The organism is Georgenia satyanarayanai (genome assembly GCF_900116375.1).
Classification (GTDB): domain Bacteria; phylum Actinomycetota; class Actinomycetes; order Actinomycetales; family Actinomycetaceae; genus Oceanitalea; species Oceanitalea nanhaiensis.
Window position 1 is genome coordinate 1 of sequence record NZ_UETB01000009.1, and the last position, 111,371, is coordinate 111,371.

A 111,371-nucleotide genomic window follows, 5' to 3' on the forward strand; every position below is an offset into this window, starting at 1 on the left:
CCGCCGGCGACGACGATGTGCTGGTCGCGGAAGAAGAAGCCGTCGCAGGTGGCGCAGTAGGACACCCCGCGTCCACCGAAGGTCTTCTCGCCCTCCAGGCCGAGCTCCTTGTAGGCCGAGCCGTTGGCGAGGATGACCGCGCGGGCGCGGTAGGTGTCGCCCTCGGCGGTGGTCACGGTCTTGACCTCACCGGTGAGGTCGACGGAGGTGGCGTCGTCGTAGATGACGGTGGCGCCGAACTTCTCGGCCTGGGTCTGCATCTTGTCCATGAGCTCGGGGCCCATGACGCCCTCGGGGAAGCCGGGGAAGTTCTCGACCTCGGTGGTGTTCATCAGTGCGCCACCGGCGGTGATCGCGCCGGCGATGACGACCGGGGCGAGGTTGGCGCGGGCGGCGTAGATCGCGGCGGTGTAACCGGCCGGGCCGGAACCGACGATGACAACCTCGTGCATGCGGCCCGGGTCGTCCTGCGCGGAGGCGGTGGTGAGGGGGGTCAGCTCGATCATCGGGTTCACGCCGTCGCGGGGAGCAGGTCGGCCAGCAGTGCCTCGACGCGGCCACGGATGTCGTCGCGGACCTGGCGGACGGTCTCGATGCCCTGGCCGGCGGGGTCGGTGAGCTGCCAGTCCTCGTAGCGCACGCCGGGGTAGAAGGGGCAGGCGTCGCCGCAGCCCATGGTGATGACGACGTCGGAGGCCTGGACGGCCTCGGGGGTGAGGATCTTGGGCCGCTGGTCGGAGATGTCGATCCCGACCTCGGCCATCGCCTCGACGGCGACCGGGTTGATCGTCTCCGCGGGTGTGGAGCCGGAGGAGCGGACCTCGACCCGACCGTCGGACAGGGCGGTGAGGAAGCCGGCGGCCATCTGGGAGCGGCCGGCGTTGTGGACGCAGACGAACATGACACTGGGACGGTCGGACACGGGGGTCTCCTTCAGGGGGTGTGAGTGAGGCGGGGGGCCAGGGCCGCGACGCGGTGGGACAGGTCCTCGAGGGCGTCGTCGAAGGCCTTGGCGTTGCCGGCGGGGACGGGGTCAGGCACCGACCAGTGGATGTCGATGGGCGTGGTGAGCTCCTCGTGGGCGCGGTCGCAGACGCTGATGACCAGGTCACCCGCGCCCAGCATCCCGTCGACGTGCTGGGGGGCGACCCGAGGCAGGTCCAGGCGGTGCCGGCGGGCCACCTCGAGGGCGACCGGGTGGATCGCCTCGGCGGGGTGGGTGCCGGCCGAGGTGGCGGGCACCGTGCTCGCGCGGCGCCACAGGGCCGCGGCGAGGTGGGAGCGGGCGGAGTTGCGGGTGCAGACGAACACCACACGGGTCACCGCCCGCTGGTCGCGCGGGGCGATGCCGTCGAGCGCGCCGGGGACGAGCCGGACGTAGTTGCGGCGGCGGTCGGCCTCGGACCGCCTGCGGCTGATGATGCCCTCGCGCTCGAGGACGCCGAGGTGGTGGGCCACCAGGTTCGACGGCGCGGTGAGGATCTCGGCGAGCTCGGAGGGGGAGGCGTCACCCAGGCTCAGCACGTCCACGATCCGCAGCCGGGCGGCGTCGGCCAGCGCGGCGTGCAGCCGTGCCCGCCTCTCCAGATCCGTCCTGTCAGTGCTCATTGAGTCAATGATCACTGACTGGATAGGGTGCTGTCCAGTCCGGCTCACGGCCCGAGGATGGTGAGCCACCCGGTGAGGGCGAGCAGGGTGACCGCGAGGACAGGGATGGTGAGGACGACGCCGACCTTGAAGTACGTGCCCCAGCTGATGTGCATGCCCTTGCGGTCCAGCACGGAGAGCCACAGCAGGGTGGCGAGTGAGCCGATGGGGGTGATCTTGGGGCCGAGGTCGGCGCCGATGACGGCGGCGTAGGCCATCATCTGCTCGGTGAGCCCGCTGGTCCCTGCGGCCTCGATGCCCAGGGCGGCGATGAGGGTGGTGGGCATGTTGTTCATCACCGAGGACATGCCCGCCACGAGGAACCCGGTCCCGGTCGCGGTGGCCAGGCCACCGTGCTCGGCGATGCCCGCGAGGACCTGGCCGAGGGAGTCGGTGAGGCCCTCGTTGCGCAGGCCGTAGACCACCAGGTACATGCCCAGGCTGAACATCACGATCTGCCAGGGCGCGGACCTGATCACCGACCACACCGTGATCGTCGGCTTGGCGGTGGTGATGGTTCCCGTCCGGGCGGACGAGGCCCCGCTGCCAGGAGAAGGGGCGGCAACGGCCACCGCCTGGCTACCACCGCTCACCGGTACCGCCACCAGGTCGTCGCCGGTCGCGGCGGGACGGACCTCGGTGCGCCGGAAGAACGTGCGCGGGCGGCGCGCAGCGACAAGTGCCAGCACGACGGCACACAGGGAGGCGACCGCGGCCACGGGGATCCCGGTCGCGTCGGCGGCGAAGTAGCCGACCAGCAGCGCGCCCAGAACGACGATGCCCGCGCGGAACGTCGTCGGGTCGGTCACCGCCTCGGTCGGGCGGCGCAGTGCGCTCACGTCGTAGCGGCCGGGGATGGATCTGCGGAAGAACAGGCGCAGCACCACCAGGCTCGCGCCCAACGAGACCAGTGCCACGGGCACCATGACCAGGGCGTAGCGGGCGAAGCCGATGCCGAAGTAGTCGGCGATGACGATGTTGACGAGGTTGGAGACCACGAACGGCAGGCTGGTCGTATCGGCGATGAACCCGGTGGCGATGACCAGCCCGAAGGCCACCGCTGGGGAGAACCGCAGCGCCAGGATCATCTGGAAGACGATCGGGGTCATCACGAGTGCCGCGCCGTCGTTGGCGAACAGGGCCGCCACCGCTGCACCGAGGACGACGATGAGGGTGAACAGGGCGCTGCCGTTGCCGCGCGCCCACCTGGACACGTGCAGGGCGGCCCACTCGAAGAAGCCGGCCTCGTCCAGGATCGAGCAGATGATGATGACCGCGACGAAGGTCAGCGTCGCGTTCCACACGATGTCCCACACCACCGGGATGTCACTGAGCCGGATCACGCCTGCGAGGAGCGCGACCACCGCGCCCCCCAGGGCGCTCCACCCGATGCCCAGGCCCTTGGGCTGCCAGATCACCAGGACGAGGGTGGCGAGGAAGATCCCGACGGCTAGCAGCACGGCGCACCCCCGACCGCGTGGCTGGAGGTGGCTGCTGGCTGGGCGCCGAGGGTCTCGTGTCGGAGGTCGAGCGAGGGTGTCACCGTCTGGTGTCCTTCCGTGGCACGGGCGAGCCCTGCCGCCGCGAGGGAGGGCAGGGCTCGTCCGTGGGGTGTCGTGGTGTCGTGGGTCAGAGGGCGCCGCGGCCGTGGGCGAAGCCGGTGGGGAAGCCGATGAGCGCGGGTTCGGCCGGCGCCCCGCAGCAGTCGCTGGCCGCCTCCGGGGCAATGCTCATGCTCCCGTCGGCCTCCACCACCGGGGTCGCGGTGGAGCACACCCCGGTCTCGGGCAGCTCCAGCTCGAGCGTGCTCGCGGCGGCCGTGTCGCCGGCCAGCTGGGCGACGATCGAGCGCACCTGCTCGTAGCCGGTGGCCAGCAGGAACGTCGGGGCGCGGCCGTAGGACTTCGTGCCGGCGACGTAGAAGTCGGGCTCCGGGTGGGCCAGCACGTCGGCGCCGTGCGCGGGGACCGTCCCGCAGGAGTGGAGCTCCGGGTCGATGAGCGGAGCGAGCCGGCTGGGCGCCTCGACCGCGGGGTCGAGGGCGAGGCGCAGCTCGCGCAGCATCCCCAGGTCCGGGCGGAAGCCCGTCGCGCCCGCGACCCCGTCCACCACCAGGAGGCGCTCGCCCTGGGGCGTGGCGACCGTCAGCTCCAGGCGGTCCTCCGCCGGTCGCAGGGCGGTGATGGTGGTGGAGGGCATGAGCTCGACCTCGCCGGCCTCCACCGCCCGCCGCAGCTGCGAGCCGAGCATGCCACGGGCCGGCAGCCCGTCGGCGTCACCCCCGCCGTAGGCCCGGTCGACCGAGGATCCGCGCACCAGCCAGGTCACCCGGGTGCCCGGCTCGGAACGACGCAGCCGGGCCAGGGACAGCAGCGTGTTCGCCGCCGAGTGTCCCGCACCCACCACCACGACGTGCCGGCCTGCCGCCCGTTCCCGGTCCCGCCCGAGCACGTCGGGCAGGGGGCCGAGGAGGAAGGGGGCGGCGTCGGCCTCACCGGTGGCGGGCAGCCCCGCCGTGCCGAGCGGGTTGCGCTGCGTCCAGGTCCCCGACGCGTCGATCACGGCCCTGGCGCGGTAGTCCACGACCTCACCGTCGATGGTGGCCCGCACGAGGAACGGACGCTCGCCGCGGCCGCGGCCGTGGGTCTTGTCCAGGCCGTCGCGGCTCACGGCCACCACGCGCGCACCGGTGACGATCCGCCCGCGCAGCGCGGCCGTGCTCGCCAACGGCTCGAGGTAGTCGCTGACGAGCTCACCGCCGGTCGGCAGGCGCTTGGGGCTCGGCGCCTGCCAGCCCTCCGCCTCCAGGAGGCGGCGGGCGGCGCCGTCGACGTTGAACTGCCAGGGCGAGAACAGGCGGACGTGGGCCCACTGCCGCACCGCAGCGGCGACCGAGTCGCCGGCCTCCAGCACGAGCGGCTCCAGGCCCCGCTCCACGAGGTGAGCGGCGGCTGCCAGGCCCACCGGCCCAGCGCCGATCACGATCACCGGCAACGACGTCGGTGTTGTCGAGGGCATGGGTGGCCCCTTCCTGGAGAGCACGATGGCGCCCTCACATTGATGGTGCTCGATGTGACGAGGGCAGCATGTCAGATCATATCGACAGACGTCAATTGATGGGGGACACTGGGGCCATGACGACGACTCCGCAGACCCCCGAGCTCGCGTGCTGTGCCCCGCTCACTCGCGAGCCGCTCGCCGAGGGGGAGGCGCGTGACCTCGCGACCATGTTCAAGGCCCTGGCCGACCCCGCCCGCCTGCGCCTGCTCTCCCTCATCGCCTCCCACGAGGGTGGCGAGGCGTGCGTCTGCGACCTCACCGAGCCGGTCGACCTGTCCCAGCCGACCGTCTCCCACCACCTCAAGGTCCTCACCGACGCCGGCCTCCTCACCCGCGACAAGCGCGGCAGGTGGGCCTACTACGCCGTCGTCCCGCAGGCGCTCGACACCCTCGGGGACGTCCTGCGCACCCAGCACGCCGGCAGCACTCCCGCCGCCTGCTGCTGAGTACGCACACGCGCGTCCGGTCCCGCACCGGTGACCTCCCCCGTTCTCCTCACGCCAGCGTGCTGTGAGGGGGGAGGTCGGAGGAGAAGCGGGGAGGTCAGTGAGCGGGTTGGCGGGCCACGAGGCCGGTGACCGCCTGCTCCACCTCCGCCACCGTGATGGCGGCCAGGGCGGGGTCGAGCTCGTCGGCGTGCGGGTCGCCGGTGCCGTCGCCGTGCCAGAGGACGACGTGGCGGTCGACGTCGAGAGCCGGTCCCCACGTCGTCGGCGGGGTCGGGCCGAAGAGGAGCACCGAGGGCGTGCCGACGCCCGTGGCCACGTGCGCCACGCCGGTGTCCCCGCACACGAGCAGGCGCGCCCCGGCCACGAGGGCCGCCAGCCCCGGCACGTCGAGCTCGCCGGCCACCGACTGGACGACGTCGCCGGCCACCTCCCTGCACAGCGCCGCCTCGGCGGCCGAGCCGGTGACCAGCACCCGGTGCCCGTCGCCGGCCAGCCGACGCGCCAGCTCGCGCCAGCGCTCGGCCGGCCAGCGGCGCGACCCGGAGGCCGCGCCGGGGTGGAGCAGGACGGCGCCGGCGCCGCCGGTGGCCGGATCGACCGGCAGGCGCAGGTCCTCCGGACCGCACTCACCCCCCGCGGCGGTGAGCAGTCGGCACCAGCGCGCCACCTCGTGCTCCCCGTCGCGGAAGTCCGGGGCGACGTCGTCGGGGGTGGCCGGGTGCCCGGCCTCCGCGCAGGCGAAGGCGACCAGCCGCGAGGGTTCGGTCGCCGCGAGCAGCCGGTGGCTCTGGGGACCGCGGCCGTGGAGGTTGACGGCCACGTGGCCACCCGTCCCGCCCACGGCCAGCGGCTGCTCCAGGCCCGTCGCCGGCACGACGCCGTCCACGAGCCCGAGCCGGACGAACCACCCGCCGGTGCCCTCGGGGCCGGCGAGGACCACCCGCCGGCCCGGCCACGCCCGCCGGACCCCGCGCAGCGCCGCGACGCCGGTGAGCGCGTCACCGAGGCCGAGCGCCCGCAGGACGAGGACGTCGCCGGGCCCGAGGCCGGCTAGGGCCACGACGGCTCGCCGGAGGCCATGACGACCATCTCGCGGATCTCACAGCCCACCGGCTGCTGCAGCGCCATGAGGACGGTCCCCGCGGTGTGCGCGGGGTCGTTGAGGTCCTGGTCGGGGCCGGGCTTGAAGCGCTCGTCGCGCCCGTCGAAGAACGCCGTGCGCATCCCGCCGGGCACGAGACAGGTGACCCCCACCCGCCCCGCGTACTCCGCGGCCAGCGCCTGGGAGAAGCCACGGACGGCGAACTTCGACGCGGAGTAGGCGGTCGCGGCGTCGGCGCCCTTGAGGCCGAGGGTGGAGGAGACCGTGACGACCGTCCCGCGGCTCTCCTCGAGGTGGGGCAGCGCGGCGCGCACGACGGCGACCGTCCCGAGGAGGTTGACGTCGATGACCCGACGCCAGTCCGCGGGGTCGATCTCGAGCAGCGGCCCGCACGCGTCGGTCCCCGCCGCCGTGACGACCGCCGTCGGCGGCCCGACCTGCTCGACGAGCGAGGCGACCGCCGCCGTCGCCGCGTCCCAGTCGCTGAGGTCCGCCACGGCGTGCGGCACGTCCACCGAGGGAGCCACCCGGTCGATGACGGCCGGGCGTCCGCCCGCCGCCGCCACCGCCTCGACGACGGCGGCCCCCAGGCCTCCCGCCCCTCCGGTGACGTAGACAGTTCCGACCTCGCGTGCGTTCACCCTGCTCCTCCCGTTGACCGTGCGTGCTCCGCGGCCTGGGCGGCCTGCTCGGAGCGGTTGATGATGGATGTCGTCGACCGGCCGCCCAGGTAGGGCAGCAGGACGACCCGGCCGCCGTGCGCCTGCACGACCTCCGTCTCCGGCAGCGGCCTGCCGCCGTAGTCCCCGCCCTTGGCCCAGATGTCGGGGCGCAGGTGGGTGAGCGTGCCGCGCGGGTCGTCGTCGTCGAAGACGACGACGGCGTCCACGCAGTCCAGCGCCTCGAGCACCTTGGCGCGGTCGGCCGCGGGCACGACCGGCCGGCCTTGCCCCTTGAGGCGGGTGACCGACGCGTCGGAGTTCATGAGGACGACGAGGCGGTCTCCGAGCCGGCGCGCGGCCTGGAGGGTCGCGACGTGCCCGGCGTGCACGATGTCGAAGCAGCCACCGGTCGCGACGACGGTCGCGCCGTCCCCGCGCAGCCGCGTGGCCAGCTCGCGCAGCGCGTGCGGCTCGGCCTTGAGGACGCCGCCGCGGTCGGTGGGCGCCGCGGGCGTCTCGGCCGGCTCGCCGACGGGCTGCCGGCGGCCGCGGAAGCCCTCGGCGCCGCCGGCGGCGACCCACGCGGAGGCGTCGGCGACGGCGGACTCGACCGCCTCGGAGAGCAGCGCGCCGGAGGCCAGGGCGCTGGCGGCGCTCGCGGCGAACCGGTCGCCGGCCCCGCAGGGGTCACCACCGTGGGTGGCGACCGCGGGGACGTAGCTCGTCTCGTCGTCGTGCGCAGCGAGGAACGCGCCGTCCGCGCCGGCGGTCACGCACACCCCGCGGGCCCGCCACGCGGTGCGCAGGGCCGCCGCGGCGACGTCGGCGGGTGCGTCGGGCCGCTCGGTGGCGGAGCGGGCCTCGCTGAGGTTGGGCGTCACGAGTGCGGCGCCGGGGACCGGGTCGCCACCGCGGGGGTGGGGGTCCCACACGAGCCGCGTGCGGCGGGCGGCCTCGGCGAGCAGCTCGCGCAGACCGGGGTGGCGGGTCGTGCCCGCGCCGTAGTCGGAGACGAGGACGGCGTCGGCGCTCGCGAGCACCCGCGCGACCTCCTCGAGGGGCAGGTGCTCACCGGGGCTGCCGGGGCCGCCGTCGTCGACCCGGACGAGCGACTGGCCGCCGCTGCGGATGCGGGTCTTGCGCCGGGTGGCGCCCTCGTGGGGCAGGCGCAGGACCGTCAGGTGCTCCTCGAGCTCGGCCACGAGCCGGTCACCGTGCTCGTCGTCGGCGATCGGCGCGACGAGGGTGACGCGGCCGGTGCACAGCAGCGCCGCGAGACCCGCGCCTCCAGGGCTGTGGCGCGTGGTGCTCACGTCGAGCACCGGGACGGGGGCGTCGGGGGACAGGCGTACGACCTCACCGTCGACGTCCGCGTCGAGGACGACGTCCCCGACCACGACGACGTGCGGTGCGGAGTCTCCCGTACCCCCATCCCGCCGAGCGCTGAGCTGTTCCGGGCCGGACCCGTCCTGCGCAGGTGCCTCACCATCCCGCCGAGCGCTGAGCCGTTCCTCGGAGGAGACGGCCGTGCCCCCCACCCCGAGGTGGCGGTCGAGGGCGGCGCACAGCGCGTGGATGGCGACGAGATGGCCTTCCTGGACGGCCGCCGTCGAGGGCGCCTCGACGCACAGCGCGTCGTCGCACAGCTCGGCGAGCGGGTTGGGAGCGGGGCCGGTGAGGCCCCAGACGGTCAGGCCGAGCTCGCGGCCGCGCTCGGCGGCGCGCAGGACGTTGGGGCTCTTCCCCGAGGTGGACAGGAGCACGAGGACGTCACCGGGGCGCCCGTGCCCCTCGACCTGGCGGGCGAACATCTCCTCCGCGCCGTAGTCGTTGACGATCGCGCTCACGCTGGAGGACTCCGAGCACAGCGAGATCGCCGAGAAGGAGCGTCGGTCGTGGAGGAAGCGGCCGACGAGCTCGGAGGTGAGGTGCTGGGCCTCCGCGGCGCTGCCGCCGTTGCCCGCCGCGAGCAGCCGCGCGCCGCCGGACAGGCGCCCGGCGAGCTCGGCGGCCCACTGCTCCACGGTGCCGGCGTGGTCCTGGAGGAAGCCGAGGGCGGTCTCGAGCTCTGCCCGGTGCTCGTCGATCCAGTGCTGGGCGCTCATGCGGTCGCCGCCTTCCGGGACGTCGTGGTGCGGGCGACGCTGACCTCGGCGTAGGCCGCCTCGGTCGCGGCGGCCACCCGCTCCCAGCTGAAGCGATCCTCGGCACGGGCGCGGGCGGCCTCGCCGTAGCGGGCGCGCACCTCCGGGTCGACGAGGAGGCGGGTGATGGCCGCGGCGAGCGCGTCGGGCTCGCGCGGGGGGACGAGGGAGCCGGTGCGGCCGTCCTCGACGGAGTCGAGCAGCCCGCCGACGGCGCTGCCCACGAGCGGGCGCCCGCAGGCGGCGGCCTCGAGCGGCACGATCCCGAAGGGCTCGTACCAGGGGGTGGCGACGACGATGTCCGCGGAGCGGATGAGCGCGGGCACGCCGGTGCGCGGCACCGAGCCGACGAACCGGACCCGGTTCTCGACGCCGAGCTCCTCGGCGAGGGCGTGCAGCCGCCGTGCCTCCGGGTCGGTGCGGATGTGGGACTGGTCGGGGCCGCCGGCGACGAGCAGCTCGACGTCGGGCAGCAGCGGCAGCGCGGCGACGACCGTCTCCACGCCCTTGCGCTCGACGAGCCGCCCGATGGACAGCAGCCGGAAGGGCTGGTCGCCGGGCGGGGGGTGGGCCTCGCCGTCGGGGCTGAAGAGCTGGACGTCGACCCCGCACGGCACCACGCGCACCCGCGACCGGTCGATGCCCATCGCCTCGAGCTCGGTGACCTCGTCGCTGCACGTCGCCACGACGAGGTCCGCCTCGGTGGCCACGCGCGTCTCGGCCGCGACCCGGCCGGCGGGGCTGGTGTCCTTGGCGCCCTGGTGGCGGCGCTTGACGGTGCCCAGGGCGTGGAAGGTGTGGACGAGCGGCACGGGCACCTGCTCGGCCGCCTCGAGAGCGGCGAGCCCGGACATCCAGAAGTGCGAGTGGACGACGTCGGGGCGGTCCGCGCCCGCCCAGCGCTGGGCCAGCCAGCGGCCGAACTCGGGCATGTAGGGGAGCAGGTGGTCCTTGGGCAGCACCTGCGCCGGCCCGGCGGGGACGTGGACGACCCGCACACCGGGCAGCATCTCGACCTGCTCGGGCAGGTCGGGGTCGTCCCGGCGGGTGTAGACGGCGACGTCGTGCCCGCGCCGGGCGAGGGCGGCCGCGAGGGCGGCGACGTGGACGTTCTGTCCACCGGCGTCCTCGCCGCCGAGCGCTGCCAGCGGGCTGGCGTGCTCCGACACCATGGCGATTCTCATCGGACGACCTCCTTGAGCAGCGACTGCCAGTCCGCGAGGAAGCGGGCGGCGGAAAAGGTCTCGGTGGCGTGGCGGCGGGCGGCCTGGCCGCGCTCGCGCGCCTCGTCGGGGTCGGCGAGCCAGCGCAGCGCCGCCTCCTCGAGCACCCGCGGGTTCGCCGACACGACGCCGGCGTCCGCCGGGACGGCCTCGGGGGCCGCCGTCGTCGCCAGGGCGAGCACGGGCAGGCCGAGCGTCATCGCCTCGATGAGCGACAGCCCGAGCGAGGTCCACCGGTAGGGGTGCAGGTAGGCGCGCTGCCGGGCGAGGAGGGGGTGCATCTCGGACTGCCGCACGTCCTCGTGCAGGTGCCCGGCCAGGTCGGGCGCGTGCTCCTCGAGCGCGGCCATCCCCATCCCGTACACGGACAGCGGGACGGTCCTGGACAGGTCGAGCACGACGTCGGTGCCCGCCACCCGCCACCGGCGCACCGGCTCGTTGACGACGACGCCGACCCGCTCCTCCTCGCCCGTGTACAGGTACCCGGGGTCGAGGACGCCGTGGTCGATGACCGTCGTCGGCGCCCGGCCGCAGTCCCACACGAGCGCGTTGAAGTGGGTGACGTGGACGATCGGGATGTCGCTGCGGTCCGCGAGCGGGTGGCGGGTGCGCACGGCGTCGCCGTTCGGGGTGTTGTGCTCGACGTACACGGCGGGCACGTCGGTGCCGGGGCGCAGTCCGGTCCACTCCTCGAAGAGCGCGATCTCGTGCGGCCGCTGGAGGACGACGACGTCGCAGCCCTCCTCCCGCAGCTCCGCGGGGCTGAGCTCGCGGGCGTTGGCGGGCCAGTCCCACGTGCGGGCCCGGCCCAGCCCGTCGGGCCCGCGGTCGGGGAGCACCGGGATGAGGTACTCGTCGGGACCGGTGACGAAAGGGGTCAGCCAGGACCCGTGGACGTGCCAGACGGCGACCTTCACGCCATGACCTCCTGGGGGGCGAGGGACGCGACGGCGTCCACGACCTGCTCGGGACGGATGCCGGTGAGGCAGGGGTGGCCCGGCACCGGGCACTCCCGGGCGCGGGTGTCGGCGCACGCGGCGAGCTGGTCGCCGAGCACGACGGTCGGCACGCCGTAGGGGGCCCACCGCTCGGCGGGCACCACCGGGGAGAAGAGGGAGACGACGGGGGTCCCGACGGCGGCCGCGAGGTGCGCCGGGCCGGTGTTGCCGACGACGACGCACGCGGCGCCGTCGAGCACGGCGGCCAGCTGGGGCAGGTCGGTGCGGCCGGTGAGGTCGTGGACACCCGGGCCGGCGGCGGGGGCCTGCTCGCCCGGCCCGCCGGTGACGACGACGTCCCACCCGGCCGCCACGAGAGCGCCGGCGATCGCCCGCGCGTGCTCCGGCGCGATGGCCCGAGCCGGCACCGAGGCCCCCGGGTGCAGCACGACGTACTCGCCCCGTCGCCGAGCGCTGAGCTGTTCCTGCACGAGGGGGGCTCCGCCAGTAACAAGTGAGCTCTCGGCGGGGAGGGGGGTGGCGGGGAGGGGGTGGCTCCCCTCTCGCCGAGCGCTGAGTTGTTCCTCGGCGGGGAGGGGGGCGCTGTCGGTGAGGAGGGGGGTGGCGTCGGGGAGGGGGCGGCGGACGGCGAGGCGGCCGTCGTCGCCCGGCGGCAGCTGCGCGCCGGCGGCGCGGGCGAGGTCGAGGGCGGCCTCGACCTCGTGGAGGCCCTCGGGGCGCTGGTGGCGGACGTCGAGGAGCGAGCCGGGGTAGTCCACGCTCGTCGCGGAGACGTGCCCGATCCCCGCCAGCTTCGCGAGCAGCGCCATCGGCAGCGGGCTCTGGTGGAAGGAGGTGAAGACGACCGCCCGGTCGTAGCGGCGGGCCGCGAGCGTCGCGACGAGCCCGTCGATGGCCGCCGGGTCGACGGCGGGTGGCCGGTAGCCCGACCACGGCGCGTCGACGACGAGCACCTCCCGCACCCCAGGCAGCAGCCGGGCGGCCCCCGCGCCGGACGGACCCGCGAGGAGGTCGACGTCGTCGTGGGCCGCGAGGGCCCGGACGGCGGGCCCGGTGAGGAGGACGTCGCCGTCGTTGTCGAGGCGCACGGCGAGGGTCGTCATCGCTCGTCACCCGCCATCGTGAGGACGAGGTCGACGGCGGAGGCGAGGTCCGCGGCGACGTGCTCGGCACGCTCGACCTCCTCCGTGCGGGTGACCGGCGTCGGAACGAGCACGGCGCGGGCACCGGCGGCCTGGGCGGCGCCGACGTCGGCACCGATGTCCCCGACGACGACGCACTCGTGCGGTGCCACGCCCAGGGTCTCGGCGGCGCGCAGCACCATGCCCGGCCCGGGTTTGCGGCAGGTGCAGCCGTCCCCCGGGCCGTGCGGGCAGTGCTCGACGACGTCGAACGAACCGAGCAGGTCCTGGACACGCTCGTTGACCCGGGAGACGTCCTCGGCGCTGATGAGACCGCGGGCGATGCCGGACTGGTTGGTCACCATGCCGACGAGCAGGCCTCCGGCGCGCAGCCGGCGCACCGACTCCGCGGCGTCGGTCACCGTGCGGACCCTGGCGGGGTCACCGTTGTAGGGGACGTCCTCGACGATCGTGCCGTCGCGGTCGAGCAGGGCGGCGCGGAGCGGCGGCGGCCACGCGGGCACGTCGCGGAACCTCACCGCTCCGTGCAGCCGGTGCCACACCGCCGACCAGGGGATGGCCACGCTCGTCCACACCATCCGGCGCCACTCGGCGGCCCAGCCCTCCTCACCGGGACGGGGGCCCGGCGCGATGCGGCGCACGGTGAAGTCGGCGGTCAGGCCCGCCCACGTGGCGGCCGCCGCGGCGGCGGCGCGCCGGCGACCGGCGGCCGCGAGGAGCGTGGCGGCGGACCCGGCCGCGACGGTGGCGACGTGCCAGCGGAAGCGCCCGCGGCCCGTGCCGCCGATCTCGCGCCAGCCGGGGCCGTGCAGCGCGCGCATGAGGGAGTCGGAGGCAGAGCCGGCCTGCATGCGCAGGCTGACGGCGTCGTCCGCGGGCCGCACCGGGTGGAGGATCTCGCGCTCGCCGCGGACCAGCTCCCAGCCGGCCCGGGTGACCCGCAGGGCGAGGTCGGCGTCCTCCCGGTAGGCGCGCGGGAACCGCTCGTCGAAGCCGTGGACGGCGGCGAGGGCCGCGCGCCGGTAGGCCATGTCAGCCGTCGCCCACCTGGCGGTCTCCAGGCCGGCGGTGTTGCGCTCCCAGTCGGTGGGGCGCCGGTGCTGCGGCAGCGGGACGGTGATGCGGCCCTGCGTGGCACCCACCTCCGGACCGCACGCCGCGAGGTCGGCCGCGAGCCGGGTGGACCAGTTCGCGGGGAGGCGGACGTCGTCGTCGAGGAAGGCGACCCACTCGGTGGTGGCGGCACGCCACCCCGCGTTGCGGGCGGCGGCGGGGCCACGCCCGCCGGAGCGCAGCACCTCGACCGGGACGTCGCCCGGCGGCAGGTCGAGGGGCTCGGCCTGGTCGAGCGGGCGGTCGTCGACGAGGACGACCCGCTCGGGGGCCGGCCCGCCCTGACCGAGCAGGTCGGTGAGCACCTCCCGGAGGGAGGGGCGGCCGACGGTGGGGACGACGACGGTGTAGCCGCTCACGCGACCGCCACCGCGGCGTCGTCCTCCACCGCCGCCCCGGCCGCCTCGTGCGTGGCGAAGAGCTCGGAGCGACGGACGAGGTGGGGGCCGAGGACGAGCAGGTCGACCGGCGCGGAGCCGAAGAGCTCGAGCGCGTCACGGGGGTCGTCGACCATGGGCCGTCCGGCCGTGTTGAGGCTCGTGTTGATGACGACGGGCAGGCCGGTGCGCTCGGCGAACGCCGCGATCGTCGCGCCGAGGCGCGGCTGGCGCTCGGCGTCGACGGTCTGGATGCGCGCGGTGCCGTCGACGTGGACCGCCGCGGGGATGCGGTCGCGCCACTCCGGGCGGACCGTGTGCACGAAGAGCATGTAGGGGCTGGGGATCGGGCCGTCGGTGAAGATCTCCTCGGCGCGGTCGGCGAGGACCATCGGCGCGACCGGCCGGAACTGCTCCCGGCCCTTGACGTCGTTGATGCGCTCGAGGTTCCTCTCCAGCCCCGGGTGGGCGAGGAGGGAGCGGTGGCCCAGCGCGCGCGGCCCGAACTCGCTGCGCCCGTCGAACCAGGCGATGACACCGTTGCTGGCGAGCACCTCGGCCACCTGCTCGGGCAGGTCGTCGGGGGTGGTGAAGGGCACCTTGGCCGTCGTCAGCCACCGGGCGAGCTCGTCGTCGGACCAGGCGCGGCCGAGGTCCGCCCCCGCGATCGGACGCGGCTCGGCGCCGCGGTCCGCGGCGACCTGGAGGGCCGCGCCCAGGGACGTCCCTGCGTCGCCGGCGGCAGGCTGCACCCACACGTCCTCGAAGGGGGTCTCTCGCCAGATGCGGGAGTTGGCCACGCAGTTGAGCGCGGTGCCGCCCGCCATCGTCAGCGCGGTGTCCCCGGTCTGCTCGTGGAGCCAGCTCGCGAGGTCGACGAGGACCTCCTCGAGCCGCGCCTGGACCGAGCAGGCGAGGTCGGCGTGGGGACCGCCCCACGTACCGTCGTCGATGCGCGGCTCCACCCACCGCGACCAGTCGGGGACCGGGGCGAGGAAGCCGCCGTCCTCGGTGGCGTGGATGGTCTCGCGCAGCTCCTCGAGGAAGCGCGGCTTGCCGTAGGAGGCCAGGGCCATGACCTTGTACTCGTCGGAGGAGCGCAGGAAGCCCAGGTGCTCGGTGAGCGACTCGTAGAGCAGGCCCAGGGAGTGCGGCAGCTGCTGCCCGGCGAGCGTCTCGAGCCTGCCGCCGGAGTAGCGCCCGGCGAGGTGGGAGGCGTGCTCGCCGCGGCCGTCGAGGACGAGGACGCTCGAGCTGGCGTGCGGGGAGGCGAGGGCGCCGGAGGCGGCGTGGGCCACGTGGTGCGGGACGAAGACGACCTTCTCCGGGTCGAGCCCCGGCAGGGCGGCGGCGAGGAACTGCGGGGCGCGCTCGGCGTAGGTGAGGCGCAGGTGGTCCCACGGGTCGTCCAGGCCCATCTCGTGAGCCGGGCGCGCGAGGGAGGGGTCGAAGGAGTAGGCGACGGCGTCGAGGTCCTTGGGCTCCAGGCCTGCCTGCTGGAGGCACCAGCGCATCGACAGCTCCGGGAGCTCCCACGCCGAGAAGGGCACCGGCCGCTTGCCGTGCTTGCGCCTGCTGAAGCGCTCCTCCTCCGCCGCCGCGACCACCTTGCCGTCGATGACGAGCGTGGCCGACGGGTCGTGGAACAGCGCGTTGACCCCGAGAACTCGCATGCGTGACCTCCTGGATGGTCCAACTCACCTATAGGTGATTCGCTGCTCACGCTGCCCGAGAGAAGTACTTCTCGCACCTCGACATGGAGGCTCGACTGTGACGACCACCCAGACCGCCCCTGCTCGCACCGCGGAGCTCGCTCTCCACCTCCTGGACGGACGGGTCTCGCCGGCCACCGGGGCACGGCGGCTGCAGCGGGAGGACCCCAGCGGATCGGGGACGGTGACGACGCTCGTGCCGGCGACGGTGGAGGAGGTCACCGCCGCGGTCGACGCCGCCTGGCGGGCACGCACCGCCTGGCGTCGCACCGCACCCGCGGAGCGTGCCGCGGCGCTGCGTGCGGCCGCGGCGGCCGTCCGCGCCGACGCCGACCGGCTCGGGGAGCTGCTCACGGCCGCGACCGGACGGCTGCTCGGGCAGTCGGTCGAGTCCGCCACCGTGGCTGCCGACCTCCTGGAGGAGGCGGCGACGACCGGTCTCGGTGCGGCCGGCCGGACGCTCGCCGGCGCGACGGGGGCCCTGGACGTGGTGCGCCGGGAGCCCCGGGGCGTCGTCGCGGTCATCACCCCGTGGAACGACCCGTTCCCGGCGGCGGCGGGCCTCCTCGCGGCCGCGCTCGTCACCGGCAACACCGTGGTGCACAAGCCCTCGGAACGCTCGGCGGTGCCGGCTTGGGAGATGGCCCGCCTCGTCGCCGACGCGCTGCCCGCCGGGGTGGTCAACGTCGTCAACGGCGACGGCGAGACGGGTGCCGCCGTCGTCGCCGACGAGCGCGTGGCCCTCGTGGCGCACGTGGGCTCGACGGTGGCCGGCCGGCGCATCGCCGCCGTCGCCGGCGCGCGCGGCGCGAAGGTGCTGCTCGAGAACGGCGGCGCGGACGCGATCGTCGTCGACTCCGGCGTCGACCCGCGGTGGGCCGCCGAGCAGATCGCCACGGGCGCCTTCACCAACACCGGACAGATCTGCACCTCCGTCGAGCGCGTGTACGTGCACGACGACGTCGCCGACGCCGTCGTCGCCGAGCTCGCCGACGTCGCGGACGCGCTCGTCGTCGGGGACCCGGCGGACCCGGCCACGACGCTCGGACCGCTCGTGGACGCGGACCAGCTCGCCGTCGTCGAGGAGCACGTGCGTGCCGCGGTGGACGGCGGCGCCCGGTGCGTCACCGGAGGTGCGCCGCTCGACCGGCCCGGCAGCTTCTACGCCCCCACGGTGCTCGATGGCTGCGCACCGCACTCGGACGCCGTCGCCGAGGAGACCTTCGGCCCGGTGGCCGCGATCGTGCGCGTGCCCGACTTCGACACCGCGCTGTCCCTCGCGGGGGAGAGCCGGTACGGGCTGGCCGCGACCGTCCTCACCCCGGACCTCGGTCACGCGCTGCGCGCCGCCGAGGAGCTCGAGGTGGGCACGGTCAAGGTCAACGGTGTCTTCGGTGGTGCGCCGGGCGGCTCCGCCGACCCGCGCCGCGACAGCGGCACCGGTGCCGGCTACGGCCCTGACCTGCTCGCCGAGATGACGGTCCTCAAGACCGTGCACCTCGAGGCGCCGGGCGCCTGACGGCCGCCGAACCCGCGAGATCTCCGTCACGTGGGGATGTGCAGTGCGTACGCAGGCCGTAGCGTACCGCTCACTCCTACCAAAGTAGGAAATAGTTCCCTACTTTCGGAGGGCCCCATGGTGCTTGGTCTGGCTCGTCGTCCCCACAGCGTGCCGGTGTCGCCCGAGCTCGAGGAGGCCCGTGCCAACGTCGCGGCCGTCACCGCCGTGGTGTCGGCCCTCGCGCAGGCGACGACGTCGGCAGCGGCCGTGAGCTCGGCGCTCGACGTGGTCCGCGAGCAGTTCGGGTGGGCGTACGGCTCCTACTGGCGTATCGACGACTCCGCCGGCGTGCTCCGCTTCGCCCAGGAGTCCGGGGACGCCGGGGCGGAGTTCCGGAGCGTCACGCTGTCCGCGTCCTTCCGGGAGGGGGTCGGCCTCTCCGGGCGAGCCTGGCGCGCGCGCAGCCTCGTCTTCGTCGACGACCTCGGCGACCTGCCCGACTGCGTGCGTGCACCCGCCGCACAGCGGGCCGGGGTCCGCAGCGGCGTGTGCTTCCCGCTCCTCGAGGGTGGCGTGGTCACCGGCACGATGGACTTCTTCGCCACCGAGCGGCTCGAGCTGTCCGCGCAGCGCCTCGACACGCTGCGGACCATCGGCGTCCTCGTCTCCCAGGCGATCGAGCGGGTGCGGGCCGCGGAGCGGCAGAACGAGGACCTCAAGGACATCGAGGCTGTCCACAGCGTGCTGCGGGGCGTGTCCGCCGCCACCACCCAGGAGCAGGCGCTGAGCCGCGCACTGGACGCGATCCGGACGGGCTTCGGCTGGGTGTACGGGTCGTTCTGGCGGGTCGACGAGGCCGAGGGCGTCCTGCGGTTCGCCCAGGAGTCGGGCACCGCGGGCCAGGAGTTCCGTGAGGTCACCCTGGCCGCGTCCTTCCGGGAAGGGGTCGGCCTGTCCGGACGGGCGTGGCGCTCGCGGGACCTCGTCTTCGTCGAGGACCTCGCCGAGCTCACCGACTGTGTGCGCGCGCCCGCCGCGAAGCGTGCCGGCGTGCGTTCCGGGGTGTGCCTGCCGATCCTCGTCGGCGGCGACATCGTCGGCACGATGGACTTCTTCACGACGGCGACGGTCGCGCTCTCGCCCGGGCGCGAGGCGGCACTGCGCAACACGGCGTTCCTCCTCGGCCAGGCGCTCGAGCGCTTCGCCGGGGCGGACCGCCTTCGCCGGGCCGGGCAGGACCTGCTCACCTCGATCGGTGAGGTCGAGCAGAACGTGCTGGCCGCGACCTCGGTCGTCGGGGAGGGACGGCGTCTCGCCGACAGCGTCAACGTCGAGGTCGCCGGGCTCGGGGAGTCCAGCGCGAGCATCGGGAAGGTCGTCAAGACGATCCAGGACATCGCGGCGCAGACCAACCTCCTTGCGCTCAACGCCACCATCGAGGCGGCCCGGGCGGGCGAGGCGGGCAAGGGCTTCGCCGTCGTCGCGGGCGAGGTCAAGGAGCTGGCCGGGGAGACCGCGCGTGCCACGACGGAGGTGGACGAGAAGGTGCGGGCGATCCAGGGCAAGGTACGTCAGGTGGTCGCCTCGATCGCCGAGATCTCGGCCGTCGTCGAGCGTGTCGACGACACCCAGACGACGATCGGCGGTGTCCTCGCCGAGCAGCTCACCGTCACCCGGGCGATCCTCGGCTGACTGTGAGGCAGGCGGTCAGCCGTACCGGCGGGCGGTCGACGCGCGCTGGGCGTCCTCGAGCGCACGAAAACGTGCCTCGGCGTGGGCGGGCAGCACCCGGCGCTCCGTGAGCACCCAGGGCGCCCCCCGGAGCGCGGCGAGCACACCTGCGAGCGCGGTCCGCGAGCGCAGCTGGCTCAGCACCACCGCGGTGCGGCGCAGGGCGGCGGGCAGCGGGCGGCGCAGCCAGGTGAACCACAGGGTGTTGCGGACGCCGTCGCGCTGCCGCCTGGTCGTGTCGCGCGCCGTGGAGGCGTGGTGGTGGACGGTGGTGGTGGGCAGGTAGCACAGCTCCCAGCCCACGGCGGCGAGGTCCGCGGCGAGGAGCTCCTCCTCCCCGCCCAGCCACAGACGCGGGTGGAAGCCGCCGACACCGACGAACGCGCTGCGCCGCACGACCGACGCGCCGGCGAGGAAGCTGCCGAGCGCCGGTCCGGGCAGCCCCGGGCGGCCCTGGACGGGGGAGTCGCGCAGCTCGGCGACGATCGGGTCCTCCGTCCCGGCGGGCTCGACGAGGATCCGCGCGGTGAGGACCGCGACGTCCGGGTGCGCGTCGAGCGCGTCGGCCGCGGCGGTGAGGCTGCCCGGGTCCCACCACGTGTCGTCGTCGCAGAAGGCGACGTAGGGGGTGTCGAGGAGCTGCACACCGAGGTTGCGGCCCACCGCACCGAGGTTGCGGCGGCTCTCCAGCAGCGTCACCCACGGGTGGTCGTGCCGCACCGCCTGCGCCGTCCCGTCGCTCGAGCCGTTGTCGACGACGACGACCGGCGGCGCCTCGGGCAGCGCCCGCAGCAGGTGCAGCGTCCGGTCCAGCTCGGTGCGCCGGTTGTGGGTGATGACGACGACGCCGACGCGCGGGTCCGGTCCAGATGAGGTCATGCCCCCATTTGAGCCCGAGCCGGCGCTGCCCGCACGGGCGGACCTGCGGGGCGGTGACGCCGCTCACCACCCCGGCGACCGGCGGAATGGGCGGTGTCGGAGCCGCGTTGCCCCGGCATGACGGACTACGGCCACGACCTCCTCTTCGGCTCCTTCATCACCCCGAGCAACGCCTCGCCCGAGAGGGTCGTCGCCCTGACGCAGGCCTCGGAGGCCGCCGGCCTGGACCTCGCCACCTTCCAGGACCACCCCTACCAGCCCTCCTTCCTCGACACGTGGACGCTGCTGTCCTACGTCGCCGCCCGCACCGAGACGATCCGGCTCGCCCCGAACGTCGCGAACCTGCCGCTGCGGCCGCCCGCCGTGCTCGCCCGGGCTGCCGCCAGCCTCGACATCCTCAGCGGGGGCCGGATCGAGCTCGGCCTCGGCGCCGGTGGCTTCTGGGACGCGATCGAGGCGATGGGCGGCACCCGCCTCGCGCCCGGCCAGAGCGTCACCGCCCTGAGCGAGGGCATCGACGTCATCCGCGGCATCTGGGACACGAGCACGCGCGAGCGTCTCGTGCTCGAGGGTGACCACCACCGCCTGGACGGCGCCAAGCGGGGCCCCGCTCCCGCCCACGACATCGCGATCTGGGTCGGTGCCCTCAAGCCCCGCATGCTGCGGCTCATCGGGCGCACGGGCGACGGCTGGCTGCCGTCCCTCGCCTACCTCGAGGGCCTCCAGGACCTCGCGGACGGCAACGCGGTCATCGACGAGGCGGCCACGGCCGCCGGCCGCGACCCCCGGGCCGTACGCCGCCTCCTCAACATCGGGGGACAGCTCACCGCCCAGCGCAGCTCACGGCTCCTCGTCGGCCCGCCCGAGCAGTGGGCCGAGCAGCTCGCCGCCCTCACCCTCGAGCACGGCGTCAGCGCCTACATCCTCAGTGGCGACGACCCCTCCGCCTTCGCCGTCCTCGGCCAGGAGATCGCCCCCGCCGTGCGCGCGCTCGTCGCGGCGGAGCGCGCCTGATGGACTACGGACACCCCCTCCAGCTCGGCGTCCTCCTCCCCGCGACCACCGCCGCGGTCGAGCTCGCCGTCCTCGCCGAGGAGCTCGGCCTGGACCTCGTCGCGCTCCCCGACGCCCCGGACGGCGCCGAGGCCTGGACGCTCCTGTCCTGGGTGGCCGGCCGCACCCGGCGCATCGGCCTGGCCCCGGCCGCCCTCGACGCCACGGCCCGCACGCCCGCCGTCGTCGCCCGCAGCACCGCCAGCCTCGACCTCCTCAGCCGTGGACGCGTCACCCTCGCCCTCGACGGTGATCCGGTGGACGCGCTCGAGGAGGCGGTCGACGTCGTGCGGGGCACCTGGGACGCCGCCGCCCCCACGCCCCTCACCTACCGCGGTGAGCACCACCGCCTCGCGGGCGCCCAGCGCGGGCCCGCGCCGGCGCACACCGTCCCCGTGTGGCTCGGCGGAGGCGGACGCGACGCCCTCGACCTCGTCGGCCGCGCCGCCGACGGCTGGCTCGTGCCGCCCGCCACGTCCCCGGCGGCCCTGCGGGACGGCAACGCGCTGGTCGACGTCGCCGCCACCTCCGCCGGGCGCGACCCGCGCGAGGTCCGCCGCGTGCTCACCGTGGACGTCGCCGGCTCTGTCGACGACCTCCTCGGGCTCGTCGTCGACGACGGTGTCGGCACCCTCCTCCTCGCGACCGACGACGCCGCCGTGCTCGAGCGCTTCGCCCGCGAGCTGGCCCAGGCCCTCCGTGAGGCGGTGGCGAGGGAGCGCGCCCGCCGCGGCACCGCGCCCGCCCCCGCGCGCAGCAGCGCCGTCCGCGCCGCCCGCCGGCCACGCATCGCCTACGACGACGTCCCGACGGCGCTCGCGGACCACGCCGTCGAGCCCGGCGACGCCCGGTACGCGGCCGTCCGCTCGACCTACCTGCGCGAGGGAACGCCCGGCCTCGTGCTGCGCCCGGGCACAGTCGAGGAGGTGGGTCAGGCGCTGCGCTTCGCCCGCACCCAGGACGTGCCGCTCTCGCTGCGCAGCGCCGGACACGGGGTCAGCGGCCGCTCCACGAACGACGGCGGCATCGTCCTGGACCTGTCGCGGATGAACGGCATCGAGGTGCTCGACGACGCCGAGCGGCTCGTGCGCCTCGGCCCCGGCGCCCGCTGGGGCGAGGTCGCCGCCGCCCTCCAGCCGCGCGGCTGGGCCATCAGCTCCGGCGACTACGGCGGTGTGGGCGTCGGTGGGCTCGCGACGACCGGCGGGATCGGTTTCCTCGGCCGCGCGCACGGGCTGACGATCGACCACGTGCGGGCGGTCGAGATGGTCCTCGCCGACGGCAGCGTCGTGCGGGCGAGCGAGGCCGAGAACACCGATCTCTTCTGGGCCGCGCGCGGCGCCGGCTTCACCGTCGGCGTCGTCACCGCCTTCGAGCTGCAGGCGGCGGAGGTCGGCGACGTCGGGGTGGCCCAGCTCGTCTTCGACGCGAGCGACACCGCCGAGTTCCTCACCCGCTGGGGCGCCGCCGTCGAGGCCGCGCCGCGCGAGCTGACGAGCTTCCTCATGATGGGCGCCCCGCGGGGCGGGCAGGTCCTCGCGCAGACGACGACCGTCATCGACTCCGCCGACCCCGCGACGATCCTCGCGATGCTCCAGCCCTTCGCGCAGATCGCCCCGCTCGTGGGCCAGTCCGTGCAGGTCGCGCCCTACGCCGCCGTCGTCGCGACGCCAGACGCCGCGCACGCAGGACAGGGCGAGCCGGTGACGCGCTCCGGGCTGCTCGAGCACGTGACGCCGCAGTTCGCGGCCGACGCGGAGCGGCTGGTCCGCTCCGGGCACACGTTCTTCTTCCAGATCCGCGCGACGGGCGGCGCCGCCGGGGACGTCGCGCCGGACGCGACCGCCTTCGCGCACCGCTCGGCGAACTTCTCGGTCGTCGCCTTCGGGTCCAGCCGCCGCAACCTCGACGCCGTCTGGGACGGGATGCACCACCACTCGATCGGGCTGTACCCGAGCTTCGAGACCGACCCTCGGCCGGAGCGGCTCACCGAGGCCTACCCGCCGGCGCACCTGGAGCGCCTGCGCGCGATCAAGCGCCGCCACGACCCGGACAACGTCTTCCGGGACAACCACAGCATCGTCCCGTGACAGACGTGCGGGGCCCGGGCAGCACCCGGGCCCCGCACGGTGGGGTCGGTCGCGGTCAGGCGGCGTGGACGACGGCGTCGGGGCCGACGACGGCGAAGTCCGGCACGCGCACCTCGCCGGCGACCTTGGCGCCGTCACGCAGCCGCGCTCCGCGCCCGACGACGGCCCGCGGGCCGACGTGGGTGTTCTTGCCGAGCCGGGCTCGGGCGGCGACGACGGCCTCCCGGTCCACCCACGCACCGTCGTCGAGGTGCGCCTCGGCACCGACGCGGGCACCGGGGTCGACGTAGGCGGTGGGGGAGACCCAGGCCGTCGGGTGCACCTTCGCGCCGCGCTCGACGAGCCCACCACCGTGGGGGTGCTGGACGTAGCGCAGCATGGTGCCGTCGTCGTCCTCGAACTCGACATACTTGCGGCGGGCCACGGTTCTCCTCCCGGGTACGGGTCGTGCTGTCACCTGTCTCAACGGCCGCGGTCGCGCGCAGATTCCACGTCCGGGGCGCCGAGCGGTGTGAGATTGGCCGCTTCCCGCGCGCGCTGGCGAGCGTCGGCGGCGTGGCGCACGCTGGCCGGGCGGGCGCGACGTGCGCCGCCCGGGAAGGGAGCGAGGATGGTCGACGTCGTCGTCGTGGGCCTGGTCTGCCGCGACATCGTCATGACCGTGGACGAGCTGCCGGCGAGCGGTTCCGTCCCGGTGGGGACGCGGATCGAGACGCTCGGCGGTGCCGCCAACCAGGCCGTCGGTGCCCGCCAGCTCGGACTGTCCGCCGGGCTCGTGGGCGTGGTGGGGCAGGACACGGCTGCCGACCTCGTCCTGGACCAGGCGCGCCGGGACGGGATCGAGGTCTCCGGCGTCGTCCGCCGGGAGGGTGGCACCACACCGCTCGTCGTCGGCGTCGTCGAGGCCGACGCCACCCACCGCCTCCTCGAGCACGTGCCAGCCGAGGCGCTGCTGACCCCGGCGGACGTCAGGGCCGGCGCGCCGATCGTCGGGGCCGCGCGCGCCGTCGTCGCCGACCTCCAGCAGCCCGACGACGCCGTCGCCGAGACGGTCCGTCTGGGCGCCGCGGCCGGTGCCCTCGTCGTCCTCGACGGCGCTCCGGACGACCCGGACGCGCTTGCCGACGTCTGGGACGGGGTGTCGGTGCTGCGCGCCGACGACGACGAGCTCGCCGCCTACGTCGGCAGCGTGCCCGAGGGGACGGACGCCGTCGTCGACGCCGCCCGTGAGCTCGTCGCGAGGGGCCCGGGGGTCGTCGCCCTGGGGGCCGGGCAGGCGGGCAACGTCGTCGCCTGGCGCGGCGGGGCGCGCGTCTTCCCGCGGCTCGGGGAGGAGCCCGTGGACGTGACGGGCGGGGGTGACGCCTTCGTCGCCGGGCTGCTGCGTGCCCTGCTCGACGGCGCGGACCCGGAGACGGCGGGGTGGTGGGCCTCGGCCGCCGCTGCGCTCACCGTGACGAGGCTCGGCGGGCGCCCGGACCTCGACGCCGAGGCGGTCGCGAGGGAGGCCGAGCGGGCCGCGGGCCGTTGAGGCACGAGATGCAGGCCGCGGGCACCGGTGGCACTCTCGGACCGACCGGGAAGGGCCCCGGTGGACCCGCGAAGGAGAGCCCCAGGTGAAGAGCGCCGTCATGTCGCACGCCTCCGTCGAGCCTGCGGAGGCACCGACGCTGCCCGTCACGCCCCGCGGCGAGGTCAGCGCGACCCTCCTCGACGTGCTGCTGCGCGGGGCGGACCCGGGGACGCTGGAGAACCTGGGCCGCGCCGCGGGCGCCCGCACCACCGACGCCGTGCGCGACGACGACGTCCAGCTCAGCCTCTTCCTCCTCTACGCGCTCAGCTACGGCACCTTCGACCAGCTCGGCGCCGAGCACGAGTGGAGCCCCGAGCTCGTGCGTCTGCGGACCGACCTCGAGAAGGCCTTCGAGGCCGCGCTGCGCGAGCAGGTGCTCGTGCCGCCCGCCCCCGAGCCGCGGGTCTCGGCCGTCGCGGACGCGCTCTTCACGCTGACGGCCGAGCCGAGTGGCCCCTCGCTGGCCAAGTTCGTGGCCAGGAGGGCGAGCCACGAGCAGATCATCGAGATGCTCGTCCAGCGCAGCGTCTACACGCTGCGTGAGGCGGACCCGCACACGTGGGCGGTCCCGCGGCTCACCGGTCGTGCCAAGGCGGCACTCGTGGAGATCCAGGCCGACGAGTACGGCGGGGGTCACCCCGATCGCGTCCACCAGCACATCTACGCCGCCACCCTGCGCGGGACGGGGCTGAGCGCGGAGTACGGCGCCTACGTCGACCACGTCCCGGCGATCACGCTCGCCTCCTTCAACCTCATGTCGATGTTCGGGCTCAACCGCCGATTCCTCGGCGCGATCGTCGGGCACCTCGCCGCCTACGAGATGACCGCCTCGATCCCCTGCCGCCTCTACGCCGACGGGATGCGCCGCCACGGCATGCCCGAGGAGGTCACCCACTACTTCGACGAGCACGTCGAGGCCGACGCCGTCCACGAGCAGATCGCCGCCCGGGACCTCGCCGGCGCGCTGGCCGAGGACCGTCCCGAGCTCACCGCCGACATCATGTTCGGCGCCGCCGCGTGCCTCGCCGTCGACGGCGCGATGGGCGACCACATGCTGCGGGCGTGGAAGGCGGGGGAGTCCTCCCTCCTCCGGCCGCTGGCCCACGACGTGGCCGCGTGAGGGGGCACGACGACGTGCGCCGCGACGACGACGAGGTGACGATCACCGCCTACCCGAACGGTCCGCTCATCGTGCGCGGGGACGCGACCATCCTCGACGTCGAGGGGCGGGCGATGCCCCGGACCCGCAAGACCGTCGCACTGTGCCGCTGCGGGGCCTCGACCATCAAGCCGCTGTGCGACGGCAGCCACAAGCTCGTGGGCTTCTGCACGCAGGAGCCCGCGGGCGGCTGACAACGCGCGCGGCGACCTGGAGGGCGCGGGTAGCGTCACGACCATGAGCATCGCGCTGCCCGACTCCGTCATCGCCGCCGAGGGGGAGGGTGACCTGCCCGTCCTGCGGGTGGCCACGGCCCTCGCCACCGGGGAGGTCTACCTCCACGGCGCGCACGTCACCGCGTGGACGCCCGCCGGCGCCGACCCCGTCCTGTGGGTGAGCGGCTCCGCCCGCTTCGGCCCCGGTGAGGCGATCCGCGGTGGCGTGCCGATCTGCTTCCCGTGGTTCGGGACCGGTCGCGAGCCGGGCCTCGCCCCGCCCGCGCACGGTTTCGCGCGGCTGGCACCGTGGCGGCTCGTCGCCGCGGAGGAGCACGACGACGGCGCGGTGACGCTCACCCTCGAGCTCACCGCTGCGGACGTCGCCGACGTACCGGCTGCCGCCGCCTGGCCGCACCCCTTCACCGCCACCTACGCCGTCACCTTCGGCCGCGAGCTCACCTTGGCCCTGACCGTGGAGAACACCGGCGAGGGCGAGATCTCCTACGAGGAGGCGCTCCACACCTACCTCGCCGTCGCAGACGTGCGGACGACGACGGTCCAGGGCCTCGACGGCGCCACCTACCTCGACAAGGCGGCCGACGGGGGCCCCGAGCCGGAGACCCAGCGCGGGGACGTCACCTTCACCGCCGAGACGGACCGCGTCTACGACAGCGCGGGCACCGCCGTCGTCGTCGACGAGTCCGCCGGCCGCCGCATCGGGATCGACAAGGACGGCTCGGCCCACACCGTCGTGTGGAACCCCTGGACGGACAAGGCCGCCTCCATGCCCGACTACGGCGACGACGAGTGGCCGACGATGGTGTGCGTCGAGACGGCCAACGCCCTCGACGCCGCCATCACCCTCGCACCGGGTGAGCGCCACACGATGACCGCCCGGTACGCCGTCACCCGGTAGCCCTCCGCCCGCGGCGGGGAGGCGGGCGGGCCGGGGAGCGTTGTTCGCAGACGTCCAGCTGAGTCACCGGGTGACTCAGCTGGACGTCTCGAGACCACATGTCCTCCCGGCCGCCCCGGGAGCGCGTCAGAGCCAGCGCCGCTCCTCGCCGGGGGCGTAGGTGAGCCGTTCGCCCCGGTATGGCCTGAACCGCGGGAAGGGAGAACCCTCGGCCGTCCATGTCGGTTGCGGCCCGCACTCTCCGGTGCCCATCTCCTCGTGGAACACCCACCAGCGCGGGTGCAGGCTCCCGGGCCTGACCGACCGCACCTCGTGGTGTGCCGGGAACCGGCGGCCCGAGCGGTCCCGCGCGCGCAGGTCGGTCATGCTCCAGGCGCCGACGGGCTGTCCGTCCGTATCGACGACGGCCAGGACGTACCCGGCCGTGGCGAGCAGGCTCGTGACCGTGCGGAGCGAGGACGCCAGCGGGGACCGTTCGAGGCGCGCGATCGTCGGCTGCGGGACGCCCACCAGCTCTGCCAGGCCGCGCTGGCTCAGACCCTGGTCGCGGCGGTACGCCCGCAGTGCCAGCCCGATCTGCTCGTCGACGGGGACCGCCCGCCGCGGCCGCTCGAGGTTCGCCATGACGCCCAGGGTGCCTCTCCGCTGCAGCGGGTGACACCGGCCGGGGCGGACGTGGGGGAAGGACGGGGCACACTGACGGGTGTGGAGCACACCGGCGATGCGGACGTGGAGGTCCGCGACGCCACGCCCGGGGACGTGCCGCTGCTGGAGCGGGTGCTGCCCGGCAACCACGCGCAGCAGCTGGCCAACGCCGCGGCCGGGCGACGGACCTTCCTCGTCGCCCGGTGCGGGGAGGAACCGGTGGGGACCGCCGTCGTGCGCTGGACCGGGCTGCCCGTGGACGGTCACGGCGCCGTGGCCGAGATCGGCTCGCTCGAGGTCGTGCCGGCGCGGCGCGGGGAGGGCATCGGCCGCCTGCTCGTCGTGGCCGCCGAGCAGCGGGTGCGCCGGCGCGGCGGAACGGCGGCGGCGATCGTCGTCGCCGAGGACAACGGTGACGCCCGCCGCCTGTACGAGCGGCTCGGCTACCGCGAGACCGGTGCGCGGCGAGCCGTCGCCGGCGGCGCGGGGCTGCTGCTCGTGCGCGCCCTCGCGGGCGACTGAGCTCAGCAGACTCCTTCCAGCACCCGCCCGGTGGGCACCGGCTCGGTCGGGCACGGCTCGGGCACGGTGACGGCTGCGGCGCGGGTGCGGGCCCGGCGGCGCAGCACGAGCAGCCCGGAGGCCAGGACGATCACCGCGAGCACGACCCAGCCCAGCCGGCCGAGGGAGGTCGCGACAGCCGGCAGCGCCTGGCCGGCCAGTCCACCGGCGCCCAGCCACAGGGCGGCCCACAGGAGGCTGCCCGCCACCGAGCCGGCGAGGAAGCGGGCGTAGCGCATCCGGGCGGCACCGGCCGCGGCCGGCATCAGCGTGCGGACGAGGGGGAGCAGCCGGCTCACGACGAGCGCGGTCGCGCCCCGCCGCCGGGCGAGCTGCGCCGCGTCGTCCCAGTGCGCGGCGCCGATCCGGCGCACGACGCGGGACCCGCGCAGCTGGGTGCCGTATCGGCGCCCGACGACGTAGCCGATGTGGTCGGCCGCGGAGGCGGCGAGCGTGACGACGACAAGGGCGAGGGTGACCTGCACGGGGGTGCGCGCGGCCGCGCCGAGCACGAGCACCCCGAGCTCGCCGGGCACCAGCACGCCCAGGCCGAGGGCGGACTCGGCCAGGGCGAGCAGGGCACTGACGGCGAGGAGCGCGGGGCTGAAGGCCTCGGGCAGCGCGGTGATGAGGTCCACCATGGTTCCAGCGAATCGTGAGTGGGTGGCGGTCGGTATCCGGGGTGACCCTGGTCGGACCCTGGGGCGTGCTCAGGGTGTGGTCCGGGCCGGGCACCAGCCTGGTGGCCGAGCCCGTCGCCGGACAACGGATTTAGCGGCGCCGGCGGCCGGGCCAGCCGATCGTCGTGCGCGGCTTGCGGGGCCGGCTCGGGGAGAGGCGCTGGACGAGAGCGAAGTCGGCCATCGTCAGGCCCGAGCTGCGGGCGGCGAGGTCGTGGAGCAGGTGGGGGTCCATGACGGTTCCTTTCAGTGGGTCGGGCGGGCGGCACGCAGGGCGAGCGCACCGGCGGCGAGGACGCCGGCGATGGTGGCGGCGACGAGCACGCGGTAGTCGACGACACCGACGACCGCCGCCGCGCCGAGCGTGACGAGCGTCTGGGGGAGGTTGAGGGCGACGTTCGTCGCCGCGGACACGCGGCCCTGAAGGCGGGCCGGTGTCATCCGCTGGCGCAGGGTGATGAAGGCGACGATCGCCCACGGGACACCGAGGCCGAGGACGGTGAGGCCGGCGGCGGCGACGGCCAGCGTCACCGCCACGGGCGCGTCGAGGGCGCCGACGAGGAGCAGGGGCACCATGCCCAGCGCCATGGCCCCGAGCCCGGCGGCGACGGCCCTCGGCTCGCCGAGGCGGGTGAGGACCCGGGCGGCGGTGAGCCCACCGACGACGGCCCCGACGCCCTGGAGGCTGACGAACACCCCGAGCAGGGCCGCGTCCACGCCCAGCCCCTGCTCCATGAGCGGGAAGACCGCGACGTTGACGAGCCCGGTCGCCCCGGTGGCGACGGCGAGGGCGACGGTGAGGGCGCCGAGCGGTGCGGTGGCGAGCAGGTGGCGCAGGCCCGCCGACAGCTCGGGCCAGAACCGGGCGTCCGCCTGCGGCTCGGGCGGCGTCTCGAGGACCTCGACCCTGGTGAGCAGCACGGCGGTGACCGCGAAGCAGGTACCGGTCAGTGCGATGACGGCGAGCGGGCCCGCGGCGACGTAGAGCGCGGTGCCGAGGAGCGGGGAGACGAGCCGGAAGGCCTGGTCCACCGTCGAGAGCAGACCGTTGCCGCCAGGCAGCTCGTCGTCGTCCAGGAGGTCGCGGACGAGCCCGGACTGCGCCGAGGCGGTGACGTAGCCCATCGCGCCGTAGACGACGGTGACGACGTAGACCAGCCAGACGTCGCCGGCGTCGCGGACGAGGGCGAGGGCGAGGACCGCCGGCACCATGAGGCCGTTGCCCGCGGCGAGGAGCGTCCTGCGCGACATCCGGTCGGCGAGCTGCCCGATGAAGGGGGCGAGCAGCGTCGGCAGTCCGAGGGCGACGAAGACGGAGGCGGCGGCGCCGTCCGAGCCGGTGAGCTCCTTGACCCAGACGGCGAGCATCAACCACAGGGCGCTGTCGGCCGCGTTGGTGAAGACCCACGCGACCGTCAGCTGCCGAAAGCCGCGCCGCTCCAGGGCAGCGGGACCGCGACGACGCTGCACGGTGGTGGTGTCGAGCCGGGCCATGGGTCCGTCCTTCTCTCGGGCTGGTGGCACCGACAGTAGACCCTAAAGAAGTCTTGCACAAGAGAACTTGTGCAAGAGGCATTGTGCAGCGGAGGAGGGCATGCGTCAGCGCCCCGGCCGCGTGCGGCGGGGCCGGGAGCCGGCGCCGTCAGGCGTCGCGCGTGGGCTGCTCCGAGTGGATCGTCGACATGACGCGCACCCGGCGCGCCCCCTCGGGGCGCAGCGCCGGGTCGTCACGCTCCTCGAAGCGCCCGAGCAGCTCCTGGATCTGGTCGGCCACCTCGGCGGCCTCCTGGGCTGTGGCCCAGAAGCTGCCGCCCATGAGCCGGGTCGCCTCGATCCACTCCGGCGGCTCCTCACCGAGCCGTTCCACCGCCGCCCACAGCCCCTGGGCGCGCTGCTGAAAGGTGAGACGGGCCAGCTCGGCGGTCGCCTGGACAGAGCCCGGGACCTCGGGGTCGATCTCCGTCGCGTACCCGCCGCGGGACACTGTTCGCCAGGGCTTCTCCCGGCCGCGCGCCTCGGCGCGCTCGATGAACCCGTACTTCTCGAGCATGCGCAGGTGGAAGGAGCAGCTCGCCACGGACTCCCCGGTCAGCTCGGCGCACTGGGTGGCGGTGAGCTCTCCCTGCTCACCGAGGATGTCGAGGAGGCGCAGCCGCAGGGGGTGGGAGAGCGCGCGGATGCGTTCGGGCTCGTTGATGAGCTGCTGCTCGCGCGCTGCCATGTGGCCACCTTAGGCGGCCCTGCGCGGGGAGTCGTGAGTCACCGCCGCTACCGGGTGACGAGCGCGACGGCGGTCAGTGACGGAGCGACGACCCCGAGCGTCGTGCTCACGGCCAGGGTGGCCCGGTGCCGGTGGGTCGGTGAGCGGCGGGCACGGTCGGCCGGGACGCGCTGACGGCGGGTGAAGTCGTCGAGGGTCGTGCCGACGCTGTGGGCGGCGAAGCTGTCGAGCAGGTGCGGGTCCATGGGACGTCCCTCCAGGCGAAACGGGCATTCCCCACGCTAGGAGGCGTACCGGACACGGAGTGTCCGCTGCTCCCGCCATGATGTGGACGTGGACTCCTCCCGGCGCATGCTCGAGCTCCTCAGCCTCCTGCAGCTGCGGCGCGAGTGGCCGGGCAGGGAGCTCGCCGAGCGCCTCGGCGTCAGCGACCGCACCCTGCGCCGGGACGTCGACAAGCTCCGTGAGCTCGACTACCCGGTCCACGCCGTCAAGGGCAAGGGCGGCGGGTACCGGCTCGGTGACGGTGGGCGGCTCCCCCCGCTGCAGTTCCTCAGCGACGAGGCCGTCGCCGCCGCGATCGCGCTCACCACCGCGGCGAGCAGCAACGTCCACGGCGTCGGCGAGGCGGCGCAGCGGGCACTGGGCAAGCTCGAGCAGGTGCTGCCCTCCCGGCTCCGCACGCGGGTGGAGCGGCTGGGGGCGAGCGTCGTCCACCTCCCCGGTCCCGCGCTCGTCGAGCCCGAGGTCCTCATGACGGTGGCCGGCGCCTGCCGCGACCACGTGTGCCTGCGCTTCGACTACGTGCGCGGTGACGGGACGGAGTCGCTGCGTGAGGTCGAGCCCTACGGCCTGGTCACCTGGAGCGGCCGCTGGTACCTCGTCGCCTGGGACGTGCACCGGGAGGACTGGCGGACCTTCCGCGTCGACCGGCTCCGACCGCGCATCCCGCTCGGCCGCCGCTTCACCCCGCGTCAGCTGCCGGGGGACGACGCCGGCTCCTACCTCATCGGGCGGGTGCGCGACCTGTGGCAGGAGAAGGCCGTCGTCCTCGTCCGCGAGCCCGCCGACAGCGAGGTCATGCGGCGCTGGGCGGCCGAGGGGGAGGTCCGGCCGGTGGACACGACGAGCTGTCGACTGCTGCTGGACGGCGACAGCGTCCAGTGGCTCGCGTCCGCGCTCGCCCAGCTCGAGGCCGACTTCGTCGTCGAGTCGCCGCAGGCGCTGCGCCTCCACCTGCGCGAGGTGTCGGCGCGCCTGGCGAGGGCGGCGGACCCGGGACGGTGAGGCGTCGCTAGCATGTCGGCGTGACAGCACGCGGCATCTACGTCGAGACGACGGTCTGCGCGTCGATCGACCGGGTCTGGTCGCTCACCCAGGACCCCGACGAGCACGTGAGGTGGGACGTGCGCTTCTCGCGGATCACGCCGACCACCCGCACGGTCGACGGCGCCACCCGGTTCCGCTACACCCGCCGCGTCCCCTTCCGCACGGTCGCGGGTGACGGCGTGAGCATCGGTGAGACCCGTCGGCCCGACGGTTCGCGGACGTCCGCGCTGCGCTTCTCCACCTCCGAACGGCTCTCACCGATCCGGTCCGGGCGGGGCTACTGGCGGTACGTCCCCGACGGCGGGCGGGTCCGCTTCGTCACCGGGTACGACTACGTGCCCGGCTGGGGCCCGGTCCTCGACCGGGTCGCGCGCCCGCTGCTCGGCTGGGCCACCGCCTGGAGCTTCGACCGGCTGCGGATCTGGGCCGAGCGTGGTGAGGCGCCCGAAGCCTGGCCGCTGCGCAGCGTGCTGTGGGTGTGGCGACCCGAGCGGCCCCGGGCGTCGCGGTGCCTGCGTGCACCCGCCGGCGGGCGCCGGCGTGACGACCACCTCGTGGCCGCGCCGAGCTCGCTCGCGGCCCTGCCGGATCCCGAGGGTGCGCCGTGACCTCGTTGTTCCAGCGCGCCATGGGTCCTGACTTCGAGTCGCTGCACCCCATGCTCCAGCGCCGTTTCGGTGTGGGCCTGAGCCGTGGCGAGGCGTGCGTGGGGCGGGGGGTCATGACAGAGATCCGCCGCGGCCCGTGGTGGACGGTGCCCTTCCTGCAGGTGGGGCGCCTGCGCAACATCCTCATCCCCGACGTCGGCACGGACGTGCCGTTCGTCATCGAGAACTACCCCTACTCCGACCCCTTCGGGCGCGAGACGGTGACCTTCGTCCGCGAGTACGACGTCCGGGGCCGCAGACGACGGTTCGACGCCACCATGGTGCTCGACGGCGCGCGGATCGTCGACTACCTCGGGACCCACCAGCACCTCGCGGTCGACCTCGACCTGCGGGTGGAGGACGGCCGACTCGTCCTCACCTCCGACGCCCAGCGCTTCTACGAGGGCCCGTTCGGTTTCCGCTTCCCCATGCTCCTCAGCGGCCGCGCGCACCTGCGCGAGTGGTTCGACGAGGACGCCGGCGTCTTCCGCATCGACCTCCGGGTGACCAACCGGCACTTCGGGTTCCTCTTCGGCTACCGCGGGTGGTTCACCTGTGAGTGGTTCCCGGCGACCGACGCCCCGGACCGGCTCAAGCCGCGCCGCCACGAACGCCGCACCTGACCGGCGGCCCGGTCAGACCGAGACGAGCCCGGTGGCGCTGAGCGCCGAGTAGACGCCGAGGAGGAGGATCGCCACCCCGCTGACGGCGAGCGCCGTCGCGGAGAAGCGCCCGCCCCTCAGCTCCGGCTCGACGTAGCGCGCACGCAGGTACCAGGCGGCGACGGCGACCGCCGCGAGGAAGATGCCGCCGGCGACCCCGCCGATGAGGATCATGATGAACGGCGAGGAGATCCACAGGTAGGTGAGCAGCCAGACGACGGGCAGCGCCACGATGAAGAAGCGCATCCACCCGTTGCGCCTGCGGGCGTCGGTCCAGTCGTAGACACCGACGATGCTCATCGCGTTCGCCCACGACCGCGACCAGGAGGGCACGGCCGCCCAGATCGTCGAGCCGAGCGCGGCGAGGGCCCCGACGAGGTAGAGGACCCGCCCCCAGTCGCCGAGCACGCTCGCGTAGGTCTCGGACAGCACCTCGATCATGTCGTTGCCCTCGGGCGCGAGGCCCTGGGGGTGCAGCACGGCCGCGCCCATGACGTAGAAGGACATCGTGCTGATCGTGTAGATCACCCACGCGGCCAGCGCGTCCCGCTGCATGACGGCGATCCACCCGCGGGCGCGGCGGCGGTAGTCGGCCGAGCCGTCGTTGGGACCGGACCAGCGGGCGTAGCCCTTCTCCAGGCACCAGTAGGTGTAGGCGGTGATCTCCTCCGAGCCGACCCCGGTGAGGCCGAACATCGCGACCGCGACGCCGATCGCCCCGGCGGGCAGGGAGAGGGACAGGCCCGAGGCGAGGTCGCCCGCGGAGTACGCGTACTCGGTGGCGGGCAGGCCCAGGGCGATGACGAGCGTGACGACGACGAAGGTCATCGTGAGGAAGACGGCGACCTTCTCGATGAGCCCGTACCGGTTGGAGTACAGGGTGACGACGGCGAGCACGGTGACGACGACCGCCCAGATCGTCAGTGACGTCGCTTCCAGCGGCCCGGACCCGATGGGCAGCAGGATGCTCAGCGCGGCCGCCATGCCGCCGATGAGCCCGCCCGTCTGGATGAGCTTGGAGATCGCCATGAGGGCCCACATGACGAGGACCCAGCCGATGTTCCCCACCCGCGGCGGCACCCGGGTGTACCCCTCCATCCCGCCCAGTCCGGTGACGATGGAGTAGCGGGCCATCTCCACCTGGACGGCGACCTTGACGAGGGTGGAGAAGACGACGAGCCACAGGAGGACGAAGCCCGCCTCCGCGCCCAGCGCCGTCGCCGTGATGAGCTCGCCGGCGCCCACGATGGAGGCCGAGACGATGAGCCCGGGACCGAAGAAGCGCAGCGAGCCGCGCCACGTGGTGGGCGGCTCGCGCACGCCGTCGGGGTCCAGGCGGTACGGGTCCCCGACGGCGACCGAGGCCTCGGGTCGGTCGGCCATGACGCCCCCCTTCGTCGGTCGTCCGCACAGCCTAGGACCCGGCGCGGGCACCCGCAGCGTCGACGCGGGGTGGCGGGGGAGCCGGAGTACGGTGCAGCGGTGAGTGAGTCGCGCCGCCCCCTGCTGCCCGGACCGGCCGCCCCGCTCGTGCTCGGCGCCGCCGTCTCGGTGCAGTTCGGCTCGGCCGTGGCGGCTCTCGTCTTCCCCGCGGCGGGCCCCTCGGGTGTCGTCGCCCTCCGGCTGACCTTCGCCGCCGTCATCCTGCTCGCCCTCCTGCGGCCCACGCTCCGTGGCCGCACGCGTCGAGACTGGGTGCTCGTCGTCGCCTTCGGGCTGGCGATGGTCGCGATGAACAGCCTGCTCTACCACGCGATCGACCGGATCCCCCTGGGTCCGGCGGTGACGCTTGAGGTGCTCGGGCCGCTCACCCTCTACGTCGCCCTCGGGCGCCGGCTGCGCAACCTCCTGTGGGCGGTCCTCGCGCTCGCCGGGGTCGCGGCGCTCGGTGGCGGCAGCGTCGCGGGGCTCGACCCGGTCGGGGTGCTCCTCGCGCTGGGGGCGGCGACCGCCTGGGCGGCCTACATCGCCGTCGGGGCCCGGGTCGCGCGCGCCTTCACCGGTGCGCAGGGGCTGGCGCTGGCGCTCGCGGTCGGCGCCGTCGTCGCCGTCCCGCTCGGCCTGGTGTCCACGGGCAGCGCCCTCCTCGACCCGCGTGTGCTCGCCCTCGGCGCGGCCGTCGCGCTGCTCTCCTCGGTCGTCCCCTACTCGCTGGAGATGGCCGCGATGCGGCGGGTGACGGCGGGGAACTTCGCCGTGATGATGAGCCTCTACCCGGTCATCGCCGCCCTGGCGGGCTGGCTCGTCCTCGGCCAGCGGCTGGGCTGGCTGGAGCTGCTCGGCATCGGGCTCGTCGCGGTCGCGACCGCCGGGGCGACGAGCGGCGCTCGCCCGGTGACGCCCCGCCCGGCCGAGGACGGTGACCAGGCGCCGCCGACCGCTGCTGGGTGACGATGTCGGCGCCGGACGCTAGCGTGTCCCCCGCCACCACCCCGGTGCTCCCGTGACGACGTCGTCGCGGGTGGTTACGACGAAATGAGAGTGTCGATGCGTCGATCACTGACCGCAGCCGCCAGTGCCCTCGTCCTCGGGGCGGTCGGGGTGCTGGGCGCCGTCCCCGCGGGTGCCGGTCCCGCGGGCCCCGAGCCGCTCCCGGGCCTCGACCTCACCGACAAGGTGGGCGAGACGCTCGAGGCGGCCGAGGGCAACGTCACCGCCTTCGTCCGGCTCGACGCGCCCTCGGCGCTCGACGTCGTCGAGGCCGGAGGGTCCACCTCCGAGGCCGGGGAGGCGGCGGAGGATGTCGAGAGCCTGGCGGAGGACGTCGTCCCGGCCGAGGCCGGCGCCGGTGCGCGCGCCCGTAGCGCCGGGCCGCAGCGCCTGTCGGTGACGAGCAACCTCGTCGCCGGCACCATCGTCACGGGCGACGCCGCCCAGGTGCGCGAGCTCGCGGAGTCCGACGACGTCGTCTCCGTGGCCCTCGTCCCGCTCAAGGAGCCGATGAACAAGGGTGTGGACGTCTTCACCCGTGCTGCCGAGGTGTGGGAGTCCTACGGCGAGACGGGCGAGGGGGTGCGCATCGGCATCATCGACACCGGCGTCGACTACACCCACGCGGACTTCGGCGGGCCCGGCACCGCGGAGGCCTACGCCACCGCCTACGGCGAGGACGGCACCGTCCCCGCGCCCGAGGGCACCTTCGACGGCGCCAAGTTCCTCGGCGGCTACGACTTCGCCGGCACCCTGTACGACGCGTCGGGTGACCTGCCCGGCTCCACCACCGTGCCGCAGCCGGACCCGAACCCCATCGACGGGCTCTACACCCGCGACCACGGCGGTCACGGCACGCACGTCGCCGGCAGCGCCGCCGGCTACGGCGTCACCGCGGAGGGTGAGACCTTCCGCGGCGACTACGGCGACCTCGAGGACATCAGCGACTGGAAGGTCGGCCCGGGGGCCGCGCCGGAGGCCGGCATCTACGCCCTCAAGGTCTTCGGCGACCACGGCGGGTCCACCAACGTGACGATCAACGCGCTGGAGTGGGCGGCCGACCCCGACGGGGACCTCGACTTCAACGACCGTCTCGACATCGTCAACCTCTCCCTCGGCGCCTCCGCCGCCCCGGTCGACGACCCCGAGAACCTCTTCGTCAACCGGCTCAGTGACCTCGGCACCCTCTCGGTCATGTCCGCCGGCAACTCCGGCGACGTCACCGACGTCGGCGGCTCACCGGGCAACTCGAGCAGCGCCCTCGCCGTCGCCAACTCCGTCGCCGACACGATGACCTTCGACGCCGTCGAGGTCACCGGCGCCGCGGACGAGTCCCTCCTCGGTCGCCACGCCGCCCAGAACACCGTCTCCTACGCGGGCAGCGAGGACGCCGAGGGCCCCGTCGTCTACCTGGGCGACGGCGTCGACGGCTGCCAGCCGCTCACCGACTACGCCGAGCAGATCGTCGGCGCGATCGTGTGGCTGCACTGGGACGACAACGACAACACCCGAGCGTGCGGCAGCGGCGCCCGCTGGGCGAACGCGACGGCCGCCGGTGCGGCCGGTGTCCTCATCGGCACCGAGAACGCGATCTTCACCGCGGGCATCGCTGGTGACGCCGAGACCCCCGGGGCCCAGCTCACCGCCGCCGCCACGGACCGGCTCCTGCCGGAGGTCCAGGCCGGCACGTTGAGCGTGCGCCTGGGCCCCTCCTACCGCGACGCCGCCTTCGTCACCGACGAGTCCGTCGCCGACGTCCTCAACACCGGCTCCTCGCGCGGCGCCCACGGCTCGCTGGGCGTCGTCAAGCCCGACGTCGCCGCGCCGGGCACCCGCATCTCCTCGGCCGCGGCCGGCGCCGGCACCATGGCGCACACCCTGTCGGGAACCTCGATGGCCGCCCCGCACGTCGCGGGCATCGCCGCCCTCGTGCGGGCCACCAACCCGGGCTGGAGCCCGGAGGAGGTCAAGGCCGGCATCATGAACACGGCGACCAACCCGGTGTACTCCCAGCCCGGCCCCGGTGGCCCCGTCTTCGGCCCCGAGCGGGTGGGTGCGGGCCGCGTCGACGCGCTCGCCGCCGTGAGCACCGGCGTCATCGCCTACGACTCGAGCGCGCCGGACGCGGTCTCGGTGGCCTTCGGGGTCGTCGACGTCGGCGACGAGACGGTCACGCTGCGCCGCACGGTGACCGTGGAGAACCTCGAGAACCGTGGCCCCGTCGTCTTCCGCCCGACCTTCGAGGCAGCCACGACTACGGGCGGCGCGACCGTCACGACCACGCCGTCCTCGATCACCGTCCCGCCCGGCCGCAGCAGGACCGTCACGGTCACGCTGACGGCCGACCCCGAGACCCTCGCCCGGGACATCGACCCCACGCAGTCGGCGGACTCCGGTGTCGGTGTGCCCCGCGAGTACGTCGCGGCGCTGTCGGGCCAGCTCGTCCTCCAGCCGCCGCGCCCGGGCACCGGACCCACCCTGCACGTCCCGGTGCACGCGTCCCCGCGTCTCGTCTCCGACCTCGCGGCCCAGCCCGTGGAGTTCGCCGCGGCGGACGCGCTGACCGCGCCCCTGGAGCTGACCGGGCGCCACGTCGACTCCGGCGGCTGGACCTCGCTGACCTCGGTGCTCGAGCTCGTCGCCACGAGCCCGCGCCTCGAGGACGCCGACGCGAGCGTCACCTCCCCCAGCCAGGTGGCCGCCGGTGACATCCGGTACGTCGGCGCGATGTCGACGGCGCCGCGCCTGGTGGAGGCCGGCTACAACCCGGCACTCGGCTACCTCGGCATCGGCATCGCCGTCCAGGGCGAGTGGCCCACGCTCGGCACGACGACCGTCCCGGTCATCGACACCGACGTCACCGGTGACGGCATCCCGGACATCCAGACCGCCGTCCAGAAGCTCGACCCGACGCTGGACGTGACGATCGCCCACACCTACGACGCCAGGACCGGGCAGAGCTACTCCCAGAGCGCCGTCAACGGCGCCTGGGGCGACGCCGACACGACCGTCTACGACAACAACGTCCTCGTCGCGCCGATCCCGCTGAGCCTGTTCCAGCCGGGCGTCGTGCCGACCTTCAGCGTCTGGACCTTCTCCGGGTACGCCCCGAACGGCCTCAACATCGTCGACGGTGTCGAGCCCTTCACCTACGACCCCTTCGCCCCCGACCTGTGGACCAGCGGCGGGGCGCTCAACGACGTCTTCGACCCCTCGGGCACGGACATCACCGTCCACCGCTCGCCGGAGGCCGGGGCGGACGTCGGGCCGCTGCTCGTCCTGCACTCGCACAACACCGACGGCGAGCGGGCACAGGTCGTGGACGTCACCGTCCCGGAGGTCGTCGCCGTCCCGACGACGACGACCCTCACCGTCGACGGTGACGCCACGGTCGACGGGCACCTGTACCTCACGGCGAGGGTCGACCCGGCGGAGGCGACCGGCGACATGCTGTTCCAGATCGACGGTGAGGAGCTCACCGAGCTGTGGGTCCAGGAGGGGGAGGCCACCGTCGGCACCGCGCTCCGCGCCGGTACCTACACCTTTACCGCGGTCTTCACGCCGGACTCCCCTCGGTGGGAGCCGTCGGTCTCCGCGCCGGTGACGATCGAGGTGGTGAAGTCGACATCGACGACGAGCCTCCGTCTCTCCCGTGCTCTCGGCGCGTACGGGGACGAGACGACGGCTGAGGTGACGGTCGTGGGGACGAGTGCACCGCCGTGGGGCACCGTGGACATTCTCGCCGGCGGGGAGGTCGTCGGCACCGGCGAGCTCGACGGTGACCCGAACTCCAGCACGACGACCGCCACGGTGCCCCTCCCGCGTGACCTCGCCGCAGGCGCCCACCGGCTCACTGCGAGGTACTCCGGCAGCTATGCCGTGGAGGGCTCGACGAGCCGTGCCGCGACGTACGTCGTGCTGCCGGCGCTGCCACGCGTCGACATCGACGCCGACTCCCGCGTGCCCAGGGGCAGCTCCCCACAGATCGGCGTCGAGGTCCTCGGCCGCGGTGGCGCCCCGGTGCCCACCGGCTCGGTCACGGTGACCGCGGGCTTCCGCGTCGTCGACCGTGTCGAGCTCGACGAGGACGGTGCCGCGACCGTGCAGCTGCCGCCGGTCCGCTTCCTCACCCTCCTCACCGCCACGTACGGCGGCGACACCGGCTACCTGCCCGGCATCGACCTGGCGACCATCCTGCCCCGCTGAGCCGGGCGGCACGAGGACGGGGGCGCGGCAGGCGACTGCCGCGCCCCCGCGCCAAATGCTGGGCTCGTGGGGCGGCTCGCGCTACCGTCAGGGCATGAGCGACGGCGACTTCGAGTTCGAGCGGAAGTTCTTCGTCCCCGAGCTGCCGACCGCGGCCCTGCGCGAGCCGCACCCGGTCCTCATCGTCCAGAGCTACTTCCTCGCCGCCGACGGCTACGCCCTGCGCATCCGGCTCCAGGGCCCCGCGCCCGCCGGCTCGCTGCCCACCTGGGGCGACGAGCGCGAGCTCCTCGAGGCCGCGGCCGGCTCCTTCACCTTCTGCGCCCTCACCGCCAAGGGCCCCTACGTCGGCGGCACCCGCTACGAGGCCGAACGGGAGCTGGACGTCACCGCCGGCCTGGCGATGGTCCGCCTCGGCGGTGACCTCGTGGCCAAGCTGCGCTACTCGGTGTGGCTGGGTGACGACGGCTGGGTCATCGACTCCTTCCTCGGCCGCAACGAGCCCCTCGTCGTCGCCGAGTGCGAGCGCGGCGGCCCCGTCACGGACCTCGCCATCCCGGACTTCTGCCGCAGCGAGGTCACCGACGACCCCCGCTTCGCCAACGACGCCCTCGCCACCAGCCCCTACAGCCACTGGAGCGCCGCGTACGGCCGCGAGCTCGAGACGAACGGGCCCCGCTTCCTCACCGAGTTCGGCACGAACCAGCTCGGTCTGCCCAGCTGACGCGCACCTTCCCATGACTGGAGCCCCCGGGTCGCTCGTGCTCGTCCGCCACGGCGAGAGCGCCGCCAACGCCCTCGGCCTGTTCACCGGGGTGCTGGACGTCGGTCTCACCCCGCACGGCGAGCAGGCCTGCCACGACGCCGCCGCCCGCCTGCACGCCACCGGCTGGCGCCCCGACGTCGTCCTCGCCTCGGAGCTCGTCCGCTCCTGGCACACCGCGGACATCGTCGCCGGTGTCGTCGGCGGTGAGGTCGTGCGCGACTGGCGGCTCAACGAGCGCAGCTACGGCGCCCTGAGCGGCTACGGCAAGCGGGAGGTCGCCGAGCGTCACGGTCGGGAGCTCTTCCTCCACTGGCGCCGTTCCCTCGACGGCCGCCCCGACCCCCTGCCCGGACGCACGGTCGAGCTGTGGCGCTCGCTGCCGCCCTTCGCCGCCCTGCCCGCCGAGGCGCTGGCCTCCACGGAGTCGCTCGCCGACGTCGTCGCGCGGGTGCGACCGCTGTGGGAGGGCACGCTCGGCGACGCGCTGCGCGCCGGCCGCCACGTCCTCGTCGTCGCCCACGGCAACTCCCTGCGCGCCCTGTGTGCGCTCGTCGACGACCTCAGCCCCGCGGAGCTGCGCGAGCTCAACCTCCCCAACGCCCGCCCGCTGCTGTACGAGCTCGGCCCGGGCCTCGTGCCCCGCGTTCGCGGCGGGCGCTACCTCGACCCGCGGCTGGCCGCCGCGGAGGCGGCCGCGATCGCCGCGCAGGGCGGTACCTGAGAGCTACCGGGCACTCCCACTCCCGGTCCCCGTCGGTCCACCCTCCGGGCTGCCCGATCGTCCCTCCGCCCGAGGTGCACGGCCGGGTGCTGCGGCTAGGCTTCGCGGGAAGGTCCGCAGAGTCGCGGGTATGAGGGGGAAGCGATGAGAGTGGTCGTCGTCGGCATGGCCTATGCCGTCGTCACGCTGCCCGTCGACACCTTCCCGGTCGAGTACCGGGCGGTGCGCGACGTGCCGATCTCGGCCTCAGTCGGCGGGTCCGGCTTCGCCGCCGCCCGGACGCTCGCGGCCCTGGGGGACGAGGTCTACCTCGCCGCGCCGCTCGGGGAGGACGCCGAGGCCGCGGCCGTCGACGTCGCGGCCTACCGCTACGGCGTCAACTCGGCGATGTGCCCGCGGTCGCTGCCCCGCTCGCCCCGCGCCGTCGTCCTCGAGGGCGACGGCCGGCGGCAGATCAGCCGCGACCTCGGGGAGGCCCGCAGCGCCCACGTCGCCCTCGACCTCGGGGCCCTGGCGACCTCCGACCTCGTCATGGTCGACGGCGTGCTCCCCACGGCGGCGCTGGTCTCCTCGGCGCAGGCCACGGGCGTGCCCGTGGCCGCGGCGCTCGGGACGGTGAGTGCGCCGCCCCTCCTCGAGCAGCAGCTCTACCTCGGCGCCGACCTGCTCGTCATGGGCCACGACGGGCACGACGAGGAGCAGCTGCTCCGGACGTGGCGGCGCCGCTCAGCGGCCCGGCTCGTCGTCCTCACCCTCGGTGCCCGGGGGGCCGTGGGGATGGTGCACCACTCCGAGGAGGTGCTGCACGTGCCAGCCCGGGACCTGGGCCCGGGCCCACGGCCGGCGGGGCTGGGGGCGACCTATGCCGCCACCCTGGCGCACTACGTCTTTGCGCGCGGCTGTGCCGCGCGCACCGCCATGGAGTACGCAGCGGCCGCTGCCGCCTGGACGATCGCCCACCCCGGCGAGCCCGACGGGCTGCGGGAGGACGTCCTCGAGGCGGCAGCGGCGCGTCCGGGCGGGGCGGCTCAGGCCTCGTAGCCGGCGGCGGAGCAGGCGCTGTCGATCTCGCCCTGCGCGGCCTCGGAGCCTGCGACGTCGACCTGCGTGAGGTCGGGGAAGGTGACCTCGCCGGTCTCGGGGTCGGCCTGGTCGCGCGCCTCGTTGACGGCCGCGACGGCCTCGGTGAACGGGGTGTTGACGTCCTCGAGGAGGGAGGCGATCTCGGCCGGGGCGCTGCGGCCGAGCTCGGTGAGGCGCTGCTCGAGCGCGTTGATCTCGACGTAGGTGGCGTCGTCCACGACCTCGCCACCGGACAGGGCGGTGCGGGCGCTCTCGGCGCGCTCGGCGAGCGGCGTGCCGGTGCCCTCGTAGAAGCCCTCGCAGGCGACCTGCTCGGGGCTCTGCGACGCGGAGGCCGCCGGGGTGGACTCGTCGTCGGACGTGCTGGAGCTGCAGGCGGTCAGACCGAGCAGGAGGACTGCGGGGAGGATGAGTCGACGTGTCATGGCAGACACGTTAAGCCTGTGCGCAGCGGGGTCCCGTCGGTCGCGGAGGGCGGTGGAGAGCCCCGTTTTCGGCGTCCTGCTGGGGATCTCACGTATCCCACGGACCCGCGGCGGCCGTGGCGGAACGGGCGGAGACGTTCCTCACAGGCGGTCGGTGCGCTGCCGCCTCACGATGAGGACGACGAGCGCGGCGACCGCACCGAGCGCCGCGACGGCGATGGCGACCTTGGCGGCCGTGGGCAGCCCGGACGCCCCGGACTCCGTCGTCTCCGCCGCCTCCGTCGTCTCTGCCACCTCGGTGGTCTCCGCCGCCTCGGTCGTCGGCTCGGTGGTGGCCGGCTCGGCGGCCTCCGTGGTGGCCGGCTCGACGGGCTCGGTCACCTCGAAGGGGATGACGCCGTCGATGGGGTGGCCGTCGCCGGAGGCCACGCGCCAGCGCACCTCGAGCTGCCCGGCCGGCAGCGCGGAGTCGAGTGCGAGGACGACGTCGGTCCCGTCCACGGTGCCCTCGCCCTCGGCGAGGGTCGTGCCGTCCGCGTCGACGACCTCGATCGCCGAGCCCACCTCGAGCGGCGGGTTGTTGAAGCTCAGCGTGATCGACTCCGGCGGTGCGTCGAGGACCGTCCCCTCGGCGGGGTCCGAGGCGACGAGCATGTCGTGGGCCTGCGCCGCCGTCCCGAGACCGAGCGTCCCGAGGACGACGAGCAGGACGAGGACGGCGGAGCGGGTGCGACGAGCAGCGACGGTCGAAGTCATGGCCCCATGCTAGGCAGACCCGCGGCGGGAGCGGGCCCGACGCCCTACCATCGGCCCTGATGAAGCAGCTGGACGCCCGCTCGGTGGCCACGGTCGCCGCCGGCGGCGCGGCCGGTGCCGTCGCCCGCCACCTCCTCGTCGGCGCGGCCGGCGCGCACGGCTGGGCCGCGACGCTCGCCGTCAACGTCGTCGGGGCCTTCCTCCTCGGGCTCCTCCTCGAGCGGCTCGCCCGCGGTGGGCGCGACACGGGACGCCGCCGCCGGGTGCGGCTCCTGCTCGGCACCGGGGCCCTGGGCGGCTTCACCACCTACTCCGGCATCGCCGTCGAGGTGCTCGCCCGGCTCGACGCCGGTCAGTGGGCGGGCGCTGGGGCCTACGGCCTCGGGACGGTCCTCGCCGGGCTGGTCGCGTGCGGGGCGGGCGTCGTCGTCGGGGCGCGGAGGGCGGCGCGATGATCCTGCTCGTCGCCCTCGGTGGCGCGCTCGGAGCCGCGGCCCGGTACGTCCTGGACTCCCTGCTCCCACCCGGCGGGCCGGACGGGGTGCCGCGCGGGACGACCGCCGTCAACCTCAGCGGCAGCCTGCTCGCGGGCTGCCTCGTCGGCGCGCTCGCGGCCGGCTCCCTGGACCCGCAGGTCTACGTCGTCGCCCTGGCCGGGTTCTGCGGCGGCTACACGACCTTCTCGACGGCGTCGCTCGAGGCCGTCCGCCTCCTCCAGCGCGGCCGGCCCGGGCGGGCGGCGGGCTACGCCCTCGGCAGCCTCCTCGGCACCGTCGCGGCCGCTGCGCTCGGCGCCGCCGCCACGTCCGCGCTCCTGGGCTGACGCCGCGTGGCCCGCCGCGTCAGCCGACGCGGCGTGCCACCTGGTAGCCCTCGCGGTCCAGGACGAGCTCGTAGTCGGTCCCCGGGTGCTTGTCCTCGGCGTACCGCGCGGCGTCCTCCGGCGGGTCGCCTCCCCAGGTCCCGCCCTGCCGGTCGATGACGTAGTAGTCCGCGACCGGGTTGTCGGCCGTCCCGGACCACAGCGCCGTCGTCGTCGGCACGAGACGCGCGAGGAGGGAGATGTCGCTGGCGACGACGGCGCCCTGCGGCACCGTCCCGACGACCTCCCGGGCGGCCTCCGTGCGCGGGGAGGCCTGCCACGTGTCGGGGCTCGCGAGGCGTACGACGGGCAGGTCCGGGACGGTGAGCACGACGGCGAGCCAGGCGGCACCGATCGCGACGGCGACCCGCGGTGGCCGGCGCCGGTCGGGCTCGGCGGGGCGCGGCCCGAGCGCGTCGAGCAGGGCGGCGGTGGCGAGCGGCATGAGGACGGCGTCGTAGTGCCACACCCAGGTCCAGTAGAACTCCACCTCCCCGAGGAAGCGCCAGGCGAGCGTCGGCACCGCGGCGAGGAGGATCGGGGAGCGCACGCCGACGACGCCCGCCGCGAGGACGAGCAGGAGCACCGTGACGACCTTCTCGCCCGGGCCGAGGACGCCCGCGAGCGCGCCGAGAGGGTCCCCGACGACGTCGCCCACCGTGAGCCGGTCGGTGTAGTCGTACTGGCCGCGGGGGTTGAGCGCCGGCAGGATGACGGCCGTCGCGAGGACGAACCACGCCACGCCCCACCCCGCCAGGGCGAGGCCCGCCCGGCGCGCGCCGCGCCACCAGATGACGAGCCCGAGGACGGCGACGAGCAGCCCGAGGTCCTCCTTGACGAGGACGAGCGGCGCCAGCCACAGGACGCTCGCCCGCCACCGCCGCTCGAGGAGCGCCCGCAGCCCGAAGGCGAGGAGCGGCAGTGCGAAGGCGACCTCGTGGAACTGGCTGCGCACGGCGCCCTGGACGCCGTGCGACAGGACGTACGCGGCGCCCACCGCGAGACCGGGCCGGCGCCCCAGCCACCGCACGGCCAGCGCCGTCAGCGGCCACGCGGACACGCCGACGAGCAGGGCCTGGACGACGAGCAGGCTCAGCCCGGAGGGGGCGACGGCGTAGACGGGGCCGAGGAGCACGAGGACCGGGTGGAAGTGGTCGCCCAGGAGGTTGAAGCCGTCGCCCTTGATGGGCACGATCGGCGCGTCCAGGCCCGCGTAGGCCTTGGCGAGCTGGGTGAAGATCGCCAGGTCCCACGACGGCGCCTCCAGCCGGCGCCACTGGAGGACCGCGACGAGCGCGTAGAGCGCGGCGCCTGCCACGGCCACGCCCCACGCCTCCGGCTGCCCCAGCCGTGCCCGACGGGTGGTGGTGACCGGCGCGGTCACACCGCTCCCTTGCGCTGGAGGTGGCGCAGGGCCGCCCACCCGAGCGGCACGCGGATCCAGAAGGTGAGCAGCCGGAAGACGAGCGCCACGGAGAAGGCGACGCCCGCGGGGATGCCGGCGACGGTGAGCCCACCGGTCAGCGCGGCCTCCACGGGACCGATGCCACCGGGGGAGGGCACGGCCGCCCCGACGGTGTTGGAGGTGAGGTAGGTGATCGCCAGCGTCGTCAGCGGCAGGCTGTGGCCGAAGGCGGCGAGGGCCGAGCCGAAGGCCGCGACGTAGCCGAGCGTCATGATGACGTTGCCCCCCAGCCCGACGAGCAGGCGGCGGGGGCTGCCCACCACCCACAGCACCCGCGGCCACACCTGCCGCAGGGTGGGCCCGACCTTCTGCCACAGCCACGTGCGCACGGGCGGCACCGCCAGCAGCACGACGACGATGAGGACGGCGGTGATCGCGACCGCGTTGACGGCGCCCGAGGGCACCGAGAGCGTGCCGGCGCTGCCGGTGAGCAGGGCCATCGTGACGAGCAGCAGCACCGTGGTGACGAACTGCGAGACCTGGACGAGCGCGACGGTGGCCACGGCCAGCGGGGTGGCGATCCGCTGCCGGTTGAGGAAGCGGAGGTTGAGGGCCGCCGGCCCCACCCCGGCCGGCGCGACGAGCGCGACGACGCCCGCGGCCACCTGGACCAGGGTGGTGCGCCACAGGCCGAGCTTCTCGGGCGCGAAGGCCACCAGGCCCATCGCGCTGCCGAGGAAGGTGAGCACGCCGAAGCCGAAGGTGGCGAGCAGCCACCACGGGTTGGCGTTGCGGGTGGCGGCGACGACCTGCTCGAAGTTCAGCGTGCCGAGCAGCAACCAGACGGCGACGACGCCGATGGTCACCATGACGACGGTGCGCATGCTGAACCGGGCCAGCCGCATCGGCTCGACGTCGGCGGCCGGGTTCTGGTCGACGAGCCGGGCCCGCAGGGAGTTGAGCAGCTCGCGGGGGCGCTCCGCCGCGGCGCGCGTGTGCGCGGTGAGGACGACGGGCTGGAGCAGCGGGGCCACCGAGGCGAGCGCCTCGCTGTCCAGGGAGCGCCCCGCGCTGGCGAGGGCGCGGTCCTCACCGACCTTCGCCGCGGTGGCCGCGAGGAGCTGGGCGAGGTCGAGGCGGCGGGAGAGCTCGGAGGAGGCGATCTCCCCGTTCTCCCAGTCGACGAGGAGGACCTCACCGTCGGTCGTGACCAGGACGGCGTCGACACTGAGGTCGAGGTGCGCGATGCCGGCCGCGTGCGCCGTGCACAGCTGGCACCACACCTCGTCGAGCAGCTCGTCGCTCACCTCCTCGGCGGGGATGTCGCTGAGCCGACGGGCGCCGGCGAGGTGGGCGCTGACCATGAGGACCGAGTCCCGCGACTCGGCCAGCCCGGCCAGCGGCGCGGTGTGGACGCCGGCGCGCTCGGTCGCGTAGGCGAGGAGGGCGGCGCGGTCGGCGGCGTCGCGCAACGTCGTCGCGCGGCGCCGGTGCAGGCCCCGCACCCGCAGGCGTGCCCACAGGGAGGCGAGGTAGCCGACCACCTGACGGTCGCCGTCGAGCACGGTGACGTACCAGCGCCGGCCCTCCGCGTCCCACGCCGAGTACACCCGGTGGGCGCTGACGGGGTCGAGGGCGACGCCGTCGGGGCTGGCGGAGGCGGCGACGACGGCGTGCGGGTCGGTGAGCACGTCGGGGACGATCGAGTCGGCCGGGCGCCCCGAGGCGCCGGGCCAGCTGGGGACGGCCGCGGTGTCCAGCGGGTCCACGGGCCGCGCGGTGTAGCCGATGGGGGCGCTGGTCGTCACCGTCCAGGCCTGGACGTCCTCGCCCGCGCTGTCCAGGCGCACGACACGGGCGGGGTCGAGCCCGGCACGCCGCAGCCCTTGGACCAGGGCGATGCCCTCGGCGCGCTCGTTGTACACCCCGACGACGTACCGTCCGGCGAGCCCGATCGCGCGGCCGATGAGGACGGTGACGACGGCGCCGGGCAGGGTGAGCGCACCGCGGATGACGGTGAGGACGAGGACGACCCACAGCAGGTTCCACGACCAGCGCACGGTGGGCCGGTGCGCGCGGGTGCCGACGGTGGTGAGGAGGGCGGCGAGCGCGGCGACGAGGGGGTTCATCGCGATGACCGCGTCGCCCTCGGAGGTGATCGTCAGCCCCACGGACAGCGCGGTGGGGGCGTAGGCGTCGAGGAGGAGCACCGCGGCGGTCGTCAGCCCCCAGGCGACGACGGCGGCCGCGACGGCCTCGGCGACCGCCCGCCACCGCCTGCGCACGAGCTGCATGACGATGACGAACAGCGGCAGGAAGAAGGTGACGACACCCTCGAGGACCGTGACGGGCAGGAGGAGGATCTCGCGCAGCACGAGCGCGGCCGCGGACTGGACGTCCTCGGTGACGCCGATGGCCGTGGCGTGCGCGTACACGGCCAGGAGCAGGACGACGCCGATGCCGAGCCCGGACAGGACGAGCTCGAGGAGGTCGCGGGGGCGGTGCACGCGTGCCTGGGGCACGTCGACGAGGAGCACCTTCCGGCGGGGCACCTGCCGGGTGGGGGTGTCGGCCACGGGGGTGTGCTCACCGGGCCGGTCCGTCATGCGCCCGAGTGTAGGCGGTGGGGCGGGCGGCTCTCAGGAGCCGCGCTCAGGTGAGGCCGAGGGCGGCGAGGAGCTCGGTGGGCAGGAGGGCGTAGCCGACGAAGGCGACGACGTCGAGGAGGGTGTGGGCCACGACGAGGGGCATGGTCCGCCGTCGTCGCCGGTAGTACTCGGCGAAGACGACGCCCATCGCGACGTTCGCGAGGCCCGGGCCGATGCCTTGGTAGAGGTGGTAGCAGCCGCGCAGCAGCGCGCTCGCGGCGACCACCGCCGGGGCCCGCCAGCCGAGCTGCTCGAGCCGCTCGACGAGGTAGCCGGCCGCGACCACCTCCTCGAGCAGGGCGTTCTTCAGCGCCGCGAGGACCAGGACCGGCACGGCCCACCACGTGGCGTCCAGGGTGGCGGCCTGGACCTCGACGGTGACGCCCAGCGCCCGGCCGAGCGCGTACACGCCCAGGCCGGGGATGCCGATGAGCGCGGCCAGCCCAGCGCCGACGGCGAGGTCCCGGCCAGGGCGGGAGAACGTGAGACCGATCCGGGTGGTGGCGCGGCGCCCGGGCTCGCTGAGGAGGAAGAGGGCCAGGGCCACCGGGACGAGCGCGAAGCCGAGGCTGAGGAGCTGGTAGGTGAGGTCGAGGTAGGGCCGCGGCGAGCGGGAGGGGTTGAGCGCGGTGGCCTGGTCGCGCAGCGGTGTCTCGGCGGTGAGCCGGGCGAGGAGGTTGACGACGGCGTAGAGGGCCGACTGGCCCAGCGACAGGCCCAGGACGATCCACAGCTCCGCGCGCAGCCGGCGGGGCGTGGTCTCCATGGGGCGGTTATAGCAGCCACCCGTCCTCGTGCCACCACGCCCGCGTCTCACCATACGGACCGAGTGGTGGTGCGGGGAGGCGGCGAACCTACCGTGGCGGCACCATCCAGAGCAGCCGAGAGACCTGGCTCGTCGACGCTGCAGCAACCCGTTCCACCGGGTGCTCCCGCCAGGACCGATGGAGGGACCCCCGTGATCAGTCTGACCGGCCTGCGCAAGGTCTACCCCGGCCGTGGTGGGCAGCAGGTCGTCGCGCTCGACGGGATCGACCTCGACGTGCCGCGCGGAGGCGTCCACGGGATCGTCGGCGAGTCCGGCGCCGGGAAGTCCACGCTCATCCGCTGCCTCACCGCCCTCGAGCAGCCGACCTCGGGCACGGTCGCCATCGACGGGGTCGCGCTCAGCGGCCTCGGTGAGCGTGAGCTGCGCCGCCAGCGGCGGCGGATCGGCATGGTCTTCCAGCACGTCAACCTCCTCGACGGGCGCACCGCGGCGCAGAACGTCGCCTACCCGCTGCGGGTGGCGGGCGCCTCGCGCGGGGAGCGTGCGGAGCGGGTCCGTGAGCTGCTCGACCTCGTCGGGCTCGCCGGGCGCGGTGACGCCTACCCCTCCCAGCTCTCCGGCGGGCAGAAGCAGCGCGTGGGGATCGCGCGGGCGCTCGCCGCCGAGCCGGCCGTCCTCCTGTGCGACGAGCCCACCTCGGCGCTCGACTCCGACACCACCCGCCAGATCCTCGGCCTCATCCGGGACGTCCGGGACCGTCTGGGCCTCACCGTCCTCATCATCACCCACGAGATGGGGGTGGTCCGCGAGGTCTGCGACTCGGTGACCCTGCTCGACCGCGGGCGGGTCGCGCAGAGCGGCAGCATCGCCGAGGTCGCGGGGGACCACGGCTCGCGGCTGGCCCGCGCGCTCGTCTCCCTGCCGCCGGAGCCGGCCGCCGCCGGGCGTGTCACCCTCGAGGTGTCCTTCGCCGGCGAGGTGCCCACCGGGCGGGTGCTGGCCGCGGTGGCCGCCGTCGAGGACGTCGACGTCTCCTCCGGCACCATCGAGACGCTCGCCGGCAGGCGGGTCGGCCGGTTGCGCGTCGTCGTCCCCTCCGCGACGGCCGCCGACGCCGCGGCCCGCCTGCGCGCCGTGGGCGTCCACGTCGAGGAGGTGGCGTGATGAGCTGGCTCGAGGACGCGCTGACCAACCGGGTCATCACCGAGCAGCTGCCCGAGGCCACGCTCGAGACCATCTACATGAGCGGGCTGTCCTCGCTGCTCACCGTGCTCCTCGGCCTGCCGCTCGGCCTGGCCCTCGTCGCGACGGGTCCCGGGGGTCTGCGTCCCAGCCGCGTGGTCAACGCGGCGCTCGCCGTCGTCGTCAACGTCGGACGCTCCTTCCCCTTCATCATCCTCATGATCGCGATCCTCCCGCTCACCCGGCTGCTGACCGGGACCACCTACGGGTGGGAGTCGGCGGTCGTCCCGCTGACCCTCGGCGCCGTCCCGTTCTTCGCGCGGCTCGTCGAGACGGCCGTGCGCGACGTGAGCGCCGGGAAGGTCGAGGCCGCGCAGATGGTGGGCGCCTCCCGCCTCGCGATCGTCGGCGGGGTCCTCGTCCGCGAGGCGCTGCCGGCGATCGTCGGCGGCATCACGGTCACCGTCATCACGCTCATCGGCTACTCCGCGATGGCCGGCGCGCTCGGTGCCGGGGGCCTGGGCGCCCTGGCCATCAACCACGGCTACAACCGCTTCCAGACCGACGTCATGGTCGTGACCGTCGTCGTCATCATCGTCCTCGTCCAGCTTGTCCAGATGCTCGGTGACCGGGTCGCGCGACTCGTCGACCACCGCTGAGCGTCCCCACGAAAGGAAGTCCCATGACCACCGCCCGTACCTCCACGCGGATCGCCGCCCTCGCCGGCGTCGCGGCCCTCACCCTCGCGGCCTGCGGCGACGCCGCGGACGACACCACCGACGGCGCCAGCCCGGCCGCCGAGGGCGAGGTCGCGACGATCGTCGTCGGCGCCAGCCCCACCCCGCACGCCGAGATCCTCGAGTTCGTCCAGGAGAACCTCGCCGAGGACGCCGGCTTCACCCTCGACATCGTCGAGTACACCGACTACGTCCAGCCCAACGTCCAGCTCGCCGAGGGGGAGCTGGACGCGAACTTCTTCCAGCACCTGCCGTACTACGAGGCCGAGGTGGCCGAGAAGGGCTACGACTTCGCCCACTTCGAGGGCGTCCACATCGAGCCCTACGGCGTCTACTCCGACAGCGTCGCCTCCCTCGACGAGCTGCCCGACGGCGCCCAGGTGGGCGTGCCCAACGACCCGGCCAACCAGGCGCGCGCCCTGGAGCTGCTCGCCTCCGAGGGCCTGTTCACGCTGGCCGAGGACGTCGAGGACCCGACGATCTTCGACGTCGCGGAGAACCCGAAGAACGTCGAGCTCGCCGAGCTCGAGGCCGCGCAGCTCGTCCGCAGCCTGCAGGACTTCGACGCGGCCGTCATCAACGGCAACTACGCCCTCGAGGCCGACCTCAACCCGGCCGAGGACGCGATCCTCCTCGAGTCCGGTGAGGGCAACCCCTACGCCAACCTCCTCGCCGTGCGCGCCGAGGACGCCGAGAACGAGGCGGTCCTCGCCCTCGACGAGGCGCTCCACTCCGAGGACGTCCGCGACTTCATCACCGAGCGCTGGCCCGCCGGAGAGATCATCCCCGCCTTCTGAGTCACCCCTCCCCTCACGCGCCGACAGCTGAGTTGTTCCAGGAACAACTCAGCTGTCGGCGCTTGTGTCTGGGGGTCAGCCCGCGCGGCGCAGGCGCAGGGAGTTGCCGACGACGATGACCGAGCTGGCGGCCATCGCGGCGCCGGCGATCATCGGGTTGAGCAGCCCGAGCGCGGCGAGCGGGATCGCGGCGACGTTGTAGGCGAAGGCCCAGAACAGGTTCTGCTTGATCACCCGCAGGGTGGCGCGGGAGACCGCGATCGAGGTCGGGGCGGCGCGGAGGTCGCCCGTGACGAGCGTGATGTCGCTGGCCTCGATGGCGACGTCGGTGCCGGTGCCCATCGCCAGGCCCAGGCCCTGCTGCCCGGCCTGCGCGAGGGCCGCGGCGTCGTTGACGCCGTCCCCGACCATCGCGACGACGCGGCCCTCGCCCTGGAGGCGGGCGACGACGTCGAGCTTGTCCTCGGGGAGCACCTCGGCGAGGACGTCCTCGGCCGGGATGCCGACCTCACGGGCCACGGCCTCGGCGGTGGCCCGGTTGTCGCCGGTGAGGAGCATCGGCCGCACGCCCAGCTCCCGCAGCCGCGACACGGCCTCGGCCGAGGTGGCCTTGACGGTGTCACGGACGGCGAGGACACCGCGAGCGGTGCCGTCCCAGGCGACGACGACGGCGGTCGCCCCGGTCCGCTCGGCGTCCGCGTGGTCCCGGGTCACGCCGTCGGGCACGGTGACGCCGCGCTCGGTGAGCCAGGCGGGGCGGCCGACGAGGACCACGTGGCCCTCGACCGTGCCGCTGACCCCGCGGCCGGCGTGGCCCGTGAAGCCGGTGACCTCGGGCAGGTCACCGAGCTCGGCGCGGGCGCCGGTCGCGACGGCCTGGGCGATGGGGTGCTCGCTGGCGGCCTCGACCGCTCCGGCGAGCCGGAGCACCTCCGCGCGGCTCCCCGTGACGTCCGCCAGCTCCATGCGCCCCTCGGTCACCGTGCCGGTCTTGTCGAGCACCATGGTGTCGATGCGGCGGGTGGACTCGAGGATCTCCGGGCCCTTGATGACGATGCCGAGCTGGGAGGCGCGCCCCGAGCCGACGAGCAGGGCCGTGGGGGTCGCCAGCCCGAGCGCGCAGGGGCAGGCGATGATGAGGACCGCGACCGCGGCGGTGAACGCCGCCTGGAGGTTGGCCCCCGAGAGCATCCACACCGCGAAGGTGCCGATCGCGATGACGAAGACGACCGGCACGAAGACGGCCGAGATGCGGTCGGCGAGCCGCTGGACGGGCGCCTTGCCGGTCTGGGCGCGGGTGACGAGCCGGCCGATCCGGGCCAGCGTCGTCTCCTCGCCCACGCGGGTGGCCCGGACGACCAGCCGCCCGGAGGCGTTGACGGTCGCGCCGGTCACGGTGTCCCCGGGGCCGACGTCGACGGGGACGGGCTCCCCGGTGAGCATCGAGGCGTCCACCGCCGAGCTGCCCTCGACGACGACGCCGTCGGTGGCGACCTTCTCCCCGGGCCGGACGACGAACAGGTCCCCGGCGGCGAGGCGCTCGACGGGCACGCGCTCCTCGGTGCGGCGCCCCGCGTCGTCCACGGTCAGCCGCGCGACGTCCTTGGCGCCGAGGGCGAGCAGGGAGCGCAGCGCGTCCCCCGCCCGCCGGCGCGAGCGCGACTCGGCGTACCGGCCCGCGAGGAGGAAGGTCGTGACGACCGCGGCGACCTCGAAGTAGAGCTCGGGCATCCCGACCTCGCCCAGCGCACCCTGCCGGGGGAACAGGTGCGGGGTCATCCGCATCCCGATCTCCCCGGCGCCGCCGAGGAGCAGCGCCCACAGCGACCACAGCGTGGCGGCGAGGACACCGACGGACACGAGGGTGTCCATCGTCGAGGCACCGTGCCGCGCGGCCTTGGCCGCCGAACGGTGGAAGGGCCAGGCGGCCCAGGTGACGACGGGCAGGGACAGCAGCGCGACGAGCCACTGCCAGCCCGGGAGCTGGAGGGGCGGGACCATCGACAGCGCGACCACCGGCACGGTGAGCACGGCCGAGACGCGCAGTCGGCGCCGCAGGTCCGCCTGGCGCCGCTCGGCCGGCGAGGAGGTGTCGTCCCCGGCGCCGTGGCTGTGCCCGGCGAGCGCGTGCTCGCTGGTGTCGTGACCGCCGTCGCCGTGGCCACCGTGGTGGGTGGCGTCGTCGTCGGCGGTGCGGCGGCGGGTGACGGTGGCGGCGTACCCGGCCCGTTCGACGGCGCCGAGGAGGTCGCCGTCCGGGACCTTCTCCTCGAGGGTGAGGTGGGCGCTCTCGGTGGCGAGGTTGACGGTGGCGCTCACGCCGGGGACGGCGTTGAGCTTCTTCTCCACGCGCGCGACGCACGAGGCGCAGGTCATCCCCTCGACGGCGAGGTCGATCTCAGCGAACGGTGTGCTGGTGGTGGGGGAGGACATGACGCCTTCCTTCGGTGGTGGGGTGCTCTCAGTTGTCGGCGCGGACGGCGGTGACGGTGTAGCCGGCCTCGTCGACGGCGGCGCGCAGGGCGTCCTCGTCGAGGACGGCGTCGGAGACGACCGTGACCTCGGAGGTGCCGCCGTTGCGGAGGATGACGCTGACCTTGGAGACGTCCTTGACGTCCTCCAGCTCGCGCGTCACGGCGGACACGCAGTGCCCGCAGGTCATGCCCTCGACCTCGAGGACGGTGGTGCGGTCGATGGGCGACGGGTCGGTGCTCATGGGGGTCTCCTTCGTGGGTGGGGACTAGGAACGGACGAGCCGGGCGATGGCCTCGCTCGCCTCGCGGACCTTCTCGGCGCCCTCCTCGTGGGAGGAGCGGGCGGCGTCGACGACACAGTGGCCGAGGTGGTCCTCGACCAGGCCGATGCCGACCGCCTGCAGCGCCTTGGTGACGGCGGAGATCTGGGTGAGGACGTCGATGCAGTAGGTGTCGTCGTCGACCATGCGGGCGATGCCGCGGACCTGGCCCTCGATGCGCCGCAGGCGCCGGGCGTAGTCCTCCTTGGTGCCGCTGTAGCCGGCCATGTGATGCTCCCTTCCGTCATCGTCAACGGTATACCCCCTAGGGGTATTCCCGCCACGGGAGGGACGTGTCAGGGAAGCAGGTCGGCGCCGTACTTGAGGATGATGGTGACGACGACGGCGCCCACCCAGGCCAGGACGACGGCGCCGTCCCAGCCCGCACGGATGAAGGCCAGGGCCCGCGCGTGGGCACCGGGGCTGAGGAAGAGGTTGTTCTCGCGCACGTTGTAGTGCAGCAGGGTGGCGAAGACGAGCGTCGTCGAGAGCGTGACGAGCAGGCACCACGGGCACAGGGCGCCGATGTGGACCATCGACTGGTAGAAGAGCCAGTAGGCGAAGATCACGCCGAGCGTGTAGACGACCTGCGCGGAGAACATGAACCAGCGGGGGAAGCGCACCCCGCCCAGACCGGCGACCGCGATGGTGATGACCACCGGCTCGGCGACCAGCCCGAGGAAGGCGTTGGGGAAGCCGAAGATGCTCGCCTGGGAGGAGACTCCCACCGCCCCGCAGCTGAGCACGGAGCTGATGTTGCACGTCAGCTGGGCCTGCGGGTCGGCCGCGAGGACGACGGCGTCGATGGACAGCACGAAGGAGGCCGTGAGGCTGAGGCAGGCCGACAGCAGCATGGTGCCGAAGATCCAGCCGTCGGTGTGCCGGATCTGCCGTAGGCCCGGTCGCGTCTCGGTGAGGTTCACCCGTTCATCGTCCGGGCCGATTCGGACGAATCCCACGGACCAAGGTCCCCACCGCCCACCGCCGCCCACCCCCCCTTTCCCGCCGGCGCCCACCCCCCCTTTTCCTGCCGAGCGCTGAGTTGTTACGGAGGAGCAACTCAGCGCTCGGCGAGGAGGGGAGGGGCGCTCGGCGAGGAGGGGAGGGGCGCTCGGCGAGGAGGGGAGGGGCGCTCGGCGAGAAGGGGAGGGGCGCTCGGCGAGAAGGGGGGGCGGTTGCTCAGCCGACGTCGTCGAGGTGGGCGACGAGCGCGGCGGCCAGCCCCGTGTAGGTGGCCGGCGTCAGCCCGAGGAGCCGCTGCTCCACGTCCCGGGGCAGCCCGAGCCCGGCGATGAGGCCGCGCATGCCCTCGGCGTCCACGCGTCGCCCGCGGGTGAGCTCCTTGAGGCGCTCGTACGGGTCGGCCATGCCCTCGGCGCCCGCCACGGACGCCGCCCGCATGGCGGACTGGACGGCCTCGCCGAGCACCTCCCACGAGTCGTCCAGGTCCCGCTCCATGGCGGCGGCGTCGACGTCGAGCCCCGCCAGGCCACGGCGGACGTTGTCGACGGCGAGCAGCGAGTGCCCCAGGGCGACGCCGATGTTGCGCTGCGTCGTCGAGTCGGTGAGGTCGCGCTGGAGGCGCGAGGTGACGAGCGTGGCACCGAGGGTGTCGAGGAGGGCGGAGGAGACCTCGAGGTTCGCCTCGGCGTTCTCGAACCGGATCGGGTTGACCTTGTGCGGCATCGTCGAGGAGCCGGTCGAGCCCTGGGCGGCGAGGCGCTGGCGGAAGTAGCCCAGGGAGATGTAGGTCCACACGTCGGTGCACAGGTTGTGCAGCACCCTGTTGAAGCGCGCGATGTCGGCGTAGAGCTCGGCCTGCCAGTCGTGCGGCTCGATCTGGGTGGTCAGCGGGTTCCAGGTGAGGCCCAGGCCCTCGACGAAGGAGCGCGAGACGGCCTGCCAGTCGGTCTGCGGGACCGACACGGCGTGGGCGCCGTAGGTCCCCGTCGCGCCGTTGAGCTTGCCCATGAACTCGGCCGCCGAGACGCGGCGCAGCTGGCGGCGCAGGCGGGCGGCGAGCACCGCCACCTCCTTGCCCAGCGTCGTCGGGGTCGCCGTCTGGCCGTGGGTGCGCGAGAGCATCGGCACCTCGGCCGTCTCGCGGGCGAGGTCGGCGAGGTCCCCGACGAGGGCGATGGCTGCGGGCAGCCACACCTGGCGGACGGCGTCGCGGATCGTGACGGCGTAGGAGAGGTTGTTGACGTCCTCGCTCGTGCAGAAGATGTGGACGATCTCGCCGACGGCGGGCAGCGGGCTGTCCGGGCCGACGGCCTCGGCGGCCGCGGCCAGCCGCCGCTTGAGGAAGTACTCCACGGCCTTGACGTCGTGCCGGGTCTCCCGCTCGATCTCCGCGAGCTCGGCGATCTCCTCCGCCCCGAAGGAGTCGACGACGCCGCGCAGGTAGGCGACGTCCGCGTCGCTCAGCTGCGGCGCCCCCGGCAGCGCGCCGGAGGTGGTGAGGTGGACGAGCCAGGAGACCTCGACGTCGAGCCGCGCCCGGTTGAGGGCCGCCTCGGAGAGGTGGTCGACGAGCGGGGCGACGACGCCGCGGTAGCGCCCGTCGAGCGGGCCGAGCGCGATCGGCGGCTCGAGGTCCGCGAGGGACACGCGGTGCCGCCCCGGAGCGGCTCCGGCCGACAGGCTGGCGGACGACGTGGTGCTGGGCTGCTCGCTCATGGCCCCCAGTCTCCCAGAGCCTGAGCGCCGCGAGCCGCCCCGTCCACGCGGCGTCCCGGCTCCCGCGCTCAGCGGGTGAGGGACAGCTGCTCCCTGAGGTGGGCCACCACGCCCTCGCAGGCGGGCAGCACCTCCTCGTAGGTGTTGACGAAGTCGGCGTCCTCGCCGAAGTAGGGGTCGTCCACCTCGAGCTCGCCGGTGGCGACGGCGCTCTCGTCGAAGCTGCGCAGCAGCCGGACCTTGTCCGCGTCCTCCGGGGTGGGGGCGAGGGTGCGCAGCGCGCGCTCGTGGCCCCGGTCGAGTGCGAGCACGAGGTCGACGTCGGCGAAGCTCTCCCGGGCGAACTGCTGGGCACGGTGGCTCTCGCCGTCCAGCCCGTACTGCTTGAGCGTGCTGACGGCACGCGGGTCGGCCGGCCCGCCGACGTGCCAGTCTCCCGTCCCCGCCGACACGACCTGGACCCGGTCGGCGAGACCCTCCCGCTCGAGGAGGTCGCGGAGGATCACCTCGCCCATGGGGGAGCGGCAGATGTTGCCGGTGCAGACGAAGGAGACGGTGAAGCGCGACATGGCCGCATTCTCGCCCGGGGCGCCGGGGAAGGCCACCGGGTGCGCAACAGGCCACCGCCGCGCCCGGCGCGTCCCCAGCGGACGACGGCGGCCCGCACCGCCGTCCGGTACCGGCCCTAGGTTCGGGGCAGGACGAGCCGCAGGAGGGCGAGATGAGCACGAGCAGCTGCACCCCGGTCGTCGTGGAGGGGTGGGGCGGGGCGGGGGACGGGTGCGCGAGCGTCGTGAGCGCCGCGGGGGTCCTCGGCGCTGTCGAGGGCACGTTGCGCGCGGCCTACCCCGAGCAGTGGCACTCACCCGCCGCGGACGAGTTCTCGGCCCGGCTCGGGGACCTGCTCCTCCACACCCACCGGCTCGGCGACCTCCTCGCGACCGCCCAGCAGAGGGCCGCTGCCCTCGCCGCGGCGGTCGCCGAGGCCTGGGAGGACCAGTGACCGCCCTGCTCCACAGCCATGACGCCGACGGCGCGGCGGCCGATGCCCGCCGTCGTACCTCCGTGCACGTGCGCGGAGGGGTCGGCGCCACCCGCGTGGACGTCGAGGAGCTGCGGGCGATCGACGCCCTGCTCGACGGCTTGCGCGGGGAGGTCGGCCACCTCGAGAGCGCCCTCACCGCCGCCCGGCGCGACCTCGCCCTGGACGCCTCCTGGTCCCCGGCTCTCGCCGCCGCCGCACAGTCCGCCGTCGAGGACGCGCTCGACGGCGGGTGGGGCGTGCGCCGGCTCGGCGACGAGGTCCTCGAGCTCCTCCTGTCCCTGCGATACGCCCGGCTCCTGTACGAGGAGGCCGAGCTCGCGGCCCGCGCCCAGGCGCCCGGGCCGTCGTGGACCGGTTTCCTCCGCATGCTCCTCGTGCCCCACGAGGCGGTGTTCGCCGTCGCCGACCGGCTCACGCTCGTGGGGCGGCTGCCGGGCATGGAGCCGACGAGCACGCTCGGCCGAGCCGCCGACGCGCTCGCTGAGATCGTCAACCTCGTCCACGGCGACGACGACCTCCCGCCGGACGGCATCGCCCTGGACGTCGCGGTCCGGGAGCTGGGGGAGCACGGGCAGAACGTCGTGCCCTGGTTCCTCGCCCCGAGGCCCTTCAGCTACGACGGGCGTGAGATCGACCCGGCCACGCTCACGGGCGCCCAGCGGCTGGTCATCCCGGTCGTCACCGCCTTCCACTCCCTCACCGGCCGGCGTCCGCGCAGCGCCGACGACCTCACGCTCACGGTCTCCCGCCCCAGCGAGGTGTCCCCGGCCCCGGACCTGCCCGCCGTCGTCGACAGCCTCCACAGCGTCCACCAGGACCACGGCGCCGTCCCGGGCACCCTCGAGGTGCGGCGCGTCGACCACGCCGACGGCACACGCTCGTGGACCCTCCTCCTGCCGAGCACGCAGGCGATGGCTCCCGGAAGCCGCAACCCCGTCGACAACCTCACGAACGTCGAGACCTACGCAGGCCTGGTGAGCGACGTCGAGATCGGGGCCGCGGAGGCGCTGCGGCTGGCGGGGGTCCGGCCCGGGGAGGCGGTCGCCGTCGTCGGCTTCAGCCAGGGCGGACTGGTGGCCATGCGTCTCGCGGCCGACCCGCTCGTGCGGATGCGCTACTCCATCACCACCGTCGTCACCGCCGGATCACCGGTCGGCCACCTTCCCACCCCGGTGGGCACGGAGGTGCTCCACCTCGAGCACCTCGAGGACCCCTTCGTCGGACTCGACGGCACCTCCAACCCGGCCGAGGAGGGACGCACGACGGTCAGCCGCTCGCTCGCCACCGGCACCACCGGGGTGACCCGGCTGGAGGTCCCGCCGACGGACTCGCACTCGATCGCCGAGTACGCCCGCACGGCCCACCTGGCGCTGGAGGCCGAGGAGCGGTCGGTCACGCACCTCTCCGAGCGGCTCGCGGACGTCTCGGGCCGGCCGGGCGACCGCGTCACGGCCACCCGCTTCACGCTGGAGAGGGGGTGAGTCAGTCCTTGCCCGGCACGACCGCGTTGAGGATGCCGCTGACGATCGAGATGACGAGCGCCGCCAGCAGCGCCCACCAGAAGCCGTCGACGAACAGGCCCCAGTCGGTGAAGCTCGTCAGCCAACTCGTGAGCAGGAGCATGAGCGCGTTGACGACGAGGACGAACAGGCCGAGCGTGAGGATCGTCAGCGGCAGGGCCAGGACGTGGGCCACCGGCTTGACGACGAGGTTGACGAGCGTGAAGACCAGGCCGACGGCGCCGACGACGAGCACCTGGTCCCAGCCCTCGGCCGAGGTGAGGGACACCCCGTCGAGGAGCAGGGAGGTGAGCCAGATGGCCACGGAGCTGACGACGAGTCGCACGAGGAATCGCATGCGGGGATGGTGTCACGCCTGGGGCGTCCGCGGGAGTGCGATCATGGCGGCATGGCTCCAGCGTTCCGCTTCCGCGCGGACATCGACTCCCTGCCGGCCTACGTCCCGGGTCAGCGCCCGCCAGCGGGACGGTCCGCGTACAAGCTCTCCTCCAACGAGAACCCCTTCCCGCCGTCCTCGGCGGTGCTCAGCGCCGTCATCGACGCGGCCGCTGACCTCAACCGCTACCCGGACATGGCAGCCACCGCGCTCACCGCCGCCATCGCGGGCCACGTCGGGGTCGACGCCGAGCGCGTCGTCGTCGGCAACGGGTCGGTCGCGGTCCTCGAGACGGTGCTCCAGGCCGCGTGCCGTCCCGGTGACGAGGTCGTCCACGCGTGGCGGTCCTTCGAGGCCTACCCGATCGCCGTCCAGGTTGCCGGCGCCCGCAGCGTCCCGGTCCCGCTGCGTGAGGACGGCAGCCACGACCTGTCCGCCATGGCCGACGCCGTCACCGACCGCACCCGGGTCGTCCTCGTGTGCACCCCCAACAACCCCACCGGCACCGTCGTGCGCGAGGACGAGATGCGCGCCTTCCTCGCCCGCGTGCCGCGCGAGGTGCTCGTCGTCGTCGACGAGGCCTACGTCGAGTACGTCCACGACGGCGCGGCCGCGGACGGGCTGGCGCTCGCGGCCGAGTTCAAGAACGTCCTCGTGCTGCGCACCTTCTCCAAGGCGTACGGCCTGGCGGGCCTGCGGGTGGGTTATGCCGTCGCCCGACCGCGCCTCGCGCGCGGGCTGCGCACGGCCTCCACCCCCTTCGGGGTCAATGCCCTCGCCCAGGCAGCCGCGCTCGCCGCCCTGCGAGAGGCCGACGCCGTGGCCGAGCGGTGCGAGCGCGTGGTCGCCGAGCGCAGTCGTGTGCTGGCCGCCCTGCGCGAGATGGGATGGACCGTCCCGGAGTCCCACGGGAACTTCTACTGGCTGGGGATCGGCCGACACTCCGCCTCCTTCGCCCGTGAGGCGGCCGGCACCGGGGCGATGGTGCGCGCCTTCGACGGCGAGGGCGTGCGGGTGAGCATCGGGGAGGTCGAGGGCAACGACCTCGTCCTGCGGCTGGCCGGGGAGTGGCTCGCGCTGCAGCGCTCGCGCGCTCTCTGACGGGGGCGTTGTCGCTTCCGACAACGGGTGCCCGGCGCTGCACAAGTGCCGGCGCCCGGTTCTGTAGACCCCCTACAAGCCTAAGTTACGGTTCCGTAGCCTACGCTGGCGTAGGTTCGGGGCCGACCCCCGGGCGCAGAGGAGGCAGGACCGATGGAGGTGGTCACCACCATGGACACGCTGACACCGCGGCCTGAGGCGAGCAGCCCGGCAGATCCCGACATGCTCGTCCAGCTTCTCGACCCGGAGGGTCGTCGCCTCGACCACAGTCGTTACGACCGCTGGGTCGCCGGCCTCGGCCCCGCCGAGCTGCGCGGCCTGTACCGCGACATGGTGCTCGCGCGCCGCTTCGACGCCGAGGCCACCGCGCTCCAGCGCCAGGGCGAGCTCAGCCTGTGGCCGCCGAGCCTGGGCCAGGAGGCCGCGCAGGTGGGCTCGGGCCGCGCGATGCGCCCGCGAGACTTCGCCTTCCCCTCCTACCGCGAGCACGCCGTCGCCCACACCCGCGGCATGGACATGCGCGAGCTGCTGCGGGTCTTCCGTGGTGTCGAGCACGGTGGCTGGGACCCGGCGGCCCACAACTTCCACCTCTACACCTTCGTCATCGGCTCCCACACGCTCCACGCCACCGGCTACGCCATGGGGGCGCAGCGCGACGGCGACGTCGGCACCGGCGACCCCGAGCGGGACCGCGCCGTCGTCGTCTACTTCGGTGACGGCGCCACCTCCCAGGGGGACGTCCACGAGGCCATGGTCTTCGCGGCGGTGACCCAGGCGCCGGTCGTCTTCGTGTGCCAGAACAACCAGTGGGCGATCTCGGTGCCCGCCAGCGGCCAGACCACCGTCCCGCTCGCCCGTCGCGGCACGGGCGTCGGCATCCCCTCGGTGCGCGTCGACGGCAACGACGTCCTCGCCAGCTACGCGGTCACCGCCGAGGCGCTCGACCGTGCCCGCAGCGGCGGGGGTCCCACCCTCATCGAGGCCTACACCTACCGGATGGGCGCGCACACGACCGCCGACGACCCCACCCGCTACCGCACGAGCGCGGAGGAGGACTACTGGCGCGAGCGTGACCCGATCGCCCGTCTGCGCACCTATCTCACCGACCAGGGCCACGCCGACGACGACTTCCTCGCCGAGGTGACGGCCGCCGCGGACGAGCTCGGCGAGTCGACCCGCGAGTACTGCCGGGCCCTCACGCCGGTCGGTCCGGAGGCGATGTTCGACCACGTCTACGGCGCCGCCCACGCCCAGGTCGAGGCCGAGCGCGCCTGGTTCACCGACTACCAGCAGTCCTTCGCGGAGGCCGACCGATGACGGCGACGACCACCGCCACCTCCCTCCCGCTCGCCAAGGCCGTCAACGCCGGGCTGCGCGCGGCCATGCGGCGCGACTCGACGGTCCTCCTCATGGGCGAGGACATCGGCGCCCTGGGTGGGGTGTTCCGGGTGACCGACGGCCTGCAGGCCGAGTTCGGCTCCCAGCGCGTCGTCGACACGCCCCTGGCAGAGTCCGGGATCATCGGCACCGCGATCGGCCTGGCGATGGCCGGCTACCGGCCCGTGTGCGAGATCCAGTTCGACGGCTTCATCTTCCCCGGCTTCGACCAGATCACCACCCAGCTGGCCAAGCTCCGCTACCGCTCCGGTGGCCGGGTCGAGGTGCCGGTCGTCATCCGGGTGCCCTACGGCGGCGGGATCGGCTCCATCGAGCACCACAGCGAGTCGCCGGAGGCGCTCTTCGCGCACACCCCGGGCCTGCGCGTGGTGTCGCCCGCCACGAGCAGCGACGCGTTCACGATGATCCAGCAGGCGATCGCCTCGCCCGACCCGGTCCTCTTCTTCGAGCCCAAGGCTCGGTACTGGGACCGCGAGGACGTCGACGTCGAGGCGCCCGTGGACCTCAGCGAGGCCGGCGTCACGACCGGCCTCCACGGCGCCCGGGTCGTGCGCGCCGGACGCGACGCGACGCTCGTGGGCTACGGCCCCACCGTCAAGACCCTGCTCCGGGCCGCGGAGGTCGCCGCGACCGACGGGCAGGAGCTCGAGGTCCTCGACCTGCGCTCCCTGTCCCCGCTCGACGTCACCACCGTCGCCGACTCGGTGCGTCGCACCGGTCGCCTCGTCGTCGCCCACGAGGCCACGACCTTCCTCGGCCCCGGCGCCGAGCTGGCCGCCCGTGTCACCGAGGAGTGCTTCTACAGCCTCCAGGCGCCGGTCCTGCGCGTCGGCGGCTTCCACACGCCCTACCCGGCCTCCGCGCACGAGGAGGAGTACCTCCCGGGTCTCGACCGGGTGCTCGACGCCGTCGACCGCGCCATGGCGTACTAGGAGGACCCGTGCCGAGCTACCAGCAGTTCAAGCTTCCCGACGTCGGTGAGGGCCTGACCGAGGCCGACGTCGCCGAGTGGCGCGTCGCCGTGGGTGACACGGTCGAGGTCAACCAGACGATCGTCGAGATCGAGACGGCCAAGTCCCTCGTCGAGCTGCCCGTCCCCTGGGCGGGGGTCGTCACCGAGCTCCTCGTCCGGGAGGGCGAGACGGTCCCGGTGGGCACACCGATCGTCGTCATCGACGTCGACCCGGGCGGTCCGGCCGCCGACGACGGCGCCCCCGCCGCGGCCTCGACGAGCGGTGACGTCCTCGTGGGCTCGGGGACGAAGGAGGGCTCCACCGCCCGCCGTCGGCGCCGCTCCGCCCCCGTCGCCGGCGCGGCGGCCGCCCAGGACGAGTCGGCCGCCCCCGGCGTGCCCGCCACCCCGGCGGCCCCCGCGGAGCGACGCGCGGACACGCCGGCCCGCGCGGGCGTCTCGCCCGCCGTGCTGGCCAAGCCGCCGGTGCGCAAGCTCGCCAAGGACCTCGGCGTCGACCTCACCGCCGTCGCGGCAACCGGACCTGGCGGGATCGTCACCCGCGAGGACGTCCTCGCCCACGCCAAGCGGTTCGAGGCGGAGGAGCTGGCCACCTACCCGGGTGACGACAAGCCGTGGCTGGCCGACGGCGTCGTCTCCGCCAACGGGCGCCAGACCCGTGTCCCGGTGCGCTCGGTGCGCCGCCGGACCGCCGAGGCGATGGTCAACTCCGCCTTCACCGCCCCGCACGTCACGGTCTTCCAGACCGTCGACGTCACCCGCTCGATGAAGCTCGTCGCGCGGCTCAAGGAGGACCGCGCCTTCGGCGACGTCCGCGTCACCCCGCTCCTCCTCGCCGCCAAGGCGCTGCTCCTCGCCGTGCGCCGCCACCCGGAGATCAACGCCTCCTGGGACGACGAGGCCCAGGAGATCGTCTACAAGCACTACATCAACCTCGGGATCGCGGCGGCCACACCCCGCGGGCTGGTCGTGCCCAACATCAAGGACGCCCACCGGCTGGACCTGCACGAGCTCGCGGGCGCGATCGCCGGGCTCACCGCCACCGCGCGCGCCGGCCGCACGACGCCGCGGGACATGACCGACGGCACCGTGACGATCACGAACGTCGGGGTCTTCGGGATCGACACCGGCACCCCGATCCTCAACCCGGGGGAGTCGGCGATCCTCGCGTTCGGCGCGATCCGCAAGCAGCCGTGGGTGCACAAGGGGAAGGTCAAGCCCCGCTGGGTCACCCAGCTCGCGCTGTCCTTCGACCACCGACTCGTCGACGGCGAGCTCGGGGCACGGGTGCTGGCGGACGTGGCCCGGGTGCTCGAGAACCCCGACATGGGCCTCGTCTGGAGCTAGACGGTCCGCGCGAGAGACGCTAGGCGGGGAGGAGCTCCCTGCCGCCCCCCGGCGACCACTGGATCTTGAGAAGGGTGGCGTCGTCCTGGAGACGTCCGCGCTGGTGGTCCAGGACGTCGCGGAGCACCAGCCGCAGCGTCTCGGGCGGCGGCGTGGCGACGGAGTCGTGCTGCTCGATGAGGTCGATGAGCCGCTGGAGGCCGAAGAACACCCCGGCGTCGTCGCGGGCCTCGGTGATGCCGTCGGTGAAGAGGACCACCTGGTCGCCGGGGCGCAGCTGCACCCTTCCGGCGGTCGCCTCCTGCCCGCCGAGCCCGAACAGGGGGCGGCCGGAGTGGTCGAGCACCTCCAGCACCTTTCCGTCGCGCAGCAGCAGCGGGTGGGGATGGCCGGCGTTGAGGTAGTGGAGCACCCCGGTGGCGGTGTCGAGCCGGGCGAGCACGCCGGTGGCGTACCCGGCCGAGTCGGTCTGCTCGGCGAGGACCCGGTCGATCTCGCGGGCGCAGTCGCCGAGGTCGGCCCCGCGCCGTCGCTGGTTGCGGTAGGTGGCGAGCACCACCGAGGTGAGGAGCCCGGAGGTGAGGTCGTGACCGGCGCCGTCGAAGAGGGCGAGGTCGACGCACGTGCCGTGGACCGCGTAGTCGAAGGCGTCCCCGGCCACGCGCTCGCTGGGCTCGAGGAGACCGGTGATGACGACGTCGTCCGAGGCGTAGGTCAGCGGCGGCAGCAGGTTCCACAGCAGCTCGGCCTCGACGGTGCGGCTCGCGCCGCCGCGGGTCCGGGTGATGTTGTCGCCGTAGGGTGTCATGACAGCCACGAGGTGACCGATGAGCAGGGACGCCCACCGCAGCGTGGCGGTGTGGTCGGCCGGCCGCCGGCCGCCGGGCTGCCGGACGGCGGTGAGCGTCCCGAGCCGCTCCACGCCGTCGAGCAGCGGCACCCAGGAGGTGTCGCCGTCGTGGACCGGCCGCATGGTGCGGAAGGCCTGCCCGGCAGGGGTGTCGAGACCGAGCTCCTCCCTCCCGTCGCCGAGCGGGACCAGCCACCGCTGGTCGAAGGTCACGAGGTGGGCGCTGAGGTCCCAGCCGAGCATCCGCCCCGCGTCGGCGACGACGGCGGCGAGCTGGTCGGGCGTGGCGCGGTGCGACCCGTCCAGGAGCGTGGTCAGGAAGGCCAGCACTGCCTTGTCCGGGTCGTCGTGGTTCACGCCCGCAGCCTACGCGGCTCCGGCGCTGGAGGACGGAGCCGCGTAGCGCTCAGCCGAGCGTGTGGGGCAGGTCTCCCGGCTCCTCGCCGAGCACGTGCTCGGCGAGGAAGGCGAGGTTGACGTCGTACCAGACCTTGGCGTTCTGCGGGGTGAGGATCCAGTGGTTCTCGTCGGGGAAGTAGAGGAAGCGGTGCGGGCTCGCGCCGTTCTCGTCCGCCGGCAGCTCGGACGAGGCGAGCAGCTCGTACCAGAGCCGCAGGCCCTCGCCGATCGGCACGCGGTAGTCCTTGTCGCCGTGGATGACGAGCATCGGGGTGCGGATGTTGCCCACGTGCAGGTGCGGGGAGTTGGCCAGCGCCATCTCCGGGGACATCTCCCGGCCCCAGTACCAGGCGGCGTCCGTCGTCGGCCCGAAGGCGTCCAGCGCCCACAGGCTCGCGTGGGTGACGACGGCGCGGAAGCGGTCGGTGTGCCCGGCGACCCAGTTGGCCATGTAGCCGCCGAAGGAGCCGCCCATGGCGGCGGTGCGCGAGGCGTCGATGTCGGCGCGCTCCTCCACCGCGTCGGTGACCGCCATGAGGTCGGTGAAGGGGGCCGCGCCCCAGGCGCCCCAGCCGCGCTGGACGAAGTCCTGCCCGTAGCCGGTCGACAGGGCCGGGTCCGGCAGCAGCACGGCGAAGCCGCGCGCGACCATGATCCACGGGTTCCACCGCCACGACCACGAGTTCCACGAGCCGAGCGGTCCGCCGTGGATCCACAGCAGCAGGGGCGCCGGGGCGTCCGGGCCGGCGCCCTCGGGCAGCGCGAGCCAGGCCCGCACCCGCGCGCCGTCCGCGGCGGTGGTCTCCACCTCGGTGAGGGTGCCCGGCAGGGCCGGACGCTCGACTGGCCCAGCCAGCGCCGTCACCTCGACCGGGCCGGTGAGGTCGGCGAGGTCGATGCGCACGACCTCGGCCGGGTACTCGTACGAGGCGCGCAGCGCGTACGCGGCCGTCCCGTCCGGGGCGACGACGACGTCGCTGAGCGCGCCCTCGTCGGTGAGCCGGGTGACCGCACCGGTGTCGAGGGCGACGTGGAAGAGGCGCGAGCGGCCGTCGTCGTCGGCGACGACGAGCAGTCCCGAGGAGTCGGGCAGCCACTGCAGCTGGGCGGGCCACCGGTCCCACTCGCGGGTGAGGGCGCGGGACTGCCCGCCGGTCGCGTCGACGACCTCGACCCACATGTGCGGCGCCTGCTCGGCCGTGCTGAGCGCCTCGCGCACGTAGGCGACGAGCCGGCCGTCGGGGCTGACCCGCGGGCCACCGACCTCCGCGTCGGTGTCGTCGACGAGGACGGTGCGGGCGCCGTCGGCGAGGTCCACGCGGCACAGCTGGGTGCGCACGGCGCCCCGCGCCACGGGCACGTTCCACGTCGTGACGAGGAAGCTGCCGTCGGCCGCCAGGTCGGTGGACGCCTCGGTGAGCGCGCCGCCCGCGGCGGGGGTGAGGTCGCGCAGGGCGTGGCTCCCGCGGGGCGCGGCGTCGTCCTCACGCTTCTCGTCGCCTGCCGGCTCGGCGGCGTAGAGGCGGGGGAGGTCCGGGCCGAGGTCGTGGTCCCAGTACCGCACCGGGTAGGCGCTGTGGAGGATCGCGCTCACCTTGCGCTCGGTGCGCTCCGTGCGCAGGCGGTGGTCCTCGTCGACGTCGCCGGCCGAGGGGAGCGTGTTCGCCACGACGACGACGACGGCGGCGCGCGCGGCCGCGCTGACGCCCGAGATCCCGCCGGGGTGGGCGGCGAGCATGCTCGCCTCGCCCCCGGCCGAGGGCAGCGACCAGACGGCGGGCGTCGCGTCGTCGTCGGTGCCGCGCTTGGCGACGAAGAGGAGGTCGCCGTCGGCGGTGAAGGTCGGCTGGGACTCCCCGCTCGGGCCGTGGGTGAGGCGGCGGGCGGGGCGCTCGCCCGCCGGGTCCACCTCCCACAGGGCCGGCTGGTAGCGGGTGCGGTCCTCGTTCAGGGCGCTCAGCGTGGTGACGAGCCGCTGCCCGTCCGGGGAGATCGCCAGCCCGCCGAGGCGGGGCAGGGCGATGTAGTCGTCGAGGTCGTGGAAAGGAGTGTCGCTCACGGACCTGTCCTATCACGTGACCCGTGCCACCCCGCCCGCGTCCCGTCCCCCTCCCCCGCGAGTACGCACCTACGGTCACGGGCGCGCGGGTGCCGGCCGTCCGAGGTGACCGGATGTGCGTACTCGGCTGGGGGTCAGTCGTGCCAGAGGGTGACGAGGACCTTGCCGGACTCCTGCGAGTCGCGGGCGACGGCGAAGGCCTCGACCGCCCGCTCGGCGGGCAGCTCGTGGGTGACGACCTGCTCGATGCCCGGCTGCGCGTCCAGCAGCGCGACCGCCGCGTCGATCTCGTCGCTGAACCGGAAGGAGCCGTGGACGGTGAGCTCCTTGGAGATGACGGGGGCGAGGTTGAGGCCCGTGGGCTCGTCCGGCACCATCCCGAGCTGGACGTGGACCCCGGCCCGCCGGGCCGCGCGGAAGGCGGTGTTGATCGACGCGGGCACGCCGGAGCACTCGAGGACGACGTCGTAGGTCTCGGCCGGGACGTCCTCGCGAGTCACGTCGATGGTGGCGTGCACGCCGAGGGCGCGGGCGCGCTCGAGCGGCCCGGGCAGCACGTCGGTGGCCGTGACCTCGGCGGCGCCCCCGGCGAGGGCGGCCGCGGCGGTGAGCAGCCCGATGGGCCCGGCGCCGGTGACCAGCACGCGCCGTCCCTCGACCCCGCCGGCCAGGGCGACGCCGTGCATCCCGACGGCGAGCGGTTCGGCGAGGGCGGCGCGTCGCAGCGGCAGCGAGGCGGGCAGCACCCGCACCATCGAGCGGTCGACGAGGAGGTACTCACTCATCCCACCCTGGGTGTGCGGCCAGGTGGAGGCGCTGCCGAGGTAGGCCCCGCCCGGCCACAGGTGCGGGCGGTCCTCGACGCCGGGACGCACCACGCCGAAGGTGGCGGGGTGGACGGTCACCGGCGTGCCGGCGGGGAGCTCGCCGGAGGGGTCGAGGTCCACCGTCCCGGACACCTCGTGGCCCGGCACGAGCGGCTCGCGCACGACGAAGGCCCCGTTCGCGCCGTCGTCGTAGTAGTGGAGGTCCGATCCGCAGATGCCGGCGTAGGCCATCCGGAGCCGGACCTGACCGTGCCCGGGCTCGGGCGTGGGGACCTCGACGAGCTTGAGGTCCTCCTTGCCCCTGATGACGATCGCGCGCACGAGGCCTCCTCCTAGACGACGGCGGTCATGCCGCCGTCGACGAAGACGTTCTGCCCCGAGACGAAGCTCGCGGCGTCCGAGCACAGGTAGACGAGGGTGCCGACGAGCTCCTCGACGCGGCCCCAGCGGCGGGCCGGCGTGCGGTCCACGACCCAGCGGGTGAAGTCCTCGTCCTCGACGAGCGCCCGGTTCATCTCCGTGGCGAAGTAGCCGGGGGAGATCGCGTTGACCTGGATGTTGAAGCGGGCGAGGTCGGCCGCCATGCCCTTGGTCAGCATGACGAGCCCGCCCTTCGTCGCCGAGTAGGGCGCGATGGTCTGCCGGGCGAGCTGGGACTGGACCGAGGCGATGTTGACCACCTTGCCCGACCCGCGCTCGGCCATCCCCCGGGCGATCTGCTGGGAGACGTAGAACGCGCTGCTGAGGTTGGCCGCCACGACGTCGTCCCAGTCACCCGGGTCGAAATCGTTGAACGGTGCGCGGCGCTGGATGCCGGCGTTGTTGACGAGGACGTCGGGCACGCCGTGCTCGGCGAGAAGCGTCGCGACGCCCTCCCGCACGGCCGCGGCGTCCGTGACGTCGAAGCTCACGGCCGGCACCTGCGCGCCGTCCCCGGCCGCGGCGACCTGCTCGCGGGCGCGGGCGAGCGCCTCACGGTCGCGTCCGTGCAGGACCACCCGGGCGCCGTGCTGAGCCAGGCCGGTGGCCAGCGCGAGTCCCAGGCCGCGGGAGGAGCCGGTGACGAGCGCGAGCCGGCCGGTGAGGTCGAACAGGGTGCTGGTCATGCCCGCCCCTAGAAGATCGCGAAGACGGCGAGGGCGAAGAGGAAGCCGACGATCGACTGGATGGTCTGCTGGACCGTCCACGTCTTGAGGGTGGTCTTGACGTCCATCCCCATGAGCCGGCCGACCAGCCAGAAGCCGGAGTCGTTGACGTGGCTGGCGAACACGGACCCGGCCGCGGTGGCGAGGGTGATCGCGACGACCTGCATCTCGCTGAAGCCTCCGGCCGCGACGGCCGGCGCCATGAGTCCGGCGGCCGTGACGAGGGCGACCGTCGCCGAACCCTGCGCCACGCGCAGGATGACGGCGATGAGCCACACGGCGAGGATGACCGGGATGCCGGTGTCCCCGAGCACGTCGGCCAACGCGTCGCCGATACCGGACAGGCGCAGGATCCCGCCGAACATGCCGCCGGCACCGGTGATGAGGATGACGGAGGCGACCGGGCCGAGGGCCGAGTCGACGATCTTCTCCAGCGCGGTGCCGTGCTCGCCGCGACGGTTGCCGAGCACGAAGAGGGCGACGATCACCGAGATGAGCAGGGCCACCGGAGCGGTGCCGATGGACGCGAGGAGCTGGACCCAGGTCTCGGACTCGTCGACGACCCCGGCGGTGCCGAGGAAGTCCAGGCCCGTGTTGAGGAAGATGAGGACGAGGGGCAGGAGCAGGATCCCGACGACGGTCGTGACGCTCGGCGGGTTGACCTGGCGGTCGTCGTCGGTGCTGCCGAAGAGCGCGGGCACGGGCAGGACGACTCGCCTGCCGACGAACGTGCCCCAGAGGTAGCCGGCGAGATACCAGACCGGGAAGGCGAGGACGATCGCGACGACGAGCACGAGGCCGACGTCGGCGCCGTAGAGCTCGGAGGCCGCCACCGGGCCGGGGTGCGGTGGCACGAAGACGTGCATGACCGAGAAGGCCGTCGCGGCGGGGATGCCGTAGAGCAGGACGTTGTTCCCCAGCCGGCGGGCGACGGCGAAGATGATCGGCAGCATGACGATGAGGCCGGCGTCGAAGAAGATCGGGAAGCCGAAGGCGAGGGACGCGATGCCCAGCCCCAGCGGGGCCCGCTTCTCGCCGAAGATGCTCACCATCTTCTCCGAGAGCACCCGGGCACCGCCGCTGTGCTCGATGAGCTTGCCGAGCATCGCACCCAGCGCGATGAGGAGGGCGACGTTCCCCAGCGTGCCGCCGAAGTTCGTCACGAGGGCCGGCACGATCTCGCCGACCGGGATCCCCGTGACGAACGCCGTCAGCAGCGAGACGAGGATGAGCGTGAGGAACGCGTGCAGCTTGAAGACGATGACGAGGACGAGGATGAGGGCGATCGCGCCGGCTGCGATGAGCAGCAGCGGCCCGGCCCCCAATGTCTGAGTCCAACCTTCGATCACGGGAGCCCCCTCAGTGTCGTGGCCCCGGCTCCCCCGCCGGGGCAGCGCCGTCGACGCTGCCTCGCACAGTATCGGTGACGGCCGACACACCCAAGAGGTAGGCGCGACTCGCCGCGTCTGCCCGGTCGCGGGGATGCCGGGGCCGCTAGCGTGGGCCTCGTGGCGGTCGACGACGGCGTACCGGAGCAGGAGGAGCTCCTCGCCGAGCCGGCGAGCTCGGTCGAGGTCGAGCTGGCGCGTGCCCTGTCCGCGGCGCAGCGCCAGATCCACTGGCTTCGGGAGGAGCGTGACCGGTTGCGGGCCGAGCTCGCCGCCGAGCCGCGCGAGGACCGCACCGACGACCCGGCGGACCTGCTCGCCGACGTCGTCGACCAGGCCGTCCCCGAGGCGGCGCGGCGCCTGGCGCTGCGGGAGGCAGCGGGCAGCGACACCTGGGACCGGCTGACCGAGGGCGTGCGCGAGGTCTACCTCTCCCGCGCCCGCTCCGCCGTCGAGGCGGTCGTGCCGGTCTTCGACGCCGCCGTGGCCGCGATCCCCGGCCTGGGCGAGGTGCGCCGTGCCCAGCTGCGGCTGGGCCTGCCACCCGAGGGGGACCTGGCCGGGCTGCTCGACCACGTCCGCGCGGAGAGCCGGGCACGTGCGCTCCAGGAGGTCTCGGAGGACCTGCGCGCGCGGCTGGAGGACCACGAGCTGATGCGCCGGGCCGTGCAGGCGGTCGAGCTCGTGCTCGTCGAGGGTGAGCACATGGCCGCGCAGCACGCCTCGCCGGTCGCGGTGGAGGTCGCCGAGTGGTTCGCCCGGCGGTTGCAGCAGGCGCTCGCCGGCCCCGACGTCACCCTCGGCGACGCGCTCGAGGCCGAGCGGGAGCAGGTGCTCCTCGCCGTCGCCAGCGAGCTCGGCCTGGAGGGGATGGACGCGCTGGCCTGGTACAGCGACATGAGCACGCGTCTGGACGCCGCCGACGAGGCGGAGGAGTAGCGGAGCGGATGCGGCCGGCTCCCGGCTGGGGTAGCAACGGGTCCATGCCTACTGACGCACCCGGTGCCGTCCTGCTCGACATCGACGGGACCCTGGCCGACTCCAACTACGTCCACACCTTCACCTGGGCCCGGGCCTTCCGCGAGGTGGGGCACCCGGTCGACGCCTGGCGCATCCACCGCTCCATCGGCATGGGCGGGGAGCTGCTCCTCGCCGAGCTGCTCGGGGACCGCGTCGACGAGCTGGGGGAGGCCGCCAAGGAGAAGCACACCGAGTACTACGCGCAGGCCGCGGAGGAGGTGCACCGCTTCGACGGCGTCGTCGAGCTCGTCGCCGCGCTCAAGGAGCGCGGGACGAAGGTCGTGCTCGCCACCTCCGCCGCTCCCGCGGAGCTGGAGATCCTCGAGCGGCTCCTCGGGGTGTCAGACGACGTCGACGCCATCACCTCGGCCCAGGACGTCGAGGAGGCCAAGCCGGACCCGGACCTCGTGCAGAAGGCGCTCGACGCGGTCGACGTCCCGGCCGAGCGGGCCGTCTTCGTCGGCGACACCGTGTGGGACGTCGAGGCCGCCGCCCGGGCGGGTGTGCCGTGCGTCGGCGTGCTCACCGGCGGCGTCGGTGAGGGCGAGCTGCGGGACGCGGGGGCCGTGGCGGTCTACCGGTCCGTGGCCGCCATCCTCGAGGACCTCGACTCCTCCCCGCTGCGCCACGCCTGGGGCGGCTGAGCCCACTCGCCTCGGCAACGTGTGGACTTTCGACCCCAGAGGTCGCAAAGTCCACACGTTGTCCTCGGGTCGGGGCGGTCAGCCTCCCGCCGCGGCGCTCGCGGCGCGCAGGTCGGTGACCAGCTCGGCGAAGGCCTCGTCCCAGCCGCCGCGCCCGCGCAGCCGCAGCAGCGCCGAGGGGTGCGTCGTCACGAGCACCGGCAGGTCCTCGCCGTCGAGGACCTCGCCGCGCACGTCCCCGATGCGCACGTCCCGTCCCAGGACGGCGCGGGCCGCCGTCGCGCCGAGACAGACGACGACGGCGGGGCGCACCGCGGCCCGCTCGGCCGCCAGCCACGGGTGGCAGGCCTCCACGTGCGCGGCCCCGGGCTTCTTGTGGATGCGGCGCTTGCCGCGGTCCTCGAAGCGGAAGTGCTTGACGGCGTTGGTGAGGTAGACGTCCTCGCGGGCGATGCCCGCCGCCTCCAGCGCGTCCGCCAGCACCCGCCCGGCCGGCCCGACGAAGGGCTGACCCTCCCGGTCCTCCCGGTCACCGGGCTGCTCACCGACGAGCATGAGCCGTGCGCCGGCCTCGCCGGCGGAGAACACCACCTGGGTGGCGTCGGCCCACAGCTCGCAGCCCCGGCAGCCGGGCGCCGCGGCACGCAGGGCGGCGACGTCACCGTCCGAGGGCACCCACTCCTGGGCGCCGGGTCGCTCCGCGGCCATGGGCCCACCGTAGGCAGCGGCGTGCCTCGCCGCGCGTCGGCTCGGGCCTGCGGCGCCCGTACCGTTGTCCCCATGCGCCGCCTCGCCTCCGTGGTCCTCGTCCTGCTCGTCGTGCTCGCGGTCGTCGGCACGGTGGTCGACCGCGTGGCCGTGGCCCGGACCGAGGACCGGCTCCTCGCGGAGGCCCGCGAGCAGCTCGAGCTGGCGCCGGACGCCGACGTCGAGATCGACGGCTTCCCGTTCCTCACCCAGGTGGTGGCCGGGCGGCTCGCCGAGGTCCGCGGCACCACCCCGACGCTCCTCCTCGAGGGCTTCGAGCTGCACGACGTCCGGGTGGCGCTGCGCGGCGTCGCGCCGGAGGCGCCCTACCCGGCGGAGACGGTCGAGATCAACGCCGAGGTGCCCGCCGCCACCCTGCAGTCGGCGCTCAGGGACGCGGCCGACCTGCCCGGTGACCCGCTGCGCGTGGACGTGGCGGACGGGCTCGTGCAGCTGGGCGTCGAGGTGGCCGGCCTGGACCTGGCCGTGGTGCTCGACCCGGTCCTCGTCGACGGCGCGATCGGCCTCGAGCTCGGGGAGGTCTCGGTGGGCGGCGGGAGCGTTCCCCAGGACCTCGTCGACGTCGTCGGTGGCCTGCTCGGCGACGTCCGCATCGACATCCCCGGCCTGCCCGAGGGGCTCGTCCCCACCCGCCTCGAGGTCGGCCGGGACGCCGTCGAGCTGCGCCTCCAGGGCAGCGACGTGGAGCTCGGCGAGTGGGTGGGGTAGTCCCTCAGCGGGCGGCGCCGTCGCGCCCGGCCATCTGCGCGAGCCGGGCGTTGTACTCGGCCAGCGCGGCGTCGTCGTCGCGGTCGGCCTGACGGTCGGTGCGGCGGGTGACGCGCTCCTCGTCCCGGGCCCACGCGATCGCGACGGCGACGGCGAGGGCGAGCGTGGGCAGCTCACCGATCCCCCACGCGATCGCCCCGCCGGCCTCCTGGTCGGCGAGCGCGTCCACGCCCCAGGGCAGGCCGAGGCGGCCGAAGTGGTCCCCGGCGAAGAGGGTGGTGGCCTGCATGACCGAGACCCCGAAGAAGGCGTGGAAGCCCATCGTCGCGAAGAGCAGGAGCAGCCTCATCGGGTAGCGCGGGCGGCTGGGGCCCGGGTCCACGCCGATGAGGGCGCCTGCGAACAGGTACCCGGCCGCGGTGAAGTGGACGACCATGGCGATGTGCCCCACGTGGGTGCTCAGCGCCAGCTCGAAGAGGGGCGAGTAGTAGAAGACGATCATCGAGCCGGCGAAGTTCACCGCCGCCGTCCCCGGGTGGGCGAAGAAGCGCGCCCAGCGGGAGTGGACGGTCGCGAGGAGCCACTCGCGCGGCCCGCGCGAGCCGTCGTCGCGTGCCGGCAGCGCGCGGACGGCGAGGGTGATCGGGGCGCCGACGACGAGGAAGATCGGCACGACCATCGCGAGCAGCATGTGCTGGACCATGTGGGCGCTGAACATGACGACGCCGTAGACCGACGGCCCGCCGGACGTCACCCACGCGAAGAGCACGAGTCCCGTCACCCACGACGCCGTGCGCGGCAGCGACCAGTGGTCCCCGCGGCGGTACAGCCGATACACCCAGCCGAGGTACACGCCGATGCCCGCGACCGCGAGGATCCCGAACAGCACGTCGGGTCGCCACTCGGTGAACCACGCGAGGAGGCTCGGCTCCGGGGGAGCGGCGTAGCCGGTGATCTCCTGCACCGGGGTGGGCCGGCTCACCGGGTCCTGTGGGACGGGGGGTGCGGAGGAGCCGAGCGCCACCGAGACACCGATGACGGCGCCCACGAGGACGACCTCGCCCGCCGCGAGACGCCAGAACGCGGCAGGACGGTCCGTGGCCGCCGGCACGGTGCTGCGACGGTGCACCCAGCCGACGAGCCCGAGGACGACGAACATCACCGTCTTGGTGAGGAGCAGCAGCCCGTAGTCGGTGCTGACGAGGTCCTCGAGGGCCCCCAGGCGCACCCCGCCGTTGACGAGGCCGGAGACGCCGACGAGCGCGAAGCTCCAGCCGGCGAGCGTGGAGAAGCGCCGCACGGCCGGCCCGCGGTCGGCCCCGAGCCGCCGGGCGACGAGGCAGAGCACCGCCAGGCCGCCGGCCCACACGCTGATGGACCCGATGTGCAGCCACATCGCCGAGACGGCGAGGTTGTGGCCCTCCGCGCCGGCGGCGTGACCGGTGAGGGCGATGGGCACGACGGTGGCGAGGGCGAGGACGCCGGCGAGGGCGGCCGCCGTCGGCGTCGCGACCGCTACGCAGACCGTGGCGAGCACGGCGGCCATGACCGTGGCCACGAGGTGGGCCTGGCCCATGGGGATGTCGGTGACGAACTGGGCGAGCTCGGCACCGAAGGTGGGCTCGTCCAGGCTGCGCCCGGAGGTGCGCGCGTAGGTGAGGACGATGCGCACGACGCTCGCCAGGGTCCACACGACGGCGGCGACGGCGGCGACCCGCGCGGCCAGCGACCACGCCGCGCCCTCGACGGCGACCCGCGGACGGCGCCGCTCGTCCCCGCGTCCGGCGTGCGGCAGGACGAGCGCGCACATGGCGAGCGCGCCGATCGTCACGGCCGCGGCACCGTCGGCGACCACGGTGACCAGCGGGACGCCCCAGCGGACGACGGCGCCGGGGTCGAGCACGGCGGAGGGCTGGGCCGCGCCGGAGAACAGGAGCCCGGCGACGGCGAGCACCAGCGCCGCGACCGCGGCCCCGACGAGGGCGAGGGCCGGACGGTGGCGGGGCGCTGGGGCGGGCGTGGACACCCGTCCAGGGTAGATCCAGACTCGGGTGGCATACTCGCGCGGGTACACGGCGCGAACCGGGCGGCAGCAGTCGCCCCCAGGACAGGGGAACCATGACGACACCGAGCGGCGCTGGGCTGGCGCCCAGCACGGCCACGATCGAGCACGGCGACCTCCAGCGCTCCGCGGAGCTGCTCGGGCGGGTCAACGCGATCTTCGGCCAGCGGGTCATCGGCCAGGAGGCACTGCGCACGGCCCTCGTGTCCACCCTGCTCGCCGGCGGGCACATCCTCCTCGAGTCGGTCCCCGGGCTGGCGAAGACGACGGCCGCGCAGACGCTGGCCTCCTCGGTCTCCGGCACCTTCCACCGGATCCAGTGCACCCCGGACCTCATGCCCAACGACATCGTCGGCACGCAGATCTTCAACTACGCGACCGGCCAGTTCAGCACCCAGCTCGGGCCGGTCCACGCCAACCTCGTCCTCCTCGACGAGATCAACCGCTCCAGCGCGAAGACGCAGTCGGCGATGCTCGAGGCGATGCAGGAGAAGCAGACCTCCATCGGCGGCGAGGTCTTCCCGCTGCCCACGCCCTTCATGGTCCTCGCGACGCAGAACCCCATCGAGGAGGAGGGCACCTACGTGCTGCCCGAGGCCCAGATGGACCGCTTCCTCGTCAAGGAGGTCCTCACCTACCCCACGCCCACCGAGGAGATCAGCGTCCTCGACGGCATCAGCTCCGGCTCCTTCGAGGCGCCGCTGCGCAGCGACCCCATCAGCCTGGACGACGTCGTGCTCCTCCAGCACCTCGCCGCGCAGGTGTACGTCGACGCGTCGATCAAGCAGTACATCGTCGCGATCGTCAACACCACGCGCGGTGGTGGGCCCCGGCCGCTGCCGAAGTTCTCCCAGCACGTGCGGGTGGGCGCGAGCCCGCGTGGCGCGATCGCGCTCATGCGCGTGGCCCAGGCCCACGCCCTCCAGCAGGGCCGCACCTACGTCGTGCCCGACGACGTCAAGGCGCTGAGCCACAGCGTCCTGCGTCACCGGCTCGTGCGCACCTACGACGCCCTGGCGAACAACGTCGCTCCCGAGGCGCTCATCGACGCCGTCTTCGCCGCCGTCCCCGCGCCGTAATGTCGAGCGCGTCCCGGCTGGCGAAGGTCCGCGCGCGCCTCGACCTCCCCACGGTCCGGCGCGCCTCGGGCCTGCTCGACGGGCACCACCGCTCGATCTTCACCGGGCACGGGCAGGACTTCGACGACATGGTCGAGTACCACCCGGGCGACGACGTCGGCGACATCGACTGGAAGGCCTCGGCCCGCACCGGTCACCCGGTCATCCGCCGCTTCGTCCACGAGTCCAACCTCGCGATGGTCCTCGCCGTGGACACCGGCCGCTCGATGGCCGCCAGCGCCCCGAGCGGGGAGCGCAAGTCGGAGATCGCCCTCTTCGCCGCCGACGTCGTCGCCTACCTCGCGCGGGCCCGCGGGGACCTCGTCGGGCTGGTGGCCGGCGACTCGCGGCGCATCACCCAGGTCCCGGCCCGCGGCGGCACCGGCCACATGGAGATGCTGCTGCGCCTCCTCGAGGGCGAGCTCACCCGGGACGCGCCCGTCTCGGACCTCTCCCGCGTCCTGGACCGGATCCTCACCTCGGCCACCCGGCGCACGCTCGTCGTCCTCATCACCGACGAGGCGCGTCCCGCCCTCAGCGACGAGGACGCGCTGCGCCGCCTGCGCACCCGGCACGACGTCATGGTCATCTCCGTGGCCGACGCCGTGCCCACGACGCCCGGCCTGGGCGCCGTCGCCGACGTCGAGGGCGGGCTCGTGCTGCCGCCCTTCCTCCAGCGCGACCGCCGCCTGCACGCCGCGGCGACCACCGCCGTGGCCAACCGCAAGAAGCGGGTGCGGGACATGCTGCGGCGCCGCGGCGTCGAGCACGTCGTCGCCGCCAGCTCCGACGACGTCGTCGACGCCCTCCTCGACCTGTTCCGGAGGCAGCGACGTGTCCGGAGCTGAGACCCTGCTGCCCCCCGAGGCCTACTCCACGTGGGTGCCGGTCCTCGGCGGCGTGCTGCTGCTCGCCGTCGCGGCCTGGTACGCCTTCGTGCTGCTCTCCACCCGCCGCCCGGACCGTGCCCGCGAGCCGGGACCGCTGAGCCGGGACGGCCGCGCCCGCTACGAGGAGGACGTCGAGGCGGCGCTCGCCGCCTACCGCAGCGGGGAGCGCGACGTGCGCACCCTGCACCTCGACCTCGCGCGCATCATGCGCTCCTTCGCCTCCGAGCGGATCGGGCGCGACGTGCGCTCGTGGACCGCCGGCGAGATCGCCGACCACGACCCGACGGCGCAGCTCGGTGACCTCCTGCACCTGTGGGAGGAGCCGTCCTTCGCGCGGCGCAGCGACGCGGAGGCCGAGACGGCCGTGCAGCGCGCCAGGGAGGTGATCCGCCGGTGGTGATGCTCATGGCGTGGCTCATCCCCGTGGTCCTCGGCGTCGTCGTCCTCGCGGCGGTCCTCGGCTGGTTCCGGCCGCGGCACTCCCGCGAGACGAGGTCGGTGCGGTGGGTGGCCAACACCGCCTACCTCCGCCGGCTGCCCACCTACCGCCGCCGGATGCGGCTCTACCAGGTCGCGCTCGGCGGGGTGGGTGTCTTCGCGCTCGTCGCGGCCCTCGGCTCCTCGCTGCTGCTCGCCCGCCCGGCCGAGCGGGACGTGCGCGCGGAGGTCCTGGCCACCCGCGACATCGTCCTGTGCCTGGACGTGTCCGGCTCGATGATCGAGTTCGACACCGAGATCGTCCAGACCTTCTCCGAGATGGTCGAGGGCTTCGACGGCGAGCGGATCGCGCTGTCGGTGTGGAACTCGACCTCCCGCACCGTCTTCCCGCTCACCGACGACTACGCCCTCGTCACCGACGAGCTCGACGCGGCCGCCACCGCCCTGGACTTCGACCTCGACGCCCTCGTCCACGCCCCCGAGGCGCTGGACCGGCTCGAGGAGTTCGTCGCCGGGACGATGTCGCTGGACCCCAACTCCTCCTCGCTCGTCGGGGACGGCCTGGCCACCTGCGCCTACGCCTTCGACGAGACGGACACCGAGCGCTCCCGCTCGATCATCATCGCGACCGACAACCAGGTGCTCGGCGAGCCGATCTACGGCCTCCAGGAGGCCGCCGACCTCGCCGCCGAGCGCGACATCCGCCTCTACGGCCTGTTCGCCGCCTCCGACGAGGCGTACTCCCCGGAGAACGAGGAGGCCTACCGGCAGGCCATCACGGGGCACGGCGGGCTCGTCTACAACGCCGACGACCCCGGCGCCGTCGACGCGATCATCGAGGACATCGCCTCCCAGCAGGCCGTGGAGCTCGAGGCCGAGCCGGAGGTCGTCATCACCGACCGGCCCGAGACCGTCCTGTGGATCGCCGTCGCCGGCGTCGCCGGGCTGGTCCTCGCCGCGTGGAGGCTGCGGTCATGATCCTGCGACTCGTGTGGCCGCTGTGGGTCATCGCCCTGGTCCTCCTGCCGCTCATCGTCGTCTGCGTCCTCGCCGCCGTGCGGGCCCGCCGCACCGAGGACGGCTCCTTCGCCGCGTGGCTGCGCCGCGGGGGCATGGTCCTCGCGCTCGCGGCGATCGCGCTGGGCCCGGCCGTGCCGAGCACGACGACGACGGTCGCGACCAACGTCGAGATGTTCTTCGTCGTCGACCGCACCGGCTCGATGGCGGCGGAGGACTACGACGGCGGACGCCCCCGGCTGGACGGCGTGCGGCACGACGTCGAGGCGCTCGTCGAGGCGATGCCGGGCGCCCGCTACTCCGTCATCACCTTCGACTCCCAGGCCGCGCGCCAGCTGCCTCTCACCACCGACGCCCGGGCGGTGAGCACGTGGGCCGAGACCCTCGTCCAGGAGATCACCTACTACTCGGCGGGCTCCGCCGTCGACCGTCCGTTGCCGGCGCTGCGCGGCGCCCTCGAGGGCGCCGCCGACCGCAACCCCGAGAACGTCCGGCTCGTCTTCCTCCTGTCCGACGGCGAGAACACCCGCGGTGACGGGACGGGGGACAGCGAGACACAGTCCTACGCGGAGCTCGCACCCCTGGTCGACGGGGGCGCGGTGCTCGGGTACGGCACCGCCGAGGGCGGGCAGATGCGCTTCTACGACGGCACCGAGACGACCGGCCCCGGCACCGACGCACCGTGGATCCTCGACGAGACCCAGCCCGGCTCCCCGGCGGCCGTCTCGCAGATCGACGAGACCCAGCTGCGGCGCGTGGCCGAGCAGCTCGGTGTCGACTACACCCACCGCACCGCCCCCACGGACGTGTCGGGGCTCGTGGCCGGCATCGACGCCGAGACCATCGCCGCGGAGGACGGCCGCCGCGAGGTGTCCGTCTACGAGGACGTCTACTGGCCGGCGGCCACGGTGCTCGCCGTCCTGCTCGCCTGGGAGGCGTGGTACCTGGCGCGCCGGTTCCCCCGTCCCTTCGCGTCCCGCCGAGGAGGGAGCGCCGCATGACCGCCGAGGACGTCACGCAGCCGGAGCGCCCGCCGCTGCCCGCCCACCTGCGCCGCCGCCGACGGCTGCTCGCGTGGTCCGCGCCGGTGGTGCTGGCCTTCCTCGTCACCGGGTCCCTGCTCCTGGGCACGGTGCTGGGCGCCGCCCTGGGCACCCGCGACTTCGACGCGCTGCGCTTCCCGGAGGCGGCGCGGCAGTACCAGGCGCAGCAGCGCTGGACCGGCTTCGCCGAGCAGTGGAAGGCGTGGTTCAACAGCGGCACCGCGCAGTACCGGGCCGAGGAGCACTTCCTCGCGGTCGAGGACCTGCGCGTCGCGCTCGACCTGGTCCCCGAGGCGGGTCCGCTGCCGGACGGCCCGGAGGGCAGCAAGGCGCCGGAGTCGCCCGAGTGCCGGGTCCGGACCAACCTCTCCCTGGCGATCGAGGCGATGGGGGACGTCGCCGCGACGGACGACGAGGACCCCGGCATGGCCGAGGTCTACTACGCCGAGGCGCAGGAGGTCATCGCGCCCTGCACGAGCTCCGCGGAGAACGAGGAGACCTCCGAGCGCCAGGAGGACAAGGAGCAGCAGGCCCGCGAGGACCAGCAGGACCCCCAGGAGGAGCCCTCGGAGCAGCCCTCGGGGGAGCCGAGCGACGAGCCGAGCGACGAGCCCAGCGACCAGCCCTCCGACGGGCCGAGCGACCAGCCCACCGACGAGCCGAGCGACGAGCCGGGCGAGCAGGACCCCACCGACGAGCCGAGCGACGACCCCCGGCGTGAGGAGCTCGAGGACCGCAACCGCGAGGCCGAGCGCGACCGGCAGGAGCAGCAGGAGCGCGGTGGCGGAGGGTTCGGCGGCGGCCAGAACTGGTAGCCGCCCCGGCGGCCGGGGACCCGACGTGTGGAGGACCGCCGAGGAGGGGTGCAGACTGAGGTGGTGCCGACACCGAGGGAGACGACCGACGTCGTCGTCGTGGGTTCTGGACCCAACGGGCTCGCGGCGGCGGTGACGATGGCGCGAGCCGGTCTCGGCGTCGTCGTCCTCGAGGCCGAGTCCACGATCGGGGGCGGGGCCCGCACCCTCGACCTCCCCGGCGCGGAGGGCCTGCGCTACGACGTCTGCTCCGCCGTCCACCCCCTCGCGACGGCCAGCCCCTTCCTCGCCGAGTTCGACCTCCCCTCCCGCGGGGTGGAGCTCGTCACCCCCGAGCTGTCCTACGCCCACCCGCTCGACGGCGGCCGCGCCGGCCTCGCGTGGCGGGACCTCGAGCGGACGGTCGACGGCCTCGGCGCCGATGGCCCGGCGTGGCAGCGGCTCTTCGGGCCGCTGACGCGTGAGCCGGAGGCGGTCGTCGGCGCCACGCTGGGGGACATGCGCAGCATCCCGCCGGAGCTGCGCACGCCGAGCGGCGTGCGCGCCGCCGTCGCCTTCGGTCTGCGGGTGCTCACCCAGGGCACCCACCTGTGGAACCTCCCCTTCCGCAGCGACGTCGCCCCGGCCATGGTCACGGGCGTCGCCGGCCACGCCATCGCGCCGCTGCCGGGCCTCGCCCCCGCGGGCGTGGCGCTGATGCTCGGCACGCTCGCCCACGGTGTCGGCTGGCGCATCCCCGTGGGCGGCTCGCAGGCGATCGTCGACGCGCTCGTCGCCGACCTCGAGGCCCACGGCGGGCAGGTGCGCACCGACGTGCGGGTGCGCTCGTGGCGCGACATGCCCCGCGCCCGCACCTACCTCCTCGACACGACGCCCCGGGTGGCCGCGGGCATCTGGGGGGACCGGATGCCCGCGGCCATCGCCCGGCGGCTGCGTACGGCCCCGCGCGGCGGCGGCGCCGCGAAGGTCGACTTCGTCCTCGACGGTCCCGTCCCGTGGGCGGTGCCCGAGGTGGGGCAGGCCTTCACCGTCCACGTCGGCGGCAGCCGCGAGCAGATCACCGCCGCCGAGACCCAGGTGGCACGCGGCCTCATGCCCGAGCGGCCCAGCGTCCTCCTGTCCGACCCCGCCGTGGCCGACCCCGGGCGCGAGCAGGGCGGGTTGCGACCGCTGTGGACCTACGCCCACGTGCCCGCCGGCTCCGACGTCGACATGACCGAGGCGATCACGCGGCAGATCGAGCGTTTCGCGCCCGGGTTCCGCGACGTCGTCGTCGACAGCGTGAGCGTGCCGGCGGCGCGGATGGTCGAGCACAACGCCAACCTCGCCGGTGGCGACATCGCCGGTGGTGAGGTGACGATGCGCCGTGTCCTCGGTGGTCCCACCGGCCGCTGGGACCCCTACTTCCTCGGCATCCCCGGCGTGTACCTGTGCTCGTCCTCGGCGCCCCCCGCGCCGGGCGTCCACGGCATGAACGGCTGGCACGCCGCCCGCCGGGCGCTGCGCCGGCGCTTCGGCCTGCCCGTCCCCTCCCTCGCCCCCTGACCGACGACGACGGCGTCCGGGCGCCCGCGTCCTGGGCGGTCCCGGCCCGGTAGGGTGCCCTGCGGACCGAGTGAAGGAGAGTGCGGATGGGCGGCGTCGTGCGGCTGCGTGACGTGGCGGTCGGGGAGGGGCGGGTCAAGATCGCCGCCCCGCTGTGCTCGCCGACCCTCGAGGCGCTCCTCGAGGAGGCGGGGCGGGTGACCGCCGCGGGCGTCGACGTCGCAGAGTGGCGCGCCGACTACCTCCTCGCCTCCCGTCCCGACGCGCCGCTGGAGGAGCTGCCGGCCGCCCTGCGCGAGCGCTTGGGTGCCACACCCCTGCTCCTCACCGTGCGCAGCGCCGAGGAGGGCGGACAGGTCACCCTCGACGACGCCGCGTACGCCGCGGCCGTGTCGGCCCTCCTCGACGGCGGCGCCGGCGACGCGGTCGACCTCGAGCTCGCGCGTGGTCGCGTGCTGCCCTCACTCGTCGACCGCGCCCGGGAGGTGGGCGCTCAGGTGCTCGTCTCGAGCCACGACGTCACGGGCACCCCGTCCGCCGCGGAGATGGCCGACCGGCTGGCCGCGATGGCCGCGGCCGGCGCGGACGTCGTCAAGATCGCCGTCACGGCGCGGGACCCGCTCGACGTCATCGCCCTGCTCGAGGCGACGTGCACGGCCGACCGGGAGCTCGACGTCCCCGTCGTGACGATGGCGATGGGCCCGCTGGGCCTGGTGAGCCGCCTGTGCGGGGAGGTCTTCGGCTCCGCCGTCACCTTCGGGTCGGTCGACCGGGCCTCGGCGCCCGGGCAGATCGACGTCGCCCGCCTGCGGGACGTCGTCGGGCTCGTCCACGAGCACGCGGCGCGATGAGCCAGCCGCCCCCACCGACGGGAGCGCCGCAGGAGCCGTGGAGGCCGCCCGCCGGTCCCTACCGCCCGCCCGCCGGCCCCCGCCCGCCCGCCGGCGCCGGCCCGGCCGCTGGCCCGTCCCGTCCCGCTGCCGATCCCTACCGGCCGGGCGGCTACGCCCTCCCGTACCAGGCCACGCCGCCCGGTCCGACCGGCTCGCCCCTGGACGCCTACGCCTACCAGCTGCCCGCCCCGCGCCGGCGGACGGGGCTCGTGGTGGCGATCGTCGTCGGCGCGGTGGCTCTCCTCGCCGCGCTCACCGTCGTCGTCGTCGCGCTCGTGGGACTCGTGGGCGGCGGTCGGGCCTACGGCGAGGACGCCGACCTCGACCGCCTGTGGGACTCCTGCGCGGAGGGAGACGCGCAGGCCTGCGACGACCTCTACCTCGAGTCCCCGGTCGGCTCGGAGTACGAGGAGTACGGCGACACCTGCGGCGGCCGCTTCCCGCCGGGCGAGCAGCTGTGGTGCCGCGGGCGCATGTGAGCTCAGCCCCGCAGCCCGAGCACCGCGACGACCGGCAGGTCTGCCGGTAGCCACGGCAGCGCGGCCCAGTCGGCCTGGCCGACCCACTGCAGCGCGTCGTGGTCGACCAGCGGCCGCGGGCTGCCCGTCCCGACGCCGGCCAGCCACACGCGCAGGCGCAGCGCGGAGGTGATCGGCCAGTCCCCGTCGAGCGGCCCCGTCACGCGCGCCCCCAGGCAGACGCGGACCCCGAGCTCCTCGTGCAGCTCGCGGTGGAGCGCAGCGACGGGGTCCTCCCCGGGCTCGACCTTCCCGCCGGGCAGCTCCCACCGGCCGGCGAGCTCGACCGGTGCGGACCGGCGGGCGGCGAGCAGCCGCGAGGGCCGGGTGACGTCGTCGACGATCGCCGCGGCGACGACGAGACGGCCCGTCCAGGCGGGAGGGGCGCTGTCAGGGCGACGATCGGGCACGCCGTGCACGCTACCGCTGCCGCCCTCGCCACGGCACGATGGCGGGATGGACCTGACGGCGGTGCTCGCGCGGCTGCGCCCGGGCGCGGCGCTCGCGGAGCTCGGCGTGGCGGACGCGGCTGTGTGGGCGGCGCTCGCGGCGGGGCTGCTCGTCGTGGGTGTGCGTCCGCTGTGGCGGGTGCTGCGCGTGGTGGTCACCGTGGTCCACGAGCTCGGCCACGCGGTCGTCGGCGTCCTCGTCGGACGCTCGTTCACCGGCCTGGTGCTGCGCCCGGACATGTCGGGGCACGCCGTCACGGTGGGGCGCTCCCGCGGCCCCGGACGGGTGGCGACGACGTGGGCCGGCTACCCGGCACCCGCGATCGTCGGTCTCGCGCTCGTCCTCGCGGGGACGAGCGGGTGGTCGGGTGCGGCGACCTTCGTCGTGGCGCTGCTCCTCCTGCTCGCCCTGCTGCGCTCCCGGTCGGTCTACACGGGTCTGGTCATGGTGGCGGCCCTGGGCCTCGCGGCATGGCTGTGGTGGGCGGCCGACGAGCGGGTCCGGGGCCTGGCGCTGCTCACCGTGGGCGTCGTGCTGCTGCTCGGCGCCTGGCGGCACCTCGGCGCTGTGCTCCGTGCGCCGGACCGTGGCTCGGACCCGGCGGTGCTCGCGCGCCTCACCCGGGTGCCGGCGGCGCTGTGGGTGCTGTCCTTCGCCGCCGTCCTGGCTGTCTCGAGCTGGCTCGCTGCCGGCCGGCTGTGGGAGCTGGTGCGTTGACAACGCGGCCGACGAGGGCCAATACTTGAACGATCAACCATGAGAGGCACACATGAGCGATCCGCGCTGGCTGTCCCCCGTCGAGCGGGAGACCTGGCTGAGCATCTCCGAGCTCGTCACCACGCTACAGGGCGCCCTCGACACGCGTCTGCAGCAGCACGCGGGCGTCACCTTCTACGAGTACATGGTCATGGCCATGCTCTCCGAGCACGACGACCGCACCCTCCAGCTCAGCGAGCTCGCCGAGCTGACCTCCGGTTCGCTGTCGCGACTGTCCCACGTGCTCACCCGGCTCGAGCGGCACGGGTGGGTGGTGCGCGAGCGGTCCCCGCTCAACCCGCGGGCCCGCATCGCCACGCTGACGGACGAGGGTCTGGAGAAGGTGGAGCAGACGGCGCCCGCCCACGTCCGCGACGTGCGCGAGCTCGTCTTCGACGCCATCGCCCCCGAGGACGTCCCCGAGCTGGCCCGGATCCTCGCCCCGGTGCTCGACCGCGCCCGTCCGCCCGGGCGCCGCGTGCGCACCGGCCGCGGCCTGGGCGTGCGCTGATCCAGCAGGCTGGGCGTGCGCTGACCTAGCAGGCGGCCGACGCGCCGCCGATCTGGCGCGGCAGGTCGCGGTGGGCGCCGAGGTTGAGCGCGTCGGCGGCGATACGCATCTGGTCGAGCTCCGGGCCGCCGAGGGTCTGGGCGACGGTGTCGAGGAGCCGGATCCGGATGGCCTCGGACTGGACGAGGACCGCCTCACCCTTGGGCGTGAGGTGCACGAGGGTGGGGCTGGCGTCCGCGTTGCGCTCGTTGGGGTGGTGGTGGCGGCTCAGCAGCCCCTTGCGGACGAGGCCGCTGACGGTGGCCGCGGAGGCGGCGTCCGCCTGGCCGGTGAGCCTGGCCACGGTGCGGTGGTGGTCGGCTCCCTCGGCGACGGCGGTGAGGGCCTGGAGCTCACCCAGGCGCAGCCCGGTGAGCTCCTCGACGCCGCCGACGAGGAGCCGGCGTGCCTGCTCCCGCTGGGCGGAGTCGGAGTCGAGCTCGAGGATGGCGTCCAGACCCGACCCGGGGGTCGTGCCACGCAGCACCTGACGGGCGCGGCTGAGGAGGTCCGTCTCGTCGGGGTCGGCGGCCGGGACCGGCGGGGGGTCGTCCTGCTGAATGCTCACAGTTCGACAACGCTACGGGACTCCACCGAGTTCCACCCGGTGGGCTGCTGGTCGCCGGAGGCGGTTTCCGAACCGGCGCGGGCCGTGGCTATACTCGTCTCCGGCAGCGGCACAGTCGCTGTCACGCGGGTGTAGTTCAATGGTAGAACTTCAGCTTCCCAAGCTGACGGCGCGGGTTCGATTCCCGTCACCCGCTCCACTGCAAAGATGCAGGTCAGAGCACCGCACACCCCCTCGGTTACGGTTCTCCTGGCCCCGCCCGATCGGCGATCGTGCCACTACGTGCCACAACGACGCCGATAGGACACCACATGGCGCCCCGCAAGAAGCACCGCCGAGCGTTCGGGAGCCTGCGCAAGCTGCCCTCGGGCCGCTACCAGGCCCGCTACCCCGTCGACGGGGAGGCCGCGATGCGCTCACTCGGCACCTTCGCCACCCGCCGTGAGGCCGAGGAGGCGCTCGCGGTCATCCAGTCCCAGATGGTCCAGGGCGCGTGGCGCGACCCCCGGCTGGGGGAGGTGGCGCTCGGCGCCTACGTCGGCGACCTCATCACGTCCGCCACCCACCTGCGGGAGAGCACCCGTGCCCTCTACGCCCGGCTCCACCGAGAGTGGATCGACGCCGACCTGCCCGCAGAAGGCCGCGGCGGCAACGGGCGTGGGGTCAAGCTCGGCGGCCGGTCGATCGGGACATTGACACCGGCCGACGTGCGCGAGTGGCACGGTGCTGTCCACAGGGAAGCCGAGCGCCGGGCCCTCGACCGCCACGCCCGCGCCGCGACCGCCCCCTCGCGCGTCAACGCTGCGATCCGCGCCTGGGCGGCCGGCAACGGCAGGTCCGTCGCCACGACCGGACGTATCCCAGCGCACATACGAGATGCGTGGGAGAAGGCCGGAGGGCTCGACCTCATCACCGCCCCGCGCGAAACTGTCAACGCCGGCAAGACCGAGCCGGCACAGGCGTACCGGCTTCTCCGTTGGGCGCTCGGGCACGCTGTCGACGATGGCCTCCGCGCGGACAACCCCTGCAAGATTCCCCACGCCGGCCAGGCCGACGAGTTGCTCCGACAGGAGCGCACTCCGGCCACCGTCGTGGACGTGCAGAACATCGCTGCGGCGATGCCCGCGCGCTATTCCGCAGCCGTCTGGCTCGCGGCGCTCAGCGGTCTCCGGGCCGGCGAGCTCTTCGGTCTCCAGCGGCGGCATGTGAACCTTACGACCGGCGAGCTGAGGGTCGTGCAGGCCCTGGTCCCAGGCACCGCAGGTGCAGTAGGCGCGCCGAAGACCGCAGCAGGCAAACGTGTCGTGCACCTCCAAGGTCCAGCGCTCGCAAGCCTGGTGGAGCACATGGCGACGTACACCGCCGCTGGCAAAGACGCATTCATCTTCTCCACCGCCTCGGGCCGACCCTTGGACTCGTCCAACCGCAGCAAGGTCTTCCGTCGCGCCGCTCAGGGCGCGGGACGCCCGGACCTTACCTGGCACGACCTCCGCCACACGGCCGCCCTCTACGCAGCAAAGAGCGGCGCGACCGTTGCCGAGCTGCAAGCCCACCTCGGTCACTCGAACGCACGTGCCGCGATGCGCTACCAGCACGCCGTCAAGGGATCGGCCGCCAGGTTGGCCGCGGGGATCGCCGACTACGTGCAGGGCGAGCTCACAGCCTCTGCCTGACGGGCACAGTCCGGGATGCGTTTCTACGACGACGCCCGCGTCGACGTCCTCAATCACAAGACCGACTCGGGCGACCGGTCATGGCGGTCCTGAGGCGGAGGGAGATGCTGGCTTCGGGCGAATCCACGGGGGCGTTGCGCGAGCTGAACCGCCTGTTCTTCCCCACGAATCTCCCGAACCGGCGCGCTGTGGTGCCGCTCGGTGCACGGCCAGGACCGTCGGTGTCGGGCGCGCTCCATAGCGTTATTGGCGACCAAGCCGAGCGTGTCGGTGGCCCACGGCACCGAGCGTCACGGCGTTCCAGCACGTCGCCACGGAGAAGACATGCCCACCCACAGCACCATCGTCGAGCGCCGCAGGAGTGCCGCCTCCGACATGGACCCCTTCCTCAAAGTCCCAGAGGTCGCCGCCTACCTCGGCACCTCGGAGCGCTACGTCCGCAACCTGGTCGCCGACGGTTGCCTGACGACTTTCCGGCCCGGCCGGCGTGTGCTCGTCCGCCGGTCAGCCGTGGACGCCTTCATCACCGCGCACACGTCCCCTGCGGTCGGTCGGTGAGTACGCACGCCCCGGTGGCAGACGACACCTCCCTCGATAAGTACCTCCAAACACATCACCCGCGGTCCCCTGGCCGCGCTGCCCGTCCAAGGGGCACGTCGAGATCCGTCGAGCGTCGGGTCAAGTGGCCTCTTGGCGCTGCGGGAGCTTGAGGTGCCACGCATGTCTCGTGCCTCAGGTGCTTGACCAGGCTGCGGCAATCTCCCTCGCGCGTCCTCGTCACCTGCTGACGCTGACGCAGGTGGGGCCACGCTGGCCCGCCGTCAAGCGGGCCATGGCAGCCTTCCTGCGCTCCCTGCGGGGTTCCGTGGCGCCCGTCGAAGCCGTTTACCACGTTGAGGCCAATCCCGGCGGGACGGGCAACCACATGCACCTGTGGGTGCGGTCGTCCCGACTTCCCCGGCGGGCCGTCGCCTCGGCCGTAGCCTGCGCCGGGTTCGGGACCGTATTCGACGTCCGGCGCGTCGAACTCCCCGCCGAAGGGCAACGCCTCCAGGCCACGACCTACGGGATGAAGGCGTGCCTCCAACGCCCGGCTGGCGCCACGGGTCTCTGGCCTGCCGCCGAGCAGTACCTCACCCTCAACGGCGACCGCCTCGAGCATCACACGCGCGACTTCTACTTGGACAGGTCGGGAAGCCCGGCTGGTGGGGTCCGGGCGGCGATCAGGGAGGCCCGCCAGCAGTACGGCCTGAGGGGAGGGTGGGCGACCGTTTGACCTTTGCCCTGCGAGGTCACCGGTTTCCAGTACTGAGTGGGTCTGTTGGCCGGGGTGCCAGGGTCCGCCTCCGGGCGGCTGGCACCGTGCGAGGAAGCACCAACTAGCTGGCCTGCACCTCGAAGAACGCGCCCCTCCGCGACGGCGGCCCGTCGATGTGGCAGTTATGTCGGTCGCCAACGCGCGCGCACGTACGACACCCGAGCGATCCGTGCCGGCTCGCCGGGCGTTCCCGATAGGCTCGGAGCGGGCGGAGGAGGCTCTAGGTTGACGCAGACAGCACAGTGGCTCGCGAAGGCGGTCTCCACTTTCGGTGATACCTGCAAGGCCAAGTTGTCCGGCCCTGGCGACCGGGAGGCCGCGATTCGCGCGCCGCTGGAGGCCCTCCTCGGTGCGGCCGGCGACCGACTCGGCGTGGATGCCGTCTTCCACGACGAGGTCCGCGACACCGAACGTCAGGTGCGCCCCGACTACGGCGTGAGCGTCAAGGGCGCTATCACGGGGTACGTCGAGGTCAAGGCCCCCGGTCGTCACATCGATCCCGCGAGGTTCACCGGCCATGACAAGCGGCAGTGGGAGCGTCAGCGCGACCTGCCGAACCTCCTCTACACGAACGGCACCGACTGGCGGCTGTACCGGGACGGTGACCTGCACGCCGGCCCCGTAACGTTCGGCAGCGGCTCCCTGGCGCTCGCGGGCGCCGGCCTCACTGCCCCGCCCGAGTTCGAGTCGCTCATCACCGACTTCCTCCGCTGGAAGCCGGCGCCGATCACCTCAGTGGGCGCCCTCGTGCGGGCGGTCGCGCCGCTCACCCGGCTGCTGCGCGGGGAGGTCCTCGACCAGCTCCAATCCGAGGACAGCGCCATCCGTGCCGGCGCCGACAAGTGGTCCCAGCCCTTCACCGGACTTGCCAACGACTGGCGTGCCCTCCTCTTCCCCACCGCCGACGACGACACCTTCGCCGACGGCTACGCCCAAGCCGTCACCTTCGCCCTGCTGCTCGCCCGCACCGAGGGAATCGACGTCACCGGCCAGCCGCTGCACGAGATCGGCGCCGCCCTCGGCGACGACCACTCCCTCATGGGCCGTGCCCTGCAACTGCTCACCGACGACGTCGCCGCGGACTTCCGCGTGACGCTCGACCTCCTCGTTCGTGTCATCGGCGCTGTTGACTGGGCGCGGGTGCGACGCGGGCGACGCGACACCTACCTGCACCTCTACGAGAACTTCCTCGAGCAGTACGACAACGACCTGCGCAAGCAGTCCGGCTCCTACTACACGCCCCGCGAGATCGTCGACGAGATGGTCCGCCTCACCGAGGAAGCCCTGGTCGCAAGGCTCGGCCGAGAGCGCGCCTTCCGCGACCCCGACGTCCTCACCGTCGACCCGGCGATGGGCACAGGCACCTACCTGCACACCATCCTGGAGCGCGTCGCGGAGCACACCGAGGCCGTCGACGGGCCCGGTGCGGTAGCGGGCGTGGTACGTCAGGTGGCAGAACGCCTGGTCGGCTTCGAGCTCCAGATGGGCCCCTACGCAGTGGCCGAGCTGCGCGCCACCGACCTGCTTGCGTCCCACGGTGCCAGCGCGCCGGCCAGCGGCATGCGCTTCTACGTCACCGACACCCTCGACGACCCAGCCGCAGCCGAGACCCAGATCGGCTCTGGCCTGCGCCTCATCGCTGAGTCTCGCCGGCGCGCCAACGAGGTCAAGCGCCGCGCCAACGTCACGGTCGTCATCGGCAACCCGCCCTACCGAGAACGAGCTGAGGGCATGGGCGGCTGGGTGGAGAAGGGCAGCGAGGCCCACGGCAAGAACGCACGCGGGATCCTGGAGGACTGGCGCGACCCGGACACCGCGCGCCACTTTCACAACCTCAAGAACTCCTACGTTTACTTCTGGCGGTGGGCAAGTTGGAAGGTGTGGGAGTCGACTCCCCACGACGCCGACGACGGAGACGCCGGCGTCATCTGCTTCATCTCGACCTCCGGGTACGTCGGGGGCCCCGGATTCACCGCGATGCGGGAATACCTACGCCGAGAAGCCTCCGAAGGCTGGGTCATCGACCTCACGCCCGAGGGGCAGACCCCGGATGTGCCGACTCGAATCTTCCCAGGCGTACGCCAACCCCTCGCCATCGGCCTGTTCATCCGCAAGGCGGACGCGATGGGCGATGTCCCGGCGACGATTCACTACCGCGCCGTGCATGGGCGCCAGGCCGAGAAATTCGCCGAGCTGTCCCGGATCTCACTCGACGACGACGGTTGGAGGCTGGCGCGCACAGACTGGACTGCACCGCTTACCCCGTCGGCCGACACGGCGTGGGACACGTACCCGGCGCTCAACGACCTGCTTCCGTGGACGTCTCCCGGCGTCACGGGTAACCGGCGGTGGCCGTACGGCCCTTCGTCCCGCGTGCTGGAGCGGAGGTGGCGGATGCTCCAGGCCGAGGCAGATCCACGAGCGCGCGCGGAACTGTTCAAGGAGACGGGCGACCGATCTCTCACAAGCCGCCCTCAGCCGCTGCCGCTAGTGGTCGACGCACCCTCGGATTCCCTCGCGCAGGACCGCGGAGCGTCGATGAACCCTGTGCGGGTGGGATACCGGAGTTTCGACCGGCAGTGGCTGATTCCCGATGCCCGCGTCCTGGACCGTGCACGACCCGACCTTTGGGCGGCGCGCGTCCGCGGCCAAGTGTTCACGATCGAGCAGCACTCCAAGGTGATCGAGGATGGCCCGGGCCTCGTGTTCTCGACCCTCATCCCCGACATGGACCACTTCAATAACCGCGGCGGCCGCACGCTCCCACTGCTGTATCCCGACGGTAGCCCGAACCTCGCGCCTGGTGTCATTCGTGCCCTCTCGAAGGAGTTGGGTCGCCAGGTCACCGCGAGCGACGTGCTGGCTTACGTGGCCGGCGTCGTTGCCCATCCCGGCTTCACCCGAACCTTCGCCGACGAGCTCACCACCCCCGGAATTCGCGTGCCCCTGACCGCCGATGCGCAGCTGTTCGCCGACGCGGTCGCGCTCGGTGAGCAGGTGGTCTGGCTGCACACCTATGGTGAGATGTACGCCGGCAGCGACCGCCCGAGGGGCGATGTCCGATACCCGCCCGGCGATGAGCGCCAGCCCAAGGCACTTACACCGATCACGACGATGCCGACTGGGGCAACCTACGATGCCAACCGTGCTGTCGTTGTGCTCGGGGACGGCGAGTTCGGACCGGTGCGCGAGGAGGTCTGGGACTACGCCGTCGGCGGCAAGAACGTCATCAAGTCGTGGGTGAACTACCGCAAGGCCGAGCCGGGCGGGAAGAAGAGCTCACCGCTCGACCACGTCCACGTGGATGAGTGGGACCCGGACTGGACCACCGAGCTCATCGACCTGTTCACCGTGCTGACCCGACTCGTCGAGTTGGAACCCGAGCAGGCAGAACTGCTCGAGCGCGTCCTCGCCGGCCCGCTACTGACGATGGAGGAGCTCCGCCTCGACGGGGTGCGCTGGCCCGCGAGTGCTGCCGACCGCAAGCCACGCCACGGCTTCGAAGCGCGCACCGACGACACCGTCCCAGCCTTCGATCTCTAGGCGTCGAGTCGGTCGCTCTCCATTTTCACCTCCACCTCCGAAAGGCCCGACGTCGTGCAGTTCACCGTTCCTCCAGGGTGGCCCCAGCCGCCCCAGGGCTGGACTCCTCCTCCCGCGTGGCGTCCCGACCCGTCCTGGCCACCGGCGCCCCCCGGGTGGCAGTTCTGGCAGCCCTCCTCTGTGCTCGCTACCTAGGTGCCTGGCCAGGTCGAGCGACCAGCCGCGACGTCTGACCCGTACGTCCGGGAGGAGATCGCTCAATTGCCGCCACCGGTCCAGCGTGCCCTTGGGGTGCGGCCGGCGAAGGTCGACAACGCAATCGCATGGGCGTTGCTCTCGTGCCGGTGGGGCTCATCTTGCTGGACATCGTTTTGCTCCAGCAGGGCATCTCCCCGTTCAGCCTGGTGTCGATCCTGCTCGCGCTCGCGTTAGGCAGCGGCCTGATGGTGGTCGACCGCCCGGATCCTAGAGCGTCAAGGGCAGCCGGCACCCAGCCTGTGGTACTTGGTGATCGGCGGGGCGCCGGTCTACCTGGTGCAGCGCAGGAGGCTGCTCGGGCAGTCGTGGGCGACACCCCTGGTGTGGCTCGCGTCGGTCCTTGCGTACCTCGCCTCGGCGGGCGTTGTCGGGATGCTGGGGGGCGTGGAACTCGATCCGGCGACCCTGGAGTACGAAATTGAGCAGGGGTACAGGGAGTACGGCGAGAGGGCCGTGGTCGACTGTCCGGATTCGGCCATCGCGCCCGTCGGGGGGAGCGTGTCCTGCTGGGCGACCTTCTCCGATGGCTCCGTGGCCGAGGGCGTCATCACCGTCGAGAACGCCCAGGGCTGGTTCACCTGGCAGGAGTCCTGGTGACGCACGTTGGGCGAGGGTCGGGACGAGCACGGGACCGTCGGGCGAAGCGTCCCCGCTACTCTCGCAGGCTGGCGTGCCAGTACGTGCCATTCACCCGTGTTACTCGGTGCATCTCGGTGCATCCCCATGTAACGTCGGACCCGCACGACCTTGCTGATCTCAACGCAGCGGCGGGGATAGGTGTCGCCGCCCGTCAGCTTCCCAAGCTGACGGCGCGGGTTCGATTCCCGTCACCCGCTCAGACGGCCGGTCCCGACAGGGCCCGGCCGTTCGCCATTCTCCCGCCAGGCGGTGGCACAATCGCTGGGTGCTTCTCTCCGACCGTGACATCCGGGCCCAGATCGACGGCGGGCGGGTCCACCTGGACCCCTACGACCCCGCGATGATCCAGCCCGCCAGCATCGACGTCCGGCTCGACCGGTGGTTCCGGCTCTTCGACAACCACCGCTACCCGGTCATCGACCCGGCGCAGGACCAGTCCGAGCTGACCCGGCTCGTCGAGGTCGCCCCGGAGGAGCCCTTCGTCCTCCACCCCGGGGAGTTCGCGCTCGGTGCCACCCACGAGCTCGTCACCCTGCCCGACGACATCGCCGCCCGCCTGGAGGGCAAGTCCTCCCTCGGGCGCCTCGGCCTGCTCACGCACTCGACCGCCGGCTTCATCGACCCCGGGTTCACCGGCCACGTCACCCTGGAGCTGTCGAACACCGCGACGCTGCCCATCACGCTGTGGCCGGGGATGAAGATCGGGCAGCTGTGCTTCTTCCAGCTCTCCAGCCCGGCCGAGCACCCCTACGGCTCCGGGGCGCAGGGCTCCCGCTACCAGGGGCAGCGGGGACCCACCGCCTCCCGCTCCCACCTGAGCTTCAGCCGGACGCACCTGGTCTGATGACCGCCGAGCTGCCCGTCCTCGACCGTGCTCTCGCGGAGCCGCGGCACCTGCTCGTCCTGTCCGCGGAGGTCGCCCCGGAGGAGGTCGAGGCGCTCGCCGTCTCGCACTTCGACGACGCCGGCTGGCTCGGCCCCTCGACGCTGCGTCTGACCGGCGATGTCCAGCTGACCGGCCCGTGGCGGGTCGACGACCGCGTCCGGGGCGCGCTCGACCTCCCGCCGTGGGCGGCCACCGCCATGCTGCTGCGCTGCCCGGTGCAGCGCGGGGCGCCCGTCCCGCCCGAGCTGCGGGGCCTGGGTGGGCTGCTCGACGCCTTCCCCGAGGGTGAGCCGGTCGGTCTGGAGCGCCGCGTGCTCGACCACCTGCTCGCCCAGGCCCGCCGCCTCGCCGGCGCGCTGCGCGTCTCCGGGACGGGCACGGTCCTCGTCCCCGACCCGGTGTCGGCCGTCGACCTCACCGTGCACACGACGGTGTGGTTGCAGCCCGAGGCCTGCGGCCGGGTGCTCGCCCCCGTCCTGCCGGGCGTGTCGGCCCTCGACGTCCCGGAGGCGCCGGCGGCGCCCACCGACCGTTCCCGGGCCGACGTCAGTCCCTACCGCGCCCGGGCCGTGGCCGCCCTCGACGACGGCGAGCGGGCCTGGCTGCACGCCGAGGCCGACGCCCTCGACTCCGCCGTGCTCGCCCAGCCGCAGGTGGTCGAGGGGTACGCCCACCTCGCGCCGGTGCCCGGCGGGACGCTCGAGGTGCTCGTCGCCGGCGACGAGCACACACCGCTCGTGCTGCGCGGCCTGCCGTGGGCGCGCGGCGGCGTCATCAGCTACGAGGTGCGATGGCGCCCCGACGAGCCGGCCCTCGCGCTCGGCCCGCGCCCGCCGCTGGCGCTGCGGCGGCAGCGCGAGCAGGTGCGGGCCCTCGTCGAGCGGGTCGCCGCGGCGCTGCACGCCGTCGTCGGCGGGGAGGTCGTCGACGACGACTCCTTCCTCGTCGCCCTGCCCCCGGCATGACGACGCGGCGGTCCCCCGGGTGGGGGACCGCCGCGTGCGCGGGGTGTCAGCGGGAGTCGCGGACGGTGCCGGCGGAGTCCTGGGCCTCGGACTTCACGTCCTGGGCGGCCCCGGTGCCCTCCTCGCGGACGTGCTCGACGCCCTCGGTGGCGGTGTCCTTGACCTCCTGGACGGCCTGCTGAGCGGGCTCGCGAAGCTGCTCGGCGGTGTCCTGGGCGGCCGACTTCACCTCCTCGGTCGCCTTGGACAGGGCGTCGCTGTCGCGCGCCTCGCCCACGAGCTCACGCTCCTTGCGGCTGGAGGGGATGAGCCCGGCCGCGAGGAGGCCCGCACCGAAGGCGATGAGCCCGGCGGCGAGCGGGTTGCCCTCCGCCTTGTCCTTGACGCGGTGCGGGGCGTCCTGCGCCATGCCGCCGGCGTGGCCGGCACGGTCGCGCACGGAGCCGGCGGCGTCGGACGCCGAGCCGAAGACCTTGTCCTTCGCGTCGGTGACGGCGCCGCGGACCTTGTCGCCCTGTCGCTGGGCGATGTTGCCCGGGTTCACCTTGTCGCCGAGGGCGTCGACGTTCTGGCTCAGGTCGGCGCGGGTGCGTTCGATGTCATGACGGATCGCGTCGGGATCGTTGGTCGCCATCAGTGGTCCTGTCCTTTCACTGCGTCCGGGATCTTCTTCACGGTCTCTTGCGTGCGGGGCAGGCCCTCGGCCTGCTTGATCTCCTTACGACCGGTCACCGCGAGGACGGCTGCGACGACGGCCCAGATGACCGCGACGATGAGCGCGGACCAGCCGAGGGCCGGCTCCGCGTCGCCGTCGCCGATCATGGCCCCCAGCGCCCACCACAGGGCGAGGGAGAGGAAGAGCAGGGTGAAGTACCCGGCCAGGCCGGCGCCGCCGAACATGCCCGCGCCCTTGCCCGCCTTGCTCACGCTCTGGGAGATCTCCGCCTTGGCGAGCTCCATCTCCTGGCGCACCAGCGTGGAGAAGTCCTCGCTGATGTTGCCGATGAGCTCCCCGAGGCTCGCGTCCTGGGGCGGCGGGCTGGTGCCCGGGGCCCCGGTGGGGGGAACGTGACCGGGGGGCGTGCTCATCGCAGCCCGCCCGGCTGGTCGCCCCGGGTGCTCGTGCTGCTGTCGGTGCCGTAGGTCTGCGTGGGCGGCGGGGGAGTGGCGGTGCCACTGAGCGGCGTCGTGCCGGTCGAGTAGCCCACGGGCGCCGTGGTGGTCCCGGTCGTCCCGGGCCGGCCCGAGCCGGACAGGCCCGCGGAGCCGCCGGTGGAGGTGCCCGAGGTGCCGTCGTCGTCGCCCATGTCCTTGAGGCTGCGCGCGATCCGGCCCGCGGCGAGGCCGAGCCCCGCAGCGATGACCATGAACGTGCCCGGGTGGCGGCGGGCGTAGCGGCCCACCTCCTCGAGCAGCTCGGTGGGCTCACGGTCCTCGAGCCACCGGCCGGCGTCGTCGGCCGCCTGCGAGGCCCAGCGAGCCACGTTGGTGGCGACGCCCGGCTCCTCGGAGCCGTCTGCCATCTGGTTCATCTCGGAGGAGAAGGAACGCAGGCCGCTCGCGAGCCGCTGCTGCTGGGTGCCGGCCTGGGAGGAGAGCTCGGAGGTGCCCTGGCGGTAGAGCTGCTGGGCCTGGCGCTTGGCCTCACCGGCCGCCTGCCTGGCCTCGTCCTTGGCGGTGCCGGCGACGTTCGCCGCCTGCTCCTTGGCGCTCCCGGCGACCTTGGAGGCCTCCTGCTTCGCGGCCTCCTTGGCGCCGCCACCCTCGTCGTGCTGGGCCTGGTGGGCAGCGCCGGTGCTCACCGGTGCGGGCGCACCGGGCGGCGGCGGGGTCACCGGTGCGGGCGGGGCGACCGGCGGTGGCGGTCCGACGGGCGGCCGTCCCGGAGCGCCGGGTTCCTGGCCAAGTGCCTGTGGGTCTCCCGCGGGGCGGGTGAAGTCCTCGGTCATGTGGTTCAGTCCCTTCGGTGCTGATCCGGCCTCGTGGTCGTCGAGGCACGTGTCCAGAGTGGGGCCGATCGCGTCAGTGCGCCTCTCGAAGCGATCCGGTCCGGGTGGCGCGCCGTTCGAATGACATGCGCGCAATTCCGCGCGAGAAGCGAGAGTGCGCGCCTTGTGCGCAATCGCGTCACAACCGCGTCGGGCTGACGGGTGTCTTCTTCGCCTCGCGGAGTGACGAGAGAGTCTGGTTGGTACAGTGCTCCCGTCCCCCTTGCTGCGCGAGCCGCGTGCGTACGGGGTTCGTTCTGCGCTGGTCCAGCCGGCGGGGACCTCTGGCCGACGACAACTGACGGAGCCGCCGGTGCTGCAGCTGCTGATCCTCCACCTCGTGGTGGCTGTGGTCGCGCCTGCGTGCATGCGGCTGTGGGGACGGCGCTTCTTCCTCGTCCTCGCCCTCGTGCCTGCGTCCGCGGCTGCCTGGGCGGCGGCGCACAGCCCGGCCGTGCTGCGCGGGGACCATCCGGTCGTCGACGTCTCCTGGGTGCCGGCGCTCGACCTGCACCTCACCTTCCGGCTCGACACCCTGGCCTGGCTCATGGTGCTGCTCGTCGGGGGGATCGGCGGGCTCGTCCTCGTCTACTGCGCCGCCTACTTCTCGGCCACCGCGCAGGGGCTCGGACGGTTCGCGGGCGTCTTCGTCGCCTTCGCGGGCTCGATGCTCGGCCTGGTGACGACGGACAACACGCTGCTCCTGTACGTGTTCTGGGAGCTCACCACCGTCACCTCCTTCCTGCTGATCGGGCACTACCACGACCGGCAGAGCTCGCGGCGCGCAGCCGTCCAGGCGCTCGTCCTCACGACCTTCGGCGGCCTGGCGATGCTCGCCGGCTTCATCGCCCTGGGCGAGGCCGAGGGCGGGAGCTACTCGCTGAGCACGCTCGTCGCATCCCCTCCCGGAGGCACGCTCGTCGAGGTGGCCGTCGCGCTCGTCCTGCTCGGCGCGGTGACGAAGTCGGCCCTGCTCCCCTTCCACTTCTGGCTGCCCTCGGCCATGGCCGCGCCCACCCCGGTCAGCGCCTACCTCCACGCCGCGGCGATGGTCAAGGCGGGCGTCTACCTCGTGGCCCGCCTGGCCCCCGGCTTCGCCGACGTGCCGCTGTGGCGCTGGGCCGTGCTCGTGCTCGGTGGTGGCACGCTCCTGCTCGGTGGCTACCGCTCGTTGCGCCAGCACGACCTCAAGCTCCTGCTCGCCTTCGGCACGGTGAGCCAGCTGGGCTTCATCATCCTGCTCGTCGGCTTCGGTACCCGGGCCACGGCGCTCGCCGGCCTGGCCCTCATCACCGCGCACGCGCTCTTCAAGGCCAGCCTGTTCCTCGTCGTCGGCACCATCGACTGGGCCGTCGGCACCCGCGACCTGCGGGAGCTGACCGGCCTGACCCGTCGCATGCCACTGACTGCGGCATCCGCGGCGCTCGCGACGGCGTCGATGGTGGGGCTGCCCGTCACGCTCGGCTACGTCGCCAAGGAGGCCGCGCTCGAGTCGATGCTCCACACCGACGACGGGCTCGGCACGGCAGCGCTCGTCCTCGTCGTCCTCGGCTCGGTCCTCACCTTCGCCTACGGCATGCGGTTCATGTGGGGTGCCTTCGCGAGCAAGCCGGGCGTGGAGCTCTCCTCGGCGCAGCGCACCTCGCGGCTGATCGTCACCCCCGCCGCCGTGCTCGCCGTCGCCGGCGTCGTCGTGGGATGCGTGCCCGGCGGCGTCGAGCACCTGCTCGCCCCGCACGCCGACGCCTACCCCGGCGAGCCCGGCCACCTCATCCTCTGGGGCGGCTTCGGCCCCGCGCTGTACCTCACGCTGCTCGTCATCGGCGTCGGCACCGTGCTGTTCCTCTGGCGGGCGCCCGTCGAGCGGCTCCAGGGAGCGCTGTGGGAGTTCGACGGCGCCGCGGGCGTCTACAAGCGCATCATCCGCGGCACCGAGCGTTTCGCGGCGGACGTCACCGCCTTCACCCAGCGTGGTTCGCTGCCCGCCTACCTGTCGACCATCCTCACCGTGACCATCGCCCTGGGCGGCGGCGCCGCGCTCGCGTTCGGGACGCTCCCGGCCGAGGTGCGCCCCTGGGACAGCGGTGTGCAGGCGGCCGTCGCCGCCGTGGTGGCCCTGGCCTCCCTCCTCGCCGCGCGCGCGCGTCGCCGGCTCAAGGCGGTGCTCCTGCTGGGCGTCTCCGGCTACGGGATCGCGCTGCTCTACGAGCTCCACGGCGCCCCGGACCTCGCGCTCACCCAGGTGCTCGTCGAGACGATCACGCTCGTCGTGTTCATCCTCGTCCTGCGCCGCCTGCCCGCCTACTTCTCCAACCGGCCGCTCGCCGCCTCGCGGTGGTGGCGGGCCGCGCTCGGGGCGCTCGTCGGGATCGCTGCCGCCGGGCTCACCATGGTCGCCGCCGGGTCCCGCGTCCACGCGCCCGTCTCCGTCGACTTCGCCGAGGAGGCCTACGAGTACGGCTACGGCCGCAACGTCGTCAACGTCACTCTCGTCGACATCCGCGCCTGGGACACGATGGGGGAGATCTCCGTGCTGCTCGCCGCCGCCACCGGCGTGGCCTCCCTCATCTTCCTCCGGGCGCGGGCGATCAAGATCGACCGCGCGACGAAGCTGGAGGACCCGCAGCAGGCCCGGGTCTGGGAGACCCCGGTGCCCGACCGCAACGTCAGCCTCTACCGCCGGCTCACCGAGCGCGGCGAGGAGGCCGGTCCCGAGGGCCGCGGCCGGCAGTGGCTCAGTGCCATCCCCACCCTCGCCCCCCAGCGGCGCTCGGTGATCTTCGAGGTCGGCACCCGGCTCGTCTTCCACACGATGGTGCTGTTCTCCCTCTACCTGCTCTTCGCCGGGCACAACCAGCCCGGCGGCGGCTTCGCCGGCGGCCTCATCGCGGGCGTCGCGCTCACCGTCCGGTACCTCGCCGGTGGCCGGTACGAGCTGGGCGAGGCCCTCCCCGTCCAGGCCGGCTGGGTCCTCGGCTCGGGGCTGTTCCTGTCCGCGGGCGCCGGCGCGATCCCCCTGTTCTTCGGTGGCGACGTGCTCCAGTCGACCGTCATCGAGGCGAGCCTGGGACCGATGGGCGAGCTCAAGCTCGTGACGACCCTGTTCTTCGACATCGGCGTGTACCTCGTCGTCGTCGGTCTCGTGCTCGACATCCTGCGCACGCTGGGTGCCGAGGTGGACCGGCAGGGCGAGCGCGAGGGTGACGTCGCCCCCGACGTGCCCTTCGACTCCCCGGAGGTCACCGCCGACGACGCCGCCCCCGAGGCCGCGCCGGCGGGCTGGGTCGCGGGCCCACGGCCTGGAGGCTCCCGATGATCGACACCTCCCCCAGCCTCGCCCTCGTGCTCCTCGTCGGGGTCCTCGTCGGCGCCGGCGTCTACCTCCTGCTCGAGCGCAGCCTCACCCGCATCATCATCGGGATCGCGATGATCTCCAACGGGGTCAACGTCATGTTCCTCGTCGCGAGCGGCCGGGCCGGCGGGCCCCCGCTGGTCGGCACGACCGCCCCGGAGAACATGAGCGACCCTCTCCCGCAGGCCATGGTCCTCACCGCCATCGTCATCACCCTGGGCCTCACCGCCTTCCTGCTGTCGGTGGCCTACCGTGCCTGGCAGCTCAACGGCCACGACGAGGTCCAGGACGACCTCGAGGACCGCCGCATCGTCCGGCTCGCCGAGAGCAACGAGGTGCCCGCCCGCAGCACCGACGACGCCGGCACCACGCTGGCCGAGGACGCCGCCCTGTCCAGGGACGAGACGCTCGTGCTGCCCCACCGTGACGACCGCACACGACGGGGACCGGGCATCGGCCTGGACGACGAGGAGCTGCGATGAGCTACCTCCTGCCGCTGCCCGTCCTCATCCCCCTCGTCGCAGCGGGGCTGGCGCTCGCGCTCGCCCGCTTCCCGCACGTCCAGCGGATCGTCACGCTCACCGCGCTCACCTCCGTGCTCGGTGTGGCGATCGCGCTGCTCGTCCTCGTCAACGACGGTCCGATGGCGGTGGACATCGGCGGCTGGGCCGCGCCCGTGGGGATCGCCCTGGTCGCGGACCGTCTCTCGGCCCTGCTGCTCGTCGTCTCCGTCTCCGTCACCCTCGGGGTGCTCCTGTACTCCCTGGCGCAGGGCAACGCCGACGGCGACGAGGGCGCGCCGGTGGCGATCTACCACCCGACCTACCTCATCCTCTCCGCCGGTGTCTCCAACGCCTTCCTCACCGGCGACCTGTTCAACCTCTACGTCGGCTTCGAGATCCTCCTCGTCTCGAGCTTCGTGCTCATCACCCTCGGCGGGTCGCGGGAGCGGGTGCGGGCGGGCACCGTCTACATCGTCGTCTCCATCCTGTCCTCGATCCTCTTCCTCGCCGCGATCGCGCTCGTCTACGCCGCCACGGGCACCGTCAACCTCGCCCAGCTGTCCCAGCGCCTGGGCGACATCGACCCGGGCACCCAGCTCGTCCTGCAGCTCATGCTGCTCGTCGCCTTCGGGATCAAGGCCGCCATCTTCCCGCTGCACGCGTGGCTGCCCGACTCCTACCCCACGGCGCCGGCGCCCGTCACCGCGGTGTTCGCGGGCCTGCTCACCAAGGTGGGCGTGTACGCGATCATCCGGACGCAGACGCTGCTCTTCCCCGACGGCCGCGCCGACGACGTCCTCATGGTCCTCGCGCTCCTCACCATGGTCATCGGGATCCTCGGTGCCGTCGCCCAGCAGGACATCAAACGACTCCTGTCCTTCACCCTCGTCAGCCACATCGGCTACATGGTGTGGGGCGTGGCGACGTCCACGGAGGCCGGGCTGTCCGCGGCGATCTTCTACGTCGTGCACCACATCACCGTGCAGACCGCCCTCTTCCTCGTCGCCGGCCTCATCGAGCGCCGGGGCGGCACGACGTCGCTCGCCAAGCTCGGGTCGCTCGCGCGCGTCGCCCCGCTGCTCGCGGTGCTGTACTTCGTCCCGGCGATGAACCTCGCGGGCATCCCCCCGATGTCCGGCTTCCTCGGGAAGGTCGGCCTCATCGAGGCCGGCGCCCAGCGGGGCGGAGCGCTGGACTGGACGCTCGTCGGCGCGGCGCTCGTCACGAGCCTCCTCACGCTCTACGCCGTGACCAAGGCCTGGAACCAGGCCTTCTGGCAGGAGGCCCCCGAGCCGCTGCCGGACACCTCCACACCCCGCTCGATGGTCGGCCCCACGGCGGTGCTCGTGGCGATGTCCCTCGCCTTCACGGTCGTCGCCGGGCCGCTGTTCGACTACACCGCCCGCGCTGCGCGGGACCTGCGGGCGCAGACACCCTACGTCTCCACCGTCCTGCCCGACGGCATGCGCGGCTCGGGCCAGTCCTCCGACCTCACCGAGGAGGCCGAGCGCAACGGCGACTCGGGCCAGATCAGCGAGGAGCAGGAGACGAGGGAGGAGGTGCCGTGAGCCCGCACCTTGCCGAGCACCGGCCGAGCGAGCACCGGCCGCGCCGCCGCTTCCGGACCCGCGCCAACTGGGGCGTGCTCCTGTGGCTCACCGTCGTGTGGGTCGCGCTGTGGGGCGACCTCACGTTCGCCAACGTCGTCATCGGCGCCTTCCTGGCCGTCCTCATCACCGCGGTGCTCCCGCTGCCCAGCACGCCCTTCGACGGCCGCTTCCGACCCTGGGGAGTCGTCCTGCTCCTCGCCTACTTCCTGTGGGACGTCGTCAAGGCGTCGGTCGAGGTCGCCGCCCTGGCGCTGCGCCGCAGGCCGCCGCGCGGCGCGGTCATCCGGGTGCGGCTGCGCAGCCACAACGACGTCTACCTCACGATGGTCGCCGGGATGACCTCGCTCGTGCCCGGGTCGGTGGTCATCGAGGCGCACCGCATCACCGGGACGCTCTACCACCACGTGCTGGACGTCGAGATGCACGGCGGGCTCGAGCGGTCGCACCAGGCCGTCCTGGACCAGGAGGAGCGCATCCTGCGCGCCTTCGGCAGCCGCGAGGAGCTCATCGAGGCCGGGCTCGTGCCGGGCAGCTCCCCACGGGCCGGCAGGCTGCGCAGCACCTCCGGTGACCGTGTGGACGCCGACATGGACGCCCGGCGGGAGGAGGAGACATGACCGCCGTCTACGTCGTCTGCTTCGTCATCCTGCTCGCCGCCGCCGTCATGGCGCTGTTCCGGGTCGAGCGTGGGCCGAGCATGTTCGACCGCATCCTCGGGCTGGACGTCACGACCGCCGTCCTCATCGGTGGGGTCACGCTCGTCGCCGCGGCGACCAAGCGCGGCGACCTCGTCCCGGTGCTCGTCGTCCTCGCCCTCGTCGGATTCATCGGCTCCGTCTCCATCGCCCGGTTCGCCGCCGCGGAGTCGGCGGAGGAGGGCCGCATCCTCACCAAGGAGGAGCTCGAGGAGATCCTCGCGCAGCGCGACGCGCAGCCCGAGGACTCGTCGACCGACGACGAGGACGAGGACAGCGGGGCGGTCATCGTCTCCGTCGAGGCCGACGACGACGAGGAACACCGCAGGAGGGACCGATGAGCACCGACACCGTCCTCGACGTCGTCGCCGGGACCTTCCTCATCTGTGGGGCACTGCTCGCGTTCATCGCGGGCCTGGGCGTCGTCCGCTTCCCCGACCTGCTCTCCCGCATGCACGCGGCGACCAAGCCGCAGGTCCTCGGGCTCATGCTCCTCATGCTCGGCCTGGGGATCGAGCTGCGGAGCGTGACGGCGGCGGGCACGCTGCTGCTCGTCGTCGCCTTCCAGCTGGTCACGGGACCGATCTCCGCGCACATGCTCAGCCGTGCCGGCTACCGCACCGGCAAGGTGGACCACTCGCTGCTCGTCGTCGACGAGCTCACCGAGGACCTCGAGCGGGCCGAGAAGCTCGACGAGCTCGACCGTCTCGAGCTCGAGCGGGAGCGGGACACCGCCCTCGCCGACGAGGGCCGCGACGCGCGCGGCACCTCGCCGGCGGACGACTGACCGCTACGGCCCGGTCACCGGGTTGGGCGCCTTCTCCTCCACCGGCCCGCCGTACCACTTCGCCGCCCCGGCCTGCGCCAGCTGCCGGCTCAGTCCGATGACCGCACCGCTGACGGCGGCGAACACGACGACCTCGGTGAGGCTGACCGCGGGGTCGTCGTTGCCCTCACCGGGCGGCTCGTGGCCGGTGACGGCCTTCCACCCGATGTCGAGGAGCTTGTTGGCGAGCAGACCGGCGAGAACCGCCGATCCCGTGCTGACGATCTTCCACCCGATGTCCATGTCACTCCGTCCTTGAGGGCTGGGCACAAACCTAACGGGGCCCGTGGTGCCGCGCACACCTGGCCGGGAGGTAACATCGGGGGCGAACGACAGGGGAGCACCGGACGGTGCTGAGAGTGCGGCGAGGCCGCAGACCCTCGAACCTGCTCCGGCTAGCACCGGCGAAGGAAGTCGGGATTCTCTCCCCGGGACGGGACCACCCGTACCCGGACCCCTCCTTGCACCTGAGGAGGACGCATGACCACCCACCGCACCCGCACCGTCGCCGCCGGGTTCGTCGCCACGCTCGCCCTGGCGGCGTGCAGCGCCACCGGCTCCGGCGGGGGAGGGGACGAGGACACCGACGTGCTCCGCGTCGTCACCCACGACTCCTTCACCCTCAGCGAGGGGCTGCTGGCCGGGTTCGAGGACCGCACCGGCTACACCGTCGAGCACATCACCCCCGGCGACGGCGGCGCGCTCGTCAACCAGCTGGTCCTCACCCGCGACAACCCGCTCGGGGACGTCGTCTACGGCATCGACAACTCCTTCGCGGCACGCGCCGTCGAGGAGGGGGTCCTGCAGCCCTACCGCTCCCCGGACGCCACGCAGACCGTCATGGAGGACTCCCTCACCGCCGTCGACTTCGGCGACGTGTGCATCAACGTGGACCACGAGTGGTTCCGTGAGCAGGGCCTGGCCGAGCCGCAGACGCTCGAGGACCTCACCGACCCGGCCTACGCCGACCTGCTCGTCGTGACCAACCCCGCGACGTCCTCCCCCGGCCTCGCCTTCCTCCTCGCCACCGTCGGTGCGTTCGGCGAGGACGGCTGGGAGCAGTACTGGCGCGACCTCACCGCCAACGGCGTGCAGGTCGTCGAGGGCTGGTCGGACGCCTACTACGTCGACTTCTCCGGCTCGGAGGGGGCCGGGCCGCGACCGCTCGTCCTGTCCTACTCCTCCTCGCCCGCCGCCGAGGTGCCGGACGGCGGCTCGGCACCGCGGACCGGGGCGCTGCTCGACACCTGCTTCCGGCAGACCGAGTACGCCGGCGTGCTGGCCGGCGCGGAGAACGTCGAGGGTGCCCAGGAGTTCGTCGACTTCCTCCTCTCGCCCGAGGTCCAGGCCGACATCCCGGGCAGCATGTACATGTACCCCGTGCTCGACGGCGTCGCCCTGCCCCAGGAGTGGGCCGACCACGCCCCGGTGAGCCCGGCGCCCCACGAGGTGGAGCCGCAGGCCATCACCGACAACCGGGACCAGTGGATCGAGACGTGGACCGAGATCGTCGTCGGCTGACCCGGCGCAGCCCCGCGGGCGCGCTGGCCTGGGTGCTCGCGGCCGGGGTGCCGCTCGCGTTCCTCTCCGTCTTCTTCCTGTGGCCGGTCGCGACGATGGTCGCACGCGGCTTCCTGCCCGACGGCGTCCTCGACCTCGGCGGGATCTCCGAGGTCCTCTCCCGGCGGCGGACGTGGCGCGTCATCGGGATCACGGTGGGCCAGTCGCTCACCGCGACCGCGGTCGCCCTGCTCCTCGGGCTGCCCGGCGCCTACGTGCTCTACCGCTGCCGCTTCCGGGGCCGCCGGCTGGTGCGCGGCTTCGTCACGGTGCCCTTCGTGCTGCCGACCGTCGTCGTCGGTGTCGCGTTCCGCTCGCTGCTCGTGGAGACCGGTCCGCTGGGCTTCCTCGGCATCGACGGCACCTTCGCGGCGGTCGTCGCGGCGCTCGTGTTCTTCAACTACGCGCTCGTCGTGCGCACGGTCGGGGCGCTGTGGGAGCGGCTCGACCCGCGTGCGGAGGAGGCGGCCCGGAGCCTGGGCGCCTCCCCGTGGCGCGCGTTCCGCACGGTGACCCTGCCGGCACTGGCCCCGGCCGTCGTCTCGGCGGGCGCCGTCGTCTTCCTCTTCTGCGCGACGTCCTTCGGCGTCGTCCTGACGATGGGCGGGCTGCGCTACGGGACGATCGAGACCGAGGTGTGGGTCCAGACCACCCAGTTCCTCGACCTGCGGGCGGCCGCGGTGCTCTCGGTGCTCCAGCTCGTCGTCGTCGGCGCCGCCCTGCTGCTCGCCTCCCGCGCCCGCCGGCGCTACGACCACTCCCTCCACCTGCGTGCCGACCGCTCCGCCACCCGCCCGCTGCGGCTGCGCGGGCCGGGACGGCCCGGACCGGACGCCGCGGCGGCGGCCGTCACCGCCGTCGTCGTCCTCGGGCTGCTCGTCCTGCCGCTCGCCCACCTGCTCGCGGGGTCGCTGCGCACCCCGGAGGGGTGGGGGCTGGGCAACTTCCGCCGGCTCTCGACGACGGGAGGCACCAACGCCCTCACCGTCACCGCGTGGGAGGCAGCCCTCAACTCGCTGCGGGCCGCCGTGGACGCGACCGTCATCGCCGTCATCGTCGGCACGCTCGTCGCGCTCGTCGTCTCCCGCCGGCCGCGCTCGCCGGGCGGGAGGCGGGCCCTGGGGGTGCTCGACGCCGTGTTCATGCTGCCGCTGGGCGTGTCGGCGGTGACGGTCGGCTTCGGGTTCCTCATCACCCTGGACTCCCCGCCGCTCGACCTGCGCGGCTCGGCGCTCATCGTGCCGATCGCCCAGGCGGTGGTCGCGGTGCCGCTCGTCGTGCGGACGGTGCTCCCCGTGCTGCGGGCGATCGACCCGCGCCTGCGGGAGGCGGCGGCCGTCCTCGGGGCGTCGCCGTGGCGCGTGCTCGCCACCGTCGACGGGCCCTTCCTCGTCCGCGGCCTCGGCCTCGCGGTGGGCTTCGCCTTCGCCGTCTCCCTCGGGGAGTTCGGCGCGACGTCCTTCCTGTCCCGCCCCGAGAGCCCCACGCTGCCGGTCGTCATCTTCCGGCTCATCGGCCGCCCCGGCGCGGAGAACTACGGGATGGCGCTCGCGGCGTCCGTCGTTCTCGCCACCCTGACCGCCGGCGTCATGATGCTCGCCGAACGCCTCCGAGGAGACAGGATGGGCACGTGGTGAACGGACTCGAGGTCCGCGAGGCGGTCCTCACCTACCCCGGCGGCCCGACGGCGGTGGACGGCGTCAGCCTCGAGCTGCCCGCCGGTGAGGTGCTCGCGCTGCTCGGCCCGTCCGGCTGCGGGAAGTCCTCGCTGCTGCGGGCGGTGGCGGGGCTCGAGCCACTGACGTCCGGGCAGGTGCGCTGGGGCGGGGACGACCTCGCCGGGGTGCCCGTGCACCGGCGCGGTTTCGGGCTCATGTTCCAGGACGGCCAGCTCTTCCCGCACCGCGACGTCGCGGGGAACATCGCCTACGGCATCGCCGGGCTGACCCGCGCGGAGCGCGCAGCGCGCGTGGCCGAGCTGCTGCGGCTGGTGGGCCTGCGCGACTACGGCGCCCGCGCGGTGACGACCCTCTCCGGCGGTGAGCAGCAGCGGGTGGCGCTGGCCCGCGCGCTCGCGCCGCGCCCGCGGCTGCTGCTCCTCGACGAGCCGCTCTCCTCGCTGGACCGCTCCTTGCGCGAGCACCTCGCCGGCGAGCTGCGCGACATCATCCACGCGACCGGCACCACCGCCGTCTACGTCACCCACGACCACGACGAGGCCTTCACCGTCGCCTCCCGCATCGCCGTGATGTCCCGCGGCCGCGTCCTCCAGGCCGACACGCCCGAGCGGCTGTGGCGCGCACCGGCCAGCGAGGAGGTGGCCCGGTTCCTCGGCTACGGCCCGGTGGTCGACGCCGTCGTCGCCGACGGGCAGGTGCGCGGCCCGCTGGGTGCCGTGGCGGACTGGGCGGGCGGCGTGGGTGGCGAGGTGCGCCTGGCCCTGGGCCCGCGGGCGCTCGTGCCCGACGACGACGGCGAGCCGGTCCCCGTGCGCGGGTGGCGGGTGCGCCGCGGGGAGCGCGAGCTCGACGTCACGCTGCCCGACGGGCAGGGCGCCGTGGTCCGCGTGCCGGCCGACGGTGCGGTGCCGCGGACCGCCCGGGTGCGTGTCGCCACCGAGCACGTGGCGGTGGTGCCGCGATGAGCGAGACGCTCATGCTGCTCCTGCTCGTGGCGGTCGTCGCCGTGCCCGCGCTGCTGCTGGCGCGCTCGCGCCGGCGGCTGGGCAGCGCCGTGCGGCGCACGGAACGGCTGGAGGTCTGGGCCTCGCCGCGCGGCTGGCGCGTGCTCGGCGCCGCTCCCGAGGTGCTGGGCCGCTGGCAGTGCCCGCCCTTCACCGCGCCCGAGCGGCAGGTGGACGACGCCGTCGCCGGGGAGTACCGCGGCCGGGAGGCGACCTCCTCCCGGCTCGAGACCGCCCCGCCGCGGGAGGTCACGCACGTCCTCACCGTCGAGCTGCGCGCGACCGTGCCGGTGGCGCAGCTGATGACCGACGGCGTCCCGGCGGACGAGCTGGGCGCCGACGGCGGCGCGTGGCTGCGCGAGCGCGGACCGACGGGACTGTCGCTGCGGGCGGAGCGCGGCGTCGTCGTCGGGTGGCTCCCCGGCGAGCCCCTCCTCACCGAGCTCGACCGCTACCTCGACGCGCTGGTCGACGTCGCCGAGACCCTCGAACGCCTCCCCCCGCCCTGACCTCCCGCGGGTCCGGGCCCGGTGCAGGATGGGGGGATGACCGAGCACCTGCCGACCGACGAGATGAGCACCGGGCCGGGAGTCACGCCGGCGTCGGACTGGAACCCGCGCGGCCCGCGTGTACGGCGTGACCCGCTGGGCGCCTACGACGAGATGCGTGCGCGGTGCCCGGTCGCGCGCGGTCCGGCCGGGGACTGGACCCTGTTCTCCCACGCCGCCGTCACCGCCGCTGCGCTGGACGACCGCACGTTCTCCAACGCCGTCTCGCGCTACCTCCAGGTGCCCAACGGCCTCGACGGCCCCACGCACACCTCCTACCGCGCCGTCGTCGACCGCTACCTCACCCCGGAGCGGATGGCCGCCCTCGAGCCGGTCGTCGAGCGGGTCGCGGCCGAGCTGGTCGCCGGGCTCGACGTG

The 111,371-nt window shown here is 74.0% G+C and carries 107 protein-coding genes, 1 tRNA gene, 1 pseudogene and 2 riboswitches (1 of these 111 running past the window's edge); of the genes and pseudogenes, 62 read left to right on the plus strand and 47 right to left on the minus strand.

The features are described 5' to 3' along the window. From DSZ44_RS11955 to DSZ44_RS11975, 5 genes are all read right to left on the minus strand, one after another. Positions 1 to 506, minus strand: a 506-nt coding sequence (locus DSZ44_RS11955) for an NAD(P)/FAD-dependent oxidoreductase (protein WP_181424626.1), incomplete at its 3' end; no start/stop codon positions are given. 5 nt (positions 507 to 511) lie between these two features. After that, the gene (locus DSZ44_RS11960) at positions 512 to 901 is read right to left on the minus strand and encodes an arsenate reductase ArsC (RefSeq protein WP_110852867.1); all 390 of its coding nucleotides are present in this window, start codon (positions 899 to 901) and stop codon (positions 512 to 514) included. A gap of 32 nt (positions 902 to 933) precedes the next feature. After that, a complete protein-coding gene (locus tag DSZ44_RS11965; protein WP_110852868.1) occupies positions 934 to 1,608 on the minus strand; it encodes an arsenate reductase/protein-tyrosine-phosphatase family protein in 675 nt (224 codons plus the stop codon). A gap of 44 nt (positions 1,609 to 1,652) precedes the next feature. After that, positions 1,653 to 3,107, minus strand: coding sequence for an arsenic transporter (locus DSZ44_RS11970; protein WP_110852869.1), 1,455 nt, complete (start codon positions 3,105 to 3,107; stop codon positions 1,653 to 1,655). Positions 3,108 to 3,276: 169 nt separating this feature from the next. Beyond that, positions 3,277 to 4,665: an NAD(P)-binding domain-containing protein gene (locus DSZ44_RS11975; protein ID WP_110852870.1), complete on the minus strand. Its 1,389-nt coding sequence runs from the start codon at positions 4,663 to 4,665 to the stop codon at positions 3,277 to 3,279. Between the two features lie 116 nt (positions 4,666 to 4,781). On the opposite strand from DSZ44_RS11975, the gene DSZ44_RS11980 reads away from it, so the two are divergent. After that, positions 4,782 to 5,153, plus strand: coding sequence for an ArsR/SmtB family transcription factor (locus tag DSZ44_RS11980; protein WP_110852871.1), 372 nt, complete (start codon positions 4,782 to 4,784; stop codon positions 5,151 to 5,153). Between the two features lie 97 nt (positions 5,154 to 5,250). Here DSZ44_RS11980 and DSZ44_RS11985 read toward each other — a convergent pair whose 3' ends face one another. From DSZ44_RS11985 to DSZ44_RS12020, 8 genes are read right to left on the minus strand one after another with little or no spacing between them, the layout of a single operon-like run. Next, complete coding sequence (locus DSZ44_RS11985; RefSeq protein WP_110852872.1) at positions 5,251 to 6,216, minus strand: glycosyltransferase family 9 protein; 966 nt, start codon at positions 6,214 to 6,216, stop codon at positions 5,251 to 5,253. Then, positions 6,207 to 6,899, minus strand: a complete 693-nt coding sequence (locus tag DSZ44_RS11990; protein ID WP_110852873.1) for an SDR family oxidoreductase — start codon at positions 6,897 to 6,899, stop codon at positions 6,207 to 6,209. Before DSZ44_RS11990 ends, DSZ44_RS11985 begins: the two co-directional genes overlap by 10 nt. Beyond that, positions 6,896 to 9,025: a PfkB family carbohydrate kinase gene (locus tag DSZ44_RS11995; RefSeq protein WP_110852874.1), complete on the minus strand. Its 2,130-nt coding sequence runs from the start codon at positions 9,023 to 9,025 to the stop codon at positions 6,896 to 6,898. Before DSZ44_RS11995 ends, DSZ44_RS11990 begins: the two co-directional genes overlap by 4 nt. Next, positions 9,022 to 10,248 (minus strand): glycosyltransferase, encoded by a 1,227-nt coding sequence (locus DSZ44_RS12000; RefSeq protein WP_110852875.1) that lies wholly within the window; start codon positions 10,246 to 10,248, stop codon positions 9,022 to 9,024. The genes DSZ44_RS11995 and DSZ44_RS12000 overlap by 4 nt, the downstream gene beginning before the upstream one ends. Beyond that, a complete protein-coding gene (locus DSZ44_RS12005) occupies positions 10,245 to 11,204 on the minus strand; it encodes a glycosyltransferase family 4 protein (RefSeq protein ID WP_110852876.1) in 960 nt (319 codons plus the stop codon). The genes DSZ44_RS12000 and DSZ44_RS12005 overlap by 4 nt, the downstream gene beginning before the upstream one ends. Beyond that, the gene (locus tag DSZ44_RS12010) at positions 11,201 to 12,349 is read right to left on the minus strand and encodes a glycosyltransferase family 9 protein (protein WP_110852877.1); all 1,149 of its coding nucleotides are present in this window, start codon (positions 12,347 to 12,349) and stop codon (positions 11,201 to 11,203) included. The genes DSZ44_RS12005 and DSZ44_RS12010 overlap by 4 nt, the downstream gene beginning before the upstream one ends. Continuing rightward, on the minus strand, positions 12,346 to 13,860 hold the full coding sequence (locus tag DSZ44_RS12015; RefSeq protein WP_110852878.1) for an HAD-IIIA family hydrolase: 1,515 nt from the start codon (positions 13,858 to 13,860) through the stop codon (positions 12,346 to 12,348). The genes DSZ44_RS12010 and DSZ44_RS12015 overlap by 4 nt, the downstream gene beginning before the upstream one ends. Then, the gene (locus tag DSZ44_RS12020; RefSeq protein WP_110852879.1) at positions 13,857 to 15,551 is read right to left on the minus strand and encodes a carbamoyltransferase family protein; all 1,695 of its coding nucleotides are present in this window, start codon (positions 15,549 to 15,551) and stop codon (positions 13,857 to 13,859) included. Before DSZ44_RS12020 ends, DSZ44_RS12015 begins: the two co-directional genes overlap by 4 nt. Positions 15,552 to 15,648: 97 nt before the next feature. Here DSZ44_RS12020 and DSZ44_RS12025 point away from each other — a divergent pair, with 97 nt between their 5' ends. Together DSZ44_RS12025 and DSZ44_RS18815 are read left to right on the plus strand one after the other, a co-directional pair. Continuing rightward, positions 15,649 to 17,109: an aldehyde dehydrogenase family protein gene (locus DSZ44_RS12025; protein ID WP_220035181.1), complete on the plus strand. Its 1,461-nt coding sequence runs from the start codon at positions 15,649 to 15,651 to the stop codon at positions 17,107 to 17,109. 117 nt (positions 17,110 to 17,226) lie between these two features. Further along, positions 17,227 to 18,783, plus strand: coding sequence for a GAF domain-containing protein (locus tag DSZ44_RS18815; protein ID WP_110852880.1), 1,557 nt, complete (start codon positions 17,227 to 17,229; stop codon positions 18,781 to 18,783). A gap of 15 nt (positions 18,784 to 18,798) precedes the next feature. Here the strand turns inward: DSZ44_RS18815 and DSZ44_RS12035 are convergent, their stop codons facing one another. Beyond that, positions 18,799 to 19,701 carry a glycosyltransferase family 2 protein gene (locus DSZ44_RS12035; protein WP_110852881.1) on the minus strand — a complete coding sequence of 301 codons (903 nt, stop codon included), beginning with the start codon at positions 19,699 to 19,701 and terminating at the stop codon, positions 18,799 to 18,801. A 117-nt stretch (positions 19,702 to 19,818) separates the two neighbouring features. On the opposite strand from DSZ44_RS12035, the pseudogene DSZ44_RS12040 reads away from it, so the two are divergent. Both DSZ44_RS12040 and DSZ44_RS12045 read left to right on the plus strand, forming a co-directional pair. Next, positions 19,819 to 20,712 (plus strand): annotated as a pseudogene (locus DSZ44_RS12040) (LLM class flavin-dependent oxidoreductase); the annotation flags it as partial. A 2-nt stretch (positions 20,713 to 20,714) separates the two neighbouring features. Beyond that, positions 20,715 to 22,844: an LLM class flavin-dependent oxidoreductase gene (locus DSZ44_RS12045; RefSeq protein ID WP_110852883.1), complete on the plus strand. Its 2,130-nt coding sequence runs from the start codon at positions 20,715 to 20,717 to the stop codon at positions 22,842 to 22,844. Positions 22,845 to 22,899: 55 nt separating this feature from the next. Here DSZ44_RS12045 and DSZ44_RS12050 read toward each other — a convergent pair whose 3' ends face one another. Then, positions 22,900 to 23,268, minus strand: coding sequence for a transferase (locus DSZ44_RS12050; protein WP_110852884.1), 369 nt, complete (start codon positions 23,266 to 23,268; stop codon positions 22,900 to 22,902). A gap of 186 nt (positions 23,269 to 23,454) precedes the next feature. Between DSZ44_RS12050 and DSZ44_RS12055 the strand changes: the two genes are divergently transcribed. The 4 genes from DSZ44_RS12055 (at position 23,455) to DSZ44_RS12070 (ending at position 26,710) form a co-directional block, all read left to right on the plus strand. Further along, positions 23,455 to 24,375, plus strand: coding sequence for a PfkB family carbohydrate kinase (locus DSZ44_RS12055; RefSeq protein WP_110852885.1), 921 nt, complete (start codon positions 23,455 to 23,457; stop codon positions 24,373 to 24,375). Positions 24,376 to 24,475: 100 nt separating this feature from the next. Then, positions 24,476 to 25,537 (plus strand): iron-containing redox enzyme family protein, encoded by a 1,062-nt coding sequence (locus DSZ44_RS12060; RefSeq protein ID WP_110852975.1) that lies wholly within the window; start codon positions 24,476 to 24,478, stop codon positions 25,535 to 25,537. After that, on the plus strand, positions 25,534 to 25,770 hold the full coding sequence (locus DSZ44_RS12065; RefSeq protein WP_110852886.1) for a CDGSH iron-sulfur domain-containing protein: 237 nt from the start codon (positions 25,534 to 25,536) through the stop codon (positions 25,768 to 25,770). The genes DSZ44_RS12060 and DSZ44_RS12065 overlap by 4 nt, the downstream gene beginning before the upstream one ends. Before the next feature lie 43 nt (positions 25,771 to 25,813). Continuing rightward, complete coding sequence (locus DSZ44_RS12070; RefSeq protein ID WP_110852887.1) at positions 25,814 to 26,710, plus strand: D-hexose-6-phosphate mutarotase; 897 nt, start codon at positions 25,814 to 25,816, stop codon at positions 26,708 to 26,710. A gap of 126 nt (positions 26,711 to 26,836) precedes the next feature. Here DSZ44_RS12070 and DSZ44_RS12075 read toward each other — a convergent pair whose 3' ends face one another. Further along, the gene (locus tag DSZ44_RS12075; protein ID WP_110852888.1) at positions 26,837 to 27,334 is read right to left on the minus strand and encodes a helix-turn-helix domain-containing protein; all 498 of its coding nucleotides are present in this window, start codon (positions 27,332 to 27,334) and stop codon (positions 26,837 to 26,839) included. 81 nt (positions 27,335 to 27,415) lie between these two features. On the opposite strand from DSZ44_RS12075, the gene DSZ44_RS12080 reads away from it, so the two are divergent. Continuing rightward, positions 27,416 to 27,877 (plus strand): GNAT family N-acetyltransferase, encoded by a 462-nt coding sequence (locus DSZ44_RS12080; RefSeq protein ID WP_220035183.1) that lies wholly within the window; start codon positions 27,416 to 27,418, stop codon positions 27,875 to 27,877. Positions 27,878 to 27,879: 2 nt separating this feature from the next. Here the strand turns inward: DSZ44_RS12080 and DSZ44_RS12085 are convergent, their stop codons facing one another. From DSZ44_RS12085 to DSZ44_RS12100, 5 genes are all read right to left on the minus strand, one after another. Next, positions 27,880 to 28,557 carry a DedA family protein gene (locus tag DSZ44_RS12085; protein ID WP_110852889.1) on the minus strand — a complete coding sequence of 226 codons (678 nt, stop codon included), beginning with the start codon at positions 28,555 to 28,557 and terminating at the stop codon, positions 27,880 to 27,882. Positions 28,558 to 28,687: 130 nt separating this feature from the next. Continuing rightward, positions 28,688 to 28,831, minus strand: a complete 144-nt coding sequence (locus DSZ44_RS18330) for a hypothetical protein (RefSeq protein WP_181424627.1) — start codon at positions 28,829 to 28,831, stop codon at positions 28,688 to 28,690. An 11-nt stretch (positions 28,832 to 28,842) separates the two neighbouring features. Continuing rightward, the gene (locus DSZ44_RS12090; RefSeq protein WP_110852890.1) at positions 28,843 to 30,090 is read right to left on the minus strand and encodes an MFS transporter; all 1,248 of its coding nucleotides are present in this window, start codon (positions 30,088 to 30,090) and stop codon (positions 28,843 to 28,845) included. Positions 30,091 to 30,238: 148 nt separating this feature from the next. Then, a complete protein-coding gene (locus DSZ44_RS12095; protein WP_110852891.1) occupies positions 30,239 to 30,817 on the minus strand; it encodes an ArsR/SmtB family transcription factor in 579 nt (192 codons plus the stop codon). Between the two features lie 47 nt (positions 30,818 to 30,864). Further along, a complete protein-coding gene (locus DSZ44_RS12100) occupies positions 30,865 to 31,062 on the minus strand; it encodes a hypothetical protein (RefSeq protein ID WP_110852892.1) in 198 nt (65 codons plus the stop codon). A gap of 106 nt (positions 31,063 to 31,168) precedes the next feature. On the opposite strand from DSZ44_RS12100, the gene DSZ44_RS12105 reads away from it, so the two are divergent. From DSZ44_RS12105 to DSZ44_RS12115, 3 genes are read left to right on the plus strand one after another with little or no spacing between them, the layout of a single operon-like run. Next, entirely contained in the window at positions 31,169 to 32,104 is a 936-nt protein-coding gene (locus DSZ44_RS12105) for a helix-turn-helix transcriptional regulator (protein WP_110852977.1), read from the plus strand. 20 nt (positions 32,105 to 32,124) lie between these two features. Next, positions 32,125 to 32,754, plus strand: coding sequence for an SRPBCC family protein (locus DSZ44_RS12110; RefSeq protein ID WP_181424628.1), 630 nt, complete (start codon positions 32,125 to 32,127; stop codon positions 32,752 to 32,754). Next, entirely contained in the window at positions 32,751 to 33,416 is a 666-nt protein-coding gene (locus tag DSZ44_RS12115; protein WP_110852893.1) for a DUF4166 domain-containing protein, read from the plus strand. The genes DSZ44_RS12110 and DSZ44_RS12115 overlap by 4 nt, the downstream gene beginning before the upstream one ends. Before the next feature lie 12 nt (positions 33,417 to 33,428). Here DSZ44_RS12115 and DSZ44_RS12120 read toward each other — a convergent pair whose 3' ends face one another. Beyond that, the gene (locus DSZ44_RS12120; protein WP_110852894.1) at positions 33,429 to 34,838 is read right to left on the minus strand and encodes an Nramp family divalent metal transporter; all 1,410 of its coding nucleotides are present in this window, start codon (positions 34,836 to 34,838) and stop codon (positions 33,429 to 33,431) included. Positions 34,839 to 34,937: 99 nt separating this feature from the next. On the opposite strand from DSZ44_RS12120, the gene DSZ44_RS12125 reads away from it, so the two are divergent. The 5 genes from DSZ44_RS12125 to DSZ44_RS12145 all read left to right on the plus strand — a co-directional run bounded on the left by DSZ44_RS12125 (position 34,938) and on the right by DSZ44_RS12145 (position 42,619). Beyond that, a complete protein-coding gene (locus DSZ44_RS12125) occupies positions 34,938 to 35,846 on the plus strand; it encodes an EamA family transporter (protein WP_220035185.1) in 909 nt (302 codons plus the stop codon). 96 nt (positions 35,847 to 35,942) lie between these two features. After that, positions 35,943 to 40,091: a S8 family serine peptidase gene (locus DSZ44_RS12130; protein WP_110852896.1), complete on the plus strand. Its 4,149-nt coding sequence runs from the start codon at positions 35,943 to 35,945 to the stop codon at positions 40,089 to 40,091. A 94-nt stretch (positions 40,092 to 40,185) separates the two neighbouring features. After that, a complete protein-coding gene (locus tag DSZ44_RS12135; protein ID WP_110852978.1) occupies positions 40,186 to 40,815 on the plus strand; it encodes a CYTH domain-containing protein in 630 nt (209 codons plus the stop codon). 13 nt (positions 40,816 to 40,828) lie between these two features. Further along, positions 40,829 to 41,578, plus strand: a complete 750-nt coding sequence (locus DSZ44_RS12140; protein ID WP_110852897.1) for a 2,3-bisphosphoglycerate-dependent phosphoglycerate mutase — start codon at positions 40,829 to 40,831, stop codon at positions 41,576 to 41,578. A 144-nt stretch (positions 41,579 to 41,722) separates the two neighbouring features. Continuing rightward, positions 41,723 to 42,619: a carbohydrate kinase family protein gene (locus DSZ44_RS12145; protein ID WP_110852898.1), complete on the plus strand. Its 897-nt coding sequence runs from the start codon at positions 41,723 to 41,725 to the stop codon at positions 42,617 to 42,619. Here DSZ44_RS12145 and DSZ44_RS12150 read toward each other — a convergent pair. Then, a complete protein-coding gene (locus DSZ44_RS12150; RefSeq protein WP_110852899.1) occupies positions 42,607 to 43,086 on the minus strand; it encodes a hypothetical protein in 480 nt (159 codons plus the stop codon). The genes DSZ44_RS12145 and DSZ44_RS12150 overlap by 13 nt on opposite strands. Before the next feature lie 141 nt (positions 43,087 to 43,227). Continuing rightward, entirely contained in the window at positions 43,228 to 43,842 is a 615-nt protein-coding gene (locus DSZ44_RS12155; RefSeq protein WP_110852900.1) for a copper resistance CopC family protein, read from the minus strand. A 59-nt stretch (positions 43,843 to 43,901) separates the two neighbouring features. Between DSZ44_RS12155 and DSZ44_RS12160 the strand changes: the two genes are divergently transcribed. Both DSZ44_RS12160 and crcB read left to right on the plus strand, forming a co-directional pair. Continuing rightward, positions 43,902 to 44,297, plus strand: coding sequence for a CrcB family protein (locus DSZ44_RS12160; RefSeq protein ID WP_110852901.1), 396 nt, complete (start codon positions 43,902 to 43,904; stop codon positions 44,295 to 44,297). Then, entirely contained in the window at positions 44,294 to 44,665 is a 372-nt protein-coding gene (crcB, locus tag DSZ44_RS12165) for a fluoride efflux transporter CrcB (protein ID WP_110852902.1), read from the plus strand. Before DSZ44_RS12160 ends, crcB begins: the two co-directional genes overlap by 4 nt. A 19-nt stretch (positions 44,666 to 44,684) precedes the next feature. Here crcB and DSZ44_RS12170 read toward each other — a convergent pair whose 3' ends face one another. The 3 genes from DSZ44_RS12170 to DSZ44_RS12180 are packed head-to-tail and all read right to left on the minus strand — an operon-like array spanning position 44,685 to position 49,523. Further along, complete coding sequence (locus tag DSZ44_RS12170; RefSeq protein ID WP_258369465.1) at positions 44,685 to 46,088, minus strand: DUF2079 domain-containing protein; 1,404 nt, start codon at positions 46,086 to 46,088, stop codon at positions 44,685 to 44,687. Next, positions 46,085 to 48,715: a lysylphosphatidylglycerol synthase transmembrane domain-containing protein gene (locus DSZ44_RS12175; RefSeq protein WP_110852903.1), complete on the minus strand. Its 2,631-nt coding sequence runs from the start codon at positions 48,713 to 48,715 to the stop codon at positions 46,085 to 46,087. The genes DSZ44_RS12170 and DSZ44_RS12175 overlap by 4 nt, the downstream gene beginning before the upstream one ends. A 46-nt stretch (positions 48,716 to 48,761) precedes the next feature. Then, entirely contained in the window at positions 48,762 to 49,523 is a 762-nt protein-coding gene (locus DSZ44_RS12180; RefSeq protein WP_181424629.1) for a CPBP family intramembrane glutamic endopeptidase, read from the minus strand. 99 nt (positions 49,524 to 49,622) lie between these two features. After that, positions 49,623 to 49,708, plus strand: a riboswitch (SAM riboswitch). Between the two features lie 7 nt (positions 49,709 to 49,715). Here DSZ44_RS12180 and DSZ44_RS12185 point away from each other — a divergent pair. From DSZ44_RS12185 to DSZ44_RS12195, 3 genes are read left to right on the plus strand one after another with little or no spacing between them, the layout of a single operon-like run. Further along, positions 49,716 to 50,690 (plus strand): methionine ABC transporter ATP-binding protein, encoded by a 975-nt coding sequence (locus DSZ44_RS12185; protein ID WP_110852905.1) that lies wholly within the window; start codon positions 49,716 to 49,718, stop codon positions 50,688 to 50,690. Further along, complete coding sequence (locus DSZ44_RS12190; protein WP_110852906.1) at positions 50,690 to 51,367, plus strand: methionine ABC transporter permease; 678 nt, start codon at positions 50,690 to 50,692, stop codon at positions 51,365 to 51,367. The genes DSZ44_RS12185 and DSZ44_RS12190 overlap by 1 nt, the downstream gene beginning before the upstream one ends. Before the next feature lie 23 nt (positions 51,368 to 51,390). Beyond that, complete coding sequence (locus DSZ44_RS12195) at positions 51,391 to 52,242, plus strand: MetQ/NlpA family ABC transporter substrate-binding protein (RefSeq protein WP_110852907.1); 852 nt, start codon at positions 51,391 to 51,393, stop codon at positions 52,240 to 52,242. 75 nt (positions 52,243 to 52,317) lie between these two features. Here DSZ44_RS12195 and DSZ44_RS12200 read toward each other — a convergent pair whose 3' ends face one another. From DSZ44_RS12200 to DSZ44_RS12225, 6 genes are all read right to left on the minus strand, one after another. Beyond that, entirely contained in the window at positions 52,318 to 54,675 is a 2,358-nt protein-coding gene (locus DSZ44_RS12200; protein ID WP_110852908.1) for a heavy metal translocating P-type ATPase, read from the minus strand. A gap of 28 nt (positions 54,676 to 54,703) precedes the next feature. Further along, positions 54,704 to 54,958 (minus strand): heavy-metal-associated domain-containing protein, encoded by a 255-nt coding sequence (locus tag DSZ44_RS12205; protein ID WP_110852909.1) that lies wholly within the window; start codon positions 54,956 to 54,958, stop codon positions 54,704 to 54,706. A gap of 24 nt (positions 54,959 to 54,982) precedes the next feature. Then, the gene (locus DSZ44_RS12210; protein WP_110852910.1) at positions 54,983 to 55,264 is read right to left on the minus strand and encodes a metal-sensitive transcriptional regulator; all 282 of its coding nucleotides are present in this window, start codon (positions 55,262 to 55,264) and stop codon (positions 54,983 to 54,985) included. A 68-nt stretch (positions 55,265 to 55,332) separates the two neighbouring features. Continuing rightward, the gene (locus DSZ44_RS12215) at positions 55,333 to 55,890 is read right to left on the minus strand and encodes a vitamin K epoxide reductase family protein (protein WP_110852980.1); all 558 of its coding nucleotides are present in this window, start codon (positions 55,888 to 55,890) and stop codon (positions 55,333 to 55,335) included. A 325-nt stretch (positions 55,891 to 56,215) separates the two neighbouring features. After that, a complete protein-coding gene (gene purB, locus DSZ44_RS12220; RefSeq protein WP_110852911.1) occupies positions 56,216 to 57,715 on the minus strand; it encodes an adenylosuccinate lyase in 1,500 nt (499 codons plus the stop codon). 68 nt (positions 57,716 to 57,783) lie between these two features. Then, positions 57,784 to 58,284, minus strand: coding sequence for a low molecular weight protein-tyrosine-phosphatase (locus DSZ44_RS12225; protein WP_110852912.1), 501 nt, complete (start codon positions 58,282 to 58,284; stop codon positions 57,784 to 57,786). A gap of 152 nt (positions 58,285 to 58,436) precedes the next feature. On the opposite strand from DSZ44_RS12225, the gene DSZ44_RS12230 reads away from it, so the two are divergent. Together DSZ44_RS12230 and DSZ44_RS12235 are read left to right on the plus strand one after the other, a co-directional pair. Continuing rightward, positions 58,437 to 58,718 carry a hypothetical protein gene (locus DSZ44_RS12230; protein WP_110852913.1) on the plus strand — a complete coding sequence of 94 codons (282 nt, stop codon included), beginning with the start codon at positions 58,437 to 58,439 and terminating at the stop codon, positions 58,716 to 58,718. Continuing rightward, a complete protein-coding gene (locus DSZ44_RS12235) occupies positions 58,715 to 60,241 on the plus strand; it encodes a hypothetical protein (protein WP_110852914.1) in 1,527 nt (508 codons plus the stop codon). Before DSZ44_RS12230 ends, DSZ44_RS12235 begins: the two co-directional genes overlap by 4 nt. Before the next feature lies 1 nt (position 60,242). Here the strand turns inward: DSZ44_RS12235 and DSZ44_RS12240 are convergent, their stop codons facing one another. Beyond that, a complete protein-coding gene (locus DSZ44_RS12240) occupies positions 60,243 to 60,617 on the minus strand; it encodes a phage holin family protein (protein WP_110852915.1) in 375 nt (124 codons plus the stop codon). A 51-nt stretch (positions 60,618 to 60,668) separates the two neighbouring features. Here DSZ44_RS12240 and hisC point away from each other — a divergent pair, with 51 nt between their 5' ends. The 4 genes from hisC to DSZ44_RS12260 all read left to right on the plus strand — a co-directional run bounded on the left by hisC (position 60,669) and on the right by DSZ44_RS12260 (position 65,475). Then, positions 60,669 to 61,757 carry a histidinol-phosphate transaminase gene (gene hisC / locus DSZ44_RS12245; protein WP_110852916.1) on the plus strand — a complete coding sequence of 363 codons (1,089 nt, stop codon included), beginning with the start codon at positions 60,669 to 60,671 and terminating at the stop codon, positions 61,755 to 61,757. 153 nt (positions 61,758 to 61,910) lie between these two features. Next, positions 61,911 to 63,074 carry a pyruvate dehydrogenase (acetyl-transferring) E1 component subunit alpha gene (gene pdhA, locus DSZ44_RS12250; RefSeq protein WP_373681251.1) on the plus strand — a complete coding sequence of 388 codons (1,164 nt, stop codon included), beginning with the start codon at positions 61,911 to 61,913 and terminating at the stop codon, positions 63,072 to 63,074. Beyond that, entirely contained in the window at positions 63,071 to 64,087 is a 1,017-nt protein-coding gene (locus DSZ44_RS12255) for an alpha-ketoacid dehydrogenase subunit beta (protein ID WP_110852917.1), read from the plus strand. The genes pdhA and DSZ44_RS12255 overlap by 4 nt, the downstream gene beginning before the upstream one ends. Positions 64,088 to 64,095: 8 nt before the next feature. Continuing rightward, positions 64,096 to 65,475: a dihydrolipoamide acetyltransferase family protein gene (locus tag DSZ44_RS12260; protein ID WP_110852918.1), complete on the plus strand. Its 1,380-nt coding sequence runs from the start codon at positions 64,096 to 64,098 to the stop codon at positions 65,473 to 65,475. Between the two features lie 19 nt (positions 65,476 to 65,494). On the opposite strand, the gene DSZ44_RS12265 is transcribed toward DSZ44_RS12260, so the two are convergent. The 5 genes from DSZ44_RS12265 to DSZ44_RS12285 all read right to left on the minus strand — a co-directional run bounded on the left by DSZ44_RS12265 (position 65,495) and on the right by DSZ44_RS12285 (position 72,101). Further along, positions 65,495 to 66,682 (minus strand): PP2C family protein-serine/threonine phosphatase, encoded by a 1,188-nt coding sequence (locus DSZ44_RS12265; protein ID WP_110852919.1) that lies wholly within the window; start codon positions 66,680 to 66,682, stop codon positions 65,495 to 65,497. Positions 66,683 to 66,731: 49 nt separating this feature from the next. Continuing rightward, positions 66,732 to 68,783 carry a S9 family peptidase gene (locus DSZ44_RS12270; protein WP_110852920.1) on the minus strand — a complete coding sequence of 684 codons (2,052 nt, stop codon included), beginning with the start codon at positions 68,781 to 68,783 and terminating at the stop codon, positions 66,732 to 66,734. Between the two features lie 134 nt (positions 68,784 to 68,917). Further along, positions 68,918 to 69,931 (minus strand): L-idonate 5-dehydrogenase, encoded by a 1,014-nt coding sequence (locus DSZ44_RS12275; RefSeq protein WP_110852921.1) that lies wholly within the window; start codon positions 69,929 to 69,931, stop codon positions 68,918 to 68,920. A gap of 11 nt (positions 69,932 to 69,942) precedes the next feature. Further along, a complete protein-coding gene (locus DSZ44_RS12280; protein WP_110852922.1) occupies positions 69,943 to 70,716 on the minus strand; it encodes a glucose 1-dehydrogenase in 774 nt (257 codons plus the stop codon). A gap of 8 nt (positions 70,717 to 70,724) precedes the next feature. Next, positions 70,725 to 72,101 (minus strand): GntP family permease, encoded by a 1,377-nt coding sequence (locus DSZ44_RS12285; protein ID WP_110852982.1) that lies wholly within the window; start codon positions 72,099 to 72,101, stop codon positions 70,725 to 70,727. Positions 72,102 to 72,263: 162 nt separating this feature from the next. Between DSZ44_RS12285 and DSZ44_RS18335 the strand changes: the two genes are divergently transcribed. Together DSZ44_RS18335 and DSZ44_RS12295 are read left to right on the plus strand one after the other, a co-directional pair. Beyond that, complete coding sequence (locus DSZ44_RS18335) at positions 72,264 to 73,082, plus strand: hypothetical protein (protein WP_181424630.1); 819 nt, start codon at positions 72,264 to 72,266, stop codon at positions 73,080 to 73,082. 44 nt (positions 73,083 to 73,126) lie between these two features. Continuing rightward, positions 73,127 to 73,807, plus strand: coding sequence for an HAD family hydrolase (locus DSZ44_RS12295; RefSeq protein ID WP_110852924.1), 681 nt, complete (start codon positions 73,127 to 73,129; stop codon positions 73,805 to 73,807). A gap of 78 nt (positions 73,808 to 73,885) precedes the next feature. Here DSZ44_RS12295 and DSZ44_RS12300 read toward each other — a convergent pair whose 3' ends face one another. Then, entirely contained in the window at positions 73,886 to 74,515 is a 630-nt protein-coding gene (locus tag DSZ44_RS12300; RefSeq protein ID WP_110852925.1) for a UdgX family uracil-DNA binding protein, read from the minus strand. Between the two features lie 72 nt (positions 74,516 to 74,587). On the opposite strand from DSZ44_RS12300, the gene DSZ44_RS12305 reads away from it, so the two are divergent. Next, positions 74,588 to 75,283 carry an LmeA family phospholipid-binding protein gene (locus DSZ44_RS12305; RefSeq protein WP_110852926.1) on the plus strand — a complete coding sequence of 232 codons (696 nt, stop codon included), beginning with the start codon at positions 74,588 to 74,590 and terminating at the stop codon, positions 75,281 to 75,283. Positions 75,284 to 75,287: 4 nt separating this feature from the next. On the opposite strand, the gene DSZ44_RS12310 is transcribed toward DSZ44_RS12305, so the two are convergent. Further along, positions 75,288 to 77,309: a bifunctional copper resistance protein CopD/cytochrome c oxidase assembly protein gene (locus DSZ44_RS12310; RefSeq protein ID WP_181424631.1), complete on the minus strand. Its 2,022-nt coding sequence runs from the start codon at positions 77,307 to 77,309 to the stop codon at positions 75,288 to 75,290. Between the two features lie 92 nt (positions 77,310 to 77,401). On the opposite strand from DSZ44_RS12310, the gene DSZ44_RS12315 reads away from it, so the two are divergent. From DSZ44_RS12315 to DSZ44_RS12355, 9 genes are all read left to right on the plus strand, one after another. Then, a complete protein-coding gene (locus DSZ44_RS12315; protein ID WP_110852928.1) occupies positions 77,402 to 78,424 on the plus strand; it encodes an AAA family ATPase in 1,023 nt (340 codons plus the stop codon). Next, positions 78,424 to 79,311 (plus strand): DUF58 domain-containing protein, encoded by an 888-nt coding sequence (locus tag DSZ44_RS12320; protein WP_110852929.1) that lies wholly within the window; start codon positions 78,424 to 78,426, stop codon positions 79,309 to 79,311. The genes DSZ44_RS12315 and DSZ44_RS12320 overlap by 1 nt, the downstream gene beginning before the upstream one ends. Further along, positions 79,298 to 79,753: a hypothetical protein gene (locus DSZ44_RS12325; RefSeq protein WP_110852930.1), complete on the plus strand. Its 456-nt coding sequence runs from the start codon at positions 79,298 to 79,300 to the stop codon at positions 79,751 to 79,753. The genes DSZ44_RS12320 and DSZ44_RS12325 overlap by 14 nt, the downstream gene beginning before the upstream one ends. After that, complete coding sequence (locus DSZ44_RS12330; RefSeq protein WP_258369475.1) at positions 79,753 to 80,769, plus strand: VWA domain-containing protein; 1,017 nt, start codon at positions 79,753 to 79,755, stop codon at positions 80,767 to 80,769. The genes DSZ44_RS12325 and DSZ44_RS12330 overlap by 1 nt, the downstream gene beginning before the upstream one ends. Next, positions 80,766 to 81,809 (plus strand): vWA domain-containing protein, encoded by a 1,044-nt coding sequence (locus tag DSZ44_RS12335; RefSeq protein WP_110852932.1) that lies wholly within the window; start codon positions 80,766 to 80,768, stop codon positions 81,807 to 81,809. Before DSZ44_RS12330 ends, DSZ44_RS12335 begins: the two co-directional genes overlap by 4 nt. Continuing rightward, positions 81,806 to 82,666 carry a hypothetical protein gene (locus tag DSZ44_RS12340; protein ID WP_110852933.1) on the plus strand — a complete coding sequence of 287 codons (861 nt, stop codon included), beginning with the start codon at positions 81,806 to 81,808 and terminating at the stop codon, positions 82,664 to 82,666. Before DSZ44_RS12335 ends, DSZ44_RS12340 begins: the two co-directional genes overlap by 4 nt. A gap of 60 nt (positions 82,667 to 82,726) precedes the next feature. Beyond that, positions 82,727 to 84,211, plus strand: a complete 1,485-nt coding sequence (locus DSZ44_RS12345) for a phytoene desaturase family protein (protein ID WP_373681252.1) — start codon at positions 82,727 to 82,729, stop codon at positions 84,209 to 84,211. A gap of 86 nt (positions 84,212 to 84,297) precedes the next feature. Next, complete coding sequence (gene aroD, locus DSZ44_RS12350; RefSeq protein ID WP_110852934.1) at positions 84,298 to 85,062, plus strand: type I 3-dehydroquinate dehydratase; 765 nt, start codon at positions 84,298 to 84,300, stop codon at positions 85,060 to 85,062. Continuing rightward, positions 85,059 to 85,583, plus strand: a complete 525-nt coding sequence (locus DSZ44_RS12355; protein ID WP_110852935.1) for a hypothetical protein — start codon at positions 85,059 to 85,061, stop codon at positions 85,581 to 85,583. The genes aroD and DSZ44_RS12355 overlap by 4 nt, the downstream gene beginning before the upstream one ends. Positions 85,584 to 85,585: 2 nt before the next feature. Here the strand turns inward: DSZ44_RS12355 and DSZ44_RS12360 are convergent, their stop codons facing one another. Continuing rightward, positions 85,586 to 86,032 (minus strand): (deoxy)nucleoside triphosphate pyrophosphohydrolase, encoded by a 447-nt coding sequence (locus DSZ44_RS12360; RefSeq protein ID WP_110852984.1) that lies wholly within the window; start codon positions 86,030 to 86,032, stop codon positions 85,586 to 85,588. Between the two features lie 46 nt (positions 86,033 to 86,078). Here DSZ44_RS12360 and DSZ44_RS12365 point away from each other — a divergent pair, with 46 nt between their 5' ends. Further along, positions 86,079 to 86,789 (plus strand): M50 family metallopeptidase, encoded by a 711-nt coding sequence (locus DSZ44_RS12365; protein WP_110852936.1) that lies wholly within the window; start codon positions 86,079 to 86,081, stop codon positions 86,787 to 86,789. Between the two features lie 52 nt (positions 86,790 to 86,841). Further along, on the plus strand, positions 86,842 to 87,339 hold the full coding sequence (locus tag DSZ44_RS12370) for a MarR family winged helix-turn-helix transcriptional regulator (protein ID WP_110852937.1): 498 nt from the start codon (positions 86,842 to 86,844) through the stop codon (positions 87,337 to 87,339). Between the two features lie 25 nt (positions 87,340 to 87,364). Here the strand turns inward: DSZ44_RS12370 and DSZ44_RS12375 are convergent, their stop codons facing one another. Next, positions 87,365 to 87,946: a winged helix DNA-binding protein gene (locus DSZ44_RS12375; protein WP_110852938.1), complete on the minus strand. Its 582-nt coding sequence runs from the start codon at positions 87,944 to 87,946 to the stop codon at positions 87,365 to 87,367. Positions 87,947 to 88,071: 125 nt separating this feature from the next. Here DSZ44_RS12375 and DSZ44_RS12380 point away from each other — a divergent pair. From DSZ44_RS12380 to DSZ44_RS12420, 8 genes are all read left to right on the plus strand, one after another. Continuing rightward, positions 88,072 to 88,145 (plus strand) — tRNA-Gly (locus DSZ44_RS12380). A 112-nt stretch (positions 88,146 to 88,257) separates the two neighbouring features. Beyond that, positions 88,258 to 89,619, plus strand: a complete 1,362-nt coding sequence (locus DSZ44_RS12385; protein WP_110852939.1) for a site-specific integrase — start codon at positions 88,258 to 88,260, stop codon at positions 89,617 to 89,619. A 324-nt stretch (positions 89,620 to 89,943) separates the two neighbouring features. After that, a complete protein-coding gene (locus DSZ44_RS12390) occupies positions 89,944 to 90,177 on the plus strand; it encodes a helix-turn-helix domain-containing protein (protein WP_110852940.1) in 234 nt (77 codons plus the stop codon). A 274-nt stretch (positions 90,178 to 90,451) separates the two neighbouring features. Next, positions 90,452 to 90,895 (plus strand): hypothetical protein, encoded by a 444-nt coding sequence (locus DSZ44_RS12395; protein ID WP_146237539.1) that lies wholly within the window; start codon positions 90,452 to 90,454, stop codon positions 90,893 to 90,895. A gap of 267 nt (positions 90,896 to 91,162) precedes the next feature. Next, positions 91,163 to 94,480 (plus strand): type ISP restriction/modification enzyme, encoded by a 3,318-nt coding sequence (locus DSZ44_RS12400; protein ID WP_110852942.1) that lies wholly within the window; start codon positions 91,163 to 91,165, stop codon positions 94,478 to 94,480. Positions 94,481 to 94,984: 504 nt separating this feature from the next. Beyond that, positions 94,985 to 95,335: a DUF4333 domain-containing protein gene (locus DSZ44_RS12405; RefSeq protein ID WP_146237540.1), complete on the plus strand. Its 351-nt coding sequence runs from the start codon at positions 94,985 to 94,987 to the stop codon at positions 95,333 to 95,335. A gap of 307 nt (positions 95,336 to 95,642) precedes the next feature. Then, positions 95,643 to 96,221 carry a dCTP deaminase gene (gene dcd, locus DSZ44_RS12415; RefSeq protein ID WP_110852944.1) on the plus strand — a complete coding sequence of 193 codons (579 nt, stop codon included), beginning with the start codon at positions 95,643 to 95,645 and terminating at the stop codon, positions 96,219 to 96,221. Further along, positions 96,221 to 97,228, plus strand: coding sequence for a hypothetical protein (locus DSZ44_RS12420; protein ID WP_110852945.1), 1,008 nt, complete (start codon positions 96,221 to 96,223; stop codon positions 97,226 to 97,228). The genes dcd and DSZ44_RS12420 overlap by 1 nt, the downstream gene beginning before the upstream one ends. Before the next feature lie 46 nt (positions 97,229 to 97,274). On the opposite strand, the gene DSZ44_RS12425 is transcribed toward DSZ44_RS12420, so the two are convergent. From DSZ44_RS12425 to DSZ44_RS12435, 3 genes are read right to left on the minus strand one after another with little or no spacing between them, the layout of a single operon-like run. Next, complete coding sequence (locus tag DSZ44_RS12425) at positions 97,275 to 97,862, minus strand: DUF3618 domain-containing protein (RefSeq protein WP_110852946.1); 588 nt, start codon at positions 97,860 to 97,862, stop codon at positions 97,275 to 97,277. After that, positions 97,862 to 98,317 carry a phage holin family protein gene (locus DSZ44_RS12430; protein ID WP_110852947.1) on the minus strand — a complete coding sequence of 152 codons (456 nt, stop codon included), beginning with the start codon at positions 98,315 to 98,317 and terminating at the stop codon, positions 97,862 to 97,864. The genes DSZ44_RS12425 and DSZ44_RS12430 overlap by 1 nt, the downstream gene beginning before the upstream one ends. Further along, positions 98,314 to 99,177, minus strand: a complete 864-nt coding sequence (locus tag DSZ44_RS12435; RefSeq protein WP_146237541.1) for a hypothetical protein — start codon at positions 99,175 to 99,177, stop codon at positions 98,314 to 98,316. Before DSZ44_RS12435 ends, DSZ44_RS12430 begins: the two co-directional genes overlap by 4 nt. A 352-nt stretch (positions 99,178 to 99,529) precedes the next feature. Here DSZ44_RS12435 and DSZ44_RS12440 point away from each other — a divergent pair, with 352 nt between their 5' ends. Genes DSZ44_RS12440 through mnhG form a run of 6 tightly spaced genes read left to right on the plus strand, consistent with a single transcriptional unit; the run spans position 99,530 to position 106,163 of the window. After that, entirely contained in the window at positions 99,530 to 102,532 is a 3,003-nt protein-coding gene (locus DSZ44_RS12440; RefSeq protein ID WP_110852949.1) for a Na+/H+ antiporter subunit A, read from the plus strand. After that, positions 102,529 to 103,050, plus strand: a complete 522-nt coding sequence (locus DSZ44_RS12445; RefSeq protein ID WP_110852950.1) for a Na(+)/H(+) antiporter subunit C — start codon at positions 102,529 to 102,531, stop codon at positions 103,048 to 103,050. The genes DSZ44_RS12440 and DSZ44_RS12445 overlap by 4 nt, the downstream gene beginning before the upstream one ends. Beyond that, complete coding sequence (locus tag DSZ44_RS12450; RefSeq protein WP_110852951.1) at positions 103,047 to 104,639, plus strand: Na+/H+ antiporter subunit D; 1,593 nt, start codon at positions 103,047 to 103,049, stop codon at positions 104,637 to 104,639. The genes DSZ44_RS12445 and DSZ44_RS12450 overlap by 4 nt, the downstream gene beginning before the upstream one ends. Next, complete coding sequence (locus tag DSZ44_RS12455) at positions 104,636 to 105,298, plus strand: Na+/H+ antiporter subunit E (protein ID WP_110852952.1); 663 nt, start codon at positions 104,636 to 104,638, stop codon at positions 105,296 to 105,298. Before DSZ44_RS12450 ends, DSZ44_RS12455 begins: the two co-directional genes overlap by 4 nt. Then, entirely contained in the window at positions 105,295 to 105,717 is a 423-nt protein-coding gene (locus DSZ44_RS12460) for an MrpF/PhaF family protein (RefSeq protein WP_110852953.1), read from the plus strand. The genes DSZ44_RS12455 and DSZ44_RS12460 overlap by 4 nt, the downstream gene beginning before the upstream one ends. After that, positions 105,714 to 106,163: a monovalent cation/H(+) antiporter subunit G gene (gene mnhG / locus DSZ44_RS12465; protein ID WP_110852954.1), complete on the plus strand. Its 450-nt coding sequence runs from the start codon at positions 105,714 to 105,716 to the stop codon at positions 106,161 to 106,163. Before DSZ44_RS12460 ends, mnhG begins: the two co-directional genes overlap by 4 nt. A gap of 3 nt (positions 106,164 to 106,166) precedes the next feature. Here mnhG and DSZ44_RS12470 read toward each other — a convergent pair whose 3' ends face one another. Continuing rightward, entirely contained in the window at positions 106,167 to 106,445 is a 279-nt protein-coding gene (locus tag DSZ44_RS12470) for a DUF4235 domain-containing protein (RefSeq protein WP_110852955.1), read from the minus strand. 81 nt (positions 106,446 to 106,526) lie between these two features. Further along, a riboswitch (TPP riboswitch) is annotated at positions 106,527 to 106,632 on the plus strand. Positions 106,633 to 106,682: 50 nt separating this feature from the next. Between DSZ44_RS12470 and DSZ44_RS12475 the strand changes: the two genes are divergently transcribed. The 5 genes in view from DSZ44_RS12475 to DSZ44_RS12495 are tightly spaced (at most 36 nt apart) and all read left to right on the plus strand, a layout consistent with a single transcriptional unit that may run on beyond the window. Continuing rightward, positions 106,683 to 107,723 (plus strand): thiamine ABC transporter substrate-binding protein, encoded by a 1,041-nt coding sequence (locus tag DSZ44_RS12475; RefSeq protein WP_110852956.1) that lies wholly within the window; start codon positions 106,683 to 106,685, stop codon positions 107,721 to 107,723. Further along, a complete protein-coding gene (locus tag DSZ44_RS12480; protein ID WP_258369470.1) occupies positions 107,699 to 109,399 on the plus strand; it encodes an ABC transporter permease in 1,701 nt (566 codons plus the stop codon). The genes DSZ44_RS12475 and DSZ44_RS12480 overlap by 25 nt, the downstream gene beginning before the upstream one ends. Continuing rightward, on the plus strand, positions 109,393 to 110,406 hold the full coding sequence (locus DSZ44_RS12485) for an ABC transporter ATP-binding protein (RefSeq protein WP_110852957.1): 1,014 nt from the start codon (positions 109,393 to 109,395) through the stop codon (positions 110,404 to 110,406). Before DSZ44_RS12480 ends, DSZ44_RS12485 begins: the two co-directional genes overlap by 7 nt. After that, on the plus strand, positions 110,403 to 110,954 hold the full coding sequence (locus DSZ44_RS12490) for a hypothetical protein (protein ID WP_110852958.1): 552 nt from the start codon (positions 110,403 to 110,405) through the stop codon (positions 110,952 to 110,954). Before DSZ44_RS12485 ends, DSZ44_RS12490 begins: the two co-directional genes overlap by 4 nt. A 36-nt stretch (positions 110,955 to 110,990) precedes the next feature. Beyond that, positions 110,991 to 111,371: the 5' end (the start) of a cytochrome P450 gene (locus DSZ44_RS12495; protein ID WP_110852959.1), read on the plus strand. 816 nt of this gene lie beyond the right edge of the window; only the first 381 of its 1,197 coding nucleotides appear in the window; its start codon is at positions 110,991 to 110,993; the stop codon falls past the right edge of the window.

Bases quoted from the DNA above. Each gene is read 5' to 3' on its own strand.
- DSZ44_RS12330 (WP_258369475.1), top strand. From the start codon at position 79,753: ATGCTCATGGCGTGGCTCATCCCCGTGGTCCTCGGCGTCGTCGTCCTC.
- DSZ44_RS12160 (WP_110852901.1), top strand. From the start codon at position 43,902: ATGAAGCAGCTGGACGCCCGCTCGGTGGCCACGGTCGCCGCCGGCGGC.
- DSZ44_RS12215 (WP_110852980.1), bottom strand. From the start codon at position 55,890: ATGCTGCTGTCGGCCTGCCTCAGCCTCACGGCCTCCTTCGTGCTGTCC.
- DSZ44_RS12145 (WP_110852898.1), top strand. From the start codon at position 41,723: ATGAGAGTGGTCGTCGTCGGCATGGCCTATGCCGTCGTCACGCTGCCC.
- DSZ44_RS12070 (WP_110852887.1), top strand. From the start codon at position 25,814: ATGAGCATCGCGCTGCCCGACTCCGTCATCGCCGCCGAGGGGGAGGGT.
- DSZ44_RS18815 (WP_110852880.1), top strand. From the start codon at position 17,227: ATGGTGCTTGGTCTGGCTCGTCGTCCCCACAGCGTGCCGGTGTCGCCC.
- DSZ44_RS12435 (WP_146237541.1), bottom strand. From the start codon at position 99,177: ATGACCGAGGACTTCACCCGCCCCGCGGGAGACCCACAGGCACTTGGC.
- DSZ44_RS12100 (WP_110852892.1), bottom strand. From the start codon at position 31,062: ATGGACCCGCACCTGCTCGACAGCTTCGCCGCCCACAGCGTCGGCACG.
- DSZ44_RS12445 (WP_110852950.1), top strand. From the start codon at position 102,529: ATGATCGACACCTCCCCCAGCCTCGCCCTCGTGCTCCTCGTCGGGGTC.
- DSZ44_RS12475 (WP_110852956.1), top strand. From the start codon at position 106,683: ATGACCACCCACCGCACCCGCACCGTCGCCGCCGGGTTCGTCGCCACG.
- DSZ44_RS12130 (WP_110852896.1), top strand. From the start codon at position 35,943: ATGCGTCGATCACTGACCGCAGCCGCCAGTGCCCTCGTCCTCGGGGCG.
- DSZ44_RS12175 (WP_110852903.1), bottom strand. From the start codon at position 48,715: ATGACGGACCGGCCCGGTGAGCACACCCCCGTGGCCGACACCCCCACC.
- DSZ44_RS12430 (WP_110852947.1), bottom strand. From the start codon at position 98,317: ATGAGCACGCCCCCCGGTCACGTTCCCCCCACCGGGGCCCCGGGCACC.
- DSZ44_RS12140 (WP_110852897.1), top strand. From the start codon at position 40,829: ATGACTGGAGCCCCCGGGTCGCTCGTGCTCGTCCGCCACGGCGAGAGC.
- DSZ44_RS12150 (WP_110852899.1), bottom strand. From the start codon at position 43,086: ATGACACGTCGACTCATCCTCCCCGCAGTCCTCCTGCTCGGTCTGACC.
- DSZ44_RS11980 (WP_110852871.1), top strand. From the start codon at position 4,782: ATGACGACGACTCCGCAGACCCCCGAGCTCGCGTGCTGTGCCCCGCTC.
- DSZ44_RS12020 (WP_110852879.1), bottom strand. From the start codon at position 15,551: ATGCGAGTTCTCGGGGTCAACGCGCTGTTCCACGACCCGTCGGCCACG.
- DSZ44_RS12035 (WP_110852881.1), bottom strand. From the start codon at position 19,701: ATGACCTCATCTGGACCGGACCCGCGCGTCGGCGTCGTCGTCATCACC.
- DSZ44_RS12315 (WP_110852928.1), top strand. From the start codon at position 77,402: ATGACGACACCGAGCGGCGCTGGGCTGGCGCCCAGCACGGCCACGATC.
- DSZ44_RS12095 (WP_110852891.1), bottom strand. From the start codon at position 30,817: ATGGCAGCGCGCGAGCAGCAGCTCATCAACGAGCCCGAACGCATCCGC.
- DSZ44_RS11995 (WP_110852874.1), bottom strand. From the start codon at position 9,025: ATGAGCGCCCAGCACTGGATCGACGAGCACCGGGCAGAGCTCGAGACC.
- purB (WP_110852911.1), bottom strand. From the start codon at position 57,715: ATGAGCGAGCAGCCCAGCACCACGTCGTCCGCCAGCCTGTCGGCCGGA.
- DSZ44_RS12425 (WP_110852946.1), bottom strand. From the start codon at position 97,862: ATGGCGACCAACGATCCCGACGCGATCCGTCATGACATCGAACGCACC.
- DSZ44_RS12460 (WP_110852953.1), top strand. From the start codon at position 105,295: ATGACCGCCGTCTACGTCGTCTGCTTCGTCATCCTGCTCGCCGCCGCC.
- DSZ44_RS12105 (WP_110852977.1), top strand. From the start codon at position 31,169: ATGCTCGAGCTCCTCAGCCTCCTGCAGCTGCGGCGCGAGTGGCCGGGC.
- DSZ44_RS12390 (WP_110852940.1), top strand. From the start codon at position 89,944: ATGCCCACCCACAGCACCATCGTCGAGCGCCGCAGGAGTGCCGCCTCC.
- DSZ44_RS12335 (WP_110852932.1), top strand. From the start codon at position 80,766: ATGATCCTGCGACTCGTGTGGCCGCTGTGGGTCATCGCCCTGGTCCTC.
- DSZ44_RS12155 (WP_110852900.1), bottom strand. From the start codon at position 43,842: ATGACTTCGACCGTCGCTGCTCGTCGCACCCGCTCCGCCGTCCTCGTC.
- mnhG (WP_110852954.1), top strand. From the start codon at position 105,714: ATGAGCACCGACACCGTCCTCGACGTCGTCGCCGGGACCTTCCTCATC.
- DSZ44_RS12340 (WP_110852933.1), top strand. From the start codon at position 81,806: ATGACCGCCGAGGACGTCACGCAGCCGGAGCGCCCGCCGCTGCCCGCC.
- DSZ44_RS12490 (WP_110852958.1), top strand. From the start codon at position 110,403: ATGAGCGAGACGCTCATGCTGCTCCTGCTCGTGGCGGTCGTCGCCGTG.
- DSZ44_RS12060 (WP_110852975.1), top strand. From the start codon at position 24,476: ATGTCGCACGCCTCCGTCGAGCCTGCGGAGGCACCGACGCTGCCCGTC.
- DSZ44_RS12365 (WP_110852936.1), top strand. From the start codon at position 86,079: ATGGACCTGACGGCGGTGCTCGCGCGGCTGCGCCCGGGCGCGGCGCTC.
- DSZ44_RS18330 (WP_181424627.1), bottom strand. From the start codon at position 28,831: ATGGACCCCCACCTGCTCCACGACCTCGCCGCCCGCAGCTCGGGCCTG.
- DSZ44_RS12120 (WP_110852894.1), bottom strand. From the start codon at position 34,838: ATGGCCGACCGACCCGAGGCCTCGGTCGCCGTCGGGGACCCGTACCGC.
- DSZ44_RS12135 (WP_110852978.1), top strand. From the start codon at position 40,186: ATGAGCGACGGCGACTTCGAGTTCGAGCGGAAGTTCTTCGTCCCCGAG.
- pdhA (WP_373681251.1), top strand. From the start codon at position 61,911: ATGGAGGTGGTCACCACCATGGACACGCTGACACCGCGGCCTGAGGCG.
- DSZ44_RS12320 (WP_110852929.1), top strand. From the start codon at position 78,424: ATGTCGAGCGCGTCCCGGCTGGCGAAGGTCCGCGCGCGCCTCGACCTC.
- DSZ44_RS12180 (WP_181424629.1), bottom strand. From the start codon at position 49,523: ATGGAGACCACGCCCCGCCGGCTGCGCGCGGAGCTGTGGATCGTCCTG.
- DSZ44_RS12355 (WP_110852935.1), top strand. From the start codon at position 85,059: ATGAGCCAGCCGCCCCCACCGACGGGAGCGCCGCAGGAGCCGTGGAGG.
- DSZ44_RS12090 (WP_110852890.1), bottom strand. From the start codon at position 30,090: ATGGCCCGGCTCGACACCACCACCGTGCAGCGTCGTCGCGGTCCCGCT.
- DSZ44_RS11975 (WP_110852870.1), bottom strand. From the start codon at position 4,665: ATGCCCTCGACAACACCGACGTCGTTGCCGGTGATCGTGATCGGCGCT.
- DSZ44_RS12300 (WP_110852925.1), bottom strand. From the start codon at position 74,515: ATGGCCGCGGAGCGACCCGGCGCCCAGGAGTGGGTGCCCTCGGACGGT.
- DSZ44_RS12225 (WP_110852912.1), bottom strand. From the start codon at position 58,284: ATGTCGCGCTTCACCGTCTCCTTCGTCTGCACCGGCAACATCTGCCGC.
- DSZ44_RS12255 (WP_110852917.1), top strand. From the start codon at position 63,071: ATGACGGCGACGACCACCGCCACCTCCCTCCCGCTCGCCAAGGCCGTC.
- DSZ44_RS12295 (WP_110852924.1), top strand. From the start codon at position 73,127: ATGCCTACTGACGCACCCGGTGCCGTCCTGCTCGACATCGACGGGACC.
- DSZ44_RS12200 (WP_110852908.1), bottom strand. From the start codon at position 54,675: ATGTCCTCCCCCACCACCAGCACACCGTTCGCTGAGATCGACCTCGCC.
- DSZ44_RS12010 (WP_110852877.1), bottom strand. From the start codon at position 12,349: ATGACGACCCTCGCCGTGCGCCTCGACAACGACGGCGACGTCCTCCTC.
- DSZ44_RS12055 (WP_110852885.1), top strand. From the start codon at position 23,455: ATGGTCGACGTCGTCGTCGTGGGCCTGGTCTGCCGCGACATCGTCATG.
- DSZ44_RS12450 (WP_110852951.1), top strand. From the start codon at position 103,047: ATGAGCTACCTCCTGCCGCTGCCCGTCCTCATCCCCCTCGTCGCAGCG.
- DSZ44_RS12085 (WP_110852889.1), bottom strand. From the start codon at position 28,557: ATGGTGGACCTCATCACCGCGCTGCCCGAGGCCTTCAGCCCCGCGCTC.
- DSZ44_RS12195 (WP_110852907.1), top strand. From the start codon at position 51,391: ATGACCACCGCCCGTACCTCCACGCGGATCGCCGCCCTCGCCGGCGTC.
- DSZ44_RS12000 (WP_110852875.1), bottom strand. From the start codon at position 10,248: ATGAGAATCGCCATGGTGTCGGAGCACGCCAGCCCGCTGGCAGCGCTC.
- DSZ44_RS12470 (WP_110852955.1), bottom strand. From the start codon at position 106,445: ATGGACATCGGGTGGAAGATCGTCAGCACGGGATCGGCGGTTCTCGCC.
- DSZ44_RS12420 (WP_110852945.1), top strand. From the start codon at position 96,221: ATGACCGCCGAGCTGCCCGTCCTCGACCGTGCTCTCGCGGAGCCGCGG.
- DSZ44_RS12230 (WP_110852913.1), top strand. From the start codon at position 58,437: ATGAGCACGAGCAGCTGCACCCCGGTCGTCGTGGAGGGGTGGGGCGGG.
- DSZ44_RS12210 (WP_110852910.1), bottom strand. From the start codon at position 55,264: ATGGCCGGCTACAGCGGCACCAAGGAGGACTACGCCCGGCGCCTGCGG.
- DSZ44_RS12370 (WP_110852937.1), top strand. From the start codon at position 86,842: ATGAGCGATCCGCGCTGGCTGTCCCCCGTCGAGCGGGAGACCTGGCTG.
- aroD (WP_110852934.1), top strand. From the start codon at position 84,298: ATGGGCGGCGTCGTGCGGCTGCGTGACGTGGCGGTCGGGGAGGGGCGG.
- DSZ44_RS12190 (WP_110852906.1), top strand. From the start codon at position 50,690: ATGAGCTGGCTCGAGGACGCGCTGACCAACCGGGTCATCACCGAGCAG.
- DSZ44_RS11965 (WP_110852868.1), bottom strand. From the start codon at position 1,608: ATGAGCACTGACAGGACGGATCTGGAGAGGCGGGCACGGCTGCACGCC.
- DSZ44_RS12205 (WP_110852909.1), bottom strand. From the start codon at position 54,958: ATGAGCACCGACCCGTCGCCCATCGACCGCACCACCGTCCTCGAGGTC.
- crcB (WP_110852902.1), top strand. From the start codon at position 44,294: ATGATCCTGCTCGTCGCCCTCGGTGGCGCGCTCGGAGCCGCGGCCCGG.
- DSZ44_RS12240 (WP_110852915.1), bottom strand. From the start codon at position 60,617: ATGCGATTCCTCGTGCGACTCGTCGTCAGCTCCGTGGCCATCTGGCTC.
- hisC (WP_110852916.1), top strand. From the start codon at position 60,669: ATGGCTCCAGCGTTCCGCTTCCGCGCGGACATCGACTCCCTGCCGGCC.
- DSZ44_RS12395 (WP_146237539.1), top strand. From the start codon at position 90,452: ATGGCAGCCTTCCTGCGCTCCCTGCGGGGTTCCGTGGCGCCCGTCGAA.
- DSZ44_RS11960 (WP_110852867.1), bottom strand. From the start codon at position 901: ATGTTCGTCTGCGTCCACAACGCCGGCCGCTCCCAGATGGCCGCCGGC.
- DSZ44_RS12385 (WP_110852939.1), top strand. From the start codon at position 88,258: ATGGCGCCCCGCAAGAAGCACCGCCGAGCGTTCGGGAGCCTGCGCAAG.
- DSZ44_RS12280 (WP_110852922.1), bottom strand. From the start codon at position 70,716: ATGACCAGCACCCTGTTCGACCTCACCGGCCGGCTCGCGCTCGTCACC.
- DSZ44_RS12045 (WP_110852883.1), top strand. From the start codon at position 20,715: ATGGACTACGGACACCCCCTCCAGCTCGGCGTCCTCCTCCCCGCGACC.
- DSZ44_RS12075 (WP_110852888.1), bottom strand. From the start codon at position 27,334: ATGGCGAACCTCGAGCGGCCGCGGCGGGCGGTCCCCGTCGACGAGCAG.
- DSZ44_RS12305 (WP_110852926.1), top strand. From the start codon at position 74,588: ATGCGCCGCCTCGCCTCCGTGGTCCTCGTCCTGCTCGTCGTGCTCGCG.